Source organism: Vreelandella salicampi (assembly GCF_013415105.1).
GTDB classification, from domain to species: Bacteria; Pseudomonadota; Gammaproteobacteria; order Pseudomonadales; family Halomonadaceae; genus Vreelandella; species Vreelandella salicampi.
On the sequence record NZ_JACCDF010000012.1, the window covers coordinates 56,959 to 156,672 of the forward strand.

Here is a 99,714-nt window from a genome sequence, read left to right on the forward strand (position 1 = left end):
CACAGCTTAGAGCTTGAGGTGATCGCCGAGGGCGTTGAAACGGGGGCGCACCGCGACTGGCTCTACGCCGAGGGCTGCATGGCGTACCAAGGCTACTGGTTCTCGCGCCCAGGGCCTGTGGAAACGCTTTCGCTATAACACGCGGTTTGCATCCGCGTGAGGGCGGCGTCGGCGCCGTCTAGGCTGAATGTCATGTGCCACGGCTCGCGTTCGCCCTGTTCAAAGGCGATAAAAAGCTGCTCGCCCTCGCGCATTTCCGCCAATACGCTGTCCAGCGCGTTGATATAAAAGTGCGCATAGAAACCGTCATCGCCGCGCTGGGTAATAAACTCCGCGACCGCTTGGCGAATCTCCCCGTCATCTACGCGTATCAGCGCCGGCACCACGTTTAGCGTATCGTTTTTTCCTTGGTGCTTCTCCAGCGTGACGCGCATCTCCAGCCAAGGTAAATCGCACACATTGTGTGTGGCGTTGACGCTCAGGGTAGCATCACGATAGCTGTGATCTTCCACGGCGCGAAAATGACGCTCATCGCCGAGAGCGAGCGTCATTGATTGCCAGTGAGCGTGGCGCTCGGCATCGCTGACATTAAAGGAAGTGGCGAAGGCGACGGCCGGCAGCAAACAGATACCGAGCAACGTGCGACGTAACACAAGGAATAATACGCTAACAGGCATACGGGTCTCTTTATCCAAATGGTGCAGTTGATGAAAATGGCGCAAAAAGCAGCCTATAACGGTCGGCGCCTGGAAAAAAAGCTAACGCGCTGATTTTCCTATATCTAGTAGAAAATTTACAAAAAGCTAGCCTATATGGTGGCTGTCAAGTCTATACTTCACCACTGTGCGCCGTATAATGCGCTTCGTTTTCTGCTCTGCTGTTTTCAGTCGCCACGTTCCCGTCGGGAAGGAGTTAAGCCCCATGAGCACTGCTGCCAACGCCGTCAAAACCTCCAACGATGTACCGCTACAAGCGCCGTCGCGGGAAATTTGGGACGCCAAATATCGCCTGAAAGACCGCCATAGTCAGCCGGTCGATCAGGATGTCGGCGCTACCTTCGAGCGCGTCGCCCGTGCGCTGGCAGCGGTAGAAAAGGATAAGGCGGACGAGTGGTTGCCCAAGTTCCGCTGGGCGCTGGAAAACGGCGCCATTCCGGCGGGTCGGATTCTTTCCAACGCCGGCGCGGAAGCTTACAAACCCGCCGTGAGCCTGATCAACTGCACCGTGTCGCGCACCATTCGCGATTCCATGCGCGATATTCTCGACTCCGTGGTTGATGCGGGCATGACGCTGAAATCCGGCGCGGGCATCGGCTATGATTTTTCGACGCTGCGCCACAAAGGCGCGTTCGTGTTTGGCGCTGGCGCCGGCACTAACGGCCCGCTGGCGTTTATGGATATCTACGACAAGATGTGCTTTACCGTCGCCTCAGCGGGCGGGCGACGCGGTGCGCAGATGGGCACGTTCGACGTCGGCCATCCCGATGTGCGCGAGTTTATCCAAGCCAAGCGCGAAGCCGGGCGTTTGCGCCAGTTCAACCTAAGCTTGTTGATCACCGACGAGTTCATGGAAGCGGTGAAGCAAAACGCCGATTGGCCGCTGGCCTTCCCGCTGCACCCGGGTGAAAAAGAGGACGTGAAGCCTGAGGATTTGATCTACCGCGACTGGCCGGTGATCGAAGAGGGTTACACGGTGGATGACGAAGGCCGTGTCGCCTGCCGCGTTGTTGAGGTGATCAAAGCCCGCGAGCTATGGGATACCATCATGGCGTCCACCTACGACTACGCCGAGCCGGGCTTTATTCTGATCGACCAGGTCAATCGCATGAACAACAACTGGTTCTGCGAAGATATCCGCGCGACCAACCCGTGCGGCGAGCAGCCGCTGCCACCAGAAGGCGCGTGCCTGTTGGGGTCAATCAACCTCACCCAGTTTGTCATCGATCCCTTTAGCGATAAGCCGCGCTTTGACTGGGAGCGCTACCGCAAGGTAGTGGCCATCTTCACCCGCATGCTGGATAACGTGGTCGAAATTGCTGGCTTGCCGCTGCCCCAGCAGCAGCGCGAAATCGAGAACAAGCGCCGCCACGGCATGGGCTTTTTGGGCCTGGGCTCCACGCTGACCATGCTCAAAATCCCTTACGGCTCCAAAGCATCGCTCGCCTTCACCGAGGAAGTCAGCCGTCATCAAGCCATTGAGGGCTGGAGGCAAGCGCTGGAACTTTCTCAAGAGAAAGGCATGGCGCCGGTGCTGAGTGAGGAGCACACCATCACGCCGAAAATGATGCGCGAGCGCCCGCAGCTAAAAAAAGACGGCTACGAAATCGGCGACAAAGTACCGGGGCGCATTCTGCATGCCCGCTACAGCGAGTACATGGCCAAAGTCGCCGAGCACGAGCCGGAGCTGGTGGCTGCCCTTGCCGAGCACGGCGCGCGCTTTACCCACCACAGCTCGATTGCGCCAACCGGCACGATCTCGCTTTCTATGGGCAATAACGCCTCTAACGGTATTGAGCCGTCGTTCTCGCACCGCTACTTCCGCAACATTATTCAGTCGGGCAAGAAGACCAAAGAACAGGTAGAAGTGGTCTCCTTTGAGCTTGCGGCGTACCGTCACTTTATCGTTGCCGACGCGGTGGATAGCGACCTGCCGGACTACTTCATTACCGCCGATGCGGTCACGCCCGAGCAGCACGTCGCCGTGCAGGCCGCCGCGCAGCAGTGGGTCGATTCGGCGATCTCCAAAACGGTCAACGTGCCGACCGATTTCCCCTTTGAGCAGTTCCAAGACCTCTATCTGCAGGCGTACGAAAGCCGCTTGAAAGGCTGCACGACTTTCCGCTTTAACCCGGAAGCCTTCCAGGGCGTGTTGGTGCGCGAGGACGATCTTAAAAACACCACCTACGTGTTTGAGCTGGAAAACGGCGAAACCGTTGAGCTTAACGGTGACGAAAAGGTGGTTTACGATGGCGAAGAACATAACGCCGCCAACCTGTTTGATGCGTTAAAAGAGGGCACTTACGGCAAATGGTGATGGCGAATTTCCCGTAAACGCATCACCCCTTTTTGCTCAGTGCAAGAAAACAGTGAACAAGGCTGTGGAGAAGACAATGGCTGTTGAAATTACCTCGAAGATCGTCGGTTACCGCATCAAGCAGGATGAGCCCGCCACCCCCGAGCCGGTGCTGCAGGATGAGAACCCGCTCACGGTGCGCATCCCCTCGCGCCCGGAAGGCACGCTGGAAGCCGTCTCGGAGAAGATCTCTTACGTTGGCGCGGAAGGCCGTAAGAAAGTCTACTTGCTGGTCTCGTTTATGCCCGTTGAAGGCGTGGTAGGCGGCAAGCGCGTGGTGATTGAGCGCCCGGTGGAGTTTTTCTTCCCTTCCGGGCAGCTTTCAAGCGAACACCAGTGGATCACCGCCACCATGCGCAGCCTATCGCTGGCCGCTCGCGGCGGTTACGTCACCCAAGCGGTGGCCGATTTGCGCAAAGTTGCGTGGGATAAGGGGCTGGTGCGCTGCGGCTGGAACCGCTGGGGCAAACCGATGTTCCACGATTCGGAAGTGGCGGCGATTGCCTGGTCGATCCAGCAGATTCTTTATCGCCGCGGTTTCCTTGATCAGGATGGCAACCAGGTACCGGTAGAATCACTCGTCGAGCGCTATCAGCACCGCATGCAGCACGGCCATGCCTGGCAGCCGCCGGTCGAAGAAGAAGAGAGCGTGCCTAACGGCGCGGTCGAGCCGATTGGCTCAAGCTCAGAGGCGGAAAACACGCCAAAAAAGCCTAAAGGCAGTGGCCCGGCCACGGTCGGCCACTGCCCCGAATGTCGCGGCGAGCTGATCATGATGGACGGTTGCCCCACCTGCTACGCCGGTTGCGGTTGGTCCAAATGCGGATAGCGGATCGATAGTGCCGATGGGAGAGGTAGTGACTCGCGGTTTCATTTCCCCTCGCCAGCGCGAGGGGAAATTGTTTTTAGCGCTCTGCGGGCTTTTGGCGCCGCTGCCCTTGGCTGCCGATACGCTATGGCTGGAAAACGGTGATCGTATTACCGGTACGGTGCTTCGTTACACGGTGAATGAGTGGCAGCTAGATTCAGACGCTGCCGGAATTTTGTTCATTGATGCCGAGCACGTCGCGCGGGTGGAGTGGAGTGGGGCCGAAGTGCCGGTTAGCGATTTTCTGTCAGAGGCGCGCGCGAGTAATCGCCCCGAGGATCGCCCGTTCTCCTCCCGCGGCAACCTTGATGTGGCGGTCGAGTACGAAAACAGCACCGTGGATACCCACGAAGTCGATATCGACTTGCGCCAACATGTGGCCCAGGGTGTTTGGCGCCATACATGGCGGGGCAGTTATTATCGTGAATACCGCGACAATGAGCGGCGCGATAACGATTGGGAGCTGGCTTACTCGCCGGAGCGCTTTGTGTCCCGTCAACGCTTTTGGCAGGGCCGAGTGAGCGCAAAGCGCGATTGGGAGGAAGATATCTCCCGGCGGCTCGCCCTAGGGGTGGGGCCGGGGTATCAGTTCTGGGATACTGAGCAGAGCGCGTTTTCGCTCTCGGCACTACTCAGCCGCAACCGCTTTACCTACGCAAGCCAGCCTGAGGAGCGCTTTTACTCCTGGGCGCTGCAGTGGCAGTTTAATCGCCACTTCTGGCAGGAGCTTTTCGAGCTTTACGCCAGCGGCCGCACCGGTCGCGCGTTCTCCGGCGCTACCGGCTTTCAGTTCAACGCCGAAACCGGCGTGCGATACCCGCTCACCGAGTGGATGTCGCTCAACATGGCGGTGGAGGCCGATTGGGTCGAAAACAGCGCCGAAGATCTGCGCGATACCCTCTACCATGTCGGCATGGGGGTGAACTGGTAACTCAGCGCGCCAGCAGCGGTTTAAGAAAACGCCCGGTGTGGGACGCGTCCATCTTCGCGACCTGTTCGGGCGTGCCTTCGGCGATGATCTCGCCGCCGCCGGAGCCGCCTTCTGGTCCTAAGTCGATAATCCAGTCGGCGGTTTTTATCACGTCCAGGTTATGCTCAATCACTAATACCGTGTTGCCGTGGTCGCGCAGGCGGTGCAGCACCACCAACAGTTGGCGAATATCCTCAAAGTGCAGCCCTGTGGTGGGCTCATCCAAGATATACAGCGTTTTGCCGGTATCGCGCTTGGCCAGCTCGCGCGCGAGTTTTACCCGCTGCGCCTCGCCGCCGGAGAGCGTGGTCGCACTCTGGCCCAGGTGGATATAGGAGAGCCCCACGTCGAGCAGTGTTTGCAGGCGCCGAGCGATGGCGGGCACCGGGCTGAAGAATGCCAGCGCGTCTTCCACGGTCATTTCCAGCACTTCGTGGATGGTCTTGCCTTTGTATTTGATGTCTAAGGTTTCGCGGTTGTAGCGCTTGCCTTTGCACACATCGCAAGGCACATAGATATCCGGTAGGAAGTGCATCTCGACCTTGATCATGCCCTCGCCCTGGCACGCCTCGCAGCGCCCGCCTTTGACGTTAAAACTAAAGCGGCCGGGCTTATAGCCCCGCGAACGCGCTTCCTGGGTGCCGGCAAACAGCTCGCGGATGGGGGTAAAAATACCGGTGTAAGTGGCCGGGTTAGAGCGCGGTGTGCGGCCAATCGGGCTTTGATCGATATCAATGATTTTATCGAGCTGATCAAGTCCGTCGATTTTTTGGTAGGGCGCCGCTGTTAGCGTGGTCGCGCGGTTAAGCTCCCGAGCGGCAATCGGCATTAGCGTGCCGTTGATCAGCGTCGACTTGCCCGAGCCGGACACGCCGGTGACGCAGACAAAACAGCCTAGCGGCAGGTTGAGTGTCACGTTTTGCAGGTTGTTGCCCGTGGCGCCGCTGAGCACCAATTGCTTTTCCGGGTTGCCGGGAATGCGATAAGGCGGCACGGCGATTTCTCGGATGCCGGATAAGTATTGGCCGGTGAGCGAGTCTGGGTTATCCATCACATCTTGCGGCGTGCCTTGGGCGACGATCTCACCGCCGTGAACGCCCGCGCCGGGGCCGATATCCAAGACGTGGTCTGCGGCGCGAATGGCCTCTTCGTCGTGCTCGACGACGATCACGGTGTTACCCAAATCGCGCAGGCGCTCCAGGGTTTTCAGCAGCCGGTCGTTGTCGCGCTGGTGCAGGCCGATGGAGGGCTCGTCGAGAATGTACATGACGCCGACAAGACCGGCACCGATCTGGCTTGCCAGGCGAATGCGCTGAGCTTCACCGCCGGAGAGCGTATCGGCGCTGCGCTCCAGGTTAAGGTAATCCAGCCCCACGTTGACCAGAAATTCTAGCCGGGCGTGGATCTCGGTGACGATCTTGTCGGCGATTTCACCCTTGCGCCCGGGGAGCGAAAGCGCGGCAAAATAGCGCTGGGCGTCGCCAATCGGGAAGCGGACGATATCGGCGATGTTGTGATCATCGACGTAAACGTGGCGCGATTCCTTGCGCAGCCGCGAGCCTTGGCAGGTAGCGCAGGACTGCACGGCGATGTACTTGGCCAAGTCGTCGCGCACCATGTTCGATTCGGTTTCGCGGTAGCGGCGCTGTAGGTTAGGCAGCACGCCCTCAAACGGGTGCTCGCGGGTCACCTTGCGCCCGCGATCGCTGACGTAGCTAAACGGGATGTCTTCATCGCCGCTGCCGTGCAGGATGATGTCTTTCTCGTGGCGGGCTAAATCCTGCCATGGGGTTTCCAGTGCAAACCGATAGTGCTTGGCGAGCGCCTGTAGCTGGGTAAAGTAATAGACGTTGCGCCGATCCCAGCCCTTTATCACGCCTTCGGCGAGCGACAGTTCCGGGTGGCTGATCAGCTTATCCGGGTCGAAGTACTGCTGTACGCCGAGGCCCTCGCAGGTGGGGCAGGCGCCCGCCGGGTTGTTGAACGAGAACATGCGCGGCTCAAGCTCTGCCAGCGAGTAGCCGCACACCGGGCAGGCGAAACGCGAGGAAAAAGCGATATCTTCGTGCTCGCCGTCCATAAAGTGGATCATCGCCGTGCCATCGGCGAGGTTCAACGCGGTCTCAAACGACTCCGCCAGGCGTTGGGCAATGTCGTCGCGCACCTTGAAGCGGTCGACCACTACGCTGATATCGTGCTTTTTGCGTTTATCCAGCGGGGCGATGTCGTCAAGCTCCAGCACTTGGCCGTCGATCAGCACACGCACAAAGCCTTGGGCGCGCAGCTCGGCGAGAAGCTGCAAGTGCTCACCTTTGCGGCCTTTGATCACCGGGGCGAGCAGCATCAGCTTTGTGCCCTCAACCAGGTTCATTACCTGGTCGACCATTTGCGAGATGGTTTGCGCTTCCAAGTCTTCGCCGTGCTCTGGGCAGCGCGGCGTACCCGCCCGCGCGAACAGCAGGCGCAGGTAGTCGTAAATCTCGGTGATGGTGCCGACCGTGGAGCGCGGGTTGTGTGAGGTGGATTTCTGCTCAATGGAAATCGCTGGCGAGAGCCCTTCGATGTGGTCGACATCGGGTTTTTCCATCATCGACAGAAACTGCCGCGCGTAGGTGGAAAGCGATTCCACGTAGCGGCGCTGGCCTTCGGCGTAGAGGGTATCAAACGCCAACGACGATTTACCCGAGCCAGAGAGCCCGGTGATCACAATCAGCTTATCGCGGGGAAGCTTGACATCGATCTGCTTGAGGTTATGGGTGCGGGCACCCCTGACCAGAATGCTGTCCATTAACACCTCGTGTCGCGCGGCAAAAGATCAATTATACGTTTCTTATACCCTGTTCGGCAAAGCGGATGGGATGTGACGCATGCAGGGCCAACGTTTCCACCGGTCGTTTCCACTATCGAGGCAACGCGCTAGAATAGCGGGCTATCTCAACGTATTGTCACCATCGCTGATCGGAACGTTCCGTCGTACTTTTACATATACGTTCAATCGTACTTGCAAGCGTACTTGCCACAAGGATTCTATGCGTAAGGTTTCCGCACTGCTGTTGGCCTCTGAGCGCCGTGCTATTAGTGGTCTTGCCGGGCTCTATGCCTCGCGTATGCTCGGGCTTTTCATGGTGTTGCCGGTACTGGCGATCTATGCCGAAGCCTTAACCGGGTCCACGCCGCTTCTTATCGGCGTGGCATTAGGGATTTACGGCTTGACCCAAGCATGCTTGCAGATTCCGTTCGGCTGGTTGTCAGATCGCTTTGGGCGCAAACGGGTGATTGCGTTGGGGCTTGTGTTGTTTGCTGCGGGGAGCGTGGTGGCGGCGCTGGCGGATTCGATTACCGGTGTGATCGCCGGGCGCGCGTTGCAGGGAAGCGGTGCGGTCGCGGCGGCAATCATGGCGCTGTTGGCGGATCAGACGCGCGAACAGGTACGCACCGCCGCGATGGCGACGATTGGCATCTCGATTGGCATTTCATTTGCGCTGGCGATGGTGCTGGGGCCGTGGCTCGCCGCCTGGGCTGGGCTTGCCGGGGTGTTTTGGTTTACCGCCGCGCTAACGCTCGTTGGGCTTTTGGCGCTGTGGCGCTGGGTACCGCCGGCACCTCGGCGGCTTAAACACCGTGATGTGGGGATGGATCGCCAGCAGTTGCGCCATGTGATCACACGCCCGGATCTATGGCGGCTAGACCTGTCGATTTTTACCCTGCATTTAGTGCTAATGGCGATTTTTGTCGCCGTGCCGTTTCGGTTGGTCAATGCCGGTATCCGCATTGAACATCACGGCCTGGCTTATTTGGGGATTATGGGCGCGGCCTTTGTACTGATGGTGCCGCTGGTGATCGTCGCCGAAAAAACGCAGCGTATGAAGCTCATGTGCTTAGTGGCGATTGGCGCGATAGTGCTGAGTTTGGCAAGCCTGGGGCTGCCGGTATCGCAAGGCGCGGGACTATTCGTCTGGCTGCTGGTGTTTTTCACCGGCTTTAACTTGCTAGAAGCGACACTGCCTTCCATGCTCAGTAAACTCGCCCCGGCGGGAGCCAAGGGCACGGCGATGGGGGTGTACTCCACCGGGCAGTTTTTAGGCGCTTTTTTAGGCGGAACGCTAGGCGGGTGGCTGGCGCATACCGGGGGGTTAGAGGCGGTGTTTCTCGGCGCGGCCGCGCTGGCATTTTTATGGTGGGTGGCGATGTGGTCGATGCCTTCGCCGCCGCCGCTATCGAGCGAAGTGGTCGCTCTCAGCGAGGAACATACCGATACGCTAGATGCCTTGTTGGAGCGCTTAGCTGATGTGGCTGGCGTGGAGGACGTGATGGTGGTACCGGAGGAGCGGCTGGCCTACCTTAAGGTCAACCGCCAGCAGCTCGATCAGGCGGCATTATCACGGCTGTTATCACCGCCCAAGCAATAGCCCGAATGCAGAAAAAAGCATGAACGGCGTCATATATTGACGAGCGTTTTGACGATAGTGTTTGTAGTGAGTTTTAGACAGCTTTATAAAGACAGATAAGGAGCAGCTTTTATGGCGCGTGGCATCAACAAAGTCATTTTGATTGGCAACCTGGGGCAAGACCCTGAAGTACGTTTCACCCCATCAGGCACTGCGGTGGCGAATCTCAACCTGGCGACCACCGACACCTGGACGGATCGCCAAAGCGGCCAGCGCCAGGAGCGTACCGAGTGGCACCGTATCGTGCTATTCAATAAAACCGCAGAGATTGCTCAGCAGTACCTGAAAAAAGGCTCCAAGGTCTATATCGAAGGGCGCCTGCAAACGCGTAAATGGCAGGACCAGAACGGCCAGGACCGCTTCACCACCGAGATCGTCGGCAACGACATGCAGATGCTCGACTCCCGCGGTGGCGGCGATTTCCAGGGCGGCGGCATGTCACAAGGCAACTATCAAGGCGCTCAGCAAGGTGGTGGCTACCCGCAGCAGAATGCCCAGCAGGGGAACCCGTACCAGGGCGGTGGCCAGCCCCAGCAAAACGCACCTCAGCCCGCCCCTAACCAGCAGGGCGCACCCGCGCAGCCGCAGCAAGGCCAGCAGAACAATCAACAAAACAATAACTACGGCGCGCCCGACCCCGGTAATTTCGACGATTTCGACGACGAAATACCGTTCTAGCGCATGGTAAAATAGTATGTAAAGTTGCCAGCTGTTCTTAAGCTGTATTTGTCTATTAAAGGCCCTGAGAAGGGCCTTTAATACGCTTTGGTTTTAACCTGCATTGGGCAATGGGGCTGGCGTGCATTAGACTGTTAGGAAAGAAGCAAAGGGGATGAAGATGAGCACTCCGCTAGATCCGATTGTTAGCGAGTTTGAGACACAAGAGCAGGCTGATAGCTATGATCGCTGGTTTCGTGAGCGCGTCCAAACTAGCCTCGTTGATCCACGGCCGAACATTGCGCATGATGATGTCATGGCAGAAATGCGTGAGCTGATCGAAGAAAAACGGCGGCATGCTGCCGGTTGAATGGCGCCCGGAGGCGCGCTCAGCACTGTGGCAAATTATTGACTATCTTAGTGACTGCAATCCTTACGCATCAGCGTCGCTGTTTTTGGCCATTGAGGAGGCGGCTGAAGCACTTCCCCAACACCCCTACCTATACCGTCCTGGCCGAGTGGCTGGTACACGTGAAGCGGTTATTCATCCCAATTATGTTGTGGTTTATCGCGTTGCCAACACCCATATTGCCATTGTTGATGTCCTGCACACACGCCAGCAGTACCCTCGTTAGTGCCAGACAGCCGCCAAGGCGAGTGTCGACACACCGCATAAGCGTTTAGAATGGATAGCCTGACAATAAGTGGGCGTGCGGCGATGCGCGCCATGCGAATACGCGATAGGGAGAGGCGTTCGTGAAGCTGCTGATTTTAGATGCGGGGCACTGTTTGAGTCTGGCGCTGGCGCGTGAGGCTAGCCGCCGCTCGGATACGGAGCTGGTGATTGAGCAAGATACTGACCTTACGCCCGAGTACTTAAAGAGTGTGGCTCCGGATGCGGTCATTATTCCACCGCTGGCGCATCCGCTTTCCATGGCGCCGGCCTCGGTTACCGCGCACGCCGATGCGGTGGATATATGCCTCGACGCCTGCCGCGCCCAAGGGGTGCCGTTGGTGTGGTGCGTGTCGGATCAGCTGTATGAAGATGGCTGCGATGTGCTGATTGATGAGCACGTTGTTCCTGCGCCGCGGGATGATAGCCTGCGCCGCTTGGTCAAAACCGGTAACCGTATTCGGGCAGACTACCCACACCATGTGATTGTGCGCTTGGGGCCACTGTTTGCGCTAGAAGGTAGTCACGCGTGGGTCAACGAAATTATCGATAGTTTGGTGGTGGGCGATAGCGTGCGTGCGGCAGAAGATGTGATTTTCTGCCCTACCTCCGCAGATGCGGTCGCGCTGGCGCTGGTGGGTATGCTGCAGCAGCTTAGTTGCGGTGCTAACGCCTGGGGCGCGTATCACCTGGCGGGTACGGAGCCGGTCAGCGCATTTACCTTTACCTCGATGGTGCGCACGCAGTTGGCAACGCACTTAGAAGGGCGCGGTGAAACGGTCACGCTCGGCGAAGTAAAAGCGTTGAATCACCACCACGATGCCAAGCTGCGTCGGGTTCTGAACTGCCGTCGTGTGTTGGATGTGTTTGGTGTTCACCAAAAGCCGTGGCGGCTAGAAGTGGGAAGGCTTTTAGATGCGTGGTGCTTAACCCGTGATGCACAAGAAAAGGATAGTGGTGATGGCACGGAGGGTGCATCTTTATGAACACCGTTCGTAGCGCGGTTTTTTATTTGGGTTATTTCACCGCCATGTTGGTATGTGGTGTGTTGTTTCTGCCGATCTCCCCGTTTTTGCCACTCTCTGCCCGCTACCGACTCCTAAATCTTTACAATCACTTTATCGTTGTCTGGTTTGGCATCGCGTGTGGCGTACGCTATGAGATCGAAGGCCGGGAAAACTTACCCAGCGGCCCCTGCGTGATTCAAGCGAACCACCAATGCGAGTGGGAAACGGTATTTCTGCAGGTGATGAAACCGCCGGTTTGCACCGTGCTCAAGCAGGAGCTACTAAAATTTCCCATATTTGGCTGGGCGCTGCGGTTATTGCACCCGATTGCGTTGGATCGCTCTCGGCCCGCGCGGGCGATGAAACAGGTGCTGACGCAAGGGGAAGCGCGTTTAAGAAATGGGCTTTCGGTGCTGATTTTTCCTGAAGGCACGCGGGTTGATCCGGGCCAGCGCCGGCGCTACAACAAAAGCGGTAGCGTGATTGCTTGCCGGGCGGGCGTGCCGGTACTGCCGGTGGCACACAATGCTGGCGAATGCTGGCCGGGGCGTCACTGGGTGAAACGGCCCGGCGTGTTGCGGGTGCGGATCGGCGCGCCGATCGAAACGACAGATAAAACCCCGGATGTGGTGATAGCGGAAGTGGAAGCCTGGGTGGAAGGGCAGCTCCAAGAGATTTCTGAGGTGCCGCGCCCCGAGTAGAGCGTCATAAATAGTCCAGCAAAAAACGGCACCGCTGCATTAGCAGCGGTGCCGTTTTCGTTTATCGCTTACGTTTATCGCCTATTAGCGATTAATTCGCATAGCGCTGGAACACCAAGCAGGCGTTGGTACCGCCAAACCCGAAGCTGTTCGACAGCACCCGGTTTAGCGTCACGCCATCGCGGCGCTGGGTCACGATGTCAAAGCCATCAGCCTGTTCGTCGAGGTTTTCAATATTGGCAGAAGCCGCAACGAAGTCATTTTTCATCATCAGCAGTGAGTAAATCGCTTCCTGCACACCGGTAGCGCCCAAGGAGTGACCGGTAAGCGACTTGGTCGAACTCATCGCTGGCGTGGTATTGCCAAAGACCTCGCGCACGGCTTTAAGCTCGGCGACATCGCCCACGGGCGTGGAAGTGCCATGAGTGTTGATGTAGTCGATATCGCCGTCGACCGTAGCCATCGCTTGGCGCATACAGCGCGTAGCGCCTTCGCCGGAGGGGGCGACCATATCGTGGCCGTCAGAGGTAGCCCCGTAGCCAACCAGCTCACCGTAAATTTTGGCGCCGCGGGCTTTGGCATGCTCTAACTCTTCAAGCACCAACATGCCGCCGCCGCCGGCAATGACAAAACCGTCGCGGGCCTGATCGTAGGGGCGCGAGGCTTTTTCCGGGGTGTCGTTGTAGTGGGTCGAGAGCGCGCCCATGGCGTCGAATAGGCACGAGAGAGTCCAGTGCTCTTCTTCACCGCCGCCAGCAAATACAACATCCTGCTTGCCCATCTGGATCTGTTCCATGGCGCTGCCAATGCAGTGTGCCGAGGTCGCGCAGGCAGACGAGATCGAGTAGTTCACGCCTTTGATTTGAAACGGCGTCGCCAAGCAAGCGGACACGGTGCTACCCATGGTCCGCGTGACGCGGTAAGGGCCAACACGACGGAGGCCTTTCTCGCGTAGCACATCGGCAGCTTCCACTTGGTTGGCGCTTGACGCACCGCCGGAGCCGGCGATGAGTCCAGTGCGCTCGCTGGACACTTGTTCGGGCGTTAATGCCGCGTCTTCGATGGCTTGAGCCATGGAGACATACGCGTAGGCGGCGGCATCGCCCATAAAACGCAACAGCTTGCGGTCGATGAGCGCTTCAAGGTCGATATCCACGCTGCCGGCGACATGGCTTCTAAAGCCACGCTCGGCATACTCGTCTTTAAAGCGAATGCCGCTGCGCCCCTGTTTGAGCGCTTCTAGCACCTGTTGCTGGTCGTTGCCCAAGCAAGAAACGATGCCTAGGCCGGTGACTACCACTCGTCGCATGGGAGCCTCCTGTTAAAAATTCGCAGTGGAGGTAAATAGGCCAACGCGCAAGTCGTTTGCCTGGTAAATATCACGCCCGTCGACAGCAACGGTGCCGTCGGCGATGCCTAAGATTAGGCGTCGCGTAATAATACGCTTGACGTTGATACGGTAGGTGACTTTTTGCGCATCGGGCAAAATTTGGCCGGAAAATTTCACGTCGCCGCAGCCGAGCGCGCGGCCACGGCCGGGGTGGCCAAGCCAGCCAAGGTAAAAGCCGACGAGCTGCCACATAGCATCCAGCCCCAGGCAGCCGGGCATGACCGGGTCACCGGGAAAGTGGCAGTCAAAAAACCACAGGTCAGGGGTAATATCCAGCTCGGCGATCAACTCGCCCTTATCGTGCTCACCACCGGCTTCCGTAATAGCCGTAATGCGGTCGAGCATCAGCATATTGGGAGCCGGAAGCTGTGCGTTTCCGGGGCCAAAAAGCTCGCCGCGCGAGCAGGCCAGCAGTTCTTCGCGATCAAAAGAGTGTTGCTTGGTCACTGAGTCGTTCCGAGTGTCGAGATGATTGTGAGCCTAGTCTACTTCCCGAAGCGAGCGAATGCACGTAGCGCCGTATTCTTTCCCTTTAGGCTCAATAGCGTCGTGCATAGGGAGCCTAATATTCAGAGTTTGTTGCCTCGGGGTTTGTTGTAGCGTCGGGCAGCGTAAAACCTTCTACCCACGGTAACATCTCGTTGGCGGGCATGGGGCGCGCGAAGGCATAACCTTGGCCGTACTTGCAGCCGAGTGCCAGTAGTGCCCGCGCATGGGCATAGGTTTCCACCCCTTCGGCAATAACGCGTCGCTGAAACGCCTTAGCGAGGCTGAGCACGCCTTTGAGCATGACCAAATCTTCGTTGTTTTCGAGCATATTGAACACGAAGCTGCGGTCGATTTTAAGCTGGCCGACGGGTAAGTAGCGCAGGTAAGCCAGTGAGGCATACCCCGTGCCGAAGTCGTCCAAGGAAAAGTGGGCGCCAAAGCGTTGGCAGTGCCGCATAATCTCCGCCACACGATGGATGTCATCTAAGGCGCTACTTTCTAACACTTCGATTTCGATATCGCCCGGTTCCACGCTGGGGTAGCGCGAAAGCGTATATTGCAGCCAGTCGGCAAAGCCTGCGTCTTGCAGGTGAATGCCATCGATATTGATGCTAACCGGCAAATGCACACCGTGCTTTTTCCAGGCGCAAAACTGCGCTATCGCCGTGCATGCCACCCATTCGCCCACGGCGATAGCGAGCGAGTGCTGTTGCAGATCGGGCAAAAACGCTACCGGCGGTAGAAGGCCTCTGTCGGGGTGCTGCCAGCGAATCAGCGCTTCGACACCAATCACCTCACCGCTATGCATGTTGACTTTGGGCTGATAGAAAAGCACAAACTCGTCATTGTTCAGCGCTTGCTGTATACGGGCGATGCTCTGGTGATGGCCGCGTACGGCGCGTTCGTGCGCGGAATCAAAAATGTGGTAGCGGTTTTTACCTAGCTGTTTGGCCTGATACATAGCGTGATCGGCCTGACGAATAAACTGATCCGGCTCGATATCATCATTATCCTCGGTAGCGTGGCCGACGTAGCAAGCTACGCCAATACTGGCCGAAACGCGGAGTTCATGCCCGGCGAGCTGCATCGGTTGGTTGACGCGCTGTATGAGGGTGCTGATGACCCGCTGCATCGCTTCGTCGCTGTGTTGGTGCGGCAACATAATCACAAATTCATCGCCGCCTAGGCGTGCGACCGTGTTATCGCTGTCTACCGCGCTGCGAAGCCGTTCGGAAATCGTTTTTAACACCCGGTCGCCAAGTACGTGACCATAAATGTCATTAATCTCTTTGAAGCCGTCAAGATCAAGGTAGGCAAGCACCACGCGATGCCCGTGGCGGCGGGCGCTTGCCATGGCGTGTGTCAGGTGCTGGGTCAGGCGCTCGCGGTTGGGTAGATCCGTCAGGCGATCAAAATAGGCCAGGTGCTCCAGCCGGTTTTCGTACTCTTTTTGGCTGGAAATATCAGTAAAGACAATCACAAAGTGGGCGCTGCGGTCAGCGCTGTTATCGACCCGTGAAATGGTTAAAAGCGCTGGGTAATGCTCGCTATTTTTGCGGGTTTCCTTCACTTCGCCCTGCCAGATACCCTGCCCGCGGCTTAGCCGATCCAATAGCGTCGTACGCGTATGAAGGACCTCCTCAACTTCAAACCCGGTAATGCGCGTGAATGCCGCGTTGACATCCACAATCACGCCGTTGCTATCGGTAAGTAGGATGGCGTCGTGGGCGTTGCGAAAGACGCTAGCCGCTAAGCGAAGTTCGGCCTCAGCGTGGCGCTCGGCGCTGATATCAATGCGGGTACCCGACATTTTAAGTGCGTCCCCTTGGCCATTACGGCTAGTAACCTTGCCGCGGTCAAGCACCCATAGCCAGTGACCATCGCGGTGGCGCAAGCGGAACTCGCAAGAATAGCTAGGCGTTTGACCGCGTAAGTGGGCGTCAAGCGCTTGCTCGGCCTCGGCAAGGTCATCCGGGTGAACCCAGAGCCGCCACTGAGAGAGGCTGCAATGGGTCAGTTCTTCGGGCGTGTAACCCAGCATTTCGGCCCAGCAGTCGTTGACGCTAAGTTGCCCGCTGACAACATTCAGCTCCCAAGTGGCGGTGTGTGTGACGTGTAGTATTTCCGTTAAGCGCTCTTGGTGATGACGTAGCTCGCGGGTTTTGCGGCGGACTAGCTGGCGCAGCCGTAGGTTCCAGGCGATCACCCAGAGGGTGGCGATAATCACGAGGAGCGCATGGGGCCAGTAGTCGCGCCAGTTGATACGCGCGGAAGGCAACATTTCGCCAAGCCACTTTTCGTTCAAGCGATCCAGCGTGCCTTGCTCGCGAGCCTTCTTGATCCCCTTGTTGAGGATGCTTTTTAGCGGTTGATTGCCCTCGATAACCGCCATGGCGTTCAGGCCGGTATAGAGCGGCTCTCCCACCCGTTTCATCTCATCGTTTAACCCTTCACGATAAAGGTGATAGAGCACGATTTGCTCATCACCGATCATGGCGTCGGCGTCACCCGCTAAAACGACCTGAGCGGCTTCAGCAAAGTTGGCGGTGGTAACGAGTTCGGTATCCAGGCCTGTTTCTGCCAAATATTCTTCGGCATAGTCATCACGCTGGGTGGCCACGCGACGGCCTTTTAGATCTTGTAGTCGCGCGATATCGGGGCGATCTGCGCGAACAAAAATGGCGGTCGGGACCTCGAAAATCGTTTGGGTAAAGTCAAAGCGTTGTTCGCGGCGGGGGCTGTAGAAAAAGCTGGTGAGGACATCGGCGTCACCGCGTTGGATCTGCGCTTGGGCGGTGCTGAAGTCAGTGCTAACAAACTGGGCGTGAAATCCCGCCTCGGTGGCGATCCAGTGGGCCAGTTCCACCATCATGCCCTGTCGCTCGCCGTCATCATTGATAAACTCAAACGGTGGGTAGGCGCGTTGGCTGACAAAAACAATCGGCTCGTTTTTCGCGAGATAGGCTTTTTCCGTCTCGTTTAGCCGGATATCAGGCTCATCGGCGTAAGCCGAGAAGGTGAATAGCAAGCCGATAAACCCGGCTAAAAGCCAGCGCTGACAAAACGATTTGGCGGTGCAGTCCTTGCTTTCAGCCACGCGAAAAGCCCCTTTGTTGATGGTGGTGCCGCCGCTAAATTGATGACACTAAGTAGCTTCGCGTAACTTTTTTGTTACGTCTAGGACTCAGGTCAACTTTTTGATGATGCCACCTAAGCGTTATACACCACGCGTCCAAGCTCACTGATATCGTAGCCCCCCAGTGCCTCGGCGCGCTGGGCAAATCGCTCGCTGCGGGTAAACGCGAGTAGTTGCTGAACCGGTGGCTCAAAGTAGTGGCGTCGGCGCATCGCAAGGTCAAAATGCTCTTGATGCAGCGCAATAAACGCTACGCCTTGACGCCGTGCCGCGGCTTCAATACCCAAACCGGCGTCAGCCTCACCCTGGCGGATGGCTAGCGCCAAATCGTCTTCGCTGAGTGATGGGTTTGCAGCCCAGGTAAGCGTATCGGTGTTTAGCCGGTGGCGCGTGAGTAGGCTTTGAAGCAGATGGCTGGCGCCGGCATCGGGCTGGCGGTGCGCGATGCGTACTCCAGGGCGGGCGATGTCCTCAAACCGTGTCAGTCGGTGAGGGTTGTCAGCGGCCAAGAGAAGCCCCTGCTGACGTTTGGCCCAGCGGATCATGACCAAATCGCGCACCCCGTTAAGCCCTAATTCGTCGGGGTCATTGTAGCGCTTTGTATCGGCCTGCCAGATATGCATGCCGGCAAGCATGGCGCGCCCGGTGAGCAGCCGCTGCACACCATCGCCGCTGCCTTGGCATAGCAGCGCCAATTCGGCGCTGCTCTCTTTCATCGCCCACTCCAAGAGCGGGTCCTGACTGCCCGCCAGCACCGGTGGAGTTGGTGCGCTGGCAGCGTGGTCGCCTTCCAAGTGGTTCATCAGCCAGAGATCAATGCGTTGGCGGGGAAAGAGCAGCTTCCCCGTCACCCGCACGCAGGGGATTACTCCCTGGCTGACCAAATCGTAAACCTTGCGCTCTTTGAGACGCAGATAGTTAGCGACTTCGGCGGTGGTGAGGTAAGCAGGAAGTGGCATGGCAATACCCTGTTGGCTAAGAGATAAGCAGTTTTACTGCCTCAAGCTGCATATATTTCAATAACAGATGAAAAACGTAACATAACAGACGACGATGCAGCTCTACCAAGGAGATCGCATGCCGCAAGAGACCAACGTTTTTTTTGTCGCGCTATCGCTGCTGTTAAGCGGGGACGCGGCGCTGATGAGCATTGTGGCGCTGTCGCTGAAAGTGTCGCTGATCGCCGTGCTGGCGTCGGCCATGCTGGGCTTCCCTTTAGGGGCCGCGGTGGCGCTGTGGCGCTTTCCCGGCCGTGGTGCGGTAGTGGTGGCGCTTAACGCGCTGATGGGGCTGCCGCCGGTGGTGGCGGGGCTCTGCGTTTATCTGCTGCTCTCCCGCGCGGGCCCGCTGGGTGAGTGGGGGCTTTTGTTTACCCCCACGGCGATGGTGATTGCTCAGGTGGTGCTGGTGCTGCCGATTTTGGCTGCGCTGTCACGCCAGAAAGTGGAAGAACTTTTAGGCGAGTACCGTGAGCAGTTCGTGTCGCTGGGGATGTCGCGGCTGCGCATGATGCCAACCCTTTTGTGGGATGCGCGCTTTGCCTTGCTGACGGTATTACTCGCGGGGTTTGGCCGCGCCAGTGCCGAGGTCGGCGCGGTGATGATGGTGGGCGGCAATATTGACGGCGTGACCCGGGTGATGACCACCGCCATTGTGCTGGAAACCAGCAAGGGAAATCTGCCGTTGGCGCTGGGCTTAGGGATTGTACTGCTGACGCTGGTGATGCTGATTAACGCCGCCGCCTATGTAATTGGTGAGATGGCGAGGAGGCGCATGGGATGACATCGCTCTCGATTCCTGACGCACACACTATCCCTGATGCACAAGTAGCGAGCTACCAAGCCGCGAACCTCTCGTTTGATGCGGTCAGCTTTTACCACCAAGGCAAAACGCTGTTCGGGCCGTGCTCGTTTACCTTGACGGGCGCCGGCCCGACGCTGGTGATGGGACCCAACGGGGCAGGGAAAAGCCTCCTGTTGCGCCTGGCGCATGGGTTGCTTTCGCCCACTCAGGGGCGCGTGTCGTGGTCGCCCGCTCGACCGCGCCAGGCGATGGTCTTCCAACAGCCGGTGCTGTTGCGTCGCTCGGCAATTTCCAACCTCACGCACGCGCTGGCGGTGAATAAGACTCCGCGTAAGGCGCGCAAACCGCTCGCTGAAGCAGCACTAGCGCGCTTTGGTCTCATCGCCTGCACCGATACGCCAGCGCGCGTGCTCTCCGGCGGCGAGCAACAGCGCTTAGCGCTCGCCCGCGCCTGGGTACTTGAGCCCGAGGTGCTGTTTCTGGATGAACCCACCTCCGCGCTCGACCCGGCAGCCATCAAAGCGGTGGAAGCGGCGGTGCACGCCTTTCAGCGTCAAGGCACGCGCATTGTGATGACCACTCACGATGTGCATCAAGCAAAGCGGCTGGCGAGCGATGTACTGTTTGTTGCCGGTGGCCACGTACGCGAACACACGCCAGCGGATATGTTTTTTACCGCGCCCGCCTCAAAAGAGGCGCAGGCATTTCTTGCAGGAGAGCTGATCGAATAACGGAGCTCTGACTGTTTGTGCGCCGTGAGAGGAGAACGACAAAATGAAAATAACGTTACCATTGGCCCTTGCTGGCATCATGACCACGGGTTGGGCCATACAAGCCCACGCTGAAGGCTACATTACCTTGGCGTCGACCACCTCGACGGAAAACTCGGGGCTGTTCGATACTATCTTGCCGCTATTCGAGCAAGCGACCGATATCGAGGTGCGCGTGGTAGCCGTCGGCACCGGCCAGGCGTTTGAGATCGCCCGTCGCGGAGACGCCGATAGCCTGTTGGTGCACGACACGGCGGGCGAGAAGGCGTTTGTCGAGAACGGCTATGCCACGGAGCGCGCTGATGTAATGGTTAACGACTTCGTGCTGATCGGCCCGGCAAGTGACCCAGCGGGCATCGCCGATGCACAAAGCGCCGCCGAGGCATTTGCGGATATCGCCGAGGCTGAGCTGCCTTTTGCCTCGCGCGGCGATGACAGTGGTACCCACCGCGCGGAGCTTCGTTTGTGGGAGAACGCTGACGTCACGCCGGAAGGCGACTGGTACCGCGAGCTGGGCAGCGGTATGGGGCCAGCGCTCAATACCGCTGCCGCCATGGATGCCTACGTGATGTCCGATCGCGCCACCTGGGTAGCCTTTGAAAACCCGCAAAACCTGACGCTACTATTCGAGGGCGACGACGTACTGTTTAACCAGTACGGCAGCTTATTGCTATCAGAAGCGCGCCATCCGCACTTAAAGCATGATCTTGCCAAGCAGTGGCACCAGTGGTTGTTGTCAGAGGATGGTCAGCAGGCGATTGCGAACTTTGAGGTAGGCGGCCAGCAGCTGTTTTTCCCTAATGCGCAATAAGACGTCGTGACGAGTGGTCGCGGTTGTAATGTGATGTCACCGGACTCATGTTATATAGGTACCACTCAACTCACATAAGGAGCCGATTATGTCACTACGCATAAACCAAGTTGTGCCGGATTTTGAAGCCGATACCAGCCAAGGCAAGATTCGCTTTCATGACTGGATTGGCGACAGCTGGGCGATCTTGTTCTCGCACCCGAAAGATTTTACCCCGGTGTGCACCACCGAGTTTGGTGCGGTCGCGTCGTTAAATGAAGAGTGGAAAAAGCGAGGCACCAAAGTGATCGGTGTGTCGGTCGACGGCGTCGAAGACCACAAGGGCTGGATCAACGACATCGAATCCTATTGCAGTAACGATGTTCAGTTTCCGATCATTGCCGATGAAGGTCTGGAGGTTTCCAAGCTCTTCGATATGCTACCGGCAGAAGCCTACCTGCCGGACGGCCGCACCCCTGCGGATAGCGCCACGGTTCGCTCGGTGTTTATCATCGGTCCGGATAAGCAGCTCAAGCTCTCCATGACCTACCCGATGACCGTTGGCCGCAACTTCGCCGAGATACTGCGCGCGCTGGATGCACTGCAGACCACGGCCCAGCATGGCGTTGCAACACCGGCTGACTGGACGATTGGGCAAGATGTCATCATTCCGCCGAGCGTTTCAGATGAAGACGCCAAAGCAAAATATGGTGAATACGAAACTATCTTCCCCTACCTGCGTAAGACCAAGCAGCCTAAGTAATTAATACAGACAGCTATTGTTAGACAGCCAAGCCACCCTGGACTTACGGGGTGGCTTTTTTGCGCGAAGGCGCAAGGTGGTGGGCTTAAAAGGTCCAGGTCATATTGTCCCAGGCGTGAGCTTCTTGAGAAGGTGCTTTCTCACGGGCGCTATCAAGCTCCTCTTGCGTCACATCGCTTAAGCCGTAGGCGTAGCCCTGGCGCTTGGCGTGGCCTTCAATCCAGCCGCTGGTATAACGAAACCCTGGAACCCCTTTAAGAGTTTGATGTTTGTTGCCCCGTTCGCCGTCAACAAAGCCGCGAAGCCAGGCAAGTCGGTAACTACGAACGAACATAAAAATACCTTAATATCCTAATATCTTAGCCAATAGTATAGCGTATCGGGTGTTGCGCTGCAGCATCTTCGGTGTAGTTAGGAATATTGTTAAGCGTGTTGTTAAAAACGTTGTTAAGAACGTTGTTAAGACAGGAGGGTGGCAGGTGTATACGTGGCTTTACGCGGCAGGATTGTTAGCTGGCGGTTCGGCGCTGGGCATTGTGCTGCAGCAGCGTTTTCATCGCCGTTTGCACCGCGAGCTCGCCGCACCCCGGGAGCCGGTGAGCAACACGCTTGATGCTTACTCGCTAGAAGGTGAAACGGTACACTTCCCTACCCAGCGCGGGCGGAAACTAGAAGGCTGGTGGTTGCCTGCGGCATCTGCCCAAGGGCACGTGGTGATGACTCACGGCTGGGGAGCAAACCGCGCCACTCTGTTGGTGTTGGCGCCGCTTTTGCTGGAGGCCGGCTGGAACGTGCTGGTGTTTGACGTGCGCAACCACGGTAACAGCGATAGCGATACGTTTTCCTCTATGCCGCGTTTCGCCGAGGATATCGATGCGGCGCTTGCCTGGTTGCACAGGGCCCACGCCACGCGTCCGGTCGCGCTGATCGGTCACTCGGTGGGTGCTGCCGCCACGCTGCTTGCTGCTTCGCGCCGCGACGATATTACCGCCGTGGTGAGCCTTTCAAGCTTTGCCCACCCGGATGGCATGATGCGACGCTGGCTTTCCGAGAAAGGCCTGCCGTTTTTCCCCTTGGGTTGGTACGTGCTGCGCTATGTTGAGCGCGTGATCGACCACCGCTTTGATGCCATCGCGCCGGTGAATACGTTGGGTAAGATACGCTGCCCGGTGCTCTTGGTGCACGGCGAAAATGACACCATCATCCCGCTTAACGATGCGTATACCCTTGCGGATAAGCACAACAACGCGACGTTGCGCTTGGTAGAAGGTGGACACGACTTAAGCGAAAGCCTTGCACACCACGGCGATGAGCTGGTGGCGTTTTTACGTGCGGCGCTGCCATGAATTACTTTGTGCAGCTTCTAGTGTGCTGCGGCGCTCTTCCAGGTCGTGGCCCGCTTCGTGGGCAGCCGCCAGCAGTGCAGGGATATCGCAGCTGTGCTCTTGGCTTTTCGCGTGCGCCCAAAGATGCACGGCGCGCTTGCCGCTGCGGCAGAAGGCGAGAATCGGTGTTGGGAGTTCATCCAGCGCGCGACTAAACGCGGCGATGTCGGCGTCGCTGTACTCGCCCGGCGTCACGGGAATGCAGCGCCACTCAAGCCCCAGCGCGTGCGCTTTGGTGCTCAGCGGTTTGTCGTCTGGGTGGTCATTCGCTTCACCGGGGCGGCGATTGCAGATCACCGATTTGAAACCGCGCTGGGCGACATCTTCCAAATCATCCGGGGTAATCGCGTCGCAAATGGCAAAGCCTGGCTCGAGCTCTTGGATATTCAAGGCAATCTCCTTATGTTTTCGGTACACCCCTGTCATCGACAGCAGGGTGTCGTAATCGTGCGCGACATGCGGTTGCGTTGGTTATGTTACTCCCAGGCAGCGCCTTCTAGGGCATCTAGCGGGATTTTTAGGTAGCGTTTGCCATTGGCTTCCGGCTCCGGCAGGCGCCCGCCACGTGTGTTCACTTGCAGCGCATGCAGGATCAGCTTCGGCATCGGTAGCTCGCTGTCACGCTTGTCGCGCAGGGCGATAAAGTCTGTCTGATTGACACCGGCCAGGTGCGGGTTCTCGGCTTTTTGCTGCTTAACCGTACTTTCCCACTGCGGTTCACGGCCATCTGGCATGTAGTCATGGCCGGTGAACAGCCGCGTGTCCTCTGGTAGGGCGAGGATCGCCTGAATCGAATCCCACAGCGTTTTGGCGCTGCCCCCCGGGAAATCAGCGCGTGCGGTGCCAAAGTCGGGCTGAAACAGGGTGTCGTGAACAAAAGCGGCATCCCCAATCACGTAGGTGATTGAGGCCAGCGTGTGGCCTGGCGAAAACATCACTCGTGCATCAATATTGCCGACCTTAAACGTCTCGCCCTCGGCGAAAAGATGATCCCATTGGCGGCCGTCGGCGGGGAAATCCGGCCAGTGATAAATCCCTTTCCATAGCTCTTGTACGTCTTTAACGTAAATGCCAATGCCCGTGGGAGCGCCGGTCTTTTCTTTCAGATAGTGTGCCGCCGAAAAGTGATCGGCGTGGGGGTGGGTGTCGAGAATCCACTGCACGGTAAAGCCTTGCTCGTTGATGTAAGCCAAGAGCTCATCGGCATGGTGGGTAGCGGTGGCGCCCGATTTTTCGTCGTAATCGAGCACCGGGTCAATAATCGCGCACTGTTTCGTTGCCGGATCGCTGACGATGTACTGCACGCTGAACGTGCGCGAGTCAAAAAAGCCGGCGACATCGGGCGCGCTGGCATTTGTGCCGTGTGAAAGCGAAAACGTTTGCATGGTGCCCTCCGTAAAGGAGTGAAATAAAGTTTCTATTTGATTCTAAAGATAGCTCATATTCTTATATAAGAAAATAACTTCTCTGCATAGCGAATATAGTGCCGGGGTATCAAAAAAAGGGCGCCGATACCGGCGCCCAGGTCTGCATTCAACATGCAGAGGGGAGATAACCAGAGCCGCTGTTAGTGGTAGCCTTCGCCGACTTTGACCTTGCCGCGGAAGACCCAGTAGGTCCACGCGGTGTAGGCGAGCACAATAGGAATGATAAACACGACGCCAATCAGCAGGAAAAGCTGCGATTCGGGTGCTGAAGACGCATCCCAGATGGTGTAGTCGGGGGGGACGATAACCGGCCACTTGCTGGCGATTAGCCCCAAATAAGTGAAGATGAAAAGCCCCAGCGCCATCACGAAAGGAAGCTTTTCCTGCTGACGTTTGACGCTGCGGTAGAGCATGCCCGCGCATACAAATGCCAGAATCGGCAGGATCCAGATAAGGTGAATTTGATTTAGCCAACGCTCACGTACGGGCAAGCTTACAAGGGGGGTCCATAGGCTGACGATAGCGAACACGATCAGCACCGCAAGCAACAGCTTCGGTGTGATGCGATACGCCCATGCTTGTACGTAGTCCTCAGATTTTAGTATCAACCAGGTAGCACCGAGTAGCGCGTAGCCCGCCATTAAGCCGAGGCCCGTGAGCACGGTGAACGGGGTGAGCCAGTCGAACGCGCTGCCGACGTAAACAAAATCTTCCACCGCAAAACCCTGGATATACGCGCCGACCACCGCGCCTTGGGCAAACGTGGCCACCGCCGAGCCCCAGCAAAAGGCGCGGTTCCACCAGTGGCGATTTTTACTCGACTTAAAGCGAAATTCAAACGAGATACCGCGGAAGATAAGCCCCGCTAGCATCAAGAAAACACCGATATACAGGGCGGGCAGAAACACCGAATACACCAGCGGGAAGGCACCTAAGAGGCCTGCGCCCCCGAGCACTAACCAGGTTTCGTTGCCGTCCCATACCGGGGCGACGGAGTTCATCATCACATCCCGCGCTTCGTCATCGGGGGCAAAGGGGTACAAAATCCCTAGCCCCAGGTCGAAGCCATCCATCAGGACGTACATAATCACGCCAAAGCCGATAATACCGGCCCAAATCAACGGCAAATATAAATCGATCATGAGCGGGCTCCTTGCATGTCACTGTCGTCGTCATCGAACGGCGTATGCACAGCGGAGAAGGGGCGCTTGGGGCGCTCAACTTCGCCTTGGGTTTCTTCAGGGTCTTCCAGCATGCCGTTGCGCACTACGCGGGTGAGGTAGTAAACACCCACGCAGAACACCACGCTGTAAACCGCGATATAGCCGATTAGGGTAAACAGCGCCATGGCACCGGTCAGCGACGGTGTGACCCCTTCCGCGTGGGACATGACGCCATAAACCAGCCACGGGGCACGACCGGATTCGGTGACAATCCAGCCAGCCAGTACCGCAACAAAGGGCGACACAATCATGCCGACCAGCACTTTCAGGAACATCGGACTCTGGTAGAAGCGGTCGCGGCGGCGCAGGATCAACCCGGCAATCGCCACGCCGATCATCGCAAAGCCAAGGCCCACCATGATGCGGAACGACCAGAACACAATCGCCACCGGCGGCTGCTCATCGGGCGCTGCTTCAGAAATACCCGGAACGACGCCATCCGTGTGGTGGGTCAGGATTAGGCTGGCAAGGCTCGGAATGCCGATTTCGAAGTGGTTGGTTTGGGCGTCTTGGTCGGGGATGGCGAACAGCAGCAGCGGTACGTTAGATTGAGTTTCCCAATTGCCTTCCATCGCGGCAACCTTCGTGGGCTGGTGCTCCAGCGTATTCAAACCATGAAAGTCGCCGACAACGGCTTGCGCCGGTGCGAGAAATAACAGCAGCCACAAACACATGGAAAGGGCTTTTTTGTTGGCTTCAACATCACGTTGACGCAACAAGAACCAAGCACTGACACCCGCAACGACAAAACCGCCGGTTAAGAACGAGGCCATGCCCATGTGCGAAAAGCGATACCAGAACGACGGGTTAAAGATCGCCTCCATCCAGGACGTAATATGGAAGCGGCCGTCAATGACCTCAAAGCCGGCCGGGGTCTGCATCCAGCTGTTGGCGGAAAGAATCCAGAACGAGGATATAAACGTCCCTATCGCGACCATAATGGCAGCAAACAGATGCACACCTTCAGGGACTTTATGGCGACCAAAGAGCAGCACACCAAGGAAGGCCGCTTCAAGGAAGAAGGCCGTCACCACTTCGTAACTGAGTACGGGGCCAAGGAAGTTCGACGTCGCCTGGGCGAAATTACTCCAGTTGGTGCCGAACTGGAACGACATCACGATGCCTGACACTACGCCCATGCCAAACACGACGGCGAAAACCTTGGTCCAAAAGAGTGCTAGGCGATCCCAGGCGGGGTTTTCGGTTTTATAAAAAAGGCCATGCAGCACGGCAATATATGACGCCAACCCGATAGTGAATACCGGAAATATGGCGTGAAATGAAACCACAAAGGCAAACTGCAGCCTCGAGAGTAACAGCGGATCAAGCTCCATGATTACCTCCCAGAGCACGTCGCGGGGCAAGAGATAAGCACTTCGGCAACAATAAAAACCCGTAAATAGCGCCGGAGTTTTTATCCGTAATTGGAATATGCTTATCATGTAATTTCTATTTTAGAGTAAAATCCTGGTCGCTATAAGCTTAAGTTAATCTATTGGCGATGGCGTATTGTCGCAGTGAAGGGCGCTTAATCCGCTAGCGCCACCGCGTGGGTGATGCGTGGCGGTAAGGGGGCATTTTTGTTAAGACCATGAACAAGATAGATCACACTACGACCCGCCAGCCAGGAATCCATAAAGTTTGACAAATGTTGTGCAGTAAGTTCATCAACGCCAGCAAACGGTTCATCTAGCAGTACAAGGTCTGGATCGCGCAAAAATAGCCGCGCCAGCGCCACGCGGCGAGCTTGCCCCCCCGAGAGCTGACGGCCGCCTTCCCCAACGCGGGTTTTTAACCCTTGAGGCAGTGTGTTCGCCCATTCGGCCAGATCGACGTTTTTCAGCACGCGCCACAGTGCGGCATCGTCGGCCTCGGGATTCGCCAGGCGTAGGTTGGCCGCGAGGCTGTCGTCTAAAAGCTCGGTTTGTTGGGTAAGCACAGCAACGCGTTGGCGCAACGTGTCTTCTGGCCACTGAGCAAGCGGCACGCCGCCGAGGGTGATGTGCCCTGAGGTGGGGGATAGCTGACGGCTCACGAGGGCGGCCAGGGTGGATTTACCCGAGCCGGAAGCGCCGGTTATCGCCAAGCGCTCGCCGGGGTTAAGGGTCAGCGAGAGCGACGTCAGCGCCGGCTGAAGGGCACCTGGATAATGCACGTGCACGTTTTCCAGTGTCAGCGTGTGAGCGTTTTTCACTGGCTGAGAAACCTCAGTATTTGTCGGCATTTGCTGTGCGTTAAGCTGGTTTAAGCGCGCCGCGGCCCCTTTGGTGGCGCCAAGCCAGGTGAACGAGGCCGGCAGTGCCCCAAGCGCCTCGTTCATGGCGAGTACCGCCATCACTAGCATCACCATCACCGGGCCGCTAACCGTCCCGGCCTGCCACGCTTGGGCGGCAAACCAAAGTGTCATCAGCGTGGCGGCACTTACCAGCCACCCTTCCAGCGCGTTGCCCAACGCCGATAGTCGCCCGAGCGTTCGCTGGTCGTGCTGCAAGCGCATTTCAATCTCATCGAGACGCGCGCGGTGGTCAGCCAAACTGCCGTAAGCTTCCAGTTCCGCCAGCCCCTGAAGCTGCTCAATGGCGCGGCTACGCAGCGCTTCCAGCTGGTGAACGTGGCGCTCGCTTGCCGCCATGCCCAGCCGCGCCTGGCCGAGCGTCAGCCATAGCCACCCAAGAATGAGCACAGCAGCAAGTAGCGCGCCGGCCCTCGGAACAAAGATCGCGACGCCGCCGCTCAGCAGGAGAATCGCGACTAAGGCCACCGCAGGCGGTGCAAGCAGGCGCAAATAGAGACTATCCAGGGTGTCGATATCAGCTGTCAGGCGGTTGAGCCAGTCGCTGGCGCGACGTTTGGCTAGCGTGCGGCTATCCAGCCCAGCAAGCACGCCAAAAAGCTGGGTGCGTAAATCCGATAGCAGGCGCAGTACCGTATCGTGGTTGTACAAACGCTCGACGTAACGGGTCACCGTGCGGCTGACGGCGAAAAAACGAATTGCCCCGCCGGGTACGTAGACCTCAAGGCTGGCGGCAACGCCTGCGGCGAGCAACAGCCCGGTGATACCGGTGGCGGTAATAAACCACCCGGAGATAGCCAAAAGCCCCAGCGCTGAGAACAAGGTGAGCGCCATGAGTAGCGCACCCAGCCATAGCCGCGCACGGCGTTTGGCCAATGCCGAAAGCCACGGGCGTAGCGTGTCGAAAAGCGTATCAGGCGGGGTCATCGCGCACCTCCTGGCCTTGAGCTGAGTAAAGATCGCCGTGTTCGATATGCCAGTGGCGGTCGGCCAGGGCCTTAAGCGCCGGGTGGTGGGTGGCAATCACCAGTGTGCGGCCTTCGCGCTTGAGCGCTTCAAGCCCCTGCATCACCGCGCGCTCGGTGTGTTCATCCAGGCTGGCGGTGGGCTCATCGAGTAACACCAGTGGCGCCTGGGAGAGGAATACCCGTGCCAGCGCCAGCCGCTGCGCTTGCCCGCCGGAAAGCCCTACACCGCGCTCGCTAATAGACGTTTCGACACCGTGGGGTAAGCCGCTGACCAAGTCAGAGAGGTCCGCATGGGCGAGCGCTTGGTGAAGCGCCTCGTCGCTGGCTTTCGGGGCGGCGAGGCGTAAATTTTCCGCCAGCGTGCCCTGAATCAGCAGGGGGCGTTGATCCATCCAGGCAAAGCGTACATCGGAAGCGACCAATCGCGAGCCCTCGCCTGGGTCGACAAAACCGGCGAGCAGCTGCAAAAGCGTTGATTTACCGCTACCCGAGGCGCCGGTAAGTATCACGGTTTCACCGCGCGCGAGCGAAAGGGTGACCGGGCCAAGCACCACGCCACGCTCCGGGTGGGAAACGCGGGCGTTTTGCAGCGCGATAAGTGTATTGGGTGCTTCCGGCACGGGAGGCGTGTGGCCGGTACGCGTGGTCGGCGGCGGCTCGGCGAGTAAGTTGACTAGACTATCGGCTGCCCCCAGCGCGGCTGCGCGGTCGTGGTAGTGCTGGGCAAGGCTTCTTAGTGGCTGAAAAAATTCCGGCGCCAGCAGCAAGATGAATAAGCCGCTAAATAGCGTTAGCTCATCCGAGGGGCCGTACTCGATGTAGCCAAGAAGCCCAAAGCCGATGTAAATCGCCACTACGGCAATCGCCACCGCAGCAAAAAACTCCAACACCGCCGAGGAGAGAAACGCAAGGCGTAGGGTGCGCATGTTGCGGGTGCGGTAGCCTTCGGAGGCCGCCCACACGCTTTCGCGCGCCTGCGCCGTTTGGCCGAACAGCTGCAGCGTGGTGAGGCTTCTTACACGGTCGATAAAGTGCCCGGAAAGACGCGCGACCGCGGCGAACTGGTCACGGTTTAAGCGCTCGGCGCCCATGCCGACGAGCGCCATAAAGAGCGGAATCATCGGCGCAGCAAGGGCAAGAAACAGCGCCGCCAGCCAATCTTGCCGCAGAGTAATGACGAACACCCCTAACGGCAGCAGCGTGGCAAGCCAGAGCTGCACGCGAAAGTGGGCAAAGTAGCCGTCCAGCGCTTCCACTTGTTCTACCAGCTGATAGGAAAGCGACGCGGAGTGATAGCCCGACAGCCGCACTGGCCCGAGCGCGATCATATGATGTAAAAGCCGCTGGCGAAGCCGTTTGCGGATGGCGAGTGACGCCTGTTGGCTCAGCGTTTCTTGCAGGTAGGTGAGAAGCCCGCGGAGCGGCAGAATCAGAAGCCATAGCGCGAAGAGCGGGCTGAGCTCGCGTAGTGGCTGTGAATCGACAATAAGAGCGGTAACACACCAAGCAAAGAGTCCCATTTGCACCCAGGTAAACGCACCGGCCAACAGGCCGCTTGCCACGGCAAGCCTAAAGCGGCGTTGCTCCTCGCGCGCGAGCTGGTTGAGTAATTGCTTAGCGCTATTGCCACTTTTATCGCTTTTAGCACTCGTAACACTATTAGCACTAAGTGCCGCCATGACAGCCCCTTAAATTCGAGCCCCTGAATTTGAGGTCCTGAAACTTGAGAAAAGTAGTCAGGTAATGCCGTTAGAGTACGGCGAAAGTCGAGCTTTACCAAGGCGAGTGCGGCAAAGCGTCTCGATAGCGCCTCATTGCATAGCGTACTGAAAGGCATACATGCAAAAGAACGCTAGCACGACGGTGGTGGCAACGGCTTCAGGTGAGGCATCTTTGAGCGCATCGGGGAGTAGTTCGGCGAAGACCATCCACATCATGGCGCCGGCGGCGATACCCAGGCCTACGGGCAAAAAAGGCGCAAACCAGGTAACGAACAGAAACGCCGGCACCGCCATCAGCGGCTGCGGCAGGCTGGTAAAAATACTCCACCATCCGGCTTTTAACACCGACATGCCGCGTGGGATCAGTACTAGGCTGATGGCTAACCCCTCTGGAATATTGTGAATGGCAATCGCGGCGCTGATGAACATGCCGAGCGACTCCCCGCCGCCGTAAGACACCCCCACGCCGACGCCTTCGGCAAAGGAGTGAATGGTCATGATCCCTAAAATCAACAGCGCCTTTCGCGCATTCGCGCCGCTTAATTCACTAACATCCGGCGCACCATGGCGGGAAATAACCCGGTCAGATACCACCACGAGCAAAAGCCCCAGTGCCATTCCCAACAGGGTTAACCAAGGGGCATCGCCGCTGCCTTCGCTTACTAGGCTGTGGCTGGCGGCCAACATTAACCCGGCGGCCAGCGCGTTGAAAAGGCTGAGCCAACGAGGGCTGAACTGCTTCACAAACAGAAAGGGGAGCGCACCTAAACCGGTCGCGATGGCGGTAATCATCGCGGCAACAAACACGACCCAAACGGTGACCTCAACAGACATAATCGGCTCCTTATGCAGGATTCGCGGGAATACGGTGCGCTTGATCCGTGTTGACAAAAAAGCTGACGCCTACGAATAGATTAGCGTCGCTGTGAGGACACGCTAATTTGTCGACTGTTCGGAGCTATCGGTTTGGGACTGCCCCGTCCGCTCGGGGTTGAGCTCCTGTTCAATCCAACCCGCGACGTCGCGGCGATAGCGTCGCTTGACCAGCTGCTCGGTATGGATGTTTTGTGGGGAGATGCGCGTGCGTTTGTCGTGGTGCAGATAGAAACGCCGCCGCGCGCCTACTGGGTATTGGCTCGGGCCGTGGATCACCGCCGCGCGTAGCTCCAGTTCCGTGACGTTCTCTAGTAGCTGCCCGGCGTCCTCCTCCTCGCTGCGCTGGCCGAGGATGATATCCCGAAATGTCCCTAATACCAGGTAGCCCCCAGGCTGAACCGGACCTTGGCGTAGGCTCTGCTGAATATTGGTGTCATCGGCGTTAACACGGTCGTAGCGCGTAACGGTGAACACTTCTTGCTCATGGTGCTTAGTTCTGATATACGCCTGGACGCACTGCACATGGACCGGTTCCTTGCCCATATTCACCAGCAAGCAAAGCGCGCCGGGACTGTCGTTCTGGGCGTGGTGAATCACCAAATAAGGGCGGTTATTGCGCCGATATTGAACAAAAAAGAGCTGAAAATAGATCACCCAGACCACGGCCATCACCGCGCTGCTGATAGGGGCTATGTATTCCATGAGGGTATATATTCCATTATGGATTCTATGAAGCTATTGCCATTTAATGTGGCTGGTCACAAACACTGGCAATAGGCGGTGCTTCAATGACTTGGTTCCGGCCTGAGTGTTTCGCCCGGTACAACGCCTCGTCGAGACGCTTCATGCTGCTGTGAGAGCAGTCGGTGGACTGCAGCGTGGTGACGCCAAGGCTGGCGGTGATCGTCCCCACCACGCTAAAACGGTGCGAGGCGATCTGCTGACGTAATCGTTCGGCGAGGTGGTGCGCTTCACTTAAGCCGGTATCGGGCATCAGAAGCACGAACTCTTCGCCGCCCCAACGGGCGAGTAAATCGGGCACACGCAGGCTTGTCTGGATGAGCTGGGTAAGCTCCACCAGCACCTGGTCGCCGACATCGTGGCCGTGGGTATCGTTAACGGGCTTAAAGTGATCGATATCGAGCAGTATCAGCGCGGTGGAAACACTATGGCGGCGGCGTCGGGCGAGCGCTTTCTCTATCTCTTCGTCAAAGCGTTTGCGGTTAAAGGCGCCAGTAAGGTGGTCGGTAATGGCGTTGTGCTCAAGCTCTGCTTCCAGGCGTTTCTGCTCGGTAATATCTTGTATGGTACCTACCATACGCCGCGCTTGGCCGTCTGGGCTGAATTCTATTTGGCCGCGTTGATGTAGCGTGCGCACGCTGCCGTCGGGGTGTACCACACGGTGCGTGATATCGTAGGGCGCGCCGCGCATCGCTGCGTCAAAGGCGGTTTGAACACGCTTACGGTCATCGGGGTGAACGGCCTGCATGAAAATCGCATGCGTAATGCGCTCGCCTTGAGGACGACCGAACATTTGGTAAATCTGCTCGCACCAGCGGATTTCGCCACGCTCAAAGTCGGAAATCCAGTTGCCTAAGCGGGCGATGCGCTGCGCTTCGAGCAGGTCTTGCTCGCGCTGTAGCAACGCTTGGCGCTGCGCTTGATGCTCGCTGGTATCGCGCACCGTGGCTTGCAATACCGTGCCCTCGGGCAGATCAAGGCGGTAGAGCATCACCTCGGCGGGAAAGTCACGTCCATCAAGATCACGCATTTGCCAATCAAAGAGCACTTGACCGACGTTAAGCGCCTGCTTTATATGCACGTTGCCTTCAATATCGCTGCGCTGGCCACTTGGCTGCGTGCGTGGTGAAAGCGTGACGATATCCAGCTTAGCGATCTGTTCGCGATCTTGAATGCGAAAGAGCGCTAGGGCGGCGGGATTGCAATCGAAAATACGTCCGTGTTGAAAGAACAAGATCGCTTCGCGCGATTGGGTGAATGTGGCTTGATAGCGGCGTAAAAGGGTAATATCAGCCGCCTCAACGACGTCTTTTTCGTTATGTGTCGAGTGCTCAATCGCCATCTCGGGGTCCCTGTCGAGGCATCAAAAACGTATGCTGTTACGCATGCTGTTTTATGGTTGCGGGCTGGCCTGCTCGCCATCCTGGCGTCGTCTTTATTCCAGGTGTACGTCAGTGTTTGCGTTGTATTGCTGTTGTTGTAAAAGCATTCTACGTTACTCAGTTACCGAATGTGAATCAAGGCCGCGATGCTAGGCAATGACCTCGGCGCGCTATCCGCAAAGAACGCTACCAGGAGAGCATAAACCAAACGTTAAGTTAAATGAGTGACAGCGCGCTAGCGGGGTAGTTGTTTGGTCTGGTGGTGTTTGCAAGTAAAAAAGCGTGAAGCAACCATAGGCGCGAATGGCGCTTTTTTACCGCGCACCGTTTTCCACCGCATCGGCCAGCAGCTCGGCGGTAATGGCTGAAAGCGTCCAGCCGAGGTGCCCGTGGCCGGTGTTATAGAATACGGTCGGCCGCTTTCCGCTTCCCACGCGGGGCATCATGTTCGGCAGCATCGGCCGCAACCCAGCCCACGGCACCACCCGGCGGGTGCTGACGTCGGGGAAGCATTCCTCCACCCAGCGAATCAGCGGACGAATACGGTCGTCACGGATATCGCGATTGAAGCCGTTGAACTCTGCGGTACCTGCCACGCGAAAACGGTCGTCCCCTAAGCGGCTGGTGACGAGCTTGGTTTCATCGTCTAGCAGGCTGACCGTCGGCGCGCCCCGCTGTGACGTCGGGTCATCGAGTTGGACGGTGATCGAGTAGCCTTTGACGGGATAAATATTGACTCGGTCGCCGAGCTTGGCCGCCAGCGCGCGGCTGCCAATCCCCGCGCAGACTACGAGGCCATCAAAGGTTTGGCGCACGGGCTCGCCGTCGGCGTCGGCGGTGACCCAGGCGCTGCTGGCATCGGCGCCGATATCTTGCACGCTATGGCCGAAGTTCAGGGTGGCGCCGCGTCGCTCGGTGGCTTTGGCGAGCCCGTGGGTGAATTTATGAATATCGCCGGTGGCGTCACTATCGGTGAAGAAGCCACCGTAGTAGCTTCCTGCCAGCGTCGGCTCGATGGCGCGTATTTCCTCCTGCGTGACCGCGCGGCGCTCAAGTCCGCCTTTCGCCAGTAGCTTGGAGACATTGGCGGCGTGTTCAAAACCGGCTTTGTCGCGATAAATATGCAAAATGCCTTTGCGCTTCAAGTCGAAGTCGATGGCTTCGTCGTCGGCCCACTGAAACAGGTGCTCGCGCGCGGCGATGGCAAGCCGTGCCGTTTCGCTCGTGTTTTCGGCGTAGCGCGGAATTGAGCGAATAAACTCGGCGAACCAGCTCAGTTTGTGCCAGGAAGGGCGCGGGTTAACTAGCAGCGGCGCGTCGCGGCGTAGCATCCAGCGCATGCCTTTGGTCACCGTTGGCCAGTGGTTCCACACTTCGGCATTGGAGGCAGAGAGCTGCCCGCCATTGGCAAAGGAGGTCTCCATGGCGGCATAGCGGTTTTTTTCGAATACGGTTACATCAAAGCCGCGCTTGATCAGGCTATACGCGGTGGTAATACCGGTGATACCGCCGCCGATGACGGCGATATGGCGGGGGGAAGCGGGTAGCATGTTGTCTCTCCGGGGAGGTTAGGCGTCAGGGAAATACACGCTGAATCTGCGTGTGCCCCTTCCGTCTATAACCTGAGAGATTCACAAGCGGTTGGCTTGTTTGCTCCTTCGGTGGGCTGAATGACGCTGACACAGCCGCTCTTCGGAACGTGATCGCGCAAGCGGTCCGGGGGCCTGAGAGTTTCCGGGGCGGTTGCTCCTTCGGCGCTGCCAAGAAGTGAGGGTCGGGGCAGTCTCTCCCGCAAGTGCGTAAATCATGCTAGCGTGCATTGATACCGCGTAAGGGAAATATTGTGCAATCCACCAAAGGTCTAACGATGCAGGCAAACGGTTTTTTTCAGGGAATCGGCGAAGCCGTTGGCGAAGCGATTCACGCGGTTGTCACCTTTTTGCTCTCGGTGTTTACCAACTTCTTCGACGCCTTTGAGGCGTTTATCGACGGCCTGGCGCGTTCGCTGGGCATCAGCCCGTCTTTTTTCAGTATTTTGGTGCTCGTGATGGGTCTGTGGATTTTGTGGGGAGGGCTACGCGCGCTGTTTCGCGGTGCACTGATCGGTGGGATTGTGCGTACTGTCTTGGGTCTTTTCGTGCTTGGCTGGCTGCTGATGTAGGTACCATTGGAGGCTCGGCATGTTTACGCTGGCGGCATTAGGCGATTCGCTAAGGCAAAGGTATGTGGGTCGTCGACGTCGAGTTCACGCAGGGCGCAAGCGAGGTTGAGCAGGTATTCACGGTTGGCGCCGCTTGGGCCGTGGGCGCGATCAATCTGGGCAGCGATGGCATCAAGCGGCGCGTCGCCAAGGTAAGCAGGGTTCTCTTCGGTTGCGAGATAAACCAGCCCTTCCGCGTGCTTGCCATCGTCAAAGGTGAGCGTGGTGATTTCGCGTAAATAGCCGTTTTTTTCACGGATATCCAACGGCTTGAGCGTTTCTCCCGTGATACGGTAGGCCATGCCGTGGCACACCGCATCGGGTGAAGCGACTAACGTCGCCACGCGGCCGGGTGCCTCAGGCGTGCCACGGTGGTCGTGCGATCCCTGCCAAAAGCGCCGCTCCCAGCCGCAGATAAACGCACGGCGACGCTCAAGAAAGGGGAAATCCGCTTTCCAAATTAGCGAGCCGTAGCCAAATAGCCAAACAGATTCGTCGTCGCCCACGCGCTGGCGCTGTTGGTTAAGCGCGCTGGTATCGAGCAGCATGAAACACTCCCAGGGGTTTGTCTTGCGTGTTTAGCGTGAGAAAAAAGCAAACTCGTATTGTATCAGCGTCAATGGAAAAGAGGGCCGTGCGATGCGCGCGATTTTTCTTACCGATAACGGTTCACTGCGGCCGCAGGCCACATTCAACCTGCGCCGTATCGCGGGGGAGCTTAGCGAGACGTGCGGCGAGCCCGTGCAGGCGGCGTCACTTTTGCACGCCAATAAAATTCCCGCCGAGCAGCTTGACGGTGAGCCGGCGGTTACGCTTGGGCCTCTCGCTGAACGCGCCGCCGAACAGGGCGCTAGCGACATTGTCATCGTGCCGTTTTTCTTCGGCCCCAGCCGGGCGCTGACCGATTACCTGCCGCAGCGCATGGGCGAGCTGCAGGCCCGCTTTCCGCATGTTGCTGTGCGCGTGGCCAAGCCGCTGGTCGATGAGCGCGCGCCTGTGGGTTTGCGCCTTGCGCAGTTGCTCGCCGATAATGTGCGTGAGCGCATCACTCCGGGCATACAGCCGAAAGTGGTGCTGGTGGATCACGGCAGCCCGATTCCGGAAGTAACGGCGGTACGCAACCGCTTGGCGGGGCAGTTGAGCGTGCTGCTGGCAGAGGAAGCCGCGTGCGTGTGCGCTGCCTCTATGGAGCGTCGTGAAGGCGAGGCTTATCGTTTCAACGAGCCGCTTTTGGAGCACTTGCTGGCAGAGCCGTCGTTTCATCATGGCGAGGTAGTGCTGGCCATGCTGTTTCTCTCACCCGGGCGCCATGCCGGCGAGGGCGGCGATATTGCCACGATTTGTGCGGCAGCCGAGCAAGCGCATTCCGGGTTGCGCGTGGTGCCAACGCGCCTGGTGGGTGAGCATGATGGGATTACCGCGATACTCGCCTCACGCCTTGAGGCGGTGGATGCAAAAGATGTGCTGCTAGCTTTGCCGCCGCTTAGCCGATAATGCGCGCGTAGGTCTCTTCGCTGGCAGGTTCGCGTTCGCCGTCGAGCATGTCGCCTTCAAAAATTTTGCCCATCTCTTTGGCGAGTTCCACGTACACCACCACTTGCTGGTTGCGGCGCTTACGTAGCGGCGGCTTGACCAGCAGGCTAATGCCCTTGATCGGCTGGTGGACCTCGCCGCTGATTAGGTCGGGCATTTCCCCGGGCGGAAAGGCGTTGGCAATCGTGATGGGGTTGGAGGGCTGTTCGCCGTCAATATGAAAAACTTTTTTTACCGGGTCGAACGTGGCCTGTTTCTCTTTAAGCCATTCGGCCAGGCGTTGGTCGGTCGCTTCGTCAGGTTGGGAGAAGATAACGAACAGTGAGTGCTGCTTGCCTTTGGGGGGCCGCTTAGCAGCTTTACTGCTATCGCCTTCCTGGGAGGGGGCGCTATCGGAGGCAGGCGTTTTGCGCGGTGCGGCGGTTTTGTCGCGATCAGCGGCAGCCGCTTTGCGGCGACTGCGTCTACTCGGCATTGCCATGTAAACGAGCAGGGCTATCGCCGCGATGCCTAAAACCAGTGAGGCGAGCGCTAGCGCAGCCACTAACGAGTTGTCCATCGGCGTCTCCTTAAAGTACGTGGGCGGCAACGATGCTGTAATTCCCTATGCAGCATCGGGTTATTGGTAGATTATCAGGAGAAAACCTGATGTAGGGAGTAAAAAAGCACCACGTGTGTGGTGCTTTTTGGCTTAGCGCGACAGAATCACTCGAAGCGATCATAACCGTTATGCATAAACGGGTAGTCGGTGTACCCCGTCTCATCGCCGCCGTAGAAGGTTGTGTGATCCGGTTCGTTAAGCTTGGCGCCCACGCGGAATCGCTCGGCGAGATCCGGATTGGCAATGTAGGGGCGACCAAATGCCACGGCGTCAGCGGTGTTTTCCTCCAGGCGCTGGATGGCGCTGTCAGCATCGTATTTGCCGCAATAAATGATGCTGCCCTTAAAGCACTTGCGCAGCTGCTCGCGAAATCCCTCGGGGAAGGTAATGTCACCGCCAGCCCAGTTAGGCTCGTTAAGGTGAATATACGCCAAACCGCGTTTAGAGAGCTGTTCTGCTAAGTAGAAGGCCATCTCCTTGGGCTCGTCGTCGGTCAGGCCGAAAAGCTCGATAAAGGGCGTTAAACGAATGCCCACACGGTCGGCACCAAAGACTTCCGCGACCGCATCAACCACTTCCAACGGTAAGCGCGCGCGGTTTTCAACCGAGCCGCCGTACTGATCGGTGCGCTTATTGCTTCCGGTGGCGAGGAACTGATTGAGCAAGTACGCGTTGGCGGCGTGGACTTCCACCATATCAAAGCCAGCGCGCTTGGCGCGTATGGCGGCCTGACGGTAATCCTCAACGAGGCCGGGGATCTCATCAGTCTCAAGTGCGCGCGGCGTGCTGGTGGGGTGCTGCCCTGCGGTGCCATCCTCAAACTCGACAAAACACTGCGCGCCTTCGCCTTTTAGGGCGGTGGGGGCCACGGGCTGTTGGCCATCGGGCTGAACCATCTCGTGGGAGACGCGGCCTACGTGCCATAGCTGCAGCGCGATGCGCCCTCCCTTGGCGTGTACCGCGTCGATGACGCCTTTCCAGCCGGCTTCTTGCGCATTGGTCCAGATGCCTGGCGTGTAAACGTAGCCGCGAGCGGTGGGGGAAATGTTGGTTGCTTCGCTAATGATTAAGCCAGCAGCAGCGCGTTGGCCGTAGTAGGCTTGCTGCATCTTACCGGGAATGCTGTTGGGCGTACGTGCGCGGGTTAGCGGCGCCATAATTACCCGATTGGGAAGGCTCAAACTTCCGAGTTGAAGTGGGCTAAGTAACGCGTTATGCGGCATGCAATCGCTCCTATGGGTTAGCGCGTATGCGCTGAGGGTATAAAAGTATCAACACCATAGACGTATTGACGATAATCGCCAAGGTGCTTGGAATAAGGGGTTGGTATGAGGTGCTTGCAATAGTAGAGCGCTGCTACCCAAGGCGTATGACGTTTTGCGTATCGCTTTAGTAAGCTGGCAGGGCAAAATCATGAGGTCCGTTGATATGTATCAAGCAAGCGGATGCAATGTGTTCTGCAAAAAACGTACAATGCTTAATAACAACGTATTAGATTAAACGAGTCGAAAGGCTGAGTGACCACCCCATCGCCGCACTATCGGCACGAGGAGTATAAATGCGCGTAACAATCAAGGCGCGTCTGATCACTGTGATCGGCGTGATGCTGGTATTGATGTTGTTGATTGGTGCCATGGGCTTTAATGGCATGATGTCATCCAACCGCTCAGTCGATAACATTTATCAAAATAACCTCCGTAATACCCAGCGTATTTCCGCCCTAAATGAACACGCCAAAGACATGATCATGGAGTTAGCGCTGGCGGGGCAGCACGACCCGATTCTTCCAGTGAGCGACCTACACAATCACGAAGTGCAGATGCACATGGACAATATCGTGATGAATCTGTCAGAGGTCGATTCTCATTGGCAGGAGTTGACAGAAAATGAGCTGTCGCCAGAAGCACAAGCGATTGCCGATCAGTTCATGGTCGATTATCGCCAACTACTGGGCTCTATCGCGCCCGTTATGCCGATGTACTCCGCCGGCAATTACGAGGCTGCGAACGAAAAAGCCTTTACCGAGGCGCTGCCCGCTTACCGTCAAATGGACAAAACCCTCACCGAGCTCATAGAGCTTGAGGAGCAAGAAGCGCAGGCTGAGTACCGCAACGCTGAGTCGCAAGCAAACTTCATGCGCAACCTGATGATTGCGGCGCTGATCGTGGCCGTTATCTTGGGCAGCATTATGGGGTGGCTGCTAATACGGCGTATTACCGAGTCGCTCGCATTGGCTCGCCGGCACTTCCACGCCATGGCGGAGGGGGATCTGACCCGTTCGATCAGCTCCTCACACCGCGATGAGATCGGCGATATGCTGATGGAGCTTGGAGATATGCAGACCAAGTTGCACTCGTTGATTGGCGATATTAAATCCTCCGCGGATGCTATCTCTACCGCTTCCTCGCAAATCTCCACGGGCAATATAGATCTCTCGCAGCGTACCGAACAGCAGGCCTCTAGCCTGCAAGAAACGGCAGCGAGCATGGAACAGGTCGCTGCGACGGTGAAGAACAACACCCAGCATACCGGCGAGGCGAACCAGCTGGCTCACACCGCCAGCACCTCAGCAAGCCAGGGCGGCGAGAAGGTCACTCAAGCGGTGGGCAAGATGCACGAGCTGACTCAAAGCTCGGAGAAGATCAGCGGCATTGTCTCTATGATCGATGGGATTGCCTTTCAGACCAATATTCTGGCGCTTAACGCCTCGGTAGAGGCCGCCCGTGCCGGTGAGCAGGGCCGTGGCTTTGCCGTGGTCGCCCAGGAGGTGCGCAGCCTGGCGCAGCGTAGTGCCGATGCGGCGAAGCAGATCCAAGAGTTGATCGTGGAAAACGATGAGATCGTCACGCAGGGAAGCACGGTGGTTGAAGACGTGGGTGACTCCATGAAGCAGATCGTTACCAACATCGGCAAGGTGTCTGACTTGATGGAAGAGGTGAGCCAGGCGTCCAACGAGCAGAGCTCTGCCATTGAGCAGATGAATACTGCAATAAACCAAATGGACGATGTCACCCAACAAAACGCTGCTCTGGTGGAGCAAACGGCGAATGCGTCGGCCTCGATGGAAGATCAGGCGCGTGACCTGTCCAATGCCGTGGCGTTCTTTAAATTAAGCAGTACCGAATCACGCCCTAGCCTAGCTCAGCCGTCATCTAATAGCGCAATGAAGCGCCCCGCGCTGGGCAGCAGCCAAGCAAGCACATCTTCTCACTCGGAAGAAACGCCCCGCTCGCAACCCAAGCCCAAGCAGCAACGTGTCACGCAAAATGACGATGATGATTGGGAAACGTTCTAAAGGTTGTTTTAGTGTGACGCGCTAATCGCAAAACGCCGCTGGTTACGTCATGGTAGCCAGCGGCGTTTTGCTGTGCGGAGTTCTGTTTCGCTTCCATTAGTCTTTACGACAAAATGGCCAGACTTGATAAAACTTGCGGCACTGAAACTCCGCTTCACAATTGGCTAGCTGCGAGCGGTAGCGGTTGGCACGGCTCGCGACTTGGCGCGCGGCACGTTGTACTGCTGGCTTGGCGCGATAGCTGCCGCGTTGATAGCCGCCGGCGCCTTCGTGGTAGGCGAGATAAAGGTGCTCGGGGTTATGGAGCGAAATACCCGTTTGCGCGCGGGTACGGGTGTTGTACCAGCCGATAAAATCGGTGGCGTGCTTCATGTGCGTGCGCCTAGCGAAAAGGCTGCCGGCTTGGTCGCGGTACTCCCCCCAGACCGGGTCTTGGGCTTGGGCGTATCCTTTGGCCGATGATGGGCGCGGGCCGGGAATAAAGCCGAGATAACGTTTGCGCGGCGGACGAACGTGGCTGCGAAACGACGATTCCTGCTGGATAAAAGCCATTTGCGTCTCGATCGGTGTGCCCCACGACGCTTCAGAATCGCGCGCGTAGTCGTACCAGCTGGGCTGTTCGCGGAAAATTTCGCAGATATTGCTTTGGTCCTGCGGTGGGGCGGGCGCAAAGGCGGCGCAGCCCGAGAGCAAAAACATCAGCACCAGCGCAGTGGCAAAAGGCGTTTGTTGGGTCATGGTGACTCCCTTGCGAGTATAAATGTGTCTCGGGCATGGCCTTAACTGCTTACTTAGTGGCTCATCGGCATGATCGGTCGCACGGGGGCGGTTATGTCGAGCGTTTCGCCGTTATCAAACGTGAGCGTTAGCGCCACCTTATCACCTTCGCTCACAGCGCCTTCCAGGCCGATCATCATCAGGTGCAGCCCGCCGGGGGCGAGGGTGACGTCACCATTTGCCGGTACGTCAATGTGCTCGATTTGGCGCATCTGCATAACGCCGTCGACATCCACGTGATTGTGCATTTCGGTGTGGGCAGTGAGCTCGTTATCCGCATTGATTAAGCGAACCGGCGAGTCGCTTGTGTTGTGTAGTGTCATGAAGGCAGCGGTCGTGGGGGAGCCAGGAGGCACTTCGCGCACAAAAGGGTCGAGCGCGGTAATAGCGTCAGCGTGTGCGGCGGTGGTCAGTAGCAGGGCGCTGGTCGCCGCGGTAAGAAGTATCGATTTCAGCATGAGTCGGCCTCGCGTGATGATGGATAACACCACGGGCATCATACAAGGTTTTCTTACGCCACCGCCAAGCGTGCGACACCGCGTCCAGTTGAGCGTGCTGGCCTATTTGCAAACGCGTTCGATCACGGTAGCGTAGGTGAGACTCAATAATGAAGAGGACAAAGCTATGTATATCGCCATGAACCGTTTTCGTATTGCGCCTGGTCGTGAAGAGGACTTTCTCAACGTCTGGCGCAACCGCGACAGCCATCTTGAAGAAGTGCCCGGGTTTAAGCAGTTTCAGATGCTGCAGGGCGAAAAGCAGGACGATTACACGGTGTTTATCTCGCACAGTGTTTGGGAGTCCGAAGAAGCGTTTCGCGCCTGGACAAAATCTGACGCGTTTCGCAAAGCACACGCCAACGCCAGAGCGCCGGAAGGCATCTACCTTGGCCCGCCGCAGTTTGAGGGCTATCAGGTGGTGCTGTAGAAGCGGTTATCATCCCTAGCCGTTTATGACCCATAGATGAACGCTAAACATCCAATAAATGATGTGTGTCAATTATATGCATAAATAATGCGCAAAAACCCCTTAAAAGCTGTGCTAAATCAGGCATCCTTAGGAGCCCAAGATCCCCAATAATGACGATAAGGTACTCGGCGCTATGCCAGATTCCCCTGAAGCACTGGCGTCTGAATCGCGCTTATATTCACGCTTACGGGTCAATGCCTTTACGCTTTATATGCTAGCGCTGATCGCGATGGCGGTAATTTTTACCTGGATTTTGAGTGATCAATACCGCCAAGAGATTGATGCGGCGCATGAGCGCAACTCAACGCGAGCCGATCTGGTCGCTGAGTGGGTGAATAGCACCTTCGCGTTAAGTGAACATGCGCTGAGGGATATTGCAGAGCTTTTAGAGCCGCCGCTTTTACCGCGCGTGGACGACTACTCCTCCCTGGAAAGTCTGTTGATCAAGCGCCGCGATAGTCTGCCGCTGGTAAATGAACTTGCCGTGATCGACGAGCAGGGCAGTGTCGTGGTCAGCTCGAACGCCTCTCACCCGCCGGGGTTTGATGTCAGCGGCATGCCGTTTTTCCGTGAGTTTCAACAACACCCGCAGCGTGACGACTACGTGTCGCCCCTTTTGTGGTCAGCGGTTGAAAGTGACTATCTTATTTTTCATGTGCGCCGGTTACGCGGCTTAGAAGGCGGCTTTGATGGCCTAGTGGTCGCACGCATTGCCCCGCAGCGATTTGATGACACCTTGCAGCGCTTAACGATGCGCCTGGGTGAGAGCATGGCGATCATCGATAGCGAGGGAAAACTGCTGGCTCGTCGTCCTGATGGCGAGGAGGTGCTCGGTGGAGTGGTCACGAATGATGAAGTCGAGCGTTTTCTCGCCAGTAACGTAGGCACGCAGGCGGTGCGTATGCAGTCGCCGGTGGATGGCGAAGAGCGCCTTTACTGGTTGCAACGCTTGGACACCTTGCCCTTCGCGGTTGTGGTGGGGGATAGCATTGATGCGCTGCTAGCACCCTGGCGCCAGCGGTTGATGATTTTGTGTGTGATTGCCGCGGCGATGGCGCTGCTGGGTATCTGGTTCGTGCGTCACTACCTTCACCGGTTGCAGCTATCGCAGCAGCTGCACCAGCGGGTGCTGGAGCGTGAAGAGGCCCGCACGCAGGCGCAGATGCGCGAAGCACGCTTAGAAGCGCTGGTGCACTCGATTCAGGATATGATTTTTGTCTTCGATGAGTATGGCTGCTTTACCTATATTCACGCATTGAACGACGAGCAGCTGCTTCACCCCCAAAACGAGGTCATCGGCCGCCATTACAGCGAAGTGTTACCCGATGATGTTGTTCAGGCGCTTACGGGCACCTTCTATCGCGTACAGCATAACCGCGAGTCACAAGAGCTTGAGTATTCGCTGCAGATCAACGGGCAACGGCGCTACTACCACGCCATTTTAAGCCCGCTGGCCGACGGGATCGGCATCTTTAACGGCGTGCTGGCCGCCGTGCGCGATGTGACCCAAGCCAAAATCAATGAAGCGGAATTGCGCATTGCCGCGACCGCGTTCAAGACGCATCTGGGGATGATTATCACCGATGCGCGCGGGCGCATTCTTAAGGTCAACGACACCTTTACCCAAATCACCGGCTACAAAGAGTACGAGGTGCTGGGTAAGAACCCGCGGATCTTTAGCTCTGGCCGCCACGACCGCGAGTTTTATCACAAAATGTGGTCAGAGGTTGCCTACACCGGTAGCTGGGAAGGCGAGATTTGGAACCGGCGCAAAAACGGCCAAGTCTTTCCCGAGTGGCTGACGATCAGCGCCGTTCGCGATGAAAAGGAGTGCCTGACGCATTACGTCGCCACGCTGAACGACATCACCGAAAGCAAAGCCGCCGAGCAGGAAATTCATCAGTTGGCGTTTTATGACCCGCTTACCGGGCTTGCCAATCGGCGTTTGTTCCTTGATCGCATGGCAGCTGCCCTCAAAGATAGCGAGCGTCATGCGCAGCACGGTGTGCTGTTGTTTATTGACCTGGATAACTTCAAGCAGGTGAACGATACCCTAGGGCATTATGCTGGCGACCAGCTGTTGCAAAACATGGCGCGCGAGCTGTCTCAAATGCTGCGTGATAGCGATACCCTAGCGCGCCTGGGCGGCGACGAATTCGCCGTGCTGATTCAAGCGCTGGACCGTGATGTGGAACAAGCCGCTCAGTTGGCAGAGGGCATTGCGTTGAAGCTGCTCACGGCAATTCGACGCCCAATCGATGTGAATAATGAAACGGTACTGGTGACCGGCAGTATCGGTATTACGCTGTTGGATGACAGTGTGAATAGCGTCGATGGCTACTTGCAGCAGGCAGATATGGCGCTTTTTCAGGCCAAAGAAGCCGGACGAGATACGTTAAGTTTCTTCGATCCCAATATGCAGGCCGCGCTAGTATCGCGGGCACGGCTTGAGAAGGATCTGCGCCAAGCCTTGGATAATGATGAGTGGCGGTTGGTGTATCAACCGCAAGTGGATATCGACAGCATGATCACCGGCGTGGAAGCCCTGCTGCGATGGCATCACCCCGAGCGCGGTATCGTCTCGCCGGGGGATTTCATTCCGCTATTAGAAAGTACTCGGTTGATTAACGACGTGGGGGGCTGGGTGTTAGAAACCGCCTGCAAACAGCTGGCCGAGTGGCAACATCGCCCGGATACAGCGCACCTCACTGTGTCGGTGAACATTAGCCCGGTGCAGTTCCGCGAAGACAATTTCGTCCCCAAGGTGAAATCGATATTGCGCCGCACTGGTGCGCCAGCGGATAAATTAAAGCTTGAAGTGACCGAGACGCTGTTTGTCGAGGCGCAGGATGATACCCGCCGCAAAATGGAACATCTGCGCTCGCAAGGCCTGCACTTCTCTCTCGATGATTTTGGCACGGGGTATTCATCGCTTGCCTACCTAGCGCACTTGCCGCTTGATCAACTCAAAATCGACCAGAGCTTTGTGCGCCAGGTGCTTGATAGCCCTGCTAACGCCGCGATTGTGGAGAGTACCATCGTGTTGGCGAAGAGTTTGGGGCTTTCGGTGATTGCCGAAGGCGTGGAAACCAAAGCGCACCAAAACTGGCTAGCACGCCACGGTTGCTATGCCTTCCAGGGCTTTTTGTTTGGCCGGCCAGTAGCGGTCAGTGAGATTGAGTCGATATTGTAGCGCAGGCGTTGAGCCGCGCTAAAAGCGGCTCAACCGCGATCATCTCTGCGCTGGGGTGAATCACCTCTAGACGTGAATCCTGCCGCCATGGCGTGCTTTCCAGCTGAAAGGTACCGCCTGAGCGATTCAACCGTTTCCAGCCGTTGTCGGTGTGAAATACGCCTTTGATGCGCGCATCCAAGGGGAGTTCACCTAGCGTGGCCGCCAGCCGGTCGAGATCAAAGCACGTGCCTGGGTGCCAGCGCATCCCGATGCTGGTGTACCCCAGCGATGTGCCGACCTCTACCTGCGGCTTTCCAAGCGCAGGCGGGAAATCAAAAAAACCGCCGTCTACGCTTGGCACGGTACTCGAGTCAGTACTTGAGACGGTACTTGATACAGCGCCTACCTGATGCGCGTCGGGTACCGCGCCGCTTTTCGCCTCGCTGGCACGGCTTTCCAGCAATAGCGAGATCGGCAGTTCACCGTGGGGCGCGTCGCGCACCCATTTGCGCGGCGGCCAATGCGCGCCGGCATGTTGGTGGGCGGCGTCGATCTGCTCGGCGCTGCTGTGGTCATGCATGGTAATGGCAATGGCGTCGGCAATGGCGAGTTGGTCTTGAAAGGTTTCATGTTCGCGGGCGCGCGGCTCATCCAAGCGGCGCGGGTCGAGCGTGGCGATAATATCGCGCACTTCAAGCGAATCAATGAACGCCTCGCTGCGCAGCAGATCGATCAACCCTGCCGGGTGGCCAAGGCCCGAGGGTTCAATAATCAGCCGATCAGGCTGGGTGCGTGAGAGTAGGCTAACAAGCCCCGCTTGCAGCACAAAAGCCAGCTGGCAGCACAGGCAACCGCCGGGCAATCCCTTCACCGCCACGTCATTGCGCTGCTCAAACATCGCTTGGTCGATGCCGATCTGGCCGAATTCGTTGACCAGAATTGCCCACGTTTCATCCACAGGCTTCTGCGCAACCAGGCTGTGGATAAGCGTGCTTTTGCCGCTACCCAGAAAGCCGGTAATGATATGCACCGGCACGCGTTGTGCCACGTTTAACCCCCGGTCATGTTCATAAAACGCACGACTTGCACGTCGCCGTCGGTGGTGAAGTGATGGCGCTCGGGCTTTTTCGGCAGCGCATTGACGATGGCCATTTTAAGCGCATCCATATCGCCCGGGTGGCGGCGCAGCACGGCGCGCAGGTCCACCGAGTGCTCATTGCCTAAGCACAGCAAAAGCCGCCCTTCAACGGTAACGCGTACGCGGTTGCAGCTTGAGCAGAAGTTATGGCTATGCGGCGAGATAAACCCGATGCGCGAGTCGCTGTCGGCCATTTTGAAGTAGCGCGACGGCCCGGGCGTGGCTTCGGTGGTGGGCATGAGCGGGTAGCGGCGTTCGATGTGCGCCTGCACCTCGTCGCTGGAGCAGTAGGTTTCATCGCGGTTGTGGTCGGAAACATCACCAAGCGGCATTTCCTCGATAAAGCTGATATCGAGCCCCTCGTCGCGGGAAAAATCCACCAAATCCAGGATTTCGTCGTCGTTGCGGCCTTTGAGAATGACGGCATTGAGTTTGATGCGCTCAAAGCCGGCTTCTTTTGCGGCCTGGATACCGTCGATTACTTTGGCTAGCTCACCGGTACGCGTCAGGCGTTTGAAACGGCCGGGATCGAGCGAATCGAGGCTGATGTTTAAACGTGTTAAGCCGCCTTGGCGCAGGCGCTTGGCATGTTTGCGCAGGCTGGCGCCGTTGGTGGTCATGGTGAAGTCGTTAAGCCCCGGCAGCGTGCCGATTTCATCGACTAACTGCTCGACGCCGCGACGCACCAGCGGCTCGCCGCCGGTCAAGCGGATCTTCTCCACGCCCATCTCGGTGAACGCGCGGGCCACCATACCCATCTCTTCTAGGGTGAGCACTTGCGCGCGCGGGAGAAAGGTCATTTCCTCGCTCATGCAGTAAACGCAGCGAAAATCGCAACGGTCGGTGACCGATAGCCGAACGTAGTTTACCCGGCGGCCAAAGCTGTCGATGAGTTGTTGTGTTTTTACCTGCTCTGTCATGGTTAATCGAGCCTCTTCTCTTTATGCCGTTCGTTCCGAGTTGCTACCGTTCGCGCTGTGCGTGTCGAAGAGAGTTTGCCGGAGGGGGTGAACACAGGCGGCTTTATCTATCTACGCTATCAGCGGTTGAATGGTGACTGCCTCGCCCGGGGCGGCACCTTCGCGCTCATCGGGCAGCTCAATCAGGCAGTTAGCGGCAACCATCGAGGTTAAAATGCCCGACCCCTGAGCGCCGGTGCTGCGTACGTGAAGTTGTCCCGCTTCGTCGCTATGGTAGACGCCGCGAATAAAGTCGCAGCGGTTTAGGCGACTTGAAAGCGGCTCATCGGTGACAGCGGTGAGCCGCATCGGCGGCGTCACCGGTTGGTGTTCTAAGCGCTGCAAAAGCGGCACGACAAACTGTAAGAAAGTGACCATAACCGCCACCGGGTTACCCGGCAATCCCACTAGAGGGGTACGCCTTTTGCCCAGTTGCCCGCAAGCGAGCGGTCTGCCGGGGCGAATCGCCACACGCCAAAACGCCAGCTGGCCGAGCGCTTGTAGCGCGTCGCGGGTAAAATCAGCCTGGCCGACGGAGACCCCGCCGCTGGTGAGCACGAGATCGCTCGTTTCTGCGGCGTGAGCTAGCGCCTCACGAATCGCGTCGGTGTCATCGGGCAAAATGCCGAGATCCACGACCTCGGCGCCATGCGCTTGCAGTAATCCGGTCAGGGTGAAGCGATTGGTGTCGTAAATCCCCGCAGCGGGAAGCGGATCGCCAGGGGCGGTCACTTCGTTACCGGTGGAAAATACCGCCACCCGTGGTCGACAGTAAACGCTCACTTCGGCACAGCCGAGCGAGGCGAGAAGCCCCAAGTGCGCCGCATCAAGCCGGGTGCCTTCGGAAAGCGCAATGGCGCCCTCTTGAATGTCTTCCCCGGCCTGGCGCACGTTTTGGCCACGCTTGACCCGCTCGGGGGCATCGATAATCACGTGACCGTCGTACTCGTCTAGCTGCTCGCGCATAATCACGGTGTCGGTGCCCGACGGTAGCGGCGCGCCGGTGGTGATCGTGACGCAGCGACCGGCTGGCACGCGGCCGTCAAAGCGCTCGCCAGCAAACACCGTGCCGGAAAGCGTCCAGCGGGTTTGCTCGGCGTTTTCCCAAGCCAGCGCCACGCCGTCCATGGCGGCGTTGGTATTTTGCGGCACGTTAATGGGCGCGTGTATCGCTTCCGCCAAACGCCGCCCGTGGGCGTGAGCAAGTGCGATTCGCTCGTTGCCCACTGGCGTTTCCACTAGCGTGGTAAGGGCCGCGCGGGCTTCGTCGACGCTTAGCATCTGCTCGCCGAGATCAAAGCACGAGAGCGTGGAAGGAGACAGTGTCATAAAGCGCCTTCCTTCAAGGCCGCTTCCAGGCGCGCTTTTTCTTCATCGGTATTCAAGTTGGCAAAGGCCGACGCGGCATCACTCATGTCGATGCGACACCAAGGATGTCGCGCGTACCAACGGTCGATTTTACGTTCGCCAGCCGCAAGCGCCGCATGCAGATCATCGGCGAGCTCGGTGCGGATCAGCGCGACCACGGGGTGCAGGCGCTCGCCGTCAAAGGCCACACCGATGTCGTTACCCTCGATGCCTTCAACCAGGCGCGCCACTAGATCCCGCGGCAGCGCCGGGGAGTCGCAGGGCGCGACGAGAAGCCACGGTGTTTTTGCCGCGCGCAAACCGCTGTAAATGCCCATCAGTGGGCCTTGAAAACCGCCCTCGGCGTCTTCGATGATGCGGTCGGCGTAAGGGCGGTAGGCGTCGATGTTACGGTTAGCGTTGATGAGTAGCTCCGCCACGTGGCCACGCAGGCGCAAGCTGACGTGCTCGACTAGCGGCGTGCCGGCAAACGGCTCTAGTCCTTTGTCGCGGCCGCCCATGCGGCGGCCCTCGCCCCCGGCGAGAATCATGCCGGTGATGTCGCTTGCAGGGATCATGAGCGGGCCTCCGTTGTGACGTCAGCGCCCGTAGCGACGGCGGGCGCTGAAAGCTCTTTTGAGCTGCGCTCTTTAGGCGGGCGCGGCGGAATGGCGTCGAGCGTCAGCCGACCCTCGGTGTTGAGCGCTTGAAAATTTTTGCCTTTGGCGCGGGCGATCAACATCACGCCGAAGCGCTCGGCAAGCTCGACGCCTTTTTGCGTTACGCCCGAACGCGATACCAACACGCTAATGCCCATTTGCGCGACTTTGAGCACCATCTCCGAGGTCAAACGCCCAGTGGTGTAGAAAATATCGGCGTTATCGCTTTTGGCTTCATGCAGCCATTGGCGACCGGCGAGGGTGTCCACGGCGTTGTGGCGGCCTACGTCTTCGACAAAATCGAGCACCTCGGCCTGGCGGCACAGCGCGCAGCCGTGAACGGCGCCGGCGCTGCGGTACGTTTCGTTGTAGGCGTTGAGGTTTTTCAGTAGCGCATAAAGCGTTGATTGCGACAGCGGCGTTTCCGGCAGTGCGCTCAGCGCGGTTTGATCGAGCAGCTTGCCAAACACCGTTCCCTGGCCGCAGCCAGTGGTCACAGTTCGTTGGCCTAAGCGTTCGTCAAGGTCGTCGGGCAAATGGCGTGTGGCGACGACCGCGGCTTCCACGTCCCAATCCACCTGGACGGCAATCAGATCTTCCGCTTGGCGCAAAAGCCCTTGATTGCGCAAGTAACCGACGACCAGCGCCTCCGGATCATCGCCGAGGCTCATCAGCGTAACGATTTCGCGCTTATTGAGGTACACCGTCAGCGCCCGCTCGGCGGCTATCGCCTGCTCGCGGGTATCGCCGTAGGCATCGAGCACCTGCACCTGCGTGGTGGCGGGTAAGCGGGCATGACTTAACGCAATCGCGGGCATCCAGCGTTCCTCGCTTGTTTTAATACTTGAGTAAAATTGTCGATATTGACGATGATGGCGCCCTGCGTGCTTACTTGTCTAGCCTAGCGTTTGATTTCACTTGCCGACGGGAGAGACAGCGTGATGTCTGACAATACAAGGCCGCTGAGCGTAACGCTTACGGCAGAAGAGAAGCAGGTGGGCAAGTTTCGCCTGCGCCAGTGGCGGATCGACTCGCTCACGCCTGGCGAGGAAGGCCCCTACACGCTGTGGTTGCAGCTGTCGATGACCGAGCGCGCCGCTTACCGCTTCAATCTTACCTCGCAAGCGCCGCGTTTATTTGTGCGTGCCGGGTTTACCGGGGAAGATCCCGCTCCTGACGCCGTCAGCGCGAGTCAAGATGTCGCCGCGAGCTGGATGGACGGCGAGCAGCAAGTGTTGGAAACGCCGATGCCGATGGCGATTCAAATGTGGATCGAAGGATATCTCGCCCGCCACGGAGAAGCACCGCCCGAAGGACGCAAGAAAAAGCGCAAAGGGGCTGGCCGAGCTAAAGAGCAGCCGACCAAGGAGAACCCACAATGAGCCGCTTTGAACGCTGGTCGCGGGCCAAGCGCGGGCTGCCCGTGGATGAGGTGTCTGATGAAGACGCGCCGACCGCTGAAACACCCTCGGTTGAGAAGGCGGTCAAGTCCGCAGAAAAAGCGCACCTTGATGAGTCTGAACACGTTCATCAGCTGGCAGAGGGCGACGGGGTAAGTGACGCGGCTGTCGACGCACACGATGCCGCCCAAGCGCCGCCGGAACCGGGAAGCTTGGATCACACCCTGCCCGACCCCGACACGTTAGCCGCGGGCAGTGATTTCAGCGCCTTTATGTCACCCGGGGTGAGCTCGGCGCTAAGGCGAAAAGCGTTGCGTCGGCTGTGGTCGACCGGTGATTACAACGTGCGCGATGGCCTCAACGATTACGATCATGATTTCAAAGCGCAAATGAAACCGATGGCCGCGGAGATGGCCGACAAAGTGCGCCAGTGGACCAAAAAAGTCGAAGATACGCTGGATGATAAACACGCGGATCGAGCGGACTCCGAGCCCGAGCCGGCAACAACCGAGCAATCTCCGGAAGACGACACGGCGACGGAATCGCAAGAGGATGCCGACGAAAACAACAGCGAGAATCACCCAAACGTTGAACAGCGTGATATTGGCAAGTAGGGCATTTTCGCCATACGCTAGGAAATACGATAAAGCCGACGTGATATCACCAACAGCTTATATTAAAATAGAAAAACATAATTCATAAATATAACAAGAAGACACCTGACCGTGAGAAAGCATGAACCAGCATATACAACTGGCGTCCATCGATGACGCGCGTAACGCCCAGGCGAAAGAGGCGGTGCGTCAGCGCATCTCCTGGCCGGTCAACCTAACGCCCGCGAATGTGACCTATCACAGTCGCGGCCATGCGCTGCTGCTTGGCAGTGAGCGCGATACCCGACAAGCCGCACGTGCCTTGCAGGGGCGTGGTCTGGCGTCATTGACGCTGGTTTTTACCACGCCTAACGCCGCCCAAGCGGACGAAACTCAAGCGGACGGAAAAAGTAGCGATGAAGATCTGCTCGCGGCCACCGAGACGCTCACCACCCAAGCGCTGACCCGCGCTCAAGCTGAAAAGCTGCGTATCAGCGGCCATCTGGGAGCCTTCAACGTAATACTCGATAGCGATGAGCCGCTTGATCTTGCCCGTGCGCTAATCGAGCGCGACGCGTTCGATATGATTCTCGATGTGACCCCCACGCCTTGCCTGCCGGTGGACTTGCCGCCGCCCGGTTACGTGGTGCTTGACTGGCAGCAAGCGGACGCACGTCGCGATGCGCTTGAGCAATTGACCGAACTGGTCGGCGAGTTCGACAAACCCCGCTATTTCCAAGTCAACAGCGACCTTTGTGCCCACTCGTCTAGCGGCAATGTTGGCTGCACGCGCTGTTTGGACGTTTGCCCCGCTGATGCGATTTCAAGCCACCAGGGGCGCATTGAATCGCAAATTGACATCGACCCTTTCCTTTGCCAAGGCGTGGGCAGTTGCACCAGCGCCTGCCCCACCGGGGCGATTGAATTTCGTTTGCCCGAAACCCGGCGCCAGCAGGAAACGCTCTCGACGTGGCTTGCCGCGTATCGCGACGCTGGCGGTAGTGCGCCGGTGTTGCGCTTTGTGACCTACGACACGCTGGAGGCAGAACAGCAGGCGGGCACCAACATCGCCGGGCACGTGCTTGATGTGCCGCTTGAAGAATTAGGCGCTGCTGGGCACGACCAGTGGTTGACCGGGCTGGCTGTCGGGGCCGGCGAGATCCGCTTGCAGTATCACGCCAACATGCCCGCCAGGTTAACCGCGTTTCTCGACCAGCAAATCGCCCAGGCGCGCACGCTGCTCGAATCATTGGGGCTAGACGCTGATCGTATTCAGCCGCTTGCGGCAGATGACACTCAGGCGCAAAGCGCGATGCCCAAGCATCTACCCCTCACCGATGAGCCGCTCACGCTTAACGCTCCGGAAAAGCGCGCCCGTTTGAATCAAGTGCTGGCCCGTTTGGCAGCGCTAGGCGAGCCAAGTGGCGAGCGTCACGACATGCCGAGCGGCGCGGCCTATGGCGCTATCAACGTCGATAGCAACGCCTGCACCCTGTGCATGGCGTGCGTGAGCAATTGTCCGACACCGGCGCTCAAAGCCGGGACCGACCAACCGGCGCTTAGCTTTCTGGAAGCGGATTGCGTGCAGTGTGGCCTGTGCGACGCGGCATGCCCAGAAAACGCCATTACGCTTGACCCCGGCTTTTTTGCCGCGCCCGAGCGTGCTGTGCGGCACGTTTGCCACGAAGAAGCCGCGTTTGCATGCATTTCCTGCGGCAAGCCGTTCGCCACGGTGAGCACCGTTGCCACGATCAAAGAGAAGCTGGCGAATCACCCCTATTTTGCCGGTGACGCCATGGCGCGCCTCGAAATGTGCGAAGACTGCCGGGTAAAAGACGTGTGGCAGACCTTGGCCCGTGACCCCAACGCGCAACTGAAGGTGTAAGCGATGAGCGACGAGACGCCGTTATCCCACAGCACTCTCTACAACACCCTGCCTGAAGAGCGCGCCCTCAGGGCCGATATCTATGCGCTTATTGCCGCGCTTTTGCGTCAGGCACCCGAAGCTGAGCTGCTCGAATGGCTGGCCGCGCTTGAGATTGAGCGTGATGGCACTCGCCTGGCGGCCGCTTGGCAAGGCTTGGCCGATGCCGCCGCAGTGGCAACGCCCGAGGCGCTTGAGCGCGCGCACTTTCGTCATTTGGTCGGCGTGATTCAGGGCGAGATCACGCCCTATGCGTCGTGGTACCGCCAAGGCGAACTGATGGAGACCGCGTTGGTTGAGTTGCGCCAAGATTTGAAAACGCTCGGCATTGAGCGCAGTGAACATACCCGCGACCCGGAGGATCACTTGGCGGCGCTTTGCGAAGTCATGGCCATGCTGATCCAGGCGGATATGAACGAAACCGACGAGCGCGAGCAGGCCACGTTTTTTGTCCGTCACGTAGCGCCTTGGGCGGCTGACTGTTGGGGCGATCTGGCACGAGTGGATACCCCTTTTTATGCGGCGCTTGGCGAGGTAGGCAGTGCTTTTATGGAGAGCGAGCAGGCGCGGCTGCGCGCCGTAGCAAGTGAGGCGCCGGTGCGCATCGTTGAACCGCAACCTTAGCGTCTTGACAGATAACATCTAACATTAAGCACATAAAAGGCCTATCTAATAAAAAACTAGCATGAAAGAGGAGAGCCCCATGCAAACATCACACAATCCCGAGCGCCGCCGGTTCATGAGAACCGTGGGTCTAGGCACCGCTGCTGCCGGTGCCGCCGCCGCAGTGGGGAATGTCACCCTGGTCAATGCCGACGCCCCTGCCAAAGAGCGCGATAAAGCATCGGTTAACTACCGTGAAACCGACCATATCCGAGCCTTCTACGCGACGCTGCGTGACTGACGGCCAACGCCAGGAGAATTGCCATGCGTTTAACTCGCAAAACAACCGCCTCTAAAGCGAGCGGTCTGGGCATCAGCCGCCGCCAGTTCTTAAAGCGTAGTGGGGCAGCCACCGGTGGCGTTGCTGCGGCCGGCTTTATGGGCGCGCCGATGATGCAGCGCGCCGAATCGGCGGATAAAACGCCGGTACTGGATTCGCCGGTGGAAACCAAGCGAACGGTTTGCTCGCACTGCTCGGTGGGCTGTGGCGTGTACGCCGAGGTGCAGGAAGGTATCTGGACCAAGCAAGAACCCGCATTTGATCACCCGATTAACCGCGGCGCCCACTGCGCCAAGGGTGCTTCCTTGCGCCAGCACGGCCACTCCAGCCGTCGTTTGAAATACCCGATGAAGCTGGTCGGAGGCGAATGGCAGCGCATGAGTTGGGACGATGCCATCGAAGAGATCGGTAATAAGGTGCTGGAGCTCTCTGAACAGTACAGTCCGGATAGCATTTACTGGCTCGGCTCGGCCAAGTTCAATAACGAGCAGGCGTATTTGTTGCGCAAGTTCGCTGCCCTCGCCGGTACCAACAACACCGACCACCAGGCGCGTATTTGCCACTCCACGACCGTCGCCGGTGTGGCCAATACCTGGGGTTACGGGGCGATGACCAACTCGCTCAACGATATTCAAAACTCAAAGTCGATCATGTTTATCGGCTCTAACCCCAGCGAAGCCCACCCGGTAGCCATGCAGCATATTTTGCTCGCCAAGGAGCGCAGCAACGCTGAGATCATCGTCGTCGACCCCCGCTTTACCCGCACGGCGGCTAAGGCGGATAAGTTTGTGCGCCTACGCCCCGGTTCTGACGTCGCCTTTATCTGGGGGCTGTTGTGGCACATTTTTGAGAACGGCTGGGAAGATAGCGAATACATTAATCAGCGTGTCTACGCCCTCGACGAAGTGCGCGCTGAAGTGGCGAACTTCACGCCGTCGGAAGTCGAGCGCATTACCGGCGTACCCGAAGAGGCGATGTATGACACAGCCAAGCGGCTAGCGGATAACCGCCCCGGCTGTATCGTTTGGTGCATGGGCGGTACCCAGCACACCACCGGCAATAACAACACCCGCGCTTACTGCATCCTGGAGCTGGCGTTGGGTAATATCGGTAAATCCGGTGGCGGTGCCAACATCTTCCGCGGCCACGATAACGTGCAAGGCGCGACTGATTTGGGCCTGATGTCCCACTCGCTGCCCGGCTACTACGGCCTCTCCGAAGGTGCCTGGAAACACTGGGGGCGCGTTTGGGGTTTGGACTACGAGTGGCTACAAAGCCGCTTCGATGACACCGAATACGTTGACGGCAAGCCGATGCACTCGAGTGGCATTACGGTCTCGCGTTGGATCGATGGGGTGCTGGAAGAAGACGAAAACATCTCACAGCGTTCCAAGCTAAAAGCGATGTTCTACTGGGGGCACGCGGTTAACTCGCAAACCCGCGGACCAGAAATGCAACAGGCGATGAAGCAGCTGGAAATGATGGTCATCGTCGACCCGTACCCCACGGTGGCCGGTGTTATGCACGACCGCACCGACGGCGTTTATCTGCTGCCCGCAGCAACGCAGTTTGAAACCACCGGCAGCGTGACGGCGACCAACCGCTCAATTCAGTGGCGCGATAAGGTCATTGAGCCGCTCTTTGAGTCCAAGCCCGACCACGAGATCATGTATCTGTTGTCGCAGAAGTTAGGCTTTGCCGAGGAGCTATTTAAAAACATCCGGGTGGAAAACAATGAGCCGCTGATTGAAGACATCACCCGCGAATTCAACGCCGGTATGTGGACCGTGGGCTACACCGGCCAAAGCCCAGAGCGTTTGAAAGAGCACCAGAAAAACTGGCATACCTTCAGCTTCCATAGCCTGCAGGCGCAAGGCGGCCCGGCTGACGGTGACTACTACGGTTTGCCGTGGCCGTGCTGGGGTACGGCTGAAATGGGCCACCCCGGAACGCCGATTCTCTACGACACAAGCAAGTCGGTAGCTGAAGGTGGTTTGACCTTCCGTGCTCGTTTTGGCGTTGAGCGCGATGGGGAAAATATCCTGGCGGATGGTTCCTTTAGCGCAGGCTCTGACATCGAGGACGGCTATCCCGAGTTTAATGCGCAGATGCTTCAAGATCTGGGCTGGTGGGATGATTTGACCGATGCCGAGAAAACTGCGGCTGAGGGCAAAAACTGGAAGACCGATCTTTCCGGCGGCATTCAGCGTGTGGCCATCGACCATGGTTGTGCGCCGTTTGGTAACGCCAAGGCGCGTTGCAACGTCTGGACCTTCCCCGACCCGATTCCGAAGCATCGCGAGCCGCTTTATACCAGCCGCCGCGACTTGGTCGAAGATTACCCCACGTGGGACGACGTGGCCTCGCATTACCGCCTGCCGACACTCTACCAGAGCATCCAGGAGAACGATGTCACCGACCGCTATCCGATCATTCTGACCTCGGGTCGTTTGGTGGAATACGAAGGCGGCGGTGAAGAGACGCGTTCCATGTCGTGGCTCGCCGAGCTGCAGCAGGAGATGTTCGTCGAGATCAACCCGGCACTGGCTAACGATATCGGCATCCTCGATGGCGATATGGTGTGGGTTGAAGGGGCTGAAGGCGGCCGCGTGAAAGTGAAAGCGCTGGTGACGCCGCGTGTCGCGCGGGAAGTTGTCTTTATGCCGTTCCACTTTGGCGGCATGTTCCAAGGCGAAAGCCTGCACGACCGTTATCCCGACGGTACAGCGCCCTATGTGCTAGGGGAGGCGGCTAACACCGCCACCACCTATGGCTACGACACCGTGACACAAATGCAGGAAACAAAATGCACCCTGTGTCGTATTGAGCTCGCCTAAGTCCAGACCTGACGCACCGACGGCGCGGTAGCCATTTCCGCGCCGTCAAAGGAGAACACCATGGCTCAAATGAAATTTATGTGTGACGCAGAGCGCTGCATCGAGTGCAACGGTTGTGTCACCGCCTGTAAAAACGCCAATGACGTCGAGTGGGGCATTCAGCGCCGCCGCGTGGTAACCCTAAACGACGGCGAAGCCGATGAAATGTCGATTTCCGTGGCCTGTATGCACTGCGATGACGCGCCGTGTATGGCAGTCTGCCCGACCGATTGTTTCTACAAAACCGATGACGGCATCGTGCTGCACGATAAAGACCTGTGCATCGGCTGTGGTTACTGCCTCTATGCTTGCCCGTTCGGCGCGCCACAGTTTCCTCAGCAGAACGCCTTTGGCGAGCGCGGCAAGATGGACAAATGCACCTTCTGCGCTGGCGGCCCGGCGGAAAGCAAAGAAGAAGAGTACGAAAAATACGGCGCCAACCGCATTGCCGAAGGCAAGTTGCCGCTATGCGCGGAAATGTGCTCCACCAAAGCCCTGCTCGCGGGCGATGCGCAGGAAGTGGCCGACATTTTCCGTCAGCGTGTGGTACACCGCGGCCACGAAGACGGTGCCTGGTCTAACAACCAACGGGCCAGTGCGGACAACCTCGCCTATGATGCTGCCCGTAAAGGGTAAGGAGGTCCATCATGAACCTGATACGTTCAGACCTATGGCGGTGGTTGTGTCTGGCACTCGCGCTGGTGGCAAGCGTGGGTTTTACCCAGCTTGCGATGGCTCAGGCCGACCCTGAACGCGAGATGACCACTGCCGCCCCTGCCATTGATGCGGATCAATGGCGTCAAGTGCGCAGCGGTGAAACCGGTGCTAACTACCGTGATTCGCGTGCTGACAGCAATTACAATTTGATCAATGCCAGCGGTGAAACCTGGCGCCAGCTGCGTAACCGCTGGGTGTCGCCCTATGGGTTGATCGTGGTGCTAGGGATGGCCGGGGTAATCACGCTGTTCTACCTTATCATCGGGAGTAAGCACCTAGATGAGGAACGTACCGGAAAAAAACTCTTTCGCTGGTCGCTGTTTATACGCTCGCTACACTGGACAGTGGCGTCGCTTTTTATCGTGCTGGCGCTCACGGGCTTAAACTTGCTGTATGGCAAGTTTGTGTTCCGCACGCTGTTTGGCGATGCTTTCTGGGCGAGCATGATTTCCGGCTCCAAGTTGCTACACAACTACCTGGGGCCCATCTTCGGGATCTTGCTGGTGGTGCTGCTGCTCAAACTGCTCAAAGACAACATGCCGAAAAAGCATGACTTGGAATGGTTCAAGAAAGGCGGCGGCTTAATCGGCAAGGGCCATGTGGATGCCGGCTTTGCCAACGGTGGGGAAAAAGCATGGTACTGGTTATTGGCAACCGTCGGGTTGCTGGTGATCGCCAGTGGCTTTGTACTCGATTTCCCCAACTATGGCCAGGGGCGCGACACTATGCAGTGGGCCAATATCATTCATGCGGTGGGTGCACTCGGCTTAACGGCGGTGTCGCTGGGGCATATCTATATCGGCACACTTGGCACCGAAGGCTCGCTGGAAGCCATGACCACCGGTTACGTAGATGAAACCTGGGCCAAAGAGCACCACAACCTTTGGTACGACGAGGTCAAGGATCAGGCGCTTTCCGAAGAGGAAGTTGCCGCGCAAAAAGGCACTAAGGGGACGGGTGACACAGCACCATCACAGCCAAGCTAAATTCCTCCCTTAGGTACGATTTTGTTGACCTTTGACACCGCCTACGGGCGGTGTCTTTTGTTATGCTTTATGCAGCTGATGCACAGCGCCTTAGCCTTTATGAATCTCAGGAGTCACAATGCAGCAGTTTGATGATGCGACCCGTACTGAGCTCGAAGCCGCCGCTTTTCGCCGCCTACTCCAACACCTAGATGACAATAAGGATGTTCAGAACATCGACCTGATGATTCTGGCCGATTTCTGCCGTAACTGCTTGTCCAAATGGCTCGTCAGCGCTGCCGACGCGCGGGGCGAAAGCCTGAACTACGAAGAGGCCCGCGAGTACGTCTACGGTATGCCCTACAGCGAGTGGAAAGAGAAATACCAAACGCCTGCCACGCCCGAGCAGTTAGAAGCTTTCGACGCCCGCCAAGCGCAGAAAAAAGCCCGTTCTCAAAGTCAAAAGGAGTAATGCCATGAGCGAGGAAATGATCCCGTTAAACGTGGCGGTGCTGACCATCTCCGATACCCGCACGGAAGAGACTGACCGCAGCGGCCAAGCGCTGGTCGAGCGCGCCACGAGTGCCGGCCACCGTGTGGCGGAAAAGCGTATCGTGGCGGACGATGTTTACCAGATTCGCGCGCTAGTGGCAGCCTGGATCGCCGACCCCGAGGTGCAGGTGATTATCACCACCGGCGGCACCGGCTTTACCGGCCGAGACTCCACGCCCGAGGCGGTGTCTGTGCTGCTAGACAAGCGCATCGAAGGTTTTGGTGAGCGGTTTCGCCTGCTTAGCGGCGAGGAGATCGGCAGCTCCACCATCCAAAGCCGCTGCCTCGGCGGGCTCGCTAATGCCACGGTGATTTTTTGCCTGCCAGGCTCCACTGGCGCCTGCCGCACCGGCTGGGACGGCGTTCTCGCCGAACAGCTCGACAGCCGCCATAAGCCCTGCAACTTTGCCAACCTGGTAATTCCCGAGCGGGGGCAGCATGGCTGATAGTTTTACTTTTGCGTGTTTGTTGTAAAGCACATTCGAGGTTGGCCTTGATACGCTGATATTGTGGTGGTCAACGTGGAAAAGGGAAAAGGATGACACTTAAAGAACGCGACATCGAGCAGAGCCTCTTAAAAAAACTCGATGAGCTCAAATATACCTATCGGCCCGATATCTGTGATAAGGCCAGCTTAGAACAAAACTTCCGCGAAAAATTCGAGGCGCTTAATTATGTGCGGCTCACCGATGCTGAGTTCGCCCGGCTACGCGATGATATTATCAATGCCGATGTATTTCAGGCCGCCAAATCCCTGCGAGAATACGGCCATTTTCAGCGCGAAGATGGCACGCCGTTGGATTACATGCTGGTCAACCTCAAGGACTGGTGCAAAAATGACTTCGAAGTTGTTAACCAGCTGCGAATCAACACTGATAATAGCCATCATCGCTACGACGTGATCCTGTTGATCAATGGCCTGCCGGTGGCGCAGATTGAGTTGAAAACTCTCAGCATCAACCCACGCCGTGCGATGGAGCAGATCGTCCAGTACAAAAATGACCCCGGTAACGGCTACGCCAATACGTTACTGTGCTTTATGCAGTTGTTTATTGTTAGCAACCGCAGTAATACCTACTACTTTGCCAATAACCACAGCCAGCACTTTTCTTTTAACGCCGATGAGCGCTTTTTGCCCATCTACCAACTGGCAAGCGAAGATAATACTAAGATTACGCATCTTGATGACTTCGCCGAAAAGTTCCTTGCTAAATGCACGCTGGGCCAAATGATCAGCCGTTATATGGTGTTGGTGGCCAGCGAGCAAAAGCTGATGATCATGCGGCCTTATCAAATCTATGCGGTTAAGGCCATTGTCGATTGCATTCACCAAAACCGGGGCAACGGTTATATCTGGCACACCACCGGCAGTGGCAAGACGCTGACTTCTTTCAAAGCGTCCACCTTGCTCAAGGACAACTCAGACATTGAAAAATGCCTGTTTGTCGTGGATCGCAAAGACCTCGACCGGCAGACCCGTGAGGAATTTAACAAGTTCCAACAAGGCTGTGTAGAGGAAAATACCAATACAGAAACCCTGGTGCGCCGCCTGCTCTCCGAAGACTACGCCGACAAGGTGATTGTCACCACCATCCAGAAGTTGGGCTTGGCATTAGATGAAAACAGCAAGCGCAACCAGCAGCACAAAGAGAGTGGTCGACTTACCTATAAAGAGCGGTTAGAGCCATTGCGGGACAAGCGGATGGTGTTCATTTTTGATGAATGCCACCGCTCCCAGTTTGGCGACAACCACAAGGCCATCAAAGCGTTCTTTCCCAAAGCGCAACTGTTTGGCTTTACCGGCACGCCCATTTTTGAAGACAACGCCACCTACAAGCAGATCGACGGCACGGTAGGTTCCTACCGAACCACCGAGGATATTTTTGAAAAGCGGCTTCACGCCTATACCATTACCCACGCCATTGATGACCGTAACGTGCTGCGCTTTCATATTGATTATTTCAAGCCCGAAAGCGCGAACCTGGAAACACCTGAAAAAGCGGCCAAGGTGTCCAGTAAGGGCAAAAAGCAAACCCAGGTCAAACCCAGCGAGACTGTCACCCAGCAAGCGGTCGTTGAGGCAATTCTGGACAAACACAATGCCGCCACCAATCAACGGCGCTTTAACGCCATACTGGCGACGGCTTCCATCAATCATGCCATTGCGTATTACGAGCTGTTCAAGCAGATACAGGCTGAACGCCTAGCGCAAGATCCAGCATACCCAGCATTAAATATCGCTTGCGTGTTTTCACCACCTGCTGAGGGCAACAAAGACGTTAAGCAACTGCAAGAAGACCTGCCCCAAGAGAAAGCCGATAACCAGCAAGATCCAGACATAAAGAAAGCAGCGCTCAAAACCATCATCGACGACTACAACACGCAATACGGCAGCAACCATACGATTAACGAGTTCGACCTTTATTATCAGGACGTGCAGCAGCGCATCAAAGACCAGCAATACCCAAACAGCGACTATCCGCACAAAAACAAAATCGACATCACCATCGTAGTGGATATGCTGCTGACCGGTTTCGACTCCAAATACCTCAATACTCTGTATGTGGATAAAAATCTCAAGCACCACGGTCTGATTCAGGCCTTTTCACGCACCAACCGCGTACTTAACGATACCAAGCCCTACGGTAATATTCTCGATTTTCGTGGTCAGGAAGCGTCAGTAGACGCCGCCATTGCGCTGTTCTCCGGCGAGGACAAGAACCACTCTCGCGAAATATGGCTGGTAGATCCAGCGCCCCAGATTATTGAAAAATATGAAGAAGCGGTAGCGGCGATGGGTGAGTTTATGGAGCAAAGTGGTCTGGTTTGTGAACCCCATGCTCCCTATAACTTAAAGGGCGATACGGCGCGCATTGAATTCATTAACCGCTTTAAGGAAGTGCAGCGCCTTAGAACACAACTCGACCAGTACACCGACCTGGATGAAGCGCAAAGAGAAAAAATTAATACCCTTTTGCCTGAAGATGATCTGCGTTCTCTACGAAGTTCGTACCTGGAAACTGCCCAGCGCCTTAAGGCTCAGCAGGGTAAGAGCGGCGAAGAGTCCAGTGAAGCACAGGAAGCCATCGAACAGCTTGACTTCGAGTTCGTGCTCTTCTCTTCAGCAGTTATTGACTACGACTACATCATGGGGCTCATCGCACGCTACAGCCAAAATACACCTGGCAAGCAAACCATGAGCCGCGATCAGTTGGTCAACATGCTGACCGCGAGCAGCAACCTGATGGACGAGCGCGATGAGATTGTCGCCTACATTAATAGCCTGCAAGCAGGAGAGGGGTTGAGCGAGCAGGCCATCCGTGACGGCTACCAAGCCTTCAAGGCACAAAAGGCTGACAGTGAGTTGAGTGAAATGGCTGACAGGCACGGCTTACAGGCGGATACGCTTAAAGCCTTTGTTGAAGCTATCTTCGACCGAATGATTTTTGACGGTGAGCACCTAAGTGACTTGTTTGAACCGCTGGAATTGGGTTGGAAAGATCGCACAAAAGCAGAGCTGGCATTGATGGAAGAGCTGGTGCCCTTTTTGCAAAAACAAGCGCAAGGACGTGAGATTTCTGGGTTGGCGGCGTATGAATAGTAACTGGGGAGCACATCATGAAAAATGAAGTAATTCAAACGCTGACGGACAGTTTCGAAGGGCACGCCCAGCAGACAGAAAACGGCGTGGAGTTCTGGCTGGCAAGAGATTTGCAGCACCTTCTTGGCTATGGCAAGTGGGACAATTTTCAGGCTGTGATATCTAAAGCCAAAACCGCCTGCGAGCTCTCTGGTCATGCAATCGCTGACCATTTTGCCGACGTCGGGAAAATGGTCGAGCTTGGCTCCGGCAGCCAGCGCGAGATCAGTGACATTATGCTGACACGCTATGCCTGCTATCTCATTGCTCAAAACGGTGACCCAAGAAAACAGGAAATTGCTTTCGCCCAAACCTACTTTGCCATGCAAACTCGCAAGGCAGAGTTGATAGAGCAGCGCTTGCTGGAAGCTGAGCGGGTGTCAGCGCGCAAGAAGTTATCTGCCACGGAGAAAGAACTGTCGGATATTATCTTTGAACAAACCGGCGGCAACCAGAATTTTGCTTTGATCCGTAGCAAAGGTGATACCGCCTTGTTCGGCAAAAATACCAAGTCGATGAAAGCCCAATGGCAGGTCCCAGATAATCGCCCGCTAGCGGATTTCGCCCCTACGATTATTCTCAAAGCCAAAGACTTTGCCACAGAGATTACTATTCACAATGCCCGTGAACAGTCGATGACTCGCGAGCCCCAAATTTCGCAAGAGCATGTCACCAATAACCAAGCCGTGCGCCAAACCCTGATTGACCGTGGCATCCGCCCGGAAAGCCTGCCACCCGCTGAAGACGTGAAAAAGGTGGAGCGCCGCCTGACAACAGCCGAAAAGAAAGCAATTCAAAATCCTGACGGTCTGGAAGAGAAATGAGCGAAGAGCAAGCATTGGTGCCCAGTCTGCGCTTTCCTGAATTCCGGGACTCGGGGGAATGGGTGGTTAAAAAGCTTGGTGACAAAGACATATCAAGTTTTGTTAAGAAACGAGTTTCAGTCAATAATTTGGAGTTAGATAGTTATGTTAGTACTGAGAATATATTGCCAGATTTTGGTGGCATAAAAGGTGCATCTAAGCTCCCACCTTCGGGTTCATTTACAAGCTATAAACCTGAAGACATATTGATCGCCAACATCCGCCCATATTTGAAAAAAATATGGGTAGCGGATAGGAATGGCGCTGCATCAAATGATGTGGTTGTTGTGCGTCCAATGAAAGGGATAATAGGCTCATTTTTATCTTCGCTCCTGAGAAGTGATTCTTTCATAGACTACGTAATGAAAGGAGCAAAGGGCGTAAAAATGCCAAGGGGAGATGTTTCCTTGATGAAGGAATATTCCCTTGCAGTACCATGCCCGAAAGAACAAAAAAAAATCGCTGATTGCCTCTCGTTGCTCGGTGCGTTGATCTCAGCGCAAGCGGAAAAACTCGATGCTCTTAAAACTCATAAAAAAGGACTGATGCAGCAGCTTTTCCCCCGCGAGGGTGAAATCAATCCTCGCCTGCGCTTCTTAAGGAAGGAAACATGGGATATAGCCAACTTGTCTGAGGTTACTTTCTTTCAGGAAGGACCAGGGATTATGGCCGTTGATTTTCGTGATGAAGGTGTACCACTTGTTAGGCTGGCCGGTGTAAGTGGAGAAGTCGTCACTCTTGATGGGTGCAATTACTTGGACCCTGAAAAGGTCGCGCAGAAATGGTCACATTTTCGACTTAAGATTAATGATCTAGTAATTTCAACAAGCGCGACCTTTGGGCTCATAGCTATTGTAACTAACGAAACTGCTGATGCGGTATTTTACACTGGACTTATTCGATTCAGACCTAGATGTGACATGCTTTATCTGGGTTACCTCAAGGCTTTTCTTGGAAGTCCGTGCTTTAAGAGACAAGCCGCTGCTGCGGCAGTTGGTGGAGGAATAAAACACTTTGGCCCTACACACCTGAAACAAATGGATATCCCACTCCCATCAGTGGCAGAACAACAAAAAATGGCCGGCTGCCTTTCATCCCTCGACACACTGATCGCCGCACACACGGAAAAACTCGACGCCCTCAAAGCCCATAAAAAAGGCCTAATGCAACAGTTATTTCCTAGCCCGGAGGCTGTCAGCGCATGAGTCGAGAAATGCCACCGTTACTTCAGACTAATACTGCCTATCAATCGGCCACAGGCTGCGTGGTTTGGCAGGGTGAATGCGCGCAAGACGACGCTGAACTGGCAGCTTTTTTGCAAGGGCCTGTGGCTGCCCGCCTAAACGATACGGCAGGCGGTGAGGCCCTGCATGAGCACTTGCGAGGCCTTAGTCTTACCGGCATGGGGCAGGATACGCTGGCAACGGTGCTGGCAGCAGAGGTGCCGGAAACACGGGACTGGGCAGCGGGCGAAGCACTCGCAGAGGCTGTGCTTGAGACGCATCATAAGGTAAAGCTGCCGTGGAATAATGAACGCGATAAGCGCAATCCCTTTGCCTCGCTCCCTGGAGCGGATATCGTTGGCTTTCAGCGCGACGGTGACTCCCATCGTCTAGCCTTGGGGGAGGTTAAATGCTCGTCTGAAGCCAAATGGCCGCCCCAAGTGATGCACGGTAGAAGCGGCATGATTCACCAGCTTGACTTTTTGGCCAACGATCTAGGAACCATCAATCAGTTATTGATGTGGCTTTTGCCGCGAGTAAAACATACTGAGCACGAGGAAGCATTCAATGCCGCCTGTACGCGCTACCTTAATTCAGGACGTCGTGATCTGGTGCTGTTTGGAATCCTGGTTCGAGACCAAGAAGCCCGCGAATCTGATTTGAGCGCCCGTGGCCGTCGTTTGGCAAGCAGCCTAAGTGGCCCAACCCATTGCCAACTCGTTGCCCTCTATTTGCCTTGGCCCATTGCGCAGCTTCCCCAAGCAGTTGGCCAAGGAGGTGTTACATGAACCACTGGCTATTGGATGCGATGGACGAAAAGCGGCGCGTAGCTTTACGCGAGGCGGACCGTGTGCAGTTTTACCAAGAGATGGGGCGAGAAGTGCCCGATTTCGACGTGGAAACCCTGCGCGATACGGCTGCTGCGCTGGAAATTGCGGTGTTGGACCTAGAGGTGGATCGGCTTTCCGACGACCTCGACCGTCGCCAGTTGTCACGCCAAGCGGCGGGGGATGCCTTTCGCCTATTACGGATGTTACCAATCCCCACTAACTCGATGGCGGCAGGCACCCATTTGTTAAGGGCTTCGGTACTCGCTGTGCTTGGCGACCGAGGTGCCGATGCTGCCCGCTGGCTGCGCGCTCTGGGCGAGGCGCAACAATGGCCCACTATGCCGCAGGATGCGGCGGATTGGGGTGAACGCTGCCGGGCCACGCTTACTGACGTATGGCTGCGGTTGGTGCGTAAAAAAGGCTGGCAAGACCGCGATACTGTGCTTGAGCGAGTAGCAGCGCTGCGCACTGCACAGCAGGTATTCGAGCGAGAGTACCTGAACGCCTTTGAACCTTTACAGGCCAAGCGTTCGGCGCTGGAACTGATCGCCATTTACCACTTGGCAAAAGCGGCGGATGTCTTGGCCCATTACATCACTGATGGTGTGGTGGACGGCAGCCACCAGATTCAGCCTTTGCTCGACTCCCACTTTGATCGTGCTATCGAAGCCTGTGAGGCCGCGCAGCTCATTGAGCTGGGGCCGCTCATCCGATTGCTAGCGCGCGCTGCTGCTCAGATGGCAGATAACGCTTTGTGGACGGTGACACGAGCGGTGAATTCTCGGGTGACGGAGTTTGTGCGTGAGTTGGTGAGCCGGGGGCGTGGTGACCGAGCCCTGTTCGATGTGCTGCCTCCACAACGCCGCACGCTGGCTGAGCGTGGTTTGCTGGGTTCCAGCCGCCGCGCAGTGGTGGTGAGCTTACCCACCTCCAGCGGTAAAACACTGATTGCCCAGTTCCGCATGCTGCAGGCGCTGAACCAGTTTGAAGACCGTAAAGGTTGGGTAGCTTACCTGGCACCCACGCGCGCCTTGGTCAATCAAGTGACACGGCAACTACGCCGTGATTTTCAGTCACTGAGTTTGCCCGTTGAGCGAGTCAGCCCGGCGATGGAAATCGACGGTGTCGAATCCGGCATGCTAATGGAGGCGCAAGAGGATACGCAGTTTCGAATACTCGTCGCTACGCCTGAAAAGTTCGATTTGATGTTGCGCCAGGGTTGGGAGGAACAGATTGGCCGCCCCTTGACGCTGGTTGTGGTCGATGAGGCGCACACCATTCAAGAGGGTGAGCGAGGCCTGCGGCTGGAGCTGTTACTGGCTACCATTAACCGAGAATGTCGTGATGCCCAGTTTTTACTGCTCACGCCTTTTATTCAAAATGCCCGCGAAGTGGCCCGCTGGCTGGGCGGACAAAATGCGGAAGACATTAGCCTGGGCGTGGATTGGCAGCCTAATGACCGCGCCATTGGTATCGTTAGTCCGGTGGATGATGGTGCCCTGAAAGGCCGCAGCCGTAATTATCGATTGGATTTCCAAACGGTGCATACCTCTCGCCATACCATCGACTTGGATGATACGTTTTCATTGGGCAAAGAGGGTGAGCTGGCTAGCACACTGTCGAAATCAAAAGATGTGGGTACTTTAGCTGCCATCGCAGCGCGTAAGCTCAAAGTGCGTGGCCCCGTGATTGCTATGCACAATCGACCGGATTACGTTTGGAAGCTTGCCGAAAAAATAAAATCCGAACGGATCCAAGAACTGTCTGACGACGTGCGTTTTGTACAAAACTATGTGGCAGCCGAATTAGGCTCTCAATTTCCTTTGGTTGATCTGCTCTCGCATGGTGTGGGCGTGCACCACGGTGGATTACCCGAAGAAATACGCATGCTGATGGAATGGCTGTTTGAGAAAGGGAAACTCGATGTGCTGGTGGCTACTACCACCATTGCTCAGGGTGTGAACTTTCCTGTTAGCGGAGTGGTTATGGCCGCCACAGCCTACCCCTATGGTCAATCGATGCCGCCGGAAGATTTCTGGAATATCGCTGGGCGAGCCGGTCGTGTTTCCCAAGGCCAGCTTGGCGTAGTGGCACTGGTGGCTAAAGATGAAAATGAAGTGGCACAACGCCGAGATTTTATTTGTCGTGCTACGGGAGACCTGAATTCTGCATTGATCCAGCTTGCGCAAACCACTGCAGAAGAGCTTTCCGATTTAGGTGGAATCGTTTATCGCCATCCAGAATGGTCGAGCTTTCTTCAATACCTTGTGCATACCTATCGACAAATGGGAGCACCGGCCAACTTTGCCGACCAAATTGAGCAAGTTTTACGGGGAACGCTGGGCTTTGAAAAGCTGCGGACATCGAATAGCCGAATAGCCAGCCAATTATTGGGCGGCATTCGGAGTTATGTTTCTTATATTGCAAGTCCTCAACAACCCTTGAAGCTGGTGGATAGCACAGGTTTTTCTCTGCAGAGCATTCGCACAGTGATGACGCATCGCGGCGATATCGGCCCTGATTCATGGAATCGAGAGCGCTTGTTCAGTCAAGGTGACCATACCCTTCAAGACATGATGGGCGTACTGTTACGAGTTCCTGAGCTGCGCGGCAATCTGGAAGCCGTTCTGGGTGGCAAAACACATGACGGGGATAAGCTGGCGCTTATTTTGAAGGATTGGGTGAATGGTGAAGAGTTGACAACAATCGCCACACGCCATTTCCAAAAAGAAGGTGATGATGACGTAACCGCCTTGACTAAATGCGGGCAGAACCTTTTTGGAAAGCTCGCACAAACCTCTTCCTGGGGTTTGAACGCGTTAATGGCAATAACAGCCTCGGATTTGCCGGACGAAGAACGCAGTAGGCTGGCCAACCTTCCTTCACAGGTCTTCTACGGCGTTTCCACAGACGAGGCCATCACGTTGCGTCTACTCGGCGTTCCTCGCCGGGCGGCAGCACCCTTGGCGCAGGCGTTGAACTTGAAAGCTGGAGAATCCTTGCCATCCATCCGTCAGCGGCTCACCGTATTGCCAGAAGAGGAATGGATGGCAGCACTCGGTACTACAGGCAGTGTCTATCGTAAAGCTTGGCATATTATGGATGGAAGAGAAGAGTGATGACCAGCCAATCTTTCGACAATCTCTCGGTGCTTGCGACGTATCTGCGACAGCGATTAGAGCAGAAAAAGTACATCCTACTGTTTGCATACAATGGAACGGGGAAAACACGCCTTTCGATGAACTTCAAAATGATCGGAAAAGTAGGTAATGACGAGGAGGAGGTGCGCGATACTCTCTACTTCAACGCTTTCACTGAAGACCTATTTAGTTGGGATAACGACTTAGATGGTGGTGCACGGCGCGTGTTAAGAATGAACACCGATTCGCGCTTTTTCAGCGGTCTGCAAGAGCTGGAAATGGAAAATCGTATCCGTCCGCTATTGCGACGCTATGCAGATTTTGATTTTTATATTGATTATGAGCAGGCTACGGTAAATTTTACCCGCGAGGTGCGGGCAACGAGTGAGCACACGGAAACCCTGGAACATATAAAGGTATCACGGGGTGAAGAAAATATATTTATCTGGTGCTTTTTTTTGGCGGTAGCTCAATTGGCAGTGGACGAACAAGAAGCCTATGACTGGGTGGACTATATCTACATTGACGATCCCATTTCATCGTTGGACGACAACAACGCCATCGCTGTTGCCAGCCACTTGGCACAGTTGTTAAAGAGCGGCAGTGGTAAAATTAAGACGGTTATTTCCTCGCATCATCACCTGTTTTTTAATGTGATGTGCAATGAACTCGGTAACGCCGAGAAGTATTTTCTTAGTAAGGAAATAGGCAGCTATCTATTGACAGATACCGGTGAGACACCGCGTTACCATCATGTTGCTTTATTGAAACAGCTGCATGGGGCTGCGGAGTCAGGCGAGATTTATACTTATCACTTCAATATTCTACGAAACATTCTGGAGAAAACCGCCACATTTCACGGCTTCAGAAACTTTTCTGCTTGCATCAAACAGGGCAGTGATGACCCAGACGGTATCCTTCATGCCCGGCTGGTGAATGTGCTTAGTCATGGCAATTACTCGCTCTACGAGCCTCAAAATATGCTGCCCGAGAACAAGGATTATTTTCGTAAAATCCTGAGGGATTTTATGGAAAACTATCGTTTTAACCCGGAACTTTTTCCAGCACCGACTCAAGAGAGCAGTAACCCATGACCAAAGAACAACTTAGCCAACTGGGTAAAACCCTCTGGGGCATTGCCGACGATCTACGCGGCGCGATGAACGCCGATGATTTTCGCGACTATATGCTGTCGTTTTTGTTTTTGCGTTATTTGTCTGATAACTACGAAGCCGCCGCTAAAAAAGAGCTGGGTTCTGATTATCCAAAACTGGAGGCAGATGACCGCCGAGCGCCTCTGTCTGTTTGGTATCGGGATAACGCCGAGGACGTGACGGAGTTTGAAAAGCAGATGCGCCGCAAGATGCACTATGTGATCCACCCGGATTACTTGTGGAGCAGTATTGCCGAGATGGCGCGCACCCAAGATGCGGAGTTGCTGCAAACCCTGGTGCGTGGCTTTAAGCACATTGAGAACGAGTCGTTTGCCAGTACCTTCCAGGGGCTATTCTCAGAAATTAATCTGCACTCGGAAAAGCTGGGCAGAAGCGCCACGGATCGCAACAAAAAACTTTGCACCATCATCAGCAAAATCGCCGACGGCATTGCGCAGTTCTCCACCGATAGCGATATTCTGGGCGATGCCTACGAGTACCTGATCGGCCAGTTTGCCGCTGGCTCCGGCAAGAAAGCAGGCGAGTTCTATACCCCGCAATCGGTGTCTACCATTCTTTCGCGCATTGTAACGCTGGATAGCCAAGACCCATCTACAGGTAAAAAGAAAAAGCTCAACCGCGTGTTGGACTTTGCCTGTGGCTCAGGATCCTTGTTGCTGAATGTGCGTAACCAGATGGGGCCGCACGGCATCGGCATGATTTACGGCCAGGAAAACAATATCACCACCTACAACCTGGCGCGTATGAATATGCTGCTGCATGGGTTGAAGGATACCGAGTTCAACATCCATCACGGCGATACCCTGGAAAACGACTGGGATATCCTCAACGAGATGAACCCGGCCAAAAAGCTGCAATGTGATGCGGTGGTGGCTAATCCGCCGTTCAGCTACCGCTGGGAACCCAACGAGGTCATGGGGGAAGATTTTCGCTTCAAAAGCCATGGTCTTGCGCCCAAGTCAGCGGCAGATTTTGCTTTTTTACTGCATGGTTTTCACTTCCTCGGCGACGAAGGCACCATGGCCATCATTTTGCCCCATGGCGTGCTATTCCGTGGCGGCGCAGAGTCGCGTATACGCACCAAGCTACTGAAGGATGGCCATATCGATACGGTTATCGGTTTGCCGTCCAATCTGTTTTTCTCTACCGGTATTCCCGTCTGTATTCTGGTACTGAAAAAGTGCAAAAAGCCGAACGATGTGTTGTTTATAAACGCAGCCTCTTCTGAGCACTTTGAAAAGGGTAAGCGTCAGAATTACCTGTTACCTGAGCACATCGACCAAATTGTCGGTACTTACCGATACCGTAAGGAAGAAGAGCGCTACGCACGCCGGGTGGGTATGGAGGAGATCGAAAAAAATGATTACAACCTCAATATCTCCCGCTATGTCAGCACCGCAGAGGCAGAAAAAGAGATTCACTTAGACGAAGTGCATAAAAAGTTAACAGAGATTGATCAACGTATCGCCAAGTCAACTGAGACACATAACACATATTTGAAAGAGCTAGGGCTGCCAAGTTTGTCGATCCATTGACTCAATGAATAATTCATAAGTCTAAAATTCTGACCTCAGAGTAAATTTAACTTCTAGGTGTGGGGTCCCTGATGATCACATGAGCTATAGAAGTTATCCTCTATTGGCCGCTAGAGAGCTTCTACAGCAATGCATCCGGGAGCAGGTCTATGGACATCAAACTGCATAAGCAAGCGACCACGACACCCAAAATCCGTGCTGAGATTCAAGCAGCACCTGCCAATATCAGTGATAGTGAATTGGCGCGCCAGTTTAACGTGACCGATTCGACGATCCGGCGCTGGCGATACCGTGACGATGTTCATGACCGACCGCACACGCGGCGTAATCTGCTCGCTACCCTGACGCCTGAGCAGGAAGAAATTGTGATCGCTGCTCGTGAATTTCTGCGCCTTGGCTTGGATGACCTATTAATTGTGGCACGCGAGTTTTTGAATCCTCGTTTGTCACGCTCAGCACTGCACCGTATGCTCAAGCGGCGCGAGGTGCAGACACTGGCGGAACTCGCCCGACAAGATGCTGGCGATGACGGTAAGCCCCGGCACAAGCCGTTTAAGGATTATGAGCCGGGTTATGTACACATCGATATCAAGCATCTCCCGCAGATGCCTGATGAACAGCAGAAACGCTACTTGTACGTTGCCATTGATCGGGCCACTCGCTGGGTGTATTTAGAGGTCAGGAACAGCCAAGCTTCCAAGGATGCGCAAGCGTTCATGACGCGTGTAGAAGAGAAGGTGCCGTTCAAGATCCAGACGGTGCTGACCGACAATGGTAAATCGTTCACGGACCGCTTCACGCGGGCGGGTGAGCGACAACCGAGTGGCCGCCATCCTTTCGACCAAGTGTGCCAAAAGAAAGGCATTGAGCACCGTCTGATCAAACCTGGGCGACCTCAGACGAATGGCATGGTAGAGCGCTTCAATGGCCGTATTAGCGACGTTCTCGCCACCCGTCGGTATGAATCAGGCGAGGATTTGGAGCAGACACTGAAGCGCTACAATTGGCTTTACAATCACCATATCCCCCAGAAGGCACTGCACCATCAGTCGCCGATCTCAGCGATGAAGGAATGGCAAATTAAGCGGCCCGAGTTATTTAATAAACGGGTAATTAATCACGCGGGACCCGACATCTAGGGTGTTTATGCGAAATAAAGGCAGTAATAAGTATTATTGCGCTACATTAGTTTGTGTTAAGCGGGGGCAGCATGGCTGAGTTGGCTTTGATAGACGACGCGCTTTCTGCGCTGCTGGCGGATATTCACCCGCTGACGAGTGAGCGCATCGCGCTTACGGATGCGCCTGGGCGAGTGTTGGCCGAGGACGTTAGCGCTCAGCTTGACGTACCGGGGTTTGATAACAGTGCGATGGATGGCTACGCGCTGCGCGCCGCTGACGCCGGCAAGCGGCTGCCTGTGAGCCAGCGCATTGTCGCGGGGGTGCCGGCCACGCCGCTTGCGCCCGGCACCTGCGCGCGGATTTTTACCGGCGGTGAAATCCCACCAGGCGCGGATTGCGTGGTAATGCAGGAGCGTGTCGAGCGCGACGGCGACGACGCAGAAATCCCGGCGGATATCCCTTTGAGTGATAACGTGCGCCGCCGTGGGCGTGATGTGCAAGCGGGCGCGACCTTATTGGCAGCTGGTACCCGCCTGGAAGCCGCTGCCCTTGGGCACTTGGCGGGGCAGGGTGTGGTAGAGGTCAATGTGCGCCGGCGCCCTAAGGTAGCGCTGCTTTCGACTGGCGATGAGATCATCGACCCGGGCAAGCCGCTGGCGCCAGGCCAGCTTTACAACTCCAACCGCCCGATGCTTAAGCGCTTGTTAGAGAACTTTGGCGCCGAAGTGGTGAGTTTGATTAGCGTGCCGGATGATTTCGCGCAGACCGTGGCGTTGTTGCAGCAGGCTGCTGAAGACGCCGATGTGGTGGTCAGCACCGGCGGCGTTAGCGTCGGCGAGGAGGATCACGTTAAAGCGGCGCTGGAGCAGCTTGGCGAGCTTAACCTCTGGCGGCTGGCGATTCGCCCCGGCAAACCGCTGGCGCTCGGGCGCTTACCCAATCCTAGGGGCGAGGCGCGTTTTGTGGGGCTGCCGGGAAACCCGGTATCGAGCTTTGTGGGCGCTTGGCTCTTTCTGCGCCCGTTGATGGGGGCGCTTTCGGCTTGCCTGGCGCTTGCGTCGTTGCCAGAGATCACCGCCCGCGCAGGGTTTGTTACCTCGACCGGCCCGCGCCAGCACTACATGCGCGTTCGGCTGCACTTCACGCCGGAAGGTGCGCTGGCAGATGCATTTGAGGATCAAAATTCAGGGGTACTCTCCTCCTGTATTGACGCCGACGCGCTGGCGGTCATCCCGCCCGAAACGCAGGTCAACGAGGGCGATAGCGTGGCCTGTTTATGGTTCGGCCGTTAGATCAGAAGATGACAGCCAGGTAAGGGCCTCTGGATAGGCCAGTTTCGCGCCATCGAGCAGTAAACACGGTGTTTGGTCTTCTCGCCAGCCGATACCGCACAGCGCCGGATGCGTGCGTGCTTTAAGTAGCGGCGGTAGGGGATGTAACTGTGTGGCGGCAAGCGTTGTCAGGTGCACGTTACCCGCCACTCCCAGTTGCCAAGCCCCGTGAGCGTCTTTGAGCGTGAGCCAGTGCGAAGGGAGGCGGCCAACCGCAGGTGCCATCAGCAGCGCATTGGCACGGATCTGGCGCGAGACGTTGGGTGTATGGGCCATGGTGTGGACAAAACGCGCATCCAGCGCGTAAGGCGTGCTGCCCACTTCAAATGCCACAAGCGCAACCGTTGCCATGCCGTTCACCCCAAGCCGTTTTGGTAGGCGGTGAAGAGCGCGCTGGCGTCTAATAGCGCGACGGCGTCATGATCCGCTGAGTCACTTGGGGCGGATTCGCGGTATTGGAACAGGGCGGTCACATAGGGGCGTAACGCCTCAGAGAGCGAATCCGGTGGTGTTTTGAGTGCGCTTTGCGCGATGTCGCAGACGTCGTCTAGCTGATCCACGCGCACGCCGCTTGTCAGCCCCGCCGCGTTGACCATCAGAATCATTTGGCTGGCAAAGGGTGAGGATGGCGGTGTCATGCCCAATAGCGCGTGCAAATACACCACTGACTCAATTTGCCCACGCAAGTGAATCACGCCCTCCGTCGAGGCGGGTAAACCCGGCAGCGGATAAACCGGCTGCTCGCCGCCTAAGATTTCCGTCACTGCGTGGCCTGGCAAAGCAAAACGCCGTCCCTCTAGGCGAAACAGCACGAACTGCTGTGTGGGTTCCTCCCGCTCAATCGTGTCATTGCGTGTGGCATTAGGCGTTAGCGCCTCGGTGAGGGAGAGTGGGGCATCATGCGTCATACGTCACCACCTGATTACGGCCTTGGTGCTTGGCGCGGTAAAGGGCTTTGTCAGCAGTGAGACGCAGGGCTTCGGTCGAGGGCTGGCTAGGGAAGTGACTAATGCCGGCGCTGAACGTGCAGCGAAAATGCTGCTGCCCCGCATGATAATCCACGCGCGAAAAGTCGTGGCGAAGGGTGTTGATTAACTCGGCGGTGGCGGAGACGTCGATATTTTTCAGCAGTACCACAAACTCTTCACCGCCATAGCGGCCGATGATATCGGAGTTACGCAGGCGGCTTTTTAGCAGCCTGGCTAACGTGATGATGACCTGATCGCCCGCAAGATGGCCATGGGTATCGTTGACCTCTTTGAAACAGTCGATGTCGATCATGACCAAGGTGTGCTGGCTGTCTTCTCGATGGCCAAGTGCGAGTGCCTTATTGATCAACTCGGTAGTGGTACTGTGGTTGTAAAGGCCGGTCATGCTGTCACGACTCATGAGCGAGCGCAGCATACGCAGGCGCTCGGCGCGAAGACGCACGGCTGAAACCAGCTCCGTCGGCGAGACCGGTTTGGTTAAAAAAGCCTCGACGCCGGCGCTCATTGCAGATATCTGCTTTTCGCGGTCGGTTTCGGTGGAGAGGTAGATAATCGGCAAGCCCACATGTTCGAGTTGCTGACGGATAATGCTGGCAAGCTCCTCACCGGAGCATACGGGCATGTACACATCGACGAGTAACAAATCGGGGCTAAAGCGCTCAAGTGCGGCTAACGCATCGGCGGGGTGATTTACTTGCGTGACCGCCATGCCAGCTTGTTCAAGGATCAGGGTGTGATAGTCAGCGGCGTCGGGCTCGTCATCCACCACCAGCACGCGCAGTGGCTCATCCCCAGCGGGCATGGTGATTTCATCCACGGCGAGTATTAAGTCCAACGGCTTGACAGGTTTGGTGAAATAGCCATGGCAGCCAGCGCGTACCGCACTTAAGCGAGAGTGAAAATCACTGTAAGAGGAGAGCACGATTGACGGAATAGACTCGCCGGTAAGGCGCATTAAACTTTCCAGTGTTTCTGTCCCGGCGGTTTGGCCCTGGGGAAAGTGTACATCCATGATCACCGCATCCGGACGGCGGGCTAATACGGCGCTAAAAAAGCGTTCGGTATCGGTAAAGTGGACGGCTTCATGGCCGAAACAGCGCAAATGATGCACTAGCTGATCAACCTGCTCGGGTTCGTCGTCGCACAGGTAGATCAATCGTTGCTGCTTATTGTGCGTGCTACTTTGTGGTGCAGGGGGGAATTCAACGTGGTGATCAATGATATCGGCGAACTCGCCGGGATGTTGCGATGTAAGCGTTTGCACTTCTTGTTCAAGGGCGGTTAATACGCGGGCAAGCGAGGTGGTGCCGCCTGCCGATAGCGAGGTTTCTCCTTGATCAGCGAGAATGGCCAAGCGCTCGAAGCCGAGCGTTCGCCCGGTGCCTTTGATGCTGTGAAAAAAACGGTGCAGTACCGGCGCCAACCGCGCACTCGCCTCGGTTGAGGCTTGGCTCTCTTGCCACTGCGCGCTTGCTTGAGCCAAGCGTTCGGGCAACTGAGCGATAAAGCGTCGGCGAAGGGTATGAAGCTTCTTCTGTAGCGTCGCGGCGGGCGTGGGCATGACGTCGACCTGAGAAAGTGGATTTAAGGTGTTAGTGCCTGACGTAAGGTGTGAGTAAGCACTTCTTCCATATCAGCGTCTTTCTGTAAGCAAGCGGTAAGTCCTGGCGTTTGTGCCAGCGCCGCACTGGGATTTTCGCCGCTTAACAGGATAAACGGTAGCGTAACGTTCTGTTCGCGCAGGGTATGAAGAAGCTCCACGCCGCTAATCAGCGGCATGAAGTGGTCACTGACGATCAGGCCGATATCGTCATGCGTATCGAGTTGTTCCATGGCGTCCACCGCATCGCTGGCTAACAGCGTCTCATAGCCGAGCGATTCGATGACGGCAGCGGTCATTTCACCTGCAAGGGGGTCGTCGTCAATCACTAATATGTGCATAGTGTTCCCTGCCTGTACATAAATAAAACGTAGTGCCCGTCACATGCTATGTCAGAAAACGGACCACAGAGCTCTAACCTAGCAACGCCTTTAGCGTTTCCACTAAGTTATTTTGGTCAAAACTGCCCTTGACGATATAAGCATCTGCGCCAACGTCGATACCGCGGCGCCGGTCGGCCTCTTTTTCTCGTGAGGTAATGATAATGATCGGTCGGTGGCGGTAGGCGTCATTTTCACGTAGTTCAGCCGTAAGCGCAAAACCGTCCATCACCGGCATTTCCACATCGGTAAGCACGGCGTCGAACGGCTCAGCAAGCGCTTTATTAAGCCCGTCACGCCCGTTTTCCGCCAGCGTGACGTGATACCCCCAGGCTTCGAGGACGTCTTTTTCGATCTCGCGGGTATTAAGCGAATCGTCTACGACCAACACCCGGTGCGCGTTGCGTGGTGGCGTGGCCGGGGAGATCGTTGATGCGGCATCGCGGCGTGCCTGCGCCATCAGCGCGGGCACATGAAGCAAACTCACCAGCGCATTGCGTCCAAAGCTCACCATGCCGACGACCAGTGGTAACCGGCGTAGATGGGTGGGTAGCGGTTTGATAATCCGCTCGCGCTCGTCGATTAACGTCTCTACCTGCAGCGCCAGTTTATGTTGACCCTGGCGGACCACCATCAGCATCACAGGCTGTTGGGCGGAGATGGGAGAGGGAACGTCGTGACCACCTAACAACGCGGCGAGCGGTACCACGGGCACAAATTCATTGCGCAGAATCAGGGTTAGACGACCGGCTGCCTCGATAAAATCGGTCGCTTTGCGCTCGACGATTTCGACCACATGAGCGGCAGTGATGCCCACCGTTAGCGTACCGGCGCGCACGAGCAGTACCCGTAGCATGGCAAGCGATAGCGGCATACGGAGCGTAAAGCATGATCCCTGCCCCCTGTCGGTTGTGACCTGCAGGCTACCGCTTAGCTCGTCGGTGACTGTGCGCTTCACCACATCCATCCCTACCCCACGGCCGGAAAAGTCGGTGATCAGGGTTTTGGTGGAGAACCCGGGAAGAAAGATAAGCTCCAGCGTTTCCTGTTCGCTCAGTGTTTCCAGTTGTTCCGTGGTCACTAACTGCTTGGAGAGCGCTTTTTGACGTATGACGTCTAGCGCGATACCGCGACCGTCGTCGCGCATCTCCACCACTACCCAATTACCATCTTGGAAAGCCCGAAGGGTGATACGCCCCTGTGCGGGTTTGCCTGCGGCTTTGCGCTCATCCGGTGTTTCCAGGCCGTGGTCCAAGGCGTTGCGCAGTAGGTGAATAAGCGGGTCGGAAAGGCGGTCGATCATTTGCCGATCAAGCTCGATATCGCTGCCGCTCACCTCGCATATCACCTGTTTATTCAGCGTTCGGGCTAACTCGCGGGCCATGTGCGCGAGGGGGTCGAACACCACGTTGAGCGGCAACATGCGCATTTGCAGGGCACGCTCGTGCAGATCGCTCATCAAGGTGTCGTGGGCTTGCACGCTCTCTTTTAGCTCACGGCGAAACGCGTGCGCGGGATGCTCGCGCGGCAGGCTATGGGTCAGGCGGCGCGCCTCTTCCACCAAGCTATGCATATGCTGGTGGCCGGAAAGCACCTCACCCATCAGGCGAATGACGTCGTCGAGTCGCTCAAGGCGTACCCGCACAGTGTCGCTTAAGCGCAGCGTGGTAGGGGGGGGGATAGAGCTGGAAATAGGAGAAGAGGCGGCTTGGGGTGCTGTGTCGGGCGTTGGCGACGCAGGCGCGGCAGCGTCTGACGGGGTGATGTCGAGTGCCGGGGGCTCGGGCTTTAGTGACGCACTGCCAGGGCCGGGTTGTGCCGCTTGTTCTAGCGCTTGGCACAGGTCAGCGTCGGCTTGCGGGAGGGTGTCGGGGGTCGCCCCAGCGGCGAGTCGGCTGACGTTATCTTCCAGCGCGTCTACCGCTTGGTTGAGTAGGCGGATCACCTCATCATCCGGCGCTTGCGTGCCATCGCGTAGTGCGCTCAACAACTCCTCGGTACTGTGTGCGAGGGCCGTGATCGGCGTGAGCTTGAGCATGCGGGAAGAGCCTTTGACCGTATGCGCGGCACGAAAAAGCTCATCAATCTGCTCATGGCTTGCATTTCGCTGTGCAAGGGCATGGATACCGTCACGCAGGCGCGGCAGGTGATCGGCGGCTTCTTCGATAAAGCGCTGTATAAAGCGGCGAGTGTCGAGCGCCATTCCTTTAACCCCCTGCCCGTTCAGTGGTGGACGTGCTTAAGCGCCGCGCCGCCAGAAAGCGCGCATCGCCGGGCGGTAACGGTGGCGGTAGCAGCGTCATTGCGCCGCTGGCGGTAGGGCTGGCGGTGAGAATCCGCACCACGGCGGCATAGCCATTCGCCTCATAGCCCCGCGCATTGGCGTTGTCGGTGTCTAACGTACCGCTACGTGCCAACTCCGCCTGATAAAAGTGCGCGGGCCAACACTCCGGGGCACTATAAACGGCATACTTAAAGTGCTTGTAGGCAGCCTCGCTGTGCTGTTGCCAGCGTGCGGCGAGGCCGGCATAAACGCGGGCATCCACCCACCACGGCAGCTCGATCAGTAGCGCATCCAAACGCTCGGTGGCTTCTTGAAAGGCGTTGCGCTGAAATGCGAGATACGCTTGACATAACGCGGTGGATTGCTTCTCCACAGAGTCGAGCTCACCCGCTAAACGCAATGAGATCAGGGCGTCAGCACGTGATAGGTCGCCGTCAGCCAGGCATTGTCGCAAGGTATTCAGGCTCGGCGGCGAAGTGGGTGAGGCGGCTGGTGATGACGGTGTCGAGGAGACCGAAGCAGGCGCGGGTTGAGGCGCAGCGAAAAGAGGCGTTGTGGGTGCGGTGGAGGGGGGCGAAACGGCAATTGAGGCCCCCGCTTGGAAGTAAAAAATGCCCTGATCTTCACAGAGCGTCATCTCACCTAAGTCATTTCCTAACACCTCCGTTACGCCGCAGAGGAGAATACCGCCTGGGGCAAGATGATCCCGGAGACAACGTTGGATACGCTTAAGGGTCGGCGTGTCAAAGTAAATCGAGACATTGCGAAACAGAATCACATCGTACGCGTCGGTTGTCTGGGCGCGTTCATCGAGCACGTTGAACGGCGTAAATGTGACCAAACGGCGGATAGACTCGTTTAGCTGAAAATGCGATTGCGCCGGGGTGAAGTAGTGTTCGCGCAGGGCTGGGGGCAGGGCACGAAAGGCCATTCCGGCATAATAGCCCCGACGTGCTTTTTCTAACACGCCACGATCAACATCGCCGCCGGTCAGTGAGAATAAGGTGCGCGTCTGTTCACCAAAGCGCTCGTACAATAGCATCGCAAGGCTATAGGGTTCTTCACCTGACGAGCAGCCTGCGCTCAAAATGCTGACGGGCGCGCCTTTTTCCGCTAAGCGGCGTGGGAGAAACTGTTCCACCAGCCAGTGTAGGGATTCCAACTCGCGGAAGAAGTAAGTTTCATTGACGGTTACGTGGCTGACCAACGCATCGAATTGCGTATCATCGCGGTGAAGCCGCTCTAACAGCGCGGCGTCTGAGTCGAGACCGGTCGTGGCTTTTAATGCGTTGACTGCGCGTTCCAGCCGGGGTCGGGCGAGGCCATCAAGTTGCAGGCCGCAGCGCTGGTGCACCAAGGCTTGGAGCGCGGCGAGTTTGTCACTTGAGAGCTGTTCTTTCATGCGCGCGGCTCCCAACGGTGAGTGGTAAAGCCGGTTTCGCGCAACAAGCGCGCGGGTAACTTGTCTAGCGGTAGCACATGCTGGATCACGCCCGCCTTGACGGCCTCTTGGTTCATGCCGTAAATCACCGAGCTTGCTTCGTCTTGCGCCAGCGTCGTGCCGCCGGCTTGATAAATCGTGCGCATGCCATTGACGCCATCACGCCCCATGCCGGTAAGAATCACGCCAATGGCATCGGCGCCGTACACGGTGGCGACACTTTTGAGCATCGCATCGCCGCTGGGGCGATAAACGACGCCTTTCTCGCGTGTCAACAGCTGCAAGTGGTGGTTGGGGGTGACGCTTAAATCGCGCTCTGAGGGTGAGAGATAAATGTGCCCGGCGCGTAACAGATCGCCTTCAGCGGCCACCGTGACCGGCATGGCGCAGAGCGAGCTGAGCCACTTGGCCATGCCTTCGATAAAACCGTCGCTGATGTGCTGGGCAATTAAAATCGGCGCCGGAAAGTTCACCGGTAGAGGGCAAAGCAGCTGCAAAAGCGCTTGAGGGCCGCCGGTTGAGCAAGTGATCGCGACCACGCGTTGAAAGGCGCGCGCTACCTTCCTGGCATCCTCGGTGCGTATGATCGCGGGAGGCGGTAGCGTTCGGCGGCGGCGTAGTCGCGTAATGACGGCCACGCCCGCGAGCAGGCGTACGCGTTGGGTGAAACGCTCGGCATCTTCCTCAGAGGTGCTGGGTTTGGCGATGAGTTCAAGCGCACCTACTTCCAACGCGTGGTAGGCGGTCTGCGCATCCGCGCGGTCGCTGACCACCAAAATCGGCAACCCGCGGGTGTGCATCAGTTCTTCGATGGCGCTCAGACCGTCCATAACCGGCATATTGAGGTCCATGGTGATCAAGTCAGGCCGTAGTGAACGTGCCAGCGTGACGGCTTCCTGGCCGTTTTTTGCCTCACCTACCACCTGAATCTCAGGGTCGCGGGCAAGAATGTCGCGCAGCAGTTCGCGCACCATTTGGCTGTCGTCGGCGATGACCACTCGAATGTCACCCATGAGGCATCCTTAGCGGTGTGTCTCGCTTGGCGTGGGGGCTGGCGCGTCGGTAGCGAGCTGAAACTCCTGCACCAGGGCGGTAAGCTCCGCCGACATAATGATCATGTCTTCGCTGATATCGGTGATACTGCGCATCGAATGAGCGTTGCGTGAGCTGGCGGCATCAATGTCGCGCAGCGCTACCACCACCTGATTGCTGGCGGTTTTTTGCTGCTGGGTCGAAAGTGATATCTGCTGCGCGGCGTTACTGGTCTGGCTGGCGGCCTTGAGCAGGGCTTCCAAGTCTTGTGCGGTGTTTTTGCTCACCTCAACGCCTTGCTCAATGGAAGTGGCGCCTTTCTCAGAGGCGACCACCAATCGATTAATGGCGCTTTGAATCTCATCGGTGTGGTCTTCGATTTCCTGGGTAGAGTCGGTCACGCTATCGGCTAGGCGGCGAATTTCACTGGCGACGACGGAAAAACGACGCCCCGCATCGCCAGCGCTGGAGGCTTCCAACGCGGCGTTGAAAGCGATCAGTTTCGTTTGGGCCGCTAAATGGTTAATTAGCTCCATGACCTTGCTGATCTGTTTCGATTTAGCGCCGAGCGCCATGATTTCTACGAGGCTTTGCTCGTTATCGTGGCGAATATCCTGCATTTTGGTTTGCAGCGTCTGCATAGCTGCGGTGCCGGTGCGACTGCGTTCTAGCGTTTGGTTCGCGACATCGACCACTGATTGGGAGTGGTCGGCAATTTGGGTAGAGGAAGTGGATAGCTCCTCCATGGTCGAGGTAATCTCCGCCACGGAAGACGCCATTTCTTCTACCGCGGCGGCCATGGTTTGGCTCGCCTCCTGATGAATATAGTCGCGCTGGGTATAGGCAGATGTGCCGGATAGCCCGGCCGTTTTCGCCAGCCGGTCAGCCACCTCGTTAAGGGCCACGGCATTCTGCGACACTGCCTGGATGGCATGTGAGAGGCGCGCCAGAAGTTCATTGGTCTGGTTGGCTAAATCGCCAAGTTCGGCATGGTCATCGGTCTCGATACGGCGGGTCAGATCCAGGCTGTGCGTAATCTCTTTTAGCTGTCGCTGAAACCGTATCAGCGGTCGGGTGAGGGTGCCGGTCAGCGGATAGAGCACGGCAAGGCCCACCAGCAAAATCAAAAGCCCTATCCCCATGGACTCGAGTAAGCGCTGCTGAAGCGCGCTCAGGTATTCTTCTTTAGCGACTTCCACCATTAAGTAGTGCTCGAGCTCGGGTAACCAGCGTGTGCTGACCAGGAAGGTGTCGCCATCGCGGGTGACTTCTTGAACGCGCGGCAGCTGTGTGACGTCTCCAAGCAGGCGCGCGGCATCTGAGGGATTTAAGGTCGCTGTATTCGCCGTGTCGCTTTGGATCAGTGTCTCGCCTTCCGGGCTCAGCAGGGCCGCACGGCTGCTACTGCTTGGGCGAAAGTCCTTAATCAGCGCTGCAATGCGATTGAGGTTAAGCCCCGCGCCTGCCACGACCCGTGGGCGTCCGTTTTCAGCGCGGCTTTCACTGCGGAAGTTGAGGTACACAAAAGCTTCATCGGGAGAGAAAGAGTCGCTATCTAAGTTAAGTTCGTAGGCATCGCTGCTATCGGTAAAGCGGTAGTACCAGGGATCATCATCGGGATTCATGGTGCGTTGGAGAAACTCGCCGTCGCGAAGCTGGAAGTAATAGCTACGGTTTGCGTACTGCGCGGCGATAAAGAGGAGTTCGGTATCGAGTTGTGTCATCAAGCGGGAGAGGTAAGCGATTATGCTATCGCGTTCCTCTTCCGGGAGGCCGTTTTCAACCCACTGTTCGATGAAGTAGTCGTTAGCCAATGTTTCTGAGATCGCCAACGGCCGGCTGAGGCGCAGGTTAAGGTTGGCGGCAAGCCCTTCCAGCTGGGACGGAAGTCCCTCGTCGAGCAGGGTTTGAATGCGCATCTCACTATGGGCACGCGCTTGAAACCACAGTGCGGCGAGCATGGCAATAATCAGCACCGTACCAAAAGAGAGAAATAGACGCAGCCGCATCGGGAGGGTTTTCCAGCGCGCATTCATTCAGGGAGTGCTCCGAAAAGAGGATCGTATAGCGCTGATTTCAGCGGCTTTCCGCCCCCCTGTCTAGTCTAGGGGTTAAACGTTGCGGCATTATTTTTATTAATTTGTGTATAGGTTTTTGTTGCCACTGTAAAAGGAATGAATGTCTTTGATTATTTTTTTAAAAATAATCTTATTTAATCAGTTGGTTATATGAAGTTCCGGCAGTTTGATAGCCAGCCTCAACAAGTCTAATTCTTTGACAGAAGTGATACGCGTCCGTAAGCTTGCTACCAAATGGAACAGTGGCGCAGGCCAATCAATAAGGACTCATTATGTTATCGCTCTCATCGTCGTCACTTCTGCGCTTATTGCGCTCTTTGGCTGAGCAAGCCGGTTCTGACACGGGCATGTTGCCTGCTGTGGGTACGACAGCACGCCTTAAAATTCGCCACGATATTCAGCGGTTTTTCGATTTGACCCCTGAGCAGGTTGAAACCCTGTTACCGGATAGCGCCGTCTCGCTAGATGAATGGGGCGCTGCACTTAGCGCCAAGTCCTCGTCGTTCTCGACGCTGTGGCTTTATGAACTTTCCGCTGACGGCGCCTTTAGCTTCGAGCTCCCCGAGCAGCATCATCACCACGCTGAGGCATTGTGTGACGAGGCAAAAGCACTGCAGCAGCTCTTATGCCCGGCTGCAACGGCGTCGCGCACCTTAGTCCACTGGCTTTCACCGCAGACCGTTTCAGGGTTTATGTTCACTATGCTGCTGCCGGAACAGGCCGGCTGGCGTTCGCTGTCGCTTTTTGATCATGCCAATGCATTACAAACATTGATGCCGGGCGATGCGGTGGTGACCAGTGCAGAAGGCTGGCATCAGTTAGCCCAGCGCTTCCCATCGTTACCGATGAATGTCACGGCGATTGCGACTGAGCCGCTTGCGGTGAAGACGTACCGCACGCTGCTGGCCAAAGGCGTGTCGCAGGTGATTGAGCTGCACTGCCAGCCGGAAATCGGGACGATTGCCGCGCGTCGCTCACAACAGGCGCCGTTTGAGCTTTTACCCCACTGGCATCCTACCGAGAGCGATGACTGTCTGCTGCGCATGACGCACGGTGGTGAGCCGGAGGAGATTAAGCTGAGTCAGCCGCTGCACTGGGTTGGGGGACGCCACTTTTTAGCTGCGCCACCGACGGACAATGCGCCTGCACGTTTGGGTAAGCATAGCGCGGCGTCACATCGTATCAGCGCCGCGTGAGGAGGCCTTCAGCCGTCAGCGTTGATCCTGGCGACGATTTCCTCAAGGGTGTTTGCGGCCTTGTCGTTATCGATTTGGCAGGTGCCGGCGTTGAGATGGCCGCCGCCGCCGTATTCAAGGCATAGCTCGCCCACATTGGTGTTGCTGGTGCGGTTTAAAATCGATTTGCCAATCGCAAACACGGTGTTTTGCTGCTTTAAGCCCCACATGACGTGGATGGAAATATTGCACTCGGGGTAGAGCGCGTAGACCACAAAACGGTTGGTGGCATAAATGGTCTCTTCGTCCCGCAGGTCGAGCACCACGAGATTGCCGTGCACCTTGGCGCAGCGTTTGATCTGCTCTTTGGCTTTGTCTTCGTGATCGCGATAAAGCTCGACGCGCTCGCGCACGTCATCAAGCGCTAAAATCTCGTCAATGGTGTGCTCGCGGCAGTAATCGATCAGCTTCATCATCAGCTGATAGTTGGAGATACGAAATTCGCGAAAGCGGCCAAGACCGGTGCGCGCGTCCATGATGAAGTTGAGCAGTACCCAGCCTTGCGGGTTGAGGATTTCCTCTTTGTTGAACTGCGCGGAGTCGCCCTTGTCGACGGCTTCCATCATGTCGTCCCAACGCGCGGGGAAGGCGTCATGGCCGCCGTAGTAGTCGAACACCACACGCGCGGCGGAGGGCGCGTCGGGGTCGATCACGTGATTGTCGGCGCGCTCGGTGTTACGCACGGTTTCGCTTAGGTGGTGGTCAAAGGCCAGATGGCAACCGGGCACGTAGGGCAGGTTGGTGGTGATGTCGCGCTCGGTAATCTCGACCTTGCCATCCTGCATGTCCTTCGGGTGGACGAAAGTGATGTCGTCGATCAAATCCAAGTGCTTGAGAAGTGCGCCGCAAACCAGGCCGTCAAAGTCACTGCGAGTGACAAGTCGGAACTTGTGCGAATCAGTAGAAACCATTAACCATCCTCAATGTTGTATTCAGTTTAAAAAGTCATAAGACGATACCAGCCCTTACCACATAGGGGAACGGGAGAAATATGAGTACAATCGAGGTCTTATCCATTTCCGGTGCCAGGAGTAGGCGGTGAGCGATTCCATCATTCGTATCGAAGGCCTGAGTAAGACCTTTGCCGGTGGCTTTCAGGCGCTGCGTCAAGTGGATCTGTCGATTCAGCGCGGTGAGATTTTTGCACTGCTCGGTCCTAACGGGGCGGGTAAAACAACGCTTATCAGCGCGGTGTGCGGGTTGGTATCGCCCACACAAGGTACTGTGTGGGTGGATGGCTTCGATAACGTCAAAGCCTATCGTGCTGCCCGTGAGCGAATTGGATTGGTACCTCAGGAACTCACCAACGAAGCGTTCGAGACCGTTTGGAATACCGTCAGCTTCAGCCGCGGCCTGTTTGGCAAGCCGCCTAACCCGAAGCACATCGAGCGGGTGTTAAGATCGTTAACGCTGTGGGAGAAGCGTAATAACCGCCTGATTACCCTCTCCGGCGGGATGAAGCGCCGCGTGCTAATAGCCAAGGCGCTCTCCCATGAGCCCCGCATTCTTTTCCTTGATGAACCCACCGCCGGCGTGGATGTGGAGCTTCGCCGCGAAATGTGGAATGTCGTGCGCGAATTGCGCGATCAGGGGGTCACCATCATTCTTACCACGCACTATATTGAGGAAGCCGAGGAGATGGCCGACCGCATCGGCGTGATCAACCACGGCGAGATCGTGTTGGTGGAGGAGAAAAACGTGCTGATTGAAAAGCTCGGCCGTAAGCAGCTGACCGTGCAGTTGTTTGAGCCGTTAGAGGCGCTGCCACCTGAGCTTGCCACCTTCGCGCTGATACAAAATGAAGCCGGTGATGAACTCATTTACAGCTACGAGAGTGCCATCCAGAAAGCGGGTGATGGAGGGATTTCGGCGCTTTTAGGCGCGCTCAATAAGGCGGGTGTCGGGGTGAAAGATCTGCATACCCGGCAGAGCTCGTTGGAAGATATTTTTGTCGACTTGGTCAAGGAGCGCGCATGAACGTCTACCCTGTCCGTGCCATTTATATGGCGGAAATGATGCGCACCCGCCGCACGCTGCTGCAAAGTGTGGTGTCACCGGTAATCTCGACGTCGCTGTATTTTGTTGTGTTTGGTGCGGCGATTGGCTCGCGCATTGATGAGATTGGTGGCGTTAGCTACGGGGCTTTCATCGTACCCGGTTTGATCATGCTGATGCTATTGACCCAAAGCGTCTCCAACGCCTCGTTCGGGATTTTCTTTCCTAAATTCTCCGGCAGTATTTATGAGCTGCTTTCTGCGCCGATTTCGTTTCTTGAGATCGTCATTGGCTACGTTGGCGCGGCCGCGACAAAATCGGTGGTGCTGGGGTTGATCATTCTGGCGACCGCTCGGCTGTTCGTTCCCATGGAGGTGGCACACCCTGTCTGGATGTTGCTCTTCTTACTGCTGACCGCGGTGACGTTTAGCATGCTCGGCTTTATTATCGGCATTTGGGCGGATGGCTTTGACAAGCTTCAGCTGGTGCCGCTTTTAGTGATTACCCCGCTGACTTTTCTGGGCGGCAGTTTCTACTCCATAGATATGCTGCCGCCGTTCTGGCAAGGCGTGACGCTATTCAACCCCGTCGTTTATCTGGTGAGCGGTTTTCGCTGGAGTTTTTATGGCATTAGCGATGTCAGTATGGTGGCCAGTCTGGCGATGATTTTGCTTTTTCTGCTCGTTTGTTTGGCCACCATCGCTTGGATTTTTCGCACCGGTTACCGCCTTAAGCCCTAAACCCGCCACACCAGAGAACGCTTCACGCTATGCCGCTATTGCAAAGTATTGTTCATCATCTCGAACCCACGCTCGATGGAGGACGCCTGACCGTCTCCGCCGCGGATGCGCCGCACCCGCAAGAAAATGCGGCGATGGATACGTTGGTCAGCGAGTTAAACGACACCTATAACACCAAGCCCAAGGGCTGGGGGCGCTTTACTGACGCCGAGGGTTCAGGCTTTAGTCGTGAGTTGCGGGCGTATCTTGCCGAGGAGCAGGGGTTTGCGGCAATCACGCAGACACTCACCGAACGCTTGGCCGTAGCGCTTGCCAAGCACCTGGCCGTGAGCGGCTACGTAGTGTTTGCCCATCAACAACAAGGCGAGACGCAAACATTACTGCTGGCTCTGGTGCATCAGCGTGAGGGTATCGGGATCAATGCGGCGCACCATGCTGAGCCTGCCGCCCAGCTCAATACGCGTCAGCTGACGCTTGCGGCACGCATCAACCTCACTCAATGGCAACAGGGGGATGCGCAATCGCAGTATGTCTCGTTTCTGAAAGACCGAGGCGCCAAGAAGCTCTCTGAGGTGGTGGCCGAATGGCTGGGCGTTGAGGAGGGCGTGGATGCCCCGACGGAGACGCGCACGCTGCTCAAAGCATTCAGCGACTACGTAGAGAAGGAAGACTTTGATGATGAGTCGAGCCGCGAAAAGACCGATGCGCTAGTAGGTTACGCCAACGACCAGCTGCGCCGCGGCGAGCCGATGACCCTGGATGAACTCTCGGCGGTCGTGGATGAGAAGCAGCCGAAGGCATTTTACGAGTATATTCGCCAAGCCGATTACGGCCTCGCTCCGGAAATCCCACCGGATAAGCGTACACTCAACCAGTTTAGGCGCTTTACCGGCCGTGCAGGTGGTGTATCGATCAGTTTTGACTCGCACTTGCTGGGTTCTAGCGTGGAGTATGACGAGAACGCTGACCGCCTGATCATTAAACAAGTGCCTAAACAGCTGAAAGAGCAGCTTAAACGACATGATTGAGTGTTACGTTAAGGCTTACCTGATTTAAGAGGCGTTTACATGACGCAAGCTTCTAGTCTGACGCACCTACTGGAATCCTTAGAGAACATGGAGCGCCGTAAGCTTCAGGTGAGCGTTGAGGACGTGCTCACCGCTGCGGGGAGGCGTTCGTTTGGCCCTATGCTGTTGGTGGCGGGGCTTATTACGCTCGCTCCGTTGATTGGCGATATTCCCGGTATGCCTACGCTGATGGCGGCCATCGTGCTGTTGACCGCTGGGCAGTTGTTGGCGGGGCGAGATCGGTTTTGGTTGCCGCAATGGCTGTTACGGCGGCACATGACACGCAAGACGTTTGACAAAGGCTTGCAGCGGATGAAAAAACCGGCACGCTGGGTTGATCGCTGGCTGCGGATGCGCTTGCCGTGGCTGACCGGTTATTGGGGCAGCCGCCTGACCGCGTTAACGGCGCTTATCATTGCGCTGGCTATGCCACCGATGGAGTTTATTCCCTTTTCCGCCAACGGGGCAGGGTTGGCACTAACGCTTCTTGGCTTGGGGCTGGTTGCCCGCGATGGCGTGGTATTGCTACTGGGCGTTGGCATCACGGTCACCACCATTATGGTGGTGGCGGCAAATCTTTTGTAATAGCAGCAAATAGCGTTTGAAAGGAGCGCGCTTAATGGCAAGTCATCCCCATCATCAAGACGATAACCCCATAAAAACCCCCGAGCAGCAGCACCCATGGGAGCGCAGGACCGAGCGTTGGTTATGGAACTCTCGCTTTTTGGTCATGCTGGCGGTAGTGCCAAGCCTGCTGGGGTCGCTGACCTTGTTTATCGTCGGCACCGTCGATATCTTCAAAGTAGCAGCGGGAACACTCAGCTACTATTTCGTCGGCAGCGACACCAATATACACGATACTCTCGTGCCCGATATTATCGTTGCCGTGGATATTTACCTGATCGCGATTGTGCTGTTGATCTTCGGGCTTGGCGTGTACCGCTTGTTTATTTCGCGGATAGACATCGCTGAAATCAATAACCGCAAGCATCCCTTCAACGTGGCATCGCTCGATCACCTCAAAGATAAAATCGCCCGCGTGGTGATTCTGGCGGTGATTATTGAGTTCTTCCGCGCGGTCGTGGATATTCGCTTTGCCACGCCGCTGGATGCGATTTACCTGGCACTTTCGGTGCTGGCGCTAGCGGCAGCGCTTTATTTTATGAGCCTGGGGCACAAAGACGAGTAACGCACAACGCCACCCGAAGGTGGCGTTGTGGTGAGGGCGGCTAACGGCTTAAGCGCAGTCAGCAGCGCCCTCGCCGAACATATCAAACATCAGCTCGCGCCCCATGCGGGTCAGCACAAAGCGGCCATACTCGTTGAACGTGGCGGCTTCGCTGGCTTCTAGCACTTGCTGGCAGGTCGCCCATTCTGATGCGCTGGTTTTCAGCGCCGACAGGTCACGGCGCGCTAAGCCACGATGCGGCAAGGTAACGGTTTCTAAAACGTGACCGTGGTTGTAAAGCAACTCAGCGACGGTAGAAAGACATTGGCGTAAGCTACGCTGCACATGCGCTGCGGTAGAGGTATCGGGAGGCATAGAATGTTCTCCTGCAAACAGCCCAAAACGGGTTTGTTGCAGCGCATTATAAACGAAAGTCGCTATAATACCAAGGTTGTAGTTGTGGTGATGGATCCGCGCAACGGTAAGCAGATAGTAAGGGAGAATAAGAAAGCGAGAAGAACCGTTCAGCCTCTTTGCCTGCATGATAAACTGGCGCACCGCTTTGGGGATTTCTATTAAGGAGTTTGTTATGGCACGCGCCAGCGCCCGTCATATTTTGGTAAGCAGTGAAGAGCAGTGCAATGTGCTGAAACAAGAGATCGAAAATGGTCGTGATTTCGCTGAAGTGGCCAAGGAGCACTCTAGCTGCCCTTCTGGGCGTCAGGGCGGCGATCTTGGCAGCTTTGGCCCGGGCCAAATGGTGCCGGAATTCGATAAAGTCGTCTTTAATGATGAGTTGAACAAGGTACTCGGGCCGGTAAAAACCCAGTTTGGGTATCACCTGCTTGAGGTTACTAGCCGCAGTTAATGGCAACATAAAAGACGTTAAGCGCCGCGGTCTAACGGTCGCGGTGTGAAACGCGTGCCTTGCTTCCTCCAGGCACTAATCGTTGTATTTGTAGTCGTAAAAGACCGACGTCACAACAGATCAGTGCAACAGGAGCGAATAACGTGCTGGATGCGATTACTCATTTCTTTCAACAAGCGCTAGCGGCGCCAGAACAGCGCGATAACCAAACCGTAACGCTGGAGCTCGCTTCAGCGGCGTTGCTCTGCGAAGTGATGCGCGCCGACTACGATAAAAGCGATGACGAGCGCGCTGCGCTCAAACAGATGTTAACCCGCCGTTACCGCTTAAGCGACAGCGCGGTAAGCGAGCTAATAACGCTGGCGGAAGCGGAAGTGGATGATGCCGTTGACCACTACCAGTTCGTCAGCCTGATTAAACAACATTACGGGTATGAGCAACGTTGTGAGCTGGTGGCCTTGATGTGGCAACTGGCTTGGGTAGACGGCAATATCGACCCGTTCGAAGAGCATCGCATACGGCGGTTAGCGGACCTTTTACACGTTAGGCACCGTGATTTTATTCGCAGCAAATTACAGGCAGAAGAGCACCGCAACGCCAACGATAATTAATCTGCCGCCTGCACTGACGCCGCTTCTTTTCTTAGCAGGCCCATCACCAGCTGGTTCAATCGCTGCTGAAACTGGCCGCCAGGTGAAGGCGGCGTAGGGTCGGAGGTGATCGCCACGGTCATTTCCCGCTCTGGGATCACGTAAAGCGCTTGGCCGCCGTATCCTCTGCCGTAGTAAACCGGCACATCCACAAGGGTGGTGATAAACCAGCCGTAGCCGTAACCATCGCCTGTCCAGGGCGATTCGCCTCTGGGCGTCCAAGAGGCGTCTACCCAGCCCTCCGGGAATACCTGCTTGCCATCGACCATGCCCTTTTGGCGGTAAAGCTCACCAACTGCCACCAGCGCCCTCGGCGAGAGCCGCATATCGTTGCCGCCGAAGTAGATACCCTGCGGGTCTTGTGGCCACGGGGGTATCGCAATATCCAGCGGTTTGCCAAGCAGGCGCTGGGCAAGCGTATGGGTGCTTTCTCCGCTGGCCTGGGTCAGTGCTGCGGAAAGTAAGTGACTGGTGCCCGTTGAATAAAGCATTCGCCCACCGGGTTCATCGACAAAGGGGCGGGTTAGCGCATCATTGACCCAATGCTGACTGGCCACCCAAGCGCCGTAGTTGCTGCCCGACGTTCGCTCCAGGCCCGCTTGCAGGGAAAGCAGGTGCGAAATGGTAATATCGTTTACCCGTGGATCTACCCCGCTAGGCAAGTTGCCCAATAGCGCCACTAGTGGCTGCTCGGTAGAATCAATAATGCCGTTTTCAATGGCGGCGCCAGTAATCGCCGCAAGTACGGTTTTGGAAAGGGATTTGATATTAGCGGGAACGGCTGTTCCAGGGCCGCCCTGGTGAAGCTCGTGAACAATTTCCCCTTTGTGGGCGATTACCACCGTATGCACACGATTAAGCTCAGCGGCCTGCTGATCAAGCGCTTGTAGCGCATCTGCCGATGGTTCGCTCGCGGCCGCAAACGCCGCAAAAAACGCCGTCAACGTATAGGCAAGTAGTAGGGCTTTAGCGCGCATCGCAACACCTTGTATCGCTTTCGCGTTGGCAGGTATTTGGAAGGGAGAAAAGAAAAAAGCACCCGTAGGTGCTTGATTCTTCGACTTGAGTGGTGGAGGCGGCGGGAATTGAACCCGCGTCCGCCGGCACTCGCCCATTGGCTCTACATGCTTAGATTTCGTCTTTTGCTTTAACGCGACTGGCTCCGACGATCAGGATCCAGCAACGCGAGCCTTCTAAAGTTTAACGATTGACGAGAAGACACCGCCAACCGCGGTCCTATCATTTTTAGCTCGTATCTCCTCAGCGATGAATAGGCACATCACCTTGGAGCCGGACAAGAAGCTACCAGCTTACGCTGCTAGCGCGCCCTGAGCATAGTTTTCGTCGTTTGCGACTATTTTTCGTGATGTTGGATTTACGAGATACATCACGCTCTCGACATGCACCGCAGGGTTTGTCACCGGCGTCGAAACCATGTCGCCCCCTTAGTGAGACGCGCATTCTAACGCGCCTGCAATGAATTGACCAGTTATGCCTTGTTTTGTTCCCGCATAATGCGGCCTTTTTGACGTTGCCAGTCGCGATCTTTTTCAGTGGCACGTTTATCGTGCAACTTTTTACCCGTTACCAAGGCTAGCTCGCACTTCACTAGGTTGCGTTTCCAGTAAAGCTTGAGCGGCACACACGTGTGTCCTTTGTCCTGCGTTTTGGAAAAGATCCTGGCAATTTCTTTTCGGTGCAACAAGAGCTTGCGTGTTCGCGTGGGGTCAGCGATTTCATGGGTGCTCGTGGTATTGAGCGGTGTGATATGGCTCCCAAGTAGCCACGCTTCCCCATGGCGAATCAAAATATAGGTGTCGGTCAGCTGCGCTTTACCCGCGCGAAGGCTTTTGACTTCCCAGCCAGCCAGCGAGAGACCCGCTTCGAAGGTTTCATCAATATGATACTCAAAGCGGGCCTTCTTATTTTGAGCGATGACGCTGCTGCTAGGACCTTTTTTGGTTTTTCCTTTCTTTGTGGCCATGAAACCTCGTCATTGATCTGTTGGTTGCCTCTTCGTGGAGAAGAGAGCCGTGATACTATTTTTGCGTTAAGATTAGCCCCTATGATACGCCTTGGGCACTATGAAGTCAGCGGAGAGGTCAATGCCAACCGTGAATCGTTCCGCCTTGGTGCGGCACACTCCTAAGCAAATGTTTGAACTGGTAAACGATTTCGAGTCCTATCCGGAATTTTTGCCGGGTTGTCGTCGTGCGCGGTTGATCGAGCGCGATGATGCCCATCTTATCGGTGAAATGACCTTAGGGCGCGCAGGTATCGAGCAAACCATTAAGACGCGTAACGAGTTGTATTCGCCCGAGCGAATTGAAATGTCGCTAGTCAGTGGGCCATTTAAACGCCTGAAAGGGCGTTGGTGCTTCGTACCGATGGGTGAAGATGCTTGCCAGGTCAGCTTGGAGATGGAATTTGAGTTTGCTAACCGTCTACTAAGTATGGCGTTCGGTAAGATATTTCAACAAATCGCTGGGCAGTTGGTGGATTCGTTCACCAAGCGTGCCAATGAGTTATATGGCCGCTGAAAGCCATATAAACTCGCTGTTGGTTGAGGTGGCGTTTGCATTGCCGCAAAAACAACGCATCGTTGCCCTGACAGTGCCTGATGGAACCACGGTGCTTGAAGCGGTGGAAAAGGCAAGTTTGCCGCTACTATTCCCCGAGGTGCCACCCGAGACATTTTATCAGGCACCGCTTGGAATCTTTGGCAAAGTCATACGAGAGCCGTCTGCGCACCCACTACGCCAAGGTGACCGTGTCGAGGTATATCGCCCGCTCGAGGTAGACCCCAAAGTGGCTCGCCTAGCGCGGGCGAAGCGCCAGGCGGAGCGCTAGTTAGGGCCGAGGCGTCGGTGCGCGCTCTGACTCAGGGGGCTGGGTTTGCGTGCTTTCACTTGGAAGCGCGTCCAGTGGGTCACCACCTTCTGTGGCAGGCCCTAAACGGGTTTCTGTGTCCAGCGGTAGATCTTCGGAAAAATCCCCTTCTTTATCAATCTCGATAAGTTGCCCTTGGCGATCAAACGTCAGCGTGACGCGCCGGGTTTCGACGCCACTGTAGGCTTTATCTAGCCGAAAAACATAGTCCCACTCGCGCGAGTCGAAGGGGGCTTCGAGTAGAGGGCGGCCCATGACATATGTGACCTGTTCTTGCGTCATGCCGGGCTTAAGCTGCTCCACCATATCTTGCGTGATGAGGTTGCCTTGCGGGATGTCGCGTTTATAAACGCCGACATAACTGCAACCGCTGATGAATGCGAGTGTGGCTGAAAACGTGATAATTCGAGTCAATTTTTGCATTTGCGCCTATTCTTCACTATCGTGGTTTCGGTCGATCATACCCGACCTAACCTGTTACTGCGAAGAGCAACCATGGCCGATCAGAACCATGAACTGCGTAAAGCCGGGCTCAAAGTGACCCTGCCGCGCGTTAAAATCCTGCAGATCCTCGAAAATGCCTCTGGCCAACACCATTTAAGCGCAGAAGAAGTGTATAAAACACTGATTGATGCGGGTGAAGATGTCGGCTTGGCAACGGTCTATCGCGTGTTGACTCAGTTCGAGACAGCAGGCCTTGTGATTCGTCATAATTTTGACGGCGGGCATGCTGTATTCGAGTTGACCCAAGAAGATCATCATGACCACATGGTCTGCCTTAATAGCGGTGAGATCATTGAATTTGTCGATGAAATGATTGAGCGTCGTCAGCAAGAGATTGCCGAAGAGCATGGCTATGAATTAGTGGATCATGCGCTAGTACTTTATGTGCGTCCTAAGGATGGCAGTCCCTCACGCGCTGATAGTCACTTGCCTAGACCCCGACGTTGATGCGTATTCAATGAGTGATTTCGGCAGGCATTTAGCCTGCCGTTTTACTTTTTAGGGGCGACGCTCGCTAACTACTTCCCAAAGTGCCTGAATCCTAGGCCGCTTTAGGCGACGATTAAGTACGCATAAGCCAACATCGTAATAGGGCAGCTCTGGCTTGACGTGGAGTATTTTGACACTCTCAGCCAATGGGCTGTTATCCAGCACAATTTTGGGTACCACGCCTACGCCAAACCCCAGACCCACCATGCTTACAATCGCCTCGTGCCCTGCCACCTGAGCATAAATGCGCGGCGTGACGCCCAATGCTTTAAACCATGTATCGGCATATTCGCGCGATAATCCCGCCTCCGACAAGATCATTGGTACCGCTTCCCACTGCTGCGCGGTTGAGCTTTCGGGGGTGTGGGGGAGCCACTCAGCTGGGTTCGTGGGGGCAATGAATACAAGCGACGAGCGTGTGAGTGATTTAAACGCCAGCGCTGGCGGCGGTGTCCGTGGGCGAGGCGTGATGGCCATATCGTCATCACCCGATAGCACACGGTTCATGGCATTTGCGGGATCGCCGGTGTGCAGCTTGAACTCGATGCCGGGGTGTTGAAGACGGAAGTCGCTAAGCAGTTCGTATAAAAAGCTGTAGCTCGCGGTAACAGAGCAATAGATGCTGATGTCGCCGGTTAGTTGTGTCGCTTTGTCTGCCAGCGTTCGCTTGATGGTTTCCCACTGATCTAGCGTATCCCGCGCGTAGCGCTGAAAGTGCACCCCTTGTAGCGTCAACGAAACATGTCGGTTATCGCGTTCAATAAGTGTCGTGGCGAGCTCGCTTTCTAACTGCTGAAGCGAGCGGCTAAGGGTAGAGGGGCTTATGTGGCACAGTTCGCTAGCGCGGCCAAAGTGCAGAGTGTCAGACAAAGTGATGAAGTGCTTAAGCAGCCGAAAATCCATGAGAGTTCCATGTTTCACTATGTGCATTGTTGTGTTGCAAATATAGCGTTTTACGCAATAGAGGGCATCGCGTAAAGTGACTCAATTACTTGCGGCGAATGCTGCATGAGACAGCGCCAGTGGCTACCAACGCTGACACGACGTTTTATTTCAAATACTTAATGGAGTTTCTGCTATGCACGTTTATTACGATAAAGATTGTGACCTGTCTCTCATTCAGGCCAAGAAAGTCACCATCGTTGGCTATGGCTCTCAAGGGCACGCGCATGCCAATAACTTAAAAGAGTCTGGCGTTGACGTAACCGTTGCGTTGCGCGAAGGCTCCTCTTCTGCGGCAAAAGCGGAAGCCGCTGGCCTGAAAGTCGCCACCGTGCCGGAAGCGTGTAAAACCGCTGACGTAGTAATGATTCTGGCACCGGATGAAAATCAGAAAGCGATCTACGAGCAGGAAGTGGCGCCGAACCTAAAAGAAGGCGCGACCTTGGCCTTTGCTCACGGCTTCAATATTCACTACAACCAAATTGAGCCGCGCAAAGATCTCGATGTGCTCATGATCGCGCCGAAAGCGCCGGGCCACACGGTTCGTTCTGAATTTGTTAAAGGCGGTGGCATCCCCGATTTGATTGCGATTCATCAGGATGCGTCAGGCAAGGCCAAAGAATTGGCGCTCTCCTACGCGGCAGGTATTGGTGGTGGTCGTAGCGGCATCATCGAAACCACCTTCAAAGATGAAACCGAAACAGATTTGTTCGGCGAGCAAGCGGTACTTTGTGGCGGTGCTGTCGAGTTGGTTAAAGCCGGTTTTGAAACACTGACCGAAGCGGGCTATGCGCCAGAAATGGCCTACTTTGAGTGTCTGCACGAGCTCAAGCTGATCGTTGACCTGATGTACGAAGGCGGCATCGCCAACATGAACTACTCCATCTCGAATAATGCGGAGTACGGCGAGTATGTTACCGGCACTGAAGTGATCAATGAGCAATCGCGCGCCGCGATGCGTAACGCCTTGAAGCGTATCCAAACCGGCGAATACGCTAAAATGTTCATCAACGAAGGTAACAGCAATTATCCATCGATGACCGCGCGCCGTCGCCTCAATGCTGAGCACGAAATTGAGCAGGTCGGTGCCAAACTGCGTGGCATGATGCCTTGGATCGCTGCCAATCAATTGGTAGACAAGTCAAAGAACTAAGTGGTTAGCTCGCACTTACGTTAATCATAGCCTCGGGGCGCGCACTGTCGCGCCCCGAGTCATTTGTGGTTGTTCACCTCAATGCTGGCTGAGTGAGTCTCACCGTGTAGAATGAATAGAGATCACTGTTTATGTGACTTCATTTCAAACGGATGACACTTATGACCCAGGATGCCCATGACCCAGAGCGAGCTCGTTCTCCCTCGCCGGAAGAGGAAGATTCCTCTAAACAGGTGAGTAGCGAGGACTTGGCGAGTACTTTTTTGCGCGAAACCGAAGTCATTGAAGAGTCGGTTGAGGATGGCAAAAAAATTCGTCGCAAGGGCATTTATTTACTGCCTAACCTTTTTACAACCTCGGCGCTGTTTTCAGGCTTTTTTGCAGTAGTGGCTGGGATCAACGGCGATTTTACTGCCGCGGCCGTCGCTATCTTCATTGCCATGGTGCTGGATGGTTTGGATGGCCGTGTTGCGCGAATGACGAATACGCAAAGCGCATTCGGCGCCGAATACGACAGCCTGGCCGATATGATTTCTTTCGGCATGGCGCCCGCGTTGGTCGCCTTTACCTGGATTTTGCAGGATATCGGTAAAACCGGTTGGGTGGTGGCCTTTCTCTACGTCGCCTGTGCGGCACTGCGGTTGGCGCGTTTTAACGTCCAGATTGGTAGCGTGGATAAAAAATGGTTTATCGGCTTGCCCAGCCCCTCCGCGGCTGCGCTAGTGGCAGCCAGCGTATGGACCTTTCATAGCTTTGACGCTGATGCCTTTGGTTTCAAGCTACTGATGCTAGTGGTTGTGGCGGCAACAGGTGTGCTGATGGTGAGTAATATTCGCTATTACAGCTTCAAAGATCTCGACTTTAAAAAGCCGGTGCCCTTTGTTGTACTGCTCGCCGTCGTATTGGGGTTCGTTATGATCTCCGTTGAGCCGTCCGTGATGCTGCTGCTGCTGTTTGGTGCCTATGTATGCTCAGGCCCTGTTTTAGCTGTTATGCGTAAAGCAAAACCGAAAAGCTGAATTTTCTGTCACAAACCCCTTGCCAACCCGGCGGTGAACCCGTAGAGTACGCATCCGCTGCCGGGGACGCCGAGCGTTACCAGCGGTGAATGAGGTGTAAAAACCTTGGTTTGTCAGAAGGTTAAGGGTTTGATCGCTGAGTCAGTTGGCATCGATC

Annotated in this window: 94 protein-coding genes, 1 other RNA gene and 1 riboswitch (1 of these 96 only partly in view); of the genes, 53 read left to right on the forward strand and 42 right to left on the reverse strand. The window is 56.5% G+C overall.

All coding sequences use genetic code 11. The features are described from left to right. Positions 1-138, forward strand: the final stretch of a protein-coding gene (locus tag HZS81_RS13340; RefSeq protein ID WP_179931065.1) for a bifunctional diguanylate cyclase/phosphodiesterase. Its footprint begins 2,538 nt before the window's first position; the window shows 138 of its 2,676 coding nt (coding positions 2,539-2,676); its start codon lies off the left edge, out of view; the stop codon is at positions 136-138. Here HZS81_RS13340 and HZS81_RS13345 read toward each other — a convergent pair. Further along, positions 93-677, reverse strand: a complete 585-nt coding sequence (locus HZS81_RS13345) for a hypothetical protein (RefSeq protein ID WP_179931066.1) — start codon at positions 675-677, stop codon at positions 93-95. The two genes, HZS81_RS13340 and HZS81_RS13345, sit on opposite strands and share 46 nt — an antisense overlap. Before the next feature lie 244 nt (positions 678-921). Here HZS81_RS13345 and HZS81_RS13350 point away from each other — a divergent pair, with 244 nt between their 5' ends. The 3 genes from HZS81_RS13350 to HZS81_RS13360 all read left to right on the forward strand — a co-directional run bounded on the left by HZS81_RS13350 (position 922) and on the right by HZS81_RS13360 (position 4,871). Further along, a complete protein-coding gene (locus HZS81_RS13350) occupies positions 922-3,033 on the forward strand; it encodes an adenosylcobalamin-dependent ribonucleoside-diphosphate reductase (protein WP_179931067.1) in 2,112 nt (703 codons plus the stop codon). 76 nt (positions 3,034-3,109) lie between these two features. Beyond that, positions 3,110-3,901, forward strand: coding sequence for a ribonucleoside-diphosphate reductase (locus HZS81_RS13355; RefSeq protein WP_179931068.1), 792 nt, complete (start codon positions 3,110-3,112; stop codon positions 3,899-3,901). Between the two features lie 28 nt (positions 3,902-3,929). Next, a complete protein-coding gene (locus tag HZS81_RS13360; protein WP_179931069.1) occupies positions 3,930-4,871 on the forward strand; it encodes a DUF481 domain-containing protein in 942 nt (313 codons plus the stop codon). Between the two features lies 1 nt (position 4,872). Here HZS81_RS13360 and uvrA read toward each other — a convergent pair whose 3' ends face one another. Continuing rightward, positions 4,873-7,698 (reverse strand): excinuclease ABC subunit UvrA, encoded by a 2,826-nt coding sequence (uvrA, locus tag HZS81_RS13365; RefSeq protein ID WP_179931070.1) that lies wholly within the window; start codon positions 7,696-7,698, stop codon positions 4,873-4,875. A 241-nt stretch (positions 7,699-7,939) separates the two neighbouring features. Between uvrA and HZS81_RS13370 the strand changes: the two genes are divergently transcribed. The 6 genes from HZS81_RS13370 (at position 7,940) to HZS81_RS13395 (ending at position 12,396) form a co-directional block, all read left to right on the forward strand. After that, positions 7,940-9,319 (forward strand): MFS transporter, encoded by a 1,380-nt coding sequence (locus HZS81_RS13370; RefSeq protein ID WP_179931071.1) that lies wholly within the window; start codon positions 7,940-7,942, stop codon positions 9,317-9,319. A 111-nt stretch (positions 9,320-9,430) separates the two neighbouring features. Further along, positions 9,431-10,036: a single-stranded DNA-binding protein gene (gene ssb / locus HZS81_RS13375; protein WP_179931072.1), complete on the forward strand. Its 606-nt coding sequence runs from the start codon at positions 9,431-9,433 to the stop codon at positions 10,034-10,036. 160 nt (positions 10,037-10,196) lie between these two features. Continuing rightward, positions 10,197-10,385, forward strand: a complete 189-nt coding sequence (relB, locus tag HZS81_RS13380; protein WP_179931073.1) for a type II toxin-antitoxin system RelB family antitoxin — start codon at positions 10,197-10,199, stop codon at positions 10,383-10,385. Next, entirely contained in the window at positions 10,372-10,650 is a 279-nt protein-coding gene (locus tag HZS81_RS13385; protein WP_206679557.1) for a type II toxin-antitoxin system RelE/ParE family toxin, read from the forward strand. Before relB ends, HZS81_RS13385 begins: the two co-directional genes overlap by 14 nt. Positions 10,651-10,771: 121 nt before the next feature. After that, positions 10,772-11,674, forward strand: a complete 903-nt coding sequence (locus HZS81_RS13390; RefSeq protein ID WP_179931074.1) for a sugar nucleotide-binding protein — start codon at positions 10,772-10,774, stop codon at positions 11,672-11,674. Next, positions 11,671-12,396, forward strand: a complete 726-nt coding sequence (locus HZS81_RS13395) for a lysophospholipid acyltransferase family protein (protein WP_179931075.1) — start codon at positions 11,671-11,673, stop codon at positions 12,394-12,396. Before HZS81_RS13390 ends, HZS81_RS13395 begins: the two co-directional genes overlap by 4 nt. A gap of 91 nt (positions 12,397-12,487) precedes the next feature. Here the strand turns inward: HZS81_RS13395 and fabB are convergent, their stop codons facing one another. The 4 genes from fabB to HZS81_RS13415 form a co-directional block, all read right to left on the reverse strand. Further along, positions 12,488-13,705, reverse strand: coding sequence for a beta-ketoacyl-ACP synthase I (gene fabB, locus HZS81_RS13400; protein WP_179931076.1), 1,218 nt, complete (start codon positions 13,703-13,705; stop codon positions 12,488-12,490). Between the two features lie 12 nt (positions 13,706-13,717). Further along, positions 13,718-14,233 carry a 3-hydroxyacyl-[acyl-carrier-protein] dehydratase FabA gene (fabA, locus tag HZS81_RS13405; protein WP_179931077.1) on the reverse strand — a complete coding sequence of 172 codons (516 nt, stop codon included), beginning with the start codon at positions 14,231-14,233 and terminating at the stop codon, positions 13,718-13,720. A gap of 115 nt (positions 14,234-14,348) precedes the next feature. Further along, positions 14,349-17,372, reverse strand: a complete 3,024-nt coding sequence (locus tag HZS81_RS13410) for an EAL domain-containing protein (protein WP_179931078.1) — start codon at positions 17,370-17,372, stop codon at positions 14,349-14,351. 113 nt (positions 17,373-17,485) lie between these two features. Continuing rightward, positions 17,486-18,370 (reverse strand): helix-turn-helix transcriptional regulator, encoded by an 885-nt coding sequence (locus HZS81_RS13415; RefSeq protein WP_179931079.1) that lies wholly within the window; start codon positions 18,368-18,370, stop codon positions 17,486-17,488. Positions 18,371-18,488: 118 nt separating this feature from the next. Between HZS81_RS13415 and HZS81_RS13420 the strand changes: the two genes are divergently transcribed. The 4 genes from HZS81_RS13420 to HZS81_RS13435 all read left to right on the forward strand — a co-directional run bounded on the left by HZS81_RS13420 (position 18,489) and on the right by HZS81_RS13435 (position 21,537). Beyond that, a complete protein-coding gene (locus tag HZS81_RS13420) occupies positions 18,489-19,193 on the forward strand; it encodes an ABC transporter permease (protein WP_179931080.1) in 705 nt (234 codons plus the stop codon). Then, positions 19,190-19,945 carry an ATP-binding cassette domain-containing protein gene (locus HZS81_RS13425; RefSeq protein ID WP_179931081.1) on the forward strand — a complete coding sequence of 252 codons (756 nt, stop codon included), beginning with the start codon at positions 19,190-19,192 and terminating at the stop codon, positions 19,943-19,945. Before HZS81_RS13420 ends, HZS81_RS13425 begins: the two co-directional genes overlap by 4 nt. A gap of 43 nt (positions 19,946-19,988) precedes the next feature. Next, on the forward strand, positions 19,989-20,795 hold the full coding sequence (locus HZS81_RS13430) for an ABC transporter substrate-binding protein (RefSeq protein ID WP_179931082.1): 807 nt from the start codon (positions 19,989-19,991) through the stop codon (positions 20,793-20,795). 88 nt (positions 20,796-20,883) lie between these two features. Beyond that, positions 20,884-21,537 (forward strand): peroxiredoxin, encoded by a 654-nt coding sequence (locus tag HZS81_RS13435; protein ID WP_179931083.1) that lies wholly within the window; start codon positions 20,884-20,886, stop codon positions 21,535-21,537. Positions 21,538-21,622: 85 nt separating this feature from the next. Here HZS81_RS13435 and HZS81_RS13440 read toward each other — a convergent pair whose 3' ends face one another. Continuing rightward, positions 21,623-21,871, reverse strand: coding sequence for a hypothetical protein (locus HZS81_RS13440; RefSeq protein ID WP_179931084.1), 249 nt, complete (start codon positions 21,869-21,871; stop codon positions 21,623-21,625). 145 nt (positions 21,872-22,016) lie between these two features. On the opposite strand from HZS81_RS13440, the gene HZS81_RS13445 reads away from it, so the two are divergent. Continuing rightward, positions 22,017-22,883 (forward strand): alpha/beta fold hydrolase, encoded by an 867-nt coding sequence (locus tag HZS81_RS13445; RefSeq protein ID WP_206679558.1) that lies wholly within the window; start codon positions 22,017-22,019, stop codon positions 22,881-22,883. On the opposite strand, the gene HZS81_RS13450 is transcribed toward HZS81_RS13445, so the two are convergent. From HZS81_RS13450 to HZS81_RS13495, 10 genes are all read right to left on the reverse strand, one after another. Next, positions 22,863-23,312 carry a protein tyrosine phosphatase family protein gene (locus tag HZS81_RS13450; RefSeq protein ID WP_241697503.1) on the reverse strand — a complete coding sequence of 150 codons (450 nt, stop codon included), beginning with the start codon at positions 23,310-23,312 and terminating at the stop codon, positions 22,863-22,865. The two genes, HZS81_RS13445 and HZS81_RS13450, sit on opposite strands and share 21 nt — an antisense overlap. Positions 23,313-23,398: 86 nt before the next feature. Then, the gene (locus HZS81_RS13455) at positions 23,399-24,307 is read right to left on the reverse strand and encodes an MBL fold metallo-hydrolase (protein ID WP_179931086.1); all 909 of its coding nucleotides are present in this window, start codon (positions 24,305-24,307) and stop codon (positions 23,399-23,401) included. A gap of 182 nt (positions 24,308-24,489) precedes the next feature. After that, positions 24,490-25,491, reverse strand: coding sequence for a cytochrome d ubiquinol oxidase subunit II (gene cydB, locus HZS81_RS13460; RefSeq protein WP_194249379.1), 1,002 nt, complete (start codon positions 25,489-25,491; stop codon positions 24,490-24,492). After that, positions 25,488-26,906 carry a cytochrome ubiquinol oxidase subunit I gene (locus tag HZS81_RS13465; protein ID WP_179931087.1) on the reverse strand — a complete coding sequence of 473 codons (1,419 nt, stop codon included), beginning with the start codon at positions 26,904-26,906 and terminating at the stop codon, positions 25,488-25,490. The genes cydB and HZS81_RS13465 overlap by 4 nt, the downstream gene beginning before the upstream one ends. Positions 26,907-27,100: 194 nt before the next feature. Continuing rightward, a complete protein-coding gene (cydC, locus tag HZS81_RS13470; protein ID WP_179931088.1) occupies positions 27,101-28,792 on the reverse strand; it encodes a thiol reductant ABC exporter subunit CydC in 1,692 nt (563 codons plus the stop codon). Further along, positions 28,779-30,512, reverse strand: coding sequence for a thiol reductant ABC exporter subunit CydD (cydD, locus tag HZS81_RS13475; protein WP_179931089.1), 1,734 nt, complete (start codon positions 30,510-30,512; stop codon positions 28,779-28,781). Before cydD ends, cydC begins: the two co-directional genes overlap by 14 nt. Positions 30,513-30,644: 132 nt before the next feature. Next, positions 30,645-31,388 (reverse strand): ZIP family metal transporter, encoded by a 744-nt coding sequence (locus HZS81_RS13480; protein WP_179931090.1) that lies wholly within the window; start codon positions 31,386-31,388, stop codon positions 30,645-30,647. A 102-nt stretch (positions 31,389-31,490) separates the two neighbouring features. Further along, entirely contained in the window at positions 31,491-32,132 is a 642-nt protein-coding gene (locus HZS81_RS13485; protein WP_179931091.1) for a hypothetical protein, read from the reverse strand. 43 nt (positions 32,133-32,175) lie between these two features. Next, a complete protein-coding gene (locus HZS81_RS13490; RefSeq protein ID WP_179931092.1) occupies positions 32,176-33,513 on the reverse strand; it encodes a sensor domain-containing diguanylate cyclase in 1,338 nt (445 codons plus the stop codon). A gap of 354 nt (positions 33,514-33,867) precedes the next feature. Continuing rightward, complete coding sequence (locus HZS81_RS13495; protein WP_179931093.1) at positions 33,868-35,103, reverse strand: D-amino acid dehydrogenase; 1,236 nt, start codon at positions 35,101-35,103, stop codon at positions 33,868-33,870. A 152-nt stretch (positions 35,104-35,255) separates the two neighbouring features. Further along, positions 35,256-35,355: riboswitch (glycine riboswitch) on the reverse strand. Between the two features lie 65 nt (positions 35,356-35,420). Here HZS81_RS13495 and HZS81_RS13500 point away from each other — a divergent pair. Next, a complete protein-coding gene (locus HZS81_RS13500; RefSeq protein WP_179931161.1) occupies positions 35,421-35,714 on the forward strand; it encodes a hypothetical protein in 294 nt (97 codons plus the stop codon). A 23-nt stretch (positions 35,715-35,737) separates the two neighbouring features. Here the strand turns inward: HZS81_RS13500 and HZS81_RS13505 are convergent, their stop codons facing one another. Next, entirely contained in the window at positions 35,738-36,301 is a 564-nt protein-coding gene (locus HZS81_RS13505) for a gamma-glutamylcyclotransferase (RefSeq protein ID WP_179931094.1), read from the reverse strand. Between the two features lie 91 nt (positions 36,302-36,392). On the opposite strand from HZS81_RS13505, the gene HZS81_RS13510 reads away from it, so the two are divergent. Continuing rightward, positions 36,393-37,247 carry a sirohydrochlorin chelatase gene (locus tag HZS81_RS13510; RefSeq protein WP_179931095.1) on the forward strand — a complete coding sequence of 285 codons (855 nt, stop codon included), beginning with the start codon at positions 36,393-36,395 and terminating at the stop codon, positions 37,245-37,247. Here HZS81_RS13510 and HZS81_RS13515 read toward each other — a convergent pair. Together HZS81_RS13515 and HZS81_RS13520 are read right to left on the reverse strand one after the other, a co-directional pair. Next, complete coding sequence (locus tag HZS81_RS13515; protein WP_179931096.1) at positions 37,237-37,845, reverse strand: cell division protein ZipA C-terminal FtsZ-binding domain-containing protein; 609 nt, start codon at positions 37,843-37,845, stop codon at positions 37,237-37,239. The two genes, HZS81_RS13510 and HZS81_RS13515, sit on opposite strands and share 11 nt — an antisense overlap. Positions 37,846-37,991: 146 nt before the next feature. Next, a complete protein-coding gene (locus tag HZS81_RS13520; RefSeq protein WP_179931097.1) occupies positions 37,992-39,110 on the reverse strand; it encodes an alkene reductase in 1,119 nt (372 codons plus the stop codon). A gap of 335 nt (positions 39,111-39,445) precedes the next feature. Between HZS81_RS13520 and HZS81_RS13525 the strand changes: the two genes are divergently transcribed. Continuing rightward, entirely contained in the window at positions 39,446-41,182 is a 1,737-nt protein-coding gene (locus tag HZS81_RS13525; RefSeq protein WP_179931098.1) for a methyl-accepting chemotaxis protein, read from the forward strand. A 96-nt stretch (positions 41,183-41,278) separates the two neighbouring features. Here HZS81_RS13525 and HZS81_RS13530 read toward each other — a convergent pair whose 3' ends face one another. Next, complete coding sequence (locus HZS81_RS13530; protein ID WP_179931099.1) at positions 41,279-41,920, reverse strand: transglycosylase SLT domain-containing protein; 642 nt, start codon at positions 41,918-41,920, stop codon at positions 41,279-41,281. A 53-nt stretch (positions 41,921-41,973) separates the two neighbouring features. Then, the gene (locus HZS81_RS13535; protein WP_179931100.1) at positions 41,974-42,417 is read right to left on the reverse strand and encodes a copper chaperone PCu(A)C; all 444 of its coding nucleotides are present in this window, start codon (positions 42,415-42,417) and stop codon (positions 41,974-41,976) included. Here HZS81_RS13535 and HZS81_RS13540 point away from each other — a divergent pair. The 3 genes from HZS81_RS13540 (at position 42,416) to HZS81_RS13550 (ending at position 46,121) form a co-directional block, all read left to right on the forward strand. Beyond that, complete coding sequence (locus tag HZS81_RS13540; RefSeq protein WP_179931101.1) at positions 42,416-42,553, forward strand: hypothetical protein; 138 nt, start codon at positions 42,416-42,418, stop codon at positions 42,551-42,553. The two genes, HZS81_RS13535 and HZS81_RS13540, sit on opposite strands and share 2 nt — an antisense overlap. Before the next feature lie 30 nt (positions 42,554-42,583). Then, entirely contained in the window at positions 42,584-42,886 is a 303-nt protein-coding gene (gene hmuQ / locus HZS81_RS13545) for a heme-degrading protein HmuQ (protein WP_179931102.1), read from the forward strand. 175 nt (positions 42,887-43,061) lie between these two features. Next, positions 43,062-46,121 carry a bifunctional diguanylate cyclase/phosphodiesterase gene (locus tag HZS81_RS13550; RefSeq protein ID WP_241697504.1) on the forward strand — a complete coding sequence of 1,020 codons (3,060 nt, stop codon included), beginning with the start codon at positions 43,062-43,064 and terminating at the stop codon, positions 46,119-46,121. On the opposite strand, the gene HZS81_RS13555 is transcribed toward HZS81_RS13550, so the two are convergent. From HZS81_RS13555 to HZS81_RS13575, 5 genes are all read right to left on the reverse strand, one after another. Further along, entirely contained in the window at positions 46,096-47,151 is a 1,056-nt protein-coding gene (locus HZS81_RS13555; RefSeq protein WP_179931103.1) for a GTP-binding protein, read from the reverse strand. The genes HZS81_RS13550 and HZS81_RS13555 overlap by 26 nt on opposite strands. 2 nt (positions 47,152-47,153) lie before the next feature. Further along, positions 47,154-48,161 (reverse strand): GTP 3',8-cyclase MoaA, encoded by a 1,008-nt coding sequence (gene moaA / locus HZS81_RS13560; RefSeq protein ID WP_179931104.1) that lies wholly within the window; start codon positions 48,159-48,161, stop codon positions 47,154-47,156. A gap of 111 nt (positions 48,162-48,272) precedes the next feature. Next, the gene (gene moeA / locus HZS81_RS13565) at positions 48,273-49,529 is read right to left on the reverse strand and encodes a molybdopterin molybdotransferase MoeA (protein WP_179931105.1); all 1,257 of its coding nucleotides are present in this window, start codon (positions 49,527-49,529) and stop codon (positions 48,273-48,275) included. After that, the gene (gene mobA / locus HZS81_RS13570) at positions 49,526-50,125 is read right to left on the reverse strand and encodes a molybdenum cofactor guanylyltransferase MobA (RefSeq protein ID WP_179931106.1); all 600 of its coding nucleotides are present in this window, start codon (positions 50,123-50,125) and stop codon (positions 49,526-49,528) included. Before mobA ends, moeA begins: the two co-directional genes overlap by 4 nt. Further along, positions 50,122-51,024, reverse strand: coding sequence for a formate dehydrogenase accessory sulfurtransferase FdhD (locus HZS81_RS13575; protein ID WP_179931107.1), 903 nt, complete (start codon positions 51,022-51,024; stop codon positions 50,122-50,124). Before HZS81_RS13575 ends, mobA begins: the two co-directional genes overlap by 4 nt. Positions 51,025-51,147: 123 nt before the next feature. On the opposite strand from HZS81_RS13575, the gene HZS81_RS13580 reads away from it, so the two are divergent. The 19 genes from HZS81_RS13580 to HZS81_RS13670 all read left to right on the forward strand — a co-directional run bounded on the left by HZS81_RS13580 (position 51,148) and on the right by HZS81_RS13670 (position 74,995). Beyond that, positions 51,148-51,588, forward strand: coding sequence for a DUF3305 domain-containing protein (locus tag HZS81_RS13580; RefSeq protein ID WP_179931108.1), 441 nt, complete (start codon positions 51,148-51,150; stop codon positions 51,586-51,588). After that, on the forward strand, positions 51,585-52,220 hold the full coding sequence (locus HZS81_RS13585) for a DUF3306 domain-containing protein (RefSeq protein WP_179931109.1): 636 nt from the start codon (positions 51,585-51,587) through the stop codon (positions 52,218-52,220). The genes HZS81_RS13580 and HZS81_RS13585 overlap by 4 nt, the downstream gene beginning before the upstream one ends. Before the next feature lie 121 nt (positions 52,221-52,341). Next, positions 52,342-54,084 carry a 4Fe-4S dicluster domain-containing protein gene (locus HZS81_RS13590; RefSeq protein ID WP_179931110.1) on the forward strand — a complete coding sequence of 581 codons (1,743 nt, stop codon included), beginning with the start codon at positions 52,342-52,344 and terminating at the stop codon, positions 54,082-54,084. Between the two features lie 3 nt (positions 54,085-54,087). Next, positions 54,088-54,747 carry a TorD/DmsD family molecular chaperone gene (locus HZS81_RS13595; RefSeq protein WP_179931111.1) on the forward strand — a complete coding sequence of 220 codons (660 nt, stop codon included), beginning with the start codon at positions 54,088-54,090 and terminating at the stop codon, positions 54,745-54,747. 79 nt (positions 54,748-54,826) lie between these two features. After that, positions 54,827-55,027 (forward strand): twin-arginine translocation pathway signal, encoded by a 201-nt coding sequence (locus tag HZS81_RS13600; RefSeq protein WP_179931112.1) that lies wholly within the window; start codon positions 54,827-54,829, stop codon positions 55,025-55,027. Between the two features lie 23 nt (positions 55,028-55,050). After that, positions 55,051-57,903 carry a formate dehydrogenase subunit alpha gene (locus tag HZS81_RS13605; protein WP_179931113.1) on the forward strand — a complete coding sequence of 951 codons (2,853 nt, stop codon included), beginning with the start codon at positions 55,051-55,053 and terminating at the stop codon, positions 57,901-57,903. Between the two features lie 60 nt (positions 57,904-57,963). Continuing rightward, the gene (gene fdh3B / locus HZS81_RS13610) at positions 57,964-58,578 is read left to right on the forward strand and encodes a formate dehydrogenase FDH3 subunit beta (RefSeq protein WP_179931114.1); all 615 of its coding nucleotides are present in this window, start codon (positions 57,964-57,966) and stop codon (positions 58,576-58,578) included. Positions 58,579-58,589: 11 nt separating this feature from the next. Further along, positions 58,590-59,645 carry a formate dehydrogenase subunit gamma gene (locus HZS81_RS13615; RefSeq protein ID WP_179931115.1) on the forward strand — a complete coding sequence of 352 codons (1,056 nt, stop codon included), beginning with the start codon at positions 58,590-58,592 and terminating at the stop codon, positions 59,643-59,645. A gap of 118 nt (positions 59,646-59,763) precedes the next feature. Continuing rightward, positions 59,764-60,096: a DUF1244 domain-containing protein gene (locus HZS81_RS13620; RefSeq protein WP_179931116.1), complete on the forward strand. Its 333-nt coding sequence runs from the start codon at positions 59,764-59,766 to the stop codon at positions 60,094-60,096. A gap of 4 nt (positions 60,097-60,100) precedes the next feature. Further along, a complete protein-coding gene (moaB, locus tag HZS81_RS13625; protein WP_179931117.1) occupies positions 60,101-60,622 on the forward strand; it encodes a molybdenum cofactor biosynthesis protein B in 522 nt (173 codons plus the stop codon). A gap of 92 nt (positions 60,623-60,714) precedes the next feature. Next, the gene (locus HZS81_RS13630; protein WP_179931118.1) at positions 60,715-63,777 is read left to right on the forward strand and encodes a type I restriction endonuclease subunit R; all 3,063 of its coding nucleotides are present in this window, start codon (positions 60,715-60,717) and stop codon (positions 63,775-63,777) included. 17 nt (positions 63,778-63,794) lie between these two features. Continuing rightward, positions 63,795-64,640 (forward strand): DNA damage-inducible protein D, encoded by an 846-nt coding sequence (dinD, locus tag HZS81_RS13635; protein ID WP_179931119.1) that lies wholly within the window; start codon positions 63,795-63,797, stop codon positions 64,638-64,640. Then, on the forward strand, positions 64,637-65,884 hold the full coding sequence (locus HZS81_RS13640) for a restriction endonuclease subunit S (protein WP_179931120.1): 1,248 nt from the start codon (positions 64,637-64,639) through the stop codon (positions 65,882-65,884). Before dinD ends, HZS81_RS13640 begins: the two co-directional genes overlap by 4 nt. Positions 65,885-65,892: 8 nt before the next feature. Continuing rightward, entirely contained in the window at positions 65,893-66,690 is a 798-nt protein-coding gene (locus HZS81_RS13645; protein ID WP_179931121.1) for a hypothetical protein, read from the forward strand. Then, the gene (locus tag HZS81_RS13650; protein WP_179931122.1) at positions 66,687-69,851 is read left to right on the forward strand and encodes a DEAD/DEAH box helicase; all 3,165 of its coding nucleotides are present in this window, start codon (positions 66,687-66,689) and stop codon (positions 69,849-69,851) included. Before HZS81_RS13645 ends, HZS81_RS13650 begins: the two co-directional genes overlap by 4 nt. After that, positions 69,851-70,966, forward strand: coding sequence for an AAA family ATPase (locus HZS81_RS13655; protein WP_179931123.1), 1,116 nt, complete (start codon positions 69,851-69,853; stop codon positions 70,964-70,966). Before HZS81_RS13650 ends, HZS81_RS13655 begins: the two co-directional genes overlap by 1 nt. Continuing rightward, complete coding sequence (locus HZS81_RS13660) at positions 70,963-72,582, forward strand: type I restriction-modification system subunit M (RefSeq protein ID WP_179931124.1); 1,620 nt, start codon at positions 70,963-70,965, stop codon at positions 72,580-72,582. Before HZS81_RS13655 ends, HZS81_RS13660 begins: the two co-directional genes overlap by 4 nt. Positions 72,583-72,731: 149 nt before the next feature. Further along, complete coding sequence (locus HZS81_RS13665; protein ID WP_179931125.1) at positions 72,732-73,721, forward strand: IS481 family transposase; 990 nt, start codon at positions 72,732-72,734, stop codon at positions 73,719-73,721. A 71-nt stretch (positions 73,722-73,792) separates the two neighbouring features. Beyond that, a complete protein-coding gene (locus HZS81_RS13670; protein WP_179931126.1) occupies positions 73,793-74,995 on the forward strand; it encodes a molybdopterin molybdotransferase MoeA in 1,203 nt (400 codons plus the stop codon). On the opposite strand, the gene HZS81_RS13675 is transcribed toward HZS81_RS13670, so the two are convergent. The 8 genes from HZS81_RS13675 to HZS81_RS13710 form a co-directional block, all read right to left on the reverse strand. Next, positions 74,978-75,385 (reverse strand): hypothetical protein, encoded by a 408-nt coding sequence (locus tag HZS81_RS13675; RefSeq protein ID WP_179931127.1) that lies wholly within the window; start codon positions 75,383-75,385, stop codon positions 74,978-74,980. The two genes, HZS81_RS13670 and HZS81_RS13675, sit on opposite strands and share 18 nt — an antisense overlap. 5 nt (positions 75,386-75,390) lie before the next feature. Then, the gene (locus tag HZS81_RS13680; RefSeq protein ID WP_179931128.1) at positions 75,391-75,942 is read right to left on the reverse strand and encodes a chemotaxis protein CheW; all 552 of its coding nucleotides are present in this window, start codon (positions 75,940-75,942) and stop codon (positions 75,391-75,393) included. After that, positions 75,932-77,584, reverse strand: a complete 1,653-nt coding sequence (locus HZS81_RS13685; protein WP_179931129.1) for a diguanylate cyclase — start codon at positions 77,582-77,584, stop codon at positions 75,932-75,934. Before HZS81_RS13685 ends, HZS81_RS13680 begins: the two co-directional genes overlap by 11 nt. Before the next feature lie 23 nt (positions 77,585-77,607). After that, entirely contained in the window at positions 77,608-77,964 is a 357-nt protein-coding gene (locus HZS81_RS13690) for a response regulator (protein ID WP_179931130.1), read from the reverse strand. A gap of 73 nt (positions 77,965-78,037) precedes the next feature. After that, positions 78,038-80,206, reverse strand: coding sequence for a hybrid sensor histidine kinase/response regulator (locus HZS81_RS13695; RefSeq protein WP_179931131.1), 2,169 nt, complete (start codon positions 80,204-80,206; stop codon positions 78,038-78,040). A 4-nt stretch (positions 80,207-80,210) separates the two neighbouring features. Continuing rightward, positions 80,211-81,689 carry a CheR family methyltransferase gene (locus HZS81_RS13700; protein WP_179931132.1) on the reverse strand — a complete coding sequence of 493 codons (1,479 nt, stop codon included), beginning with the start codon at positions 81,687-81,689 and terminating at the stop codon, positions 80,211-80,213. Then, the gene (gene cheB / locus HZS81_RS13705; protein ID WP_179931133.1) at positions 81,686-82,741 is read right to left on the reverse strand and encodes a chemotaxis-specific protein-glutamate methyltransferase CheB; all 1,056 of its coding nucleotides are present in this window, start codon (positions 82,739-82,741) and stop codon (positions 81,686-81,688) included. Before cheB ends, HZS81_RS13700 begins: the two co-directional genes overlap by 4 nt. A 9-nt stretch (positions 82,742-82,750) precedes the next feature. Beyond that, positions 82,751-84,796 carry a methyl-accepting chemotaxis protein gene (locus HZS81_RS13710; protein ID WP_179931134.1) on the reverse strand — a complete coding sequence of 682 codons (2,046 nt, stop codon included), beginning with the start codon at positions 84,794-84,796 and terminating at the stop codon, positions 82,751-82,753. Between the two features lie 314 nt (positions 84,797-85,110). Here HZS81_RS13710 and HZS81_RS13715 point away from each other — a divergent pair, with 314 nt between their 5' ends. Beyond that, entirely contained in the window at positions 85,111-86,034 is a 924-nt protein-coding gene (locus tag HZS81_RS13715) for a hypothetical protein (protein ID WP_179931135.1), read from the forward strand. A gap of 8 nt (positions 86,035-86,042) precedes the next feature. On the opposite strand, the gene HZS81_RS13720 is transcribed toward HZS81_RS13715, so the two are convergent. Beyond that, on the reverse strand, positions 86,043-86,984 hold the full coding sequence (locus HZS81_RS13720) for a DHH family phosphoesterase (protein ID WP_179931136.1): 942 nt from the start codon (positions 86,982-86,984) through the stop codon (positions 86,043-86,045). 127 nt (positions 86,985-87,111) lie between these two features. On the opposite strand from HZS81_RS13720, the gene HZS81_RS13725 reads away from it, so the two are divergent. Genes HZS81_RS13725 through HZS81_RS13745 form a run of 5 tightly spaced genes read left to right on the forward strand, consistent with a single transcriptional unit; the run spans position 87,112 to position 91,064 of the window. Next, positions 87,112-88,050, forward strand: a complete 939-nt coding sequence (locus HZS81_RS13725; protein ID WP_179931137.1) for an ATP-binding cassette domain-containing protein — start codon at positions 87,112-87,114, stop codon at positions 88,048-88,050. After that, positions 88,047-88,808, forward strand: coding sequence for an ABC transporter permease (locus tag HZS81_RS13730; RefSeq protein ID WP_179931138.1), 762 nt, complete (start codon positions 88,047-88,049; stop codon positions 88,806-88,808). The genes HZS81_RS13725 and HZS81_RS13730 overlap by 4 nt, the downstream gene beginning before the upstream one ends. Positions 88,809-88,837: 29 nt before the next feature. After that, positions 88,838-89,836: a nucleoid-associated protein gene (locus HZS81_RS13735; RefSeq protein WP_179931139.1), complete on the forward strand. Its 999-nt coding sequence runs from the start codon at positions 88,838-88,840 to the stop codon at positions 89,834-89,836. A gap of 39 nt (positions 89,837-89,875) precedes the next feature. Continuing rightward, a complete protein-coding gene (locus tag HZS81_RS13740) occupies positions 89,876-90,460 on the forward strand; it encodes an exopolysaccharide biosynthesis protein (protein WP_179931140.1) in 585 nt (194 codons plus the stop codon). 34 nt (positions 90,461-90,494) lie between these two features. Continuing rightward, positions 90,495-91,064 (forward strand): YqhA family protein, encoded by a 570-nt coding sequence (locus tag HZS81_RS13745; protein ID WP_179931141.1) that lies wholly within the window; start codon positions 90,495-90,497, stop codon positions 91,062-91,064. Between the two features lie 48 nt (positions 91,065-91,112). On the opposite strand, the gene HZS81_RS13750 is transcribed toward HZS81_RS13745, so the two are convergent. Continuing rightward, on the reverse strand, positions 91,113-91,418 hold the full coding sequence (locus HZS81_RS13750) for a hypothetical protein (RefSeq protein WP_179931142.1): 306 nt from the start codon (positions 91,416-91,418) through the stop codon (positions 91,113-91,115). 214 nt (positions 91,419-91,632) lie between these two features. Between HZS81_RS13750 and HZS81_RS13755 the strand changes: the two genes are divergently transcribed. Both HZS81_RS13755 and HZS81_RS13760 read left to right on the forward strand, forming a co-directional pair. Continuing rightward, positions 91,633-91,911: a peptidylprolyl isomerase gene (locus HZS81_RS13755; protein ID WP_179931143.1), complete on the forward strand. Its 279-nt coding sequence runs from the start codon at positions 91,633-91,635 to the stop codon at positions 91,909-91,911. A 143-nt stretch (positions 91,912-92,054) separates the two neighbouring features. Next, a complete protein-coding gene (locus HZS81_RS13760; RefSeq protein ID WP_179931144.1) occupies positions 92,055-92,522 on the forward strand; it encodes a TerB family tellurite resistance protein in 468 nt (155 codons plus the stop codon). On the opposite strand, the gene HZS81_RS13765 is transcribed toward HZS81_RS13760, so the two are convergent. The 3 genes from HZS81_RS13765 to smpB all read right to left on the reverse strand — a co-directional run bounded on the left by HZS81_RS13765 (position 92,519) and on the right by smpB (position 94,545). After that, a complete protein-coding gene (locus HZS81_RS13765) occupies positions 92,519-93,538 on the reverse strand; it encodes a serine hydrolase domain-containing protein (RefSeq protein ID WP_179931145.1) in 1,020 nt (339 codons plus the stop codon). The two genes, HZS81_RS13760 and HZS81_RS13765, sit on opposite strands and share 4 nt — an antisense overlap. Before the next feature lie 90 nt (positions 93,539-93,628). Continuing rightward, positions 93,629-94,006, reverse strand: a transfer-messenger RNA (tmRNA) gene (gene ssrA, locus HZS81_RS13770). A gap of 44 nt (positions 94,007-94,050) precedes the next feature. After that, entirely contained in the window at positions 94,051-94,545 is a 495-nt protein-coding gene (gene smpB, locus HZS81_RS13775; RefSeq protein ID WP_179931146.1) for an SsrA-binding protein SmpB, read from the reverse strand. A gap of 121 nt (positions 94,546-94,666) precedes the next feature. Between smpB and HZS81_RS13780 the strand changes: the two genes are divergently transcribed. Together HZS81_RS13780 and HZS81_RS13785 are read left to right on the forward strand one after the other, a co-directional pair. Then, on the forward strand, positions 94,667-95,101 hold the full coding sequence (locus HZS81_RS13780; RefSeq protein WP_179931147.1) for a type II toxin-antitoxin system RatA family toxin: 435 nt from the start codon (positions 94,667-94,669) through the stop codon (positions 95,099-95,101). Further along, positions 95,091-95,411 (forward strand): RnfH family protein, encoded by a 321-nt coding sequence (locus HZS81_RS13785; RefSeq protein WP_179931148.1) that lies wholly within the window; start codon positions 95,091-95,093, stop codon positions 95,409-95,411. The genes HZS81_RS13780 and HZS81_RS13785 overlap by 11 nt, the downstream gene beginning before the upstream one ends. Here HZS81_RS13785 and HZS81_RS13790 read toward each other — a convergent pair whose 3' ends face one another. Next, positions 95,412-95,873: an outer membrane protein assembly factor BamE gene (locus tag HZS81_RS13790; protein ID WP_179931149.1), complete on the reverse strand. Its 462-nt coding sequence runs from the start codon at positions 95,871-95,873 to the stop codon at positions 95,412-95,414. It lies immediately after the preceding gene. A gap of 72 nt (positions 95,874-95,945) precedes the next feature. On the opposite strand from HZS81_RS13790, the gene fur reads away from it, so the two are divergent. Next, on the forward strand, positions 95,946-96,401 hold the full coding sequence (gene fur, locus HZS81_RS13795) for a ferric iron uptake transcriptional regulator (RefSeq protein WP_179931150.1): 456 nt from the start codon (positions 95,946-95,948) through the stop codon (positions 96,399-96,401). Positions 96,402-96,452: 51 nt separating this feature from the next. On the opposite strand, the gene ilvY is transcribed toward fur, so the two are convergent. After that, entirely contained in the window at positions 96,453-97,346 is an 894-nt protein-coding gene (gene ilvY, locus HZS81_RS13800; protein WP_179931151.1) for an HTH-type transcriptional activator IlvY, read from the reverse strand. Between the two features lie 175 nt (positions 97,347-97,521). On the opposite strand from ilvY, the gene ilvC reads away from it, so the two are divergent. Next, entirely contained in the window at positions 97,522-98,538 is a 1,017-nt protein-coding gene (gene ilvC / locus HZS81_RS13805; RefSeq protein ID WP_179931152.1) for a ketol-acid reductoisomerase, read from the forward strand. A 161-nt stretch (positions 98,539-98,699) separates the two neighbouring features. Further along, complete coding sequence (gene pssA, locus HZS81_RS13810) at positions 98,700-99,557, forward strand: CDP-diacylglycerol--serine O-phosphatidyltransferase (protein WP_179931153.1); 858 nt, start codon at positions 98,700-98,702, stop codon at positions 99,555-99,557. Positions 99,558-99,714 lie beyond the last annotated feature (157 nt).

Coding starts and splice junctions, on each gene's coding strand:
- HZS81_RS13710 (WP_179931134.1), bottom strand. CDS start 84,796: ATGAATGCGCGCTGGAAAACCCTCCCGATGCGGCTGCGTCTATTTCTC.
- HZS81_RS13435 (WP_179931083.1), top strand. CDS start 20,884: ATGTCACTACGCATAAACCAAGTTGTGCCGGATTTTGAAGCCGATACC.
- HZS81_RS13525 (WP_179931098.1), top strand. CDS start 39,446: ATGCGCGTAACAATCAAGGCGCGTCTGATCACTGTGATCGGCGTGATG.
- HZS81_RS13660 (WP_179931124.1), top strand. CDS start 70,963: ATGACCAAAGAACAACTTAGCCAACTGGGTAAAACCCTCTGGGGCATT.
- HZS81_RS13485 (WP_179931091.1), bottom strand. CDS start 32,132: ATGGAATACATAGCCCCTATCAGCAGCGCGGTGATGGCCGTGGTCTGG.
- HZS81_RS13675 (WP_179931127.1), bottom strand. CDS start 75,385: ATGGCAACGGTTGCGCTTGTGGCATTTGAAGTGGGCAGCACGCCTTAC.
- HZS81_RS13590 (WP_179931110.1), top strand. CDS start 52,342: ATGAACCAGCATATACAACTGGCGTCCATCGATGACGCGCGTAACGCC.
- HZS81_RS13655 (WP_179931123.1), top strand. CDS start 69,851: ATGACCAGCCAATCTTTCGACAATCTCTCGGTGCTTGCGACGTATCTG.
- HZS81_RS13510 (WP_179931095.1), top strand. CDS start 36,393: ATGCGCGCGATTTTTCTTACCGATAACGGTTCACTGCGGCCGCAGGCC.
- HZS81_RS13440 (WP_179931084.1), bottom strand. CDS start 21,871: ATGTTCGTTCGTAGTTACCGACTTGCCTGGCTTCGCGGCTTTGTTGAC.
- HZS81_RS13490 (WP_179931092.1), bottom strand. CDS start 33,513: ATGGCGATTGAGCACTCGACACATAACGAAAAAGACGTCGTTGAGGCG.
- HZS81_RS13620 (WP_179931116.1), top strand. CDS start 59,764: ATGCAGCAGTTTGATGATGCGACCCGTACTGAGCTCGAAGCCGCCGCT.
- HZS81_RS13695 (WP_179931131.1), bottom strand. CDS start 80,206: ATGGCGCTCGACACTCGCCGCTTTATACAGCGCTTTATCGAAGAAGCC.
- HZS81_RS13415 (WP_179931079.1), bottom strand. CDS start 18,370: ATGCCACTTCCTGCTTACCTCACCACCGCCGAAGTCGCTAACTATCTG.
- HZS81_RS13790 (WP_179931149.1), bottom strand. CDS start 95,873: ATGCAAAAATTGACTCGAATTATCACGTTTTCAGCCACACTCGCATTC.
- HZS81_RS13480 (WP_179931090.1), bottom strand. CDS start 31,388: ATGTCTGTTGAGGTCACCGTTTGGGTCGTGTTTGTTGCCGCGATGATT.
- HZS81_RS13520 (WP_179931097.1), bottom strand. CDS start 39,110: ATGCCGCATAACGCGTTACTTAGCCCACTTCAACTCGGAAGTTTGAGC.
- HZS81_RS13370 (WP_179931071.1), top strand. CDS start 7,940: ATGCGTAAGGTTTCCGCACTGCTGTTGGCCTCTGAGCGCCGTGCTATT.
- HZS81_RS13665 (WP_179931125.1), top strand. CDS start 72,732: ATGGACATCAAACTGCATAAGCAAGCGACCACGACACCCAAAATCCGT.
- HZS81_RS13550 (WP_241697504.1), top strand. CDS start 43,062: ATGCCAGATTCCCCTGAAGCACTGGCGTCTGAATCGCGCTTATATTCA.
- uvrA (WP_179931070.1), bottom strand. CDS start 7,698: ATGGACAGCATTCTGGTCAGGGGTGCCCGCACCCATAACCTCAAGCAG.
- HZS81_RS13515 (WP_179931096.1), bottom strand. CDS start 37,845: ATGGACAACTCGTTAGTGGCTGCGCTAGCGCTCGCCTCACTGGTTTTA.
- cydB (WP_194249379.1), bottom strand. CDS start 25,491: ATGATCGATTTATATTTGCCGTTGATTTGGGCCGGTATTATCGGCTTT.
- HZS81_RS13585 (WP_179931109.1), top strand. CDS start 51,585: ATGAGCCGCTTTGAACGCTGGTCGCGGGCCAAGCGCGGGCTGCCCGTG.
- HZS81_RS13540 (WP_179931101.1), top strand. CDS start 42,416: ATGAGTCGGCCTCGCGTGATGATGGATAACACCACGGGCATCATACAA.
- HZS81_RS13465 (WP_179931087.1), bottom strand. CDS start 26,906: ATGGAGCTTGATCCGCTGTTACTCTCGAGGCTGCAGTTTGCCTTTGTG.
- moaB (WP_179931117.1), top strand. CDS start 60,101: ATGAGCGAGGAAATGATCCCGTTAAACGTGGCGGTGCTGACCATCTCC.
- HZS81_RS13500 (WP_179931161.1), top strand. CDS start 35,421: ATGCAGGCAAACGGTTTTTTTCAGGGAATCGGCGAAGCCGTTGGCGAA.
- HZS81_RS13495 (WP_179931093.1), bottom strand. CDS start 35,103: ATGCTACCCGCTTCCCCCCGCCATATCGCCGTCATCGGCGGCGGTATC.
- HZS81_RS13350 (WP_179931067.1), top strand. CDS start 922: ATGAGCACTGCTGCCAACGCCGTCAAAACCTCCAACGATGTACCGCTA.
- HZS81_RS13720 (WP_179931136.1), bottom strand. CDS start 86,984: ATGGTTTCTACTGATTCGCACAAGTTCCGACTTGTCACTCGCAGTGAC.
- cheB (WP_179931133.1), bottom strand. CDS start 82,741: ATGGGTGACATTCGAGTGGTCATCGCCGACGACAGCCAAATGGTGCGC.
- HZS81_RS13735 (WP_179931139.1), top strand. CDS start 88,838: ATGCCGCTATTGCAAAGTATTGTTCATCATCTCGAACCCACGCTCGAT.
- HZS81_RS13425 (WP_179931081.1), top strand. CDS start 19,190: ATGACATCGCTCTCGATTCCTGACGCACACACTATCCCTGATGCACAA.
- smpB (WP_179931146.1), bottom strand. CDS start 94,545: ATGGCCACAAAGAAAGGAAAAACCAAAAAAGGTCCTAGCAGCAGCGTC.
- ilvC (WP_179931152.1), top strand. CDS start 97,522: ATGCACGTTTATTACGATAAAGATTGTGACCTGTCTCTCATTCAGGCC.
- HZS81_RS13580 (WP_179931108.1), top strand. CDS start 51,148: ATGTCTGACAATACAAGGCCGCTGAGCGTAACGCTTACGGCAGAAGAG.
- HZS81_RS13640 (WP_179931120.1), top strand. CDS start 64,637: ATGAGCGAAGAGCAAGCATTGGTGCCCAGTCTGCGCTTTCCTGAATTC.
- mobA (WP_179931106.1), bottom strand. CDS start 50,125: ATGATCCCTGCAAGCGACATCACCGGCATGATTCTCGCCGGGGGCGAG.
- fabB (WP_179931076.1), bottom strand. CDS start 13,705: ATGCGACGAGTGGTAGTCACCGGCCTAGGCATCGTTTCTTGCTTGGGC.
- HZS81_RS13600 (WP_179931112.1), top strand. CDS start 54,827: ATGCAAACATCACACAATCCCGAGCGCCGCCGGTTCATGAGAACCGTG.
- HZS81_RS13630 (WP_179931118.1), top strand. CDS start 60,715: ATGACACTTAAAGAACGCGACATCGAGCAGAGCCTCTTAAAAAAACTC.
- HZS81_RS13765 (WP_179931145.1), bottom strand. CDS start 93,538: ATGCGCGCTAAAGCCCTACTACTTGCCTATACGTTGACGGCGTTTTTT.
- HZS81_RS13740 (WP_179931140.1), top strand. CDS start 89,876: ATGACGCAAGCTTCTAGTCTGACGCACCTACTGGAATCCTTAGAGAAC.
- HZS81_RS13750 (WP_179931142.1), bottom strand. CDS start 91,418: ATGCCTCCCGATACCTCTACCGCAGCGCATGTGCAGCGTAGCTTACGC.
- HZS81_RS13420 (WP_179931080.1), top strand. CDS start 18,489: ATGCCGCAAGAGACCAACGTTTTTTTTGTCGCGCTATCGCTGCTGTTA.
- HZS81_RS13395 (WP_179931075.1), top strand. CDS start 11,671: ATGAACACCGTTCGTAGCGCGGTTTTTTATTTGGGTTATTTCACCGCC.
- HZS81_RS13595 (WP_179931111.1), top strand. CDS start 54,088: ATGAGCGACGAGACGCCGTTATCCCACAGCACTCTCTACAACACCCTG.
- HZS81_RS13780 (WP_179931147.1), top strand. CDS start 94,667: ATGCCAACCGTGAATCGTTCCGCCTTGGTGCGGCACACTCCTAAGCAA.
- hmuQ (WP_179931102.1), top strand. CDS start 42,584: ATGTATATCGCCATGAACCGTTTTCGTATTGCGCCTGGTCGTGAAGAG.
- HZS81_RS13755 (WP_179931143.1), top strand. CDS start 91,633: ATGGCACGCGCCAGCGCCCGTCATATTTTGGTAAGCAGTGAAGAGCAG.
- HZS81_RS13730 (WP_179931138.1), top strand. CDS start 88,047: ATGAACGTCTACCCTGTCCGTGCCATTTATATGGCGGAAATGATGCGC.
- relB (WP_179931073.1), top strand. CDS start 10,197: ATGAGCACTCCGCTAGATCCGATTGTTAGCGAGTTTGAGACACAAGAG.
- HZS81_RS13430 (WP_179931082.1), top strand. CDS start 19,989: ATGAAAATAACGTTACCATTGGCCCTTGCTGGCATCATGACCACGGGT.
- moeA (WP_179931105.1), bottom strand. CDS start 49,529: ATGACACTGTCTCCTTCCACGCTCTCGTGCTTTGATCTCGGCGAGCAG.
- HZS81_RS13355 (WP_179931068.1), top strand. CDS start 3,110: ATGGCTGTTGAAATTACCTCGAAGATCGTCGGTTACCGCATCAAGCAG.
- HZS81_RS13615 (WP_179931115.1), top strand. CDS start 58,590: ATGAACCTGATACGTTCAGACCTATGGCGGTGGTTGTGTCTGGCACTC.
- fur (WP_179931150.1), top strand. CDS start 95,946: ATGGCCGATCAGAACCATGAACTGCGTAAAGCCGGGCTCAAAGTGACC.
- HZS81_RS13650 (WP_179931122.1), top strand. CDS start 66,687: ATGAACCACTGGCTATTGGATGCGATGGACGAAAAGCGGCGCGTAGCT.
- HZS81_RS13670 (WP_179931126.1), top strand. CDS start 73,793: ATGGCTGAGTTGGCTTTGATAGACGACGCGCTTTCTGCGCTGCTGGCG.
- HZS81_RS13345 (WP_179931066.1), bottom strand. CDS start 677: ATGCCTGTTAGCGTATTATTCCTTGTGTTACGTCGCACGTTGCTCGGT.
- HZS81_RS13385 (WP_206679557.1), top strand. CDS start 10,372: ATGCTGCCGGTTGAATGGCGCCCGGAGGCGCGCTCAGCACTGTGGCAA.
- HZS81_RS13530 (WP_179931099.1), bottom strand. CDS start 41,920: ATGACCCAACAAACGCCTTTTGCCACTGCGCTGGTGCTGATGTTTTTG.
- HZS81_RS13685 (WP_179931129.1), bottom strand. CDS start 77,584: ATGCCCACGCCCGCCGCGACGCTACAGAAGAAGCTTCATACCCTTCGC.
- HZS81_RS13455 (WP_179931086.1), bottom strand. CDS start 24,307: ATGCAAACGTTTTCGCTTTCACACGGCACAAATGCCAGCGCGCCCGAT.
- HZS81_RS13680 (WP_179931128.1), bottom strand. CDS start 75,942: ATGACGCATGATGCCCCACTCTCCCTCACCGAGGCGCTAACGCCTAAT.
- HZS81_RS13785 (WP_179931148.1), top strand. CDS start 95,091: ATGGCCGCTGAAAGCCATATAAACTCGCTGTTGGTTGAGGTGGCGTTT.
- ilvY (WP_179931151.1), bottom strand. CDS start 97,346: ATGGATTTTCGGCTGCTTAAGCACTTCATCACTTTGTCTGACACTCTG.
- HZS81_RS13605 (WP_179931113.1), top strand. CDS start 55,051: ATGCGTTTAACTCGCAAAACAACCGCCTCTAAAGCGAGCGGTCTGGGC.
- moaA (WP_179931104.1), bottom strand. CDS start 48,161: ATGACAGAGCAGGTAAAAACACAACAACTCATCGACAGCTTTGGCCGC.
- HZS81_RS13745 (WP_179931141.1), top strand. CDS start 90,495: ATGGCAAGTCATCCCCATCATCAAGACGATAACCCCATAAAAACCCCC.
- fdh3B (WP_179931114.1), top strand. CDS start 57,964: ATGGCTCAAATGAAATTTATGTGTGACGCAGAGCGCTGCATCGAGTGC.
- HZS81_RS13700 (WP_179931132.1), bottom strand. CDS start 81,689: ATGAAAGAACAGCTCTCAAGTGACAAACTCGCCGCGCTCCAAGCCTTG.
- HZS81_RS13690 (WP_179931130.1), bottom strand. CDS start 77,964: ATGCACATATTAGTGATTGACGACGACCCCCTTGCAGGTGAAATGACC.
- HZS81_RS13645 (WP_179931121.1), top strand. CDS start 65,893: ATGCCACCGTTACTTCAGACTAATACTGCCTATCAATCGGCCACAGGC.
- cydC (WP_179931088.1), bottom strand. CDS start 28,792: ATGACCCCGCCTGATACGCTTTTCGACACGCTACGCCCGTGGCTTTCG.
- HZS81_RS13535 (WP_179931100.1), bottom strand. CDS start 42,417: ATGCTGAAATCGATACTTCTTACCGCGGCGACCAGCGCCCTGCTACTG.
- dinD (WP_179931119.1), top strand. CDS start 63,795: ATGAAAAATGAAGTAATTCAAACGCTGACGGACAGTTTCGAAGGGCAC.
- HZS81_RS13575 (WP_179931107.1), bottom strand. CDS start 51,024: ATGCCCGCGATTGCGTTAAGTCATGCCCGCTTACCCGCCACCACGCAG.
- HZS81_RS13505 (WP_179931094.1), bottom strand. CDS start 36,301: ATGCTGCTCGATACCAGCGCGCTTAACCAACAGCGCCAGCGCGTGGGC.
- cydD (WP_179931089.1), bottom strand. CDS start 30,512: ATGGCGGCACTTAGTGCTAATAGTGTTACGAGTGCTAAAAGCGATAAA.
- ssb (WP_179931072.1), top strand. CDS start 9,431: ATGGCGCGTGGCATCAACAAAGTCATTTTGATTGGCAACCTGGGGCAA.
- HZS81_RS13715 (WP_179931135.1), top strand. CDS start 85,111: ATGTTATCGCTCTCATCGTCGTCACTTCTGCGCTTATTGCGCTCTTTG.
- pssA (WP_179931153.1), top strand. CDS start 98,700: ATGACCCAGGATGCCCATGACCCAGAGCGAGCTCGTTCTCCCTCGCCG.